Here is a 115,343-nt window from a genome sequence, read left to right on the forward strand (position 1 = left end):
AAAAAAGCTCCTGGACAATCAACTCATTATCAACTGAGTCGGATGAGTTGCTCGACGCTAGTTGACTACTTTGCGCCGCGAACAAGCCGCTCCAGTTTTGCCACTCGGCTTGCACACGAAGTAACGCGTCTAGCTGCTCAGTATGCGACGCCGTATGCGGTTCAAACCAGACGGAGTCTCTCTGCTGATTCTGGCTACCACTGACCATCCAGTCCCAGTTGAAACTTGGCTGAGCAAGGCCACTGCCTGGAACCATTGCCGCCAACGCGAAAATCAAACGACAATTCACGTTACAGCTCCGACAGTGCGTTACGCGTCAAAAATGCCGGAATATAGTACTTATCTTCAAGTTGATGAGCCGTCACTTGCTGATATTCAATCACCGTTTTCTTCGCTGGCTGAATCTTATCAATCAAGGTCATGCTTAGGACTCTTAACTGGCCATCGCGCTCACCCTGTTCAAACAATGCTTGCTTAGCCAGCTTGCCAGATTTTAAGTACAAATCGGCTTTGATCGGGAAATCGCTCTCCGATTCCAACCATAATTCGATGCGCTCGTAGCTCGCGCCTTGGGTTACAGACTGCAGAGAAAGCTGGTTTGCCAGCACTGCCCGCTCATTGATGGTCAAGGTTTCCTGAGCCGTCAGCGTCGCTCGGTAATCCTGACTCCAAGTGAGGGTAGAAACATCGCCAACGGAGGCTTCACCGAGTAACTTTTGCATCGGTGTTATACGGATCGGGCGACGACTTTTAGGCATCACTAGCCAATAGTTGTCTCCCAACATCAACATCTTTTGCCCCGCTTCAACCGGTGACTTAAACACAACCAAAGACTCTCGTTCGGGGCGCGTATAAACATTGTATTGGCGTGTTTTATCCAGCTCTCCGTTTTTATACAAGGTAACGAGAGAAACCACTTTGGCGGACGCCGTATCAAGGCGATAGGCATCTGCATTTTTGACCATGGTGGCCGTGTCATTAGCGAACGCACCAATACTCAACAGACTCAATCCGATGACGATAGAAAGTGATTTAAACATAGGTCAATGCCTCCGTTATCGGCTTATTGACACCCTTTCGGGCGGATAGAAACGCAGCGAGAATGCAAATCGCCATGACACCCAATGCGCTATAACTCAGCAGCTCGGGTGAAAAATAGATATTGAGTGGATAACCGTCGGTTCGACCCGGTGGTGGTGGCATTTGCACATCCACCACCATCAGGACAATACTGGTGACGCCTGTTAAAAGCCCGCCCAAGAGTGTGCCGATACCAGCTAACAGTGCTGCTTCGCGCACAAACCCCGCCACGATTTCCGCAGGATATGTGCCTAATGCGGACAAGGTTCCGATTTCTCGCGTTCTTTCCGTCACCGACATTGTCATGGTGTTAAACAGAGCAACGAACACCACCAGCGACATCACCGCCCCCATAATGCCGAAGATTCGATCATATAAGTCTTTCACTTTGGTGTAGAAAAAGGCTCTTTGCTGCCACGGAGTGACTTCCAGTGCTTGGCTATGTGGTAAAGAAGCGAGTTGTTCTTCCACCCAGTTCTGAAGCTTCAATGTATTTTGTGTTTCGTAGAGGAAAACCGATAAGGTACTCACTTTATCGCTCACCAGCAGTTCCTGTACCGATTCAATATGCAGGTATAGCTGACGCTTATCTAAGTCCGGTACACCCGTTGAATAGATACCATGAACTTTAAAGTCGAGTGCATTCAACGCGCCGTCACTCGTCGTCGCAAGCACAGTGATCCAGTCACCAATTGATACGTTGAGGTTACGGGCCAAATCGACGCCCAGCATCACCTCAGGCTCCGAGGGTTGATACCGCGAAGAGCGAATATCAGACAAAGTTTTACCCTGACGCACGTCGAGAAACGGCCCCTTCATATCGAACTCACGTTCATTCACGCCAGTACCGACAAAAATGGTCGATTTATTGCCATTTGAGACCAGCCCTGTGAACTCAATCCTAGGCTGAATGCCTCGTATATCCGGATTCGATATCAGTTGCTTGTAGATCGCAGCGCTGTCTTCCAGACCATTCGTCAATGGCATGTCTTCATCTTTCTCGAAAAATCCGGGAATGCTGATTGTCAGATGGCCCGTATCCCGCGCTGTTGATTCTTGGAGTGATTCATAGGTGTAAAGCCCAAACCCACCCGCTGACGTCAAAGCAAAAACGGCAATCGTGATGATAAGAGCGGACAACACACTGCGACGACGATTTCGCAGCAAATTCAGATACGCTATGCGCACTGATTGAGGAACTAACTGGCCCATTTCATCGCCTCCACGCTTATTCTGCCATCCACCAACGAGAGTGTACGGTCACATTGATTCGCCATCCGCTGATCATGCGTAGCGACAATGAAGGTTGTCCCGAGCTCATGACCAAGGGTTTTCATCAGTTCAATTACCCGCTGAGCGGTATGGCTATCCAGACTGGCGGTTGGCTCATCGGCAATAACCAGCTTGGGTTGATGCACTAGCGCTCGCGCAATGGCGACGCGCTGTTGTTGACCACCCGAGAGATGATCAGGTCGATGGTGAGCAAACTCTTCCAACCCCACTTTGACAAGCATTTCCATGGCGAGCCGTTGCTGCTGTTTGGCAGAGTATCCGTTCAACATTAATGGGTACGCCACGTTTTCCCACGCACTCATTACGGGAACCAAGTTAAAGCGCTGGAATACAAAGCCCATGCTGGTCCTCCTTAATTGCGCCGATTGTTGTGGCTCTTTCGGGTATGCCGAACCATCGAACGTAACCAGACCTTCATACTCACTATCAAGCAAACCAAGAATATTCAGTAGCGTGCTTTTGCCAGAGCCTGACGGGCCACAAAGCGCGACCATTTCACCATTACTGATTTCGCCAGTAACGTTGCTGAGAGCCTCCACTCGCTGCTGACCGAGTTGGTACTGCTTGGCTAGATTTTGAAACTGCAACATGCTCTCTCCTTAGGCGTTATTGGCCATCGCTATCGCTTGTAACGTCATCGGATGTTGGGCATTGAGCGTTGACATTTCCTGTGCCCATTTTTGGGCCTGTAAGCTGTCTTCTGCGCGAATGGCGGCCTGAATGGCGTAGATGTAAACCCAGGCAATCGCATCAAAGGATTGAGACGTAAAAGCCTGCTCAGAGAGAAGCTCCGAATACAGTTCATAACCACGTTCGAAATGATTAAACATATCGGGCAATGATGTATAAGTCGCCGCCGCAACCGCTCTTGCCAATAGTGACTCTGGTAGCCCCTGACGAATCTCTTGCAGTGGAACAGGCGTTGTCTCATCCGATAGCATATCCAACCCTTTGGCAATCGTACCGAGCCCTTGCTCGACGTATTTCATCTTGTTCCAAGGAAGAAAAGCATCGCGTCCCATCAAGGTTTGTGTGCTACCGAGATAGACCAATGTCAGAGCATCACCGCCTTGTCTTTCGATCTGACCTTGCAGCTGCTCATAAACGGATTCAACCTTATCTTCATCGCCTTGAGCGGCTTGATTATATTGCTCTATTAACTTGTCACTTGGCGCTGCGACCGCTTGAGCGCTAACCAGTAAACACAGACCTAATTGATGCGTCAGTTTCATTTTGTCGTTCCTTCTTCCTAGCTGATGTTCAAAGGTTAATCAGCGATGAGCAAGGCTGCTTGGGTATGCGACAAACGGTGATTGAAAGACGTGAATGGTAAAAATAGAGCGTGAATGGTGAGATTTTGTTCAGCCTCTGCGGCTTATCTGGAAATCAACGGCTATGATCGTTAAAGTAGCGCCATGATTAGTTATCGCATTGAAATTCAATGTGACGAGAGAGAAGAAATTATGTTTAGCGATGATCGCATCATTGATAATCTGGAAGAGCTTGAAGCTTTTCTCCTCGCTGTAGAAAGCGGCAGTTTTGGTTTGGAAGGCATTGCGGGTATCGCACTTGCGACAAACAATGCTGATGGCCGCCACTTTGTGGCAGTACTGGATGATAATCACCAACTGCTGCTAGCTCGTTGGGTGACCGACGAAATCTTCAAGACAGGTCAGGATTTAGTCCGCAACGGACCGAAGAAAAGCCATTAAAATAGCCCGCAATTGCGGGCTATTTTAATTCAGGTGTTTAAGCAGTTAGCTCAGACCACCAAAACACAGGTATTTCACATCCATATACTCATCAATACCTTGCTTGGCCCCTTCTCGGCCAATACCGGATTGTTTAACGCCACCAAAAGGCGCGACTTCTGATGAGATAATCCCATCATTAATCCCAACCATGCCGTATTCCAGTGCTTCAGCCACCGTCCAGATACGACGAATGTTATCACTATAGAAGTAAGCGGCCAGACCATAGATAGTGTCGTTGGCCATCTCAATCAACTCTTCATTGCTCTCAAACGCCAATATCGGCGCCACAGGGCCAAAAATCTCTTTCGAGACAATATCCATTTCTTGAGTCACGTTTTTCAGGATAACCGGCGCGATAAACTGACCAGATTGAGACACTATAGGAGAAACAGGCTGCGCCCCTTGTTCAATCGCCCCTTGAATTAAACTCTCAATACCCTCTTTGGCTGCTTGGCTAATAACAGGCCCAATATTGACGCCTTCTTCCAAGCCGTTACCAAGTTTGAGCTGTTTTACCGCTTCATCAAATTTAGCCACAAATTCATCGTATACATCGCGATGAACGTAGAAGCGATTAGCACACACGCACGTCTGGCCTGCATTACGGAATTTAGATGCCACGGCTCCAGCAACCGCAGCGTCTATGTCCGCATCATCAAATACGATGAACGGAGCGTTACCGCCCAACTCCATTGAAGTGCGTTTAATATCGTGGGCACTCTGCTGCATTAAGAGGCTACCGACACGTGTTGACCCCGTGAAAGAAAGCTTACGAATCAATGGGTGTGACGTGAATAACTCCCCAACGTCAGATGCTCTTTCCCCAAGTACGACTTGCAGCAAGTCTCGGGGAATACCCGATTGATAAGCAAGCTCTGCAACCGCAAATGCACACAGAGGAGTCAGTTCAGCGGGCTTGACGATAAAGCTACACCCAGCGGCAAGAGCTGGCGCAGCTTTGCGAGTAATCATTGCTATAGGGAAGTTCCACGGCGTAATCGCACTTGCGACACCCACTGGCTGCTTAATAGTCACCATACGCTTGTCCGGCGTTGGCGCTGGGATGGTTTCACCATAAGTGCGTTTTGCTTCTTCAGCGAACCACTCAACAAAGCTCGCGCCATAGAGCACTTCACCTTTCGCTTCCGCTAGTGGCTTACCTTGTTCTAGTGTCATTAAACGACTGAGGTCATCTTGGTTTTCAACCAGCAATCGAAACCAACGCTGCAGGATGGCCGCTCGCTGTTTACCAGTCAGCTTGGCCCACTCTTTCTGAGCATTGTGAGCCCGAACAATTCCTTGTTCGATTTCCTCCTGAGTGGATATCGGTGCATAACCCAGCAGCTCTTGCGCCGCGGGGTTGTAAACCGCGACACTTCTGTCCTGATCCGACACCATGAAAGACACTAAACTCTGATTACCTATTTGCTGCATTGTGATTACCTTGTTCTTCGCCTATTGCTGAACCCTGCACGCTATTCCTAAAAAGCCTGATTGGAGAAGCGAGAGTATTGTAACGTATCCGCCACCTCCTGAGCTTTAGATTGAGAGCTCATTAAATGTAACAGCTTTAACGCAGCTTGATAGCTAACCAAACTGCCATTGGATGTAAGTACATTACCATCCACAACATAATTTTTATCGCTCAGTACCTTAACTTCTGGATAGTCACTTTGAAAATCACCCTCACCTCCTGCCCATGTCGTCGCTTGCTTGCCATTTAACACACCAGCTTCAGCTAACAAATACGCCCCTGAGCAATTGCTTGCCATCCACTCTGCGTTTTTGGCGGTAGAGGAAATATAGTTAATCAAAGCCTTATTGTTGATCAATGGATCCATGTCGTAGCTCGACGTGAGTATTAATACATCAAGCTTAGGGGACTCTCCAATCCAAGTGTCCACCCCCAGCTTTAATCCTTCTTCTGTTGTCACTGTAGTCGTATTCGTAACGGAAACCGTCACTACATCATAGTCACTGAACCAGGTTAATCGGTCAGCAACCCCAAATACTTCCAGTGGTCCTGTCACATCTGATGTGAGAACACCATCATAGACCAAGATACCGATCTTCTTGTCTGCTGCCGATGCGGTTGGGCCCAATACAATTAAGGCAAGAATCAGTGTACATAGTGACGCCATGCGGACTTTAAGTTTTCCAATCATTATTGTTTACTCCACTGTTGAAACAAAATAGTTATCACTATCTTATCGGGCATCTTTAATGATTGAAGTGGCATGCTTACATATCTATAGTGAATAATATTCACGAATAAATAATGGAGTTGGCATGGATAAACTACGCTCGTTACGGTTTTTCATTGCAACGTTAGACACAGGAAGCTTCGCGGCAGCAGCGACAAAGTACGGCAGCGACCCATCGACCGTCAGTAAAGCCGTGCATAGGTTGGAGTCCGAACTTGGCGTACAGTTATTTCTCCGCTCAACCCGGCGACTTAAGTTAACACTTGCTGGCCAGCAGTATGAACAAACCGCAAGACGAGTTATTGAAGAACTCAGCACTTGTGAAAAAGATTTAAAACATGCAAACAGTTCACCATCAGGTACATTAAAACTTAACCTGCCTGTTTCTTATGGGCGCCGTTATATCCAGCCTTTGCTCAAAGAGTTTCGTCGTCAATACCCAAGTATTGACTTAGACATCTGCTACGATGACTCTTACGTTGATATGATTGATCAAAGCGTCGATATATCAATTAGGTCAGGTGTTGTGCAAGATCGGCAGCTGATCGCTCGACAACTGAGTCCTATCGATTACTTGATTTGTGCGAGCAAAGAATACCTTGAGCAATACGGTGCACCCAGAGGACCGGAGGAATTTCACCAACACACTTGGATACGCTTTCGCTTTAGACAAACCGGAAAATTACTCGGGCTGAGACTTGCTACCACTGAACATACTCACCGAATCGAAACAGCCAGGAGCATTGTCGTTAATGATGGTGAATCAATGGCAGAGCTTTGTGCTCAAGGGTTAGGGCTCACCCAAATTCCTCATTTTATCGCCCGAGACTGGCTTAAAAGTGAAGAGTTAGTTCCTATTTTCCCCAGCTTTCGCCCACAAAACGAAGGCGTTTACCTTCTCTACCATCAACGTGAATATATGCCTTTACGAGTAAAGATCTTCGTAGACTTTGTCGTTGATGCAATACAGTCTCAAGCAGAAACGCCACGGCACACTTGGGTTAGTAACCTAGAGATTAAACTCCCCACGTAGCGCAATACCTTCGCTTTCGTGGTTTAAAACGCTATCAAGACCTGCAATTGTTAGCGCCAGACTTTATAAAACCAATAAATAAAAAATCATCTGTTCACACTGGATGACTGCTATCTCTGAACATTATTACGGCAAATTGTCCTGATAAGCGTTTATTATTTTTCAGCTCTTTATCTCACGGCTATACAAGTCCGATATATGTGGTGGAACAACGTAAGAGATAGTTTTAATTGCATGGCTTGATACCGTGTTCTTACCTGACGCCTTAGACTGATACATTGCTTTATCGGCTATTTTTATCATATGTCGCAAGATATTTTGTATGCTTTCTTTATCGGATTGACATAAAGCCAACTCTTGGTAGTTGATAGAAGACACGCCAATACTCACGGTTAGTGTATAGGGTTCAACAAACTGTTTTTGTATGGTAGATCGAATTCTTTCCGCACCTTGCTTTGCTTGATCCAGATCGGCATCCAGCATAAGTACCATAAATTCATCCCCACCTAGCCGAGCACATGCATCCGTTGTTCTCTGTGCCCTTTTAATTGAATCCGCAATGATAATAAGAAATTCATCGCCAACAAGATGCCCATATTTGTCATTGATCGCCTTGAAGTTATCGACGTCTATAACAGCAATACTAAGTGGTAATTTTTTGCGCTTGCATAAGGCTAATAATTCTTCAAATTTCTTCTCCAGCCCATTACGATTTAAGAGCTTAGTCATGTGATCTTGTAAATTCATTTTTTCAAGCTGTGCATTAGCTTTTTTGAGCTGCTCATTCACTTCTTTGAGCTGCTCTTCAGCTAACTTGATTTGAGTGACATCGGTGTGAGCTCCAAGCATTCTGATAACTTTACCTGTCTCATCACGTATTCCAACACCACGACATCGAACCCAAATGGTTGAGCCATCTTTATGTTGATACCGTACAACTTGATCGTAAGAGTGCTCAGGGTTTTCACAATGCTTTTGAAAATTGACGACGGCCGTTTCTAGATCTTCAGGATTAATAATATCTTGCCATTCAGAGGCCAGATGCGCCTTTTCTTGGGGGTCATAGCCAAGTAACTCCTAGAAGCCAGGACTCATCCATTCATTATTGCCATCGACCGTATCCCAATACCAAATACCAAATACCATCTAGGGCATATTGATATATGAACTCAAAGATGGAGTCATCTTTAGATACGAGATTGTATAATTCTGACTTCAGGTAGTTTGTCTCTTCCATAAGATATCCTGACGAGTATTAGCCATAATTTTGTTGTTGTTACAAGTATAGATAACCCACAGGCAACAAATAACCTAAGCGTATAATCACCAACAGACTCATTCATACAGGCAAATCAAAGCGTTAAATAACTAGCCTCTTTTATTGCTACTTTCTAACTTTGACAAAAAAGAGTCAGCCTAGCGGTCTGACTCTTTTGAATAGAAACAGGATTTATCTTTAGAAAACTTCAGGATACTGTACTAGGTGACATTCGCTTATTACTTGGGCTGATGAATATAGCACCCTTCTATGGACCACCTTCGACAAGCTGGTGATGCCTCAATGCATCAATATCCAAATTCATTGTCAGTCTTTTTCATTACAATGGAGAGATTTTTGGTCAATTACATTCGCTTTAAGGGCTTTACCACACTGTCTAACCCTTCGATTTTCAACGCCAGACAAAGTTGCAATAGCTGCCCAAGTTCACCACTCGGCCAGCCTTTTTTATCGAACCACAGCAAATACTCTTCAGGGAGGTCGATTAGAGCACGCCCAGCATATTTGCCAAATGGCATCTGGACGCGGGCTAATTTTATAAGGTTTTCTTTTTCTAGCATGATGATAGGGCTGCTCAGAACTCATTCTGAGCTTAGGGTATCATTGAAACCGCTTGTCGTACAAAGCGCGTTCACCATTAACTAACATTATGCTTAATTCACCGTGTGAGCGTATTCGACCACGATTTGATTACCTTCGATGTAAGCATTCTGAATTTCGCCATCAACACTCATGCGACTTTGAAGGTAGACCACCTTAGGTCCGTTTTCATTAGCTTCCTTGAGGGAAGGAAAAATCTGTTTCGCGTCTAGGTGAAGCAATCGACAAAAATGGCTAATAAACGACATAGTCAGAGGCTCTTCTCCGCGCAACAACTGCGAAAAGTTCAATTGGCTGATCCCTAACTTTTTAGCAAACTCCATTTGTGTGAGACGCATTTTAGATTTCTGAGACATCCACGTGTTGTACAGCGCCTCTCTATCCTTCTCAGTAAATTCCATTGGTGAATCCTTGTATTGCTTAATGAGGGGGATTCTGTGCACTTTCTTTCTCAGAGATGTCAGCAAGGCGTTAACGTTAGTTAAAAGTTTGGTTGGCTCGACACGCACCGCTCTTGAAAGCATAGCGACTTTGATGGTCAGTCATTGACTTAGACATAACTAACAAGGCAATGATTAACTCCATTAATAAATCAACAGTAAAACCAGTTGTAGGTTTATTAATGGATATTCTTCCATGATATCTATTCGAGATTACCCTTCCAAAATAATAACAACCAGTTGCCAGTATTAATTTTTTTTCGTTAGATTCTCACTTAATTAGCAATATAAAATAATGGCAGAATCATATATTATTTCTATATTTTATTAGGTGTTAATACTTGATTCTATCTGGTGTGAATATTGAGGGAAGATATGAGCATAATCGGATCTGGCTATGATAGGGCTTCCAAGGCATTTCATTGGCTGATGGCTATCATCATCTTATACACAACAATAGCTGGCTATGGGATGCACTTCACGACTGTAGGCTCACCGACATTTAATTTCTTATCGACATTAAATATGTCTCTCGCCACTATTGCCGTTCCAGTGTTTTTAGCCCGATGGGTTTGGAAATATTTTAGACCAAGCTTTAATGATGAACTAAACACCTCAAGCTTTCAGAAAAATATGGCTAAGCTGATACATTCATTAATGTATTTCACAATGTTTGGAGTATTTACCTCAGGCTTTCTTATGTTAGAGCACCCTTATTATTTTTTCTGGGTTATTGAAATTAATCACTTCATTACCGAACCCGAGGTAAGCTCATTTTTCTTTAAAGTACACCGATTCTCCTGCCTTATTCTTGCCTCATTAGTCACACTTCATATCCTTGCCGTGATTCATCACCATGTCATTAGAAAAAACAAGATTCTCAAATTGATGATCTAAAGCGAGCTAAAAAGCGGATGCTGCACACATCCGCTTCTCAATCAGAACCAGCTTGAGATCAAACGTTTAAACCAATCGAGTACTTTTTTAAACAAGCTTCCCTCGTCCACATCCGTTTGGGCGACAAGGTCCACCGTAGCGACCTCCTCTCCTTCAACACCGTAGATTATCTTACCGACTTTTTCTCCAGAACGAATAGGAGCCACCAACTCACGGTCAAACTCTACTTCCGCCGTAAGTTTGCCTGCACTACCTTTTGGCAAGGTCATATAGATGTCTTGCTCCACACCTACACTCAACTTATCTTGTTCACCCATCCAGACTTTTGCTTCCGTAACGATATCACCCGCTTTCGTCGGTGATACTGTCTCGAAGAATCGAAAGCCATAGCTTAACAATTGCTTGCTTTCTGATTCACGACTTTTAGTACTACTTGCACCCATCACAACAGCAATCAAACGCATATCTCCGTTAGTCGCTGAAGTAGCCAAACTGTAACCAGCCCCACTGGTATAGCCGGTTTTCATACCATCAACATTCATACTGCGATCTCGCAGTAAACCATTTCGATTGTATTGGGTAATACCATTGTATGTGTATGAGGTTTCGCTGTAGAGAGGGTAGATATCCGGTAAATCACGAATAATCGCTTGGCCTAATCTAGCGATATCCAACGGTGTCGAGTATAGGCCGTTACTGTCCAAACCGTGTGGATTGGTGTAAGCAGTATTCTCTAAGCCAAGCTTTTCAGCCCACGAATTCATCAGGTTGACAAAGGCATCTTCACTTCCAGCGACGTACTCTGCAATCGCCACGCTGGCATCATTACCCGATTGCACGATCAGACCTCGATACAAATCTATGAGCGGAACAGTGGTACCTACTTCGATGAACATCTTTGATGAATCAGGGAAGTTTTTCGCCCAAGCATTTTTACTGATCACAACTTGATCATCTAGCGTGATATTACCTGCTTTAACTTCCTGCCCAGCTACATAAGCGGTCATGAGTTTGGTTAAGCTGGCCGGATTTAACTTAATATTCGCATTTTTTTCGACCAATACTTGCCCGGTGTTATAGTCAATAAGAACATACCCTTTTGCCCCTAGTGTAGGGGGATCAGGAATAATGCTTGGTGCAGCAAGTGCACTCAATGACACAGCAATTGAGGAAAGAAGGGCTGCTTTGAGGAGAAACGTTTTTTTCATGGGACGTTACCAACTTAAGTCACAATTAGAGTTTTTATATTGATCCGAATATAAACAAACCGCAATGATATTTATTTGCTTTGTAATCAATCGTTACTCTTATTAGAAAGTTTTATTAAATTATGAGAGTTTGACTCCACATACCGGAAAGTTAATACAAAAAAAGCCAGTGTTCACAACACTGGCTTTATCAATTTGGCCGAGATTAATGATTATGCCTGTGCTCCCTGCACCTTCTTCGGATTAGGTGTAATGCTGTCTCGATAGCTGAACCACAAGTAAGTCACTACTAAAGAAAAGAACAGGTACGACAATGCAAATACTAGTGGTGAGGTTATTAACTCTTCCGACATGCTCCAGCTCACACCGACCACGGTAATAGTTAACTTAGAAAGCATGCCACAAATAAGTAGCAACAGCGCTAGCTGAGGGAAACGCGTCGTTCTGAATGCAAACCAGTAACAACTACCTACCGCTAGAGCAGAGATAGACAGACCTAACATGAAAGAGTGAAGGTGATCAGCGGATAGTACACCTGCTGATATTGACGCCATTATTATAAGAAATAGTTTCATCATTGCCTCGCTTTTTAAACTTGGAAAAAGCTTCCTTTCATTTTTGCAAACTCATTTTGTGCGTATTTTCGCCTATCCAATACGAATTACAACCCCTAAAATGATACATTTTTTGTACAGTTGATGGCTCTGTAACATATGTAAAATAGTGGTTAAAAAAACAATAAGTAAGGTTCCTTGCTACTCAAGCCCAAAGCACACAATTCAAGCCAAAAGAGAAATAAAGATTTACATTTAAGTAACAATACTTACATCTATATTCATTGGTAATTTTGTGATCAGATGCATTTTTAGCCATCGATTGAGTCGTAAAATGGGCTGCTGAAACCTAAGTTTTCACTTTTCAAATTCACTATCTTTTGAAATATCAAAAAGAGTGTGACTCTAGCCACTGTTCGGTAGATTTGGACTCGAATAGACCATAGGGCTTTGTTACCTTTGCGCGCATTCAATATTTCGTACTACATACCATGCCTTCAGAGTACAGAATTAAAAAGATCGTTGAGATCGGCGACACCCTACATCGCAGTGGCTGCGCGCCATATAAATTAGAAAAATATACCCAGTTTTATGCCCGTAAACATGGCGTGGATGTCATGATTCAGGCCACACCGACAACGGTCAATTATCAATTCCCTGACGATAACAATGCGGTGGTCATGAAACGGCACCAGCCAGCGTCCATTAACCTTAGTTTGCTGGCAAATACTATTATTAGGATTAATCAGCCAAGTAAAGAGCCTGTCCCGGAGCCCGTAGGTTACCCTAAATGGGTGACTGCTTTGGCGAATATGGGTATTCCTCCTGCGTACCTTATGCTGGTTGGCAGTACATTAGAGGCCGTGTATATATCCATTTTTCTTGGCTTCCTGGCGTGGTTGGCACAACAAGTTTGTAAAGCAAGGCGCTCTATAGCTGTTGAGTTTGTTGCTGCGTTGGTCACAGGCATCTTGGTGGCGTTTTTTGCCAGTACAAGTTCCGATCTTCCAGTTTGGGCTCTATGTATCGCAGCCATCGTTCTCTTCGTGCCTGGCTTATCGATTGCTAACTCACTTGAATGTCTCGCTTTCAATGATTTAGTCTCCGGCACCAGTTTACTGGGGCAAAGCTCACTCACTCTTATCAAGCTCTTTGTCGGTATTATCATGGGCTTGAATATAGGTGAGTCCATTTGGGGGCAAGCAGATGTCACTGCTTATATTAATGAGATACCCACTTGGCTCCATATTTCAGGTTTGTTTCTGATTTCAGTCTCTCTTGGCATCATTTTTAACGCCAGACCAACAGACATTTTATTGGGTTTACCCGTGGCGGTGTTAGGGATGTGGGGGCCATTCTATCTAGGGTTTGAAAGCGGGTGGGTCGTCGGCACATGGATAACCACCGTTTTGATTACCTTATATGGTACATGGGTAGCAAAGAAAATGGACTTAACCGGATCCATCTACATTGTGCAAGGAATTATTATTCTCGTACCAGGAAGTCGAGTCCTTGTCAGTGCGGGGCAATCCGTGTTTGAACAATCTATTTTGCCTATTCCAAGTATTGGCCTTTCTGCACTATTCATGTTTTCAGCTATTGTCGCGGGGCAGGTCACCGCTTACTCAATTTACTCTCCAAAAATCGAACGTTAACTCTTAAAGAGCCCTATTCAAAAATGACTTTTAAGCCGCTTTTGAATAGGGCTCTTTACCCTTATGTTTCGTCTTACGTGAGAAGCTCCCTTTTCCTTTTTTCGCTTGTTCAACTCGTGTTTTAAAAAGTGGACTAGTAACGACTGCTTTTAGTGCATTGTCTTTTATTTCGCCTCGTCCGACCTCTAAATGCGCCTGAAGCGACTCATTCGGCAAATTATTTTTTCTGGATCTCTTGCCCATAACTTTGTCCTATCGATGTTTTATAAATAACTAGATACTGATGACAACCTACTCACCAAACCTGAATTTAGCAGGATAAATCACCATACAAAAGAATGTTACACTATCTACAGCCTAATCAGTAATATTTTCGAAACTCTACCTAGCGCAAATTTTGGATGAAAAGACCTTGGTAACTGAAAAGTATCATATGAATTTTATTGACTTAGTTCCACTTAGCTTTAGACTGGATGGCAGCTAGAAAACGGTTCTTGTTTTTATTTCGCCGTTTCGTTGGATTTCTTGTATCTCTTCCGTAACGTCGTGCGCAATAGCAATCTCCTTTTCCACGCTATCGTTGCCGTCATGGCTTTTACAAAGATTTATCAAGGATACATATTATGTCTAATACTGTTACTGGTACAGTTAAATGGTTCAACGAAACTAAAGGTTTTGGTTTCATCCAACAAGAAAACGGCCCTGACGTTTTCGCTCACTTCTCTGCAATCACTGGTGACGGCTTCCGTACTCTAGTTGAAGGTCAGAAAGTTGAGTTCACTGTATCTCAAGGCCAAAAAGGTCCTCAAGCTGAGAACATCAAACTAGTTTAATTTTAAACTGGAAAAGATTTACAATAGCCAGCATCGCGCTGGCTATTTTTTTATGTGTAGCAAATAACTATGGCACTCAAACCCACCATTTATAAGTTTCGTATCTCTCTCTCGGACACCAACCGAGATGTGTACGACTCCCCACAACTCACTATTGCGCAACATCCCTCTGAAACGATTCCAAGGATGGTTGCTCGTATATTGGCTTATTGTATTAAATATCAGCCTGAGTTGGCTTTTACTAAAGGTCTGTCATCGATTGAAGAGCCTGATCTCTGGATAAAGGATCTAGATGATTCTATTTTGCACTGGATTGAAATCGGTGAGCCTTCGCTGGATCGTATTAAGAAAGCGACACGCTTAGCCAAACGAGTGGATATATTCACATTCACAAGTAAGTCAGATGTCTGGTGGGAGCAAACAAAGAATAAATCCCATCAGTACGACGCTCATATTTATCGCCTCAGCTCAGAGGGTATTGAGTCTTTCTCAGAAGTGGTTGAACGTGGTATGGATTTATCAATCATGATTACTGGCAATAGCCTCTTCATTGACTGTGATAAAGGCTCATTTGAAGTTCAGATTGAGACACTGCAATCCAATGACTGATCTTCATCAGGCATTTGCGTCGATAGGTGCCGATGCCATTACCGCAGTAGCCGAAAACCCAGCCCTGTGGCAACAGTTTTTGCAACAACACACTGCCTTATTCGAGAAAGTGAAGCAGCATAAACCAGACAGTGCAGACGAATCCCATTTACTCGGTATTATGACCAAAGCACATATTGAATGTCTGTCACGTGTTGAGGTCAATCGCGAAGCCGTCAAGGTCATGTGGCAAGCACTGCACGAAAACCTCGGTACAGACAACGCTAAACGCTTTGAATATCAAGATTACCAGATGCTGACTCTGGTTACTCATGTATGGCTCTATGTCCAAGGTTACCTCAAAATGGACTTCAGCCTTGCTAATGACCATGCTGAAACAACAGCACAATTACAAGGTGACTTATCTGGTTTGGGTGTAGACACGATTCGAACTCAGTTTCTTGCCAGTTATTACCTCGGTTCAGACAATTCTCCGATATCAGAGCCTCACCATCCGATTTGGGATTGGTTTAAAAAGATCTTCGGCTAATCCCTCAAAGGGCTTCCTTTTCAGGAAGCCCTTTTTGGCCTTTATAGATAGGCGTGAGGACCAAAGACCTCATAATGAATACGATCTCGCGACACACCCAAGTCCTCTAATTGTTTAACCATGACTTCCATGAATGCAACAGGACCACACAGGTAAAAGTCGCCGCGGCTGAGTGGTAATTCGGTTTCCACTGCAGACAAGTTCATCTGACCTGAGAAATGCGCTTGGCCATCCAGGTACCAGGTATATTGCTGCCAGCTATTCTCTCTAACCAACTGCTCTGTCTCTTGCTTAAACGTATGCTGGTCAGCACTGTGACATGCATAGAGGTAAGACACGTCTTTTTTACCCATATCTGCCAATGTTTGCAACATCGCCTGAATTGGCGTTGCGCCAACACCCGCCGAGATAAGGGCAACTGGTGCCTCTTTTTCTTGATAATAAAAATCACCTGCTGGGGCATACAAATGAAGCGTATCGCCTTCACTCACTTCTGCGTGCAAGAAATTAGACACTAGACCATGATGCTCTCCCACTTCACGCTTCACAGAAATGCGGTAGTTTTTGCCGTTAGCTTTTTGCGACAAAGAATACTGGCGAATCTCGTTGTGCTCACCAGAGGAAGGCTTCACTTCTACCCCCACATACTGACCTGGGTAGTAATCTAGAACATCACTACCATCCACTGGCTCAAGCACAAAACTGGTCACAAATTCTGATTCTGGCTGCTTCTTCTTTACGACAAACTCTCGTGCGTTTTCCCAACCGCCCACCGCTTGTTTACGCTGAAGGTACAGTTCCCCTTCACGATCAATGAATACTTTTGCTAAAAATAGGTAGGCCGCTGTCCAGGCTTCTTCCACTTCTTTAGTAAACGCCTCTGACGCCAATTCTCGTAATGTTTCAATCAAGTGGTGTCCTACAATTTGATAATGCTTCGCTTGAATATTAAAGCTAGTATGCTTGTGCGCGATACGTTCAACTGCGGAAGTCAGTGCATCAAGGTTTTCGATATTCTTCGCGTAAGCCGCTATGGCTTCAAATAGCGCAACACTTTGGCGACCGGTTTTCTGATGCGTCATATTGAAAATATCTTTAAGCTCAGGGTTATGCGAAAACATGCGTTGGTAAAAATGCTGTGTCAAAGCCGGGCCCGCACCTTCAAGCAAAGGAATAGTACTTTTTACGACTTCGATATGTTGATTGTTGAGCATTTTCATTTTCTCCTCATATGGGTATTATCTTTTTCCCCTTCCAAGAGCACAATTGATGCCAAGTTTGAACATGACCTAATCAATTGGATTATCAAGCATTATCCGTTATTAAAAAGTCATAGTGACACAGTTGAATCATGTCTAAATGACTCTATAATAAAATAATCACATAATGATACTGGTTACTTTTACTTCATTCTATTCTCAGCCAACGTAACCCACGTATTCAGGAGCCTAGCTGTACCATGCAAGATATTTCAGTATCCACTCTGATTGATATGACCATCGGCCTAGCAACAGGTCACAATGAACATGACCGTTTCAATAAATTGCTTGATGCTATTCGAAAAGCTATCCAGTGTGACAGCGTTGCATTGCTCTCCTTACAAGGAGACACCTTGGTGCCCCTCGCGATTCAAGGACTAACAAGGGATACATTGGGACGCCGCTTTAGAGTCGATGAACACCCTAGGTTTGAGGCCATTTGCGCTTCAAAATCCGCTGTACGTTTCGATGCGGATTGTGAACTTCCTGACCCATTCGATAACTTACTTCTTGATTGCGATGGTGATTTACCCATGCACGCCTGTATGGGCTTACCCTTACTGTATGCTGACAAGTTACTTGGCATTCTGACTCTCGATAGTTTGACCCCCAATGTTTTTGACCAGATCCCTACTCGCAGTTTAGACGCTCTCTCTGCAATCGTGGCCTCAACTCTCAAAGTTGCGATGACTGTTAGTCAGTTGGAGCAGCAAGCCAAACAGACTCAACAACGATTTGAAGAACTCAATGAAGATGCATGGGAGCGCGAAGGGGGAGAGATTATTGGCGCAAGCGATAAGATGGCTACGTTAAAGTCCGATATAGAGGTCGTTGCTCCATCCAACTTCAACATTCTGATCAATGGCGAAACAGGGGTAGGCAAAGAGTTGGTCGCGCGCAGCATTCACCATTTGTCTCATCGTCGTAAACAGCCTCTGGTCTACGTCAACTGTGCAGCCATCCCTGAGAACTTAGTTGAAAGTGAATTGTTTGGGCACGTAAAAGGCGCATTCACTGGGGCTGATAAATCACGGCTGGGCAAATTTGCGCTTGCAGATGGTGGTACCCTGTTTCTCGACGAGATAGGTGAACTACCACTTGCCGCACAAAGCAAAATCCTTCGGGCTTTACAGAACAACGAAATCCAGCCAGTTGGTCAGGACAAGGTCGAGACAATCGATGTGCGTGTGCTCGCAGCGACTAACCGTAATTTGAAGGAAGAAGTCAGCCAAGGTCGTTTCCGTTCCGATCTCTACCACCGCCTCAGTGTTTATCCAATCAACGTGCCGCCGCTTCGTCAGCGAGAAGGGGATATTGTCCTGTTGGCCGGTTATTTCCTAGAGCAAGCTCGTCGCAAGCTAGGTATCATCCAAATCAAGCTAGGGAAGGAAGCTCAGCTGTTACTGTCACGCTACAACTGGCCGGGTAACGTAAGAGAGCTAGAACATGTAATCAACCGCGCCGCTCTAAAAGCTCGGGCGAGAGGTAACAACCGTAAGCTGATCACTGTTTCTATTGATGATATAGGCGAACTCCATTCTCTCCCTGTCGAAGACTCCGTGGCAATCCCTAACTCAACTGGGAGCATGCCAACCATCGACTGGACTAGAGGGCTGCGCGAATCAACAGAAGAATATCAGCGACAGCTCATCACTCTTGCCCTGACTGAAGCAGAGTACAACTGGGCAAAAGCCGCACGACAGCTAAAAACCGACCGAGCAAACTTAATTAGACTGACAAAACGACTGGGTATAACAGTCACTAAGCAGCACAAGATAAGTACTAATTAATCGGTAACTTGGGTACAATGCCAGCGCTCATTATTAGCAATACAAAAGTGGGGCAACACCCACACTGAAGTCGTACTATTTATCTGTATTTTAAAGGAATATTATGAAGTTTATCCGTTGGTTCCTTGGCCGTATTATCCTCTTGCTTAACTTTGTATTTTCACCAAAAGGGGTGAAGCGTTTACAAGAAGAGCAAAAAGCGGTCAATGAAAAAGCACAATCGCTTGCCTTGTACCAGTTTGAGGCATGCCCATTTTGCGTGAAAGTTCGCAGAGCCATGAAGCGTCAATCTGTCAATATTGAACTGCGTGATGCGAAAACAAACCCAGCCCACCGTTCGGAGTTGGAAGCTGGTGGTGGCAAAGTGAAAGTACCTTGCTTAAGAATTGAAAAAGAAGGCAAAGTGGAATGGATGTACGAGTCTTCTGATATTGTTGCCTACTTGGAACAGGAATTTGCTTAAACCACACTCAGGAAAGTGCCATGGATGTCATTCCTCTGGACATTGCCAAAATTAAAGCGATTGTCTTTGATCTAGACAACACCTTGGTCAGCTCAAACCTAGACTTTCAGTGGTTAAGAGCTCAAGTCGGCTGCCCAAGGGACGTCGACTTGCTCACTTTTATCGACAAGCTGGATTGCTCTCATTCGGCGCTTAGAGCGAAACAGCTGGTACTGCAGCACGAATTGGATGATGCCGAACACTCAACTCCCATGCCTGGATGCCTCGCACTACTGGACTTTATTGCATTCAATCATCTCCATACTGCGATTATTACTCGCAACTGCCAACAGGCTTCCCAACGTAAAGTTGACCACAATCAGCTCAATATTTCTCGTATCATCAGCCGTGAACACTTCCCACCTAAACCGGCTCCAGATTCATTACTTGCACTCGCCAGAGAGTGGCAATTGCCCCCAAAGCAAATCCTTTATGTGGGTGACTATATGTATGACTTGCAAGCGGCAAGCAATGCGCGTATGCCATCTTGTCTCGTCACTCACGGTAAGCCAACCACATTCAATCAACACGCTTCATTGAGCGTGGATCATCTGCATGATCTCCTCGATTTGTTCTTAGACAAATATCTACAGACAGTTGAAACCATTTCGTCAGCCACCAAAAAGTAACCAATGGTTAAAAGTTGATCGATATGCCACAATAAAACTTTCAGTCTACGATCCGCGAACTGGATAATGTCAAAAAATAAAGTTTTAGTGCTCTATGCGCACCCCTCTCAACTACGTTCCGAAGTTAACCAACCGCTGTTTCAAGCCAGCCAAAAAATTGTAGGGGTAACCGCTGTAGACCTGTATTACGAATACCCCACTTACAACATCAACATTGATCGTGAGCAGCAACGCTTAATCGATCACGATGTTATTGTGTTCCAATTCCCACTGTACTGGTATTCAACACCTTCCATCTTAAAGGAGTGGCAAGACTTAGTACTGGAGTACGGGTTTGCTTACGGCCATGACGGTACAGCCTTACATGGCAAGAAATTCCTATGTGCACTGACGGCTGGTGGTCAGGAAGAGGCATATCAATCCGAAGGCTACAACCACTTTACCATTCGAGAGCTACTTCATCCTCTAGAGCAAATGGCAGCCCTCACAGGAATGGATTACCTAGCGCCATTTGCTTTATTTGGTTCACGTACTGCGAAAGAAGATGGGCGTATTAAGTCCCACGTGGAGGCTTGGCAACATTTACTGGGCGCCTTAGTCGATGACAGAGTCGATTATCACAAGGCCGCGGAAGTAGAGAAACTTTGCCACTGCCTTGATGAAATTATTGTTGGAGGCGTTCAATGACCAGCTATTTCCTACAAGCATTCATCTACCTTATTGCTGCCGTGATCGCCGTTCCTATCGCTAAGCGGCTGGGTCTTGGTTCAGTGCTCGGTTACTTGATTGCAGGGGTAGTCATTGGCCCGATAATAGGTTTGGTTGGCGAAGAGACCACCACTATTCAACACTTCGCTGAGTTTGGCGTGGTTATGATGCTATTTTTGGTTGGCCTAGAGCTGGAGCCTAAAATGCTCTGGTCAATGAGAAACCGCCTATTGGGCTTAGGCGGCTTGCAGGTAGGCGGCACTGCTGCTGTGATTACGGCAATCGCCCTCGTCTTTGAGCAACCATGGACAATTGCCCTCGCGATTGGTTTGATTTTCGCTCTTTCCTCAACCGCTATCGTCCTACAAACCTTTAACGAGAAAGGTCTGAACAAAACCGAAGGCGGGCAAAATGCCTTCTCAGTATTGCTTTTCCAAGATATTGCCGTTATTCCTATGCTGGCTTTTATCCCATTATTGACCCTACCTGAGTTGGTCGAACAAGCACAGAATGCCGTAGGCACTGCGGCAAAGCATCATGACGAATTGAGCTTGGTTGCCGGATTGCCTGGATGGGCATACGCCTTCGTGATTGTCGGTTCAGTGATCGGTTTGGTCGTCGGTGGACACTATTTAAGTCGGCCATTATTTCGTTTTGTCGCAAGCTCAGGGCTTAGAGAGATTTTCACTGCGACGGCTTTGATGTTAGTGGTTGGCATTGCAGCACTGATGAGTTTAGTCGGGCTTTCTCCTGCTCTTGGGACTTTCCTTGCAGGTGTCGTTCTGGCAAACAGTGAGTTTCGACACGAGCTGGAGTCTAATATCGATCCTTTTAAGGGCCTGCTGTTAGGTCTGTTCTTCATTACTGTTGGCGCAGGCATCAATTTTGGCATACTGTTCAACGACTTCTTTTTTATCATCAGCTTAACTTTGGGGGTTATGCTACTAAAAGCGGCCATCCTGTATTTGTTGGCACTTATCTTTAGAATCAAAAACAGCAACCGCTGGCTATTTACACTCAGTCTTGCACAGGCTGGTGAATTCGGTTTCGTGTTACTCAGTTTCACAGTGCAAAATCACGTCATTCCACAGGATGTTGCGCAAACTTTGTCTCTGGTAGTAGCACTTTCTATGTTCCTTACTCCAGGGCTCTTTATCTTATTTGATAAAGTAATTTTACCTCGCTTCGAGCTTGAATCGAATGATCGTGAAGCAGACAATATCGAAGAGAAAGGCACCGTTATCATTGCTGGTATTGGTCGATTTGGACAAATCGTTAACCGTTTATTGGTGGCCAATGGGGTTAAAACGGTTGTCCTTGATCATCAAGCGGCACAAATCGATGTTGTACGTCGGATTGAAACTAAAGCATACTTCGGTGATGCCACTAGGCCAGACATGCTACATACTGCAGGTATCGAAGAGGCCTCTATGCTGGTTATCGCGATTGATAACCCAGAAGCAAGTGTCGAGCTGACTAAATATGTCAAACACACCTATCCTAAGGTAGCTGTGTTAGCCCGGGCGTTTGACCGAGGCCATGGGTACTTGCTACGTCAAGCCGGTGCTGACATTATTGAGCTTGAAACCTACCATTCTGCCCTTGAACTTGGATCCCAGGCCTTGAAAAATCTTGGTTACCACCCATTTCATGTAGAGCAACAAAAAGCCGCCTATCGCCAAATTGAGGACCAAAAATCTGACGCGCTTTATCAAGCTTGGGAAGACGACTCTGAGGGCGAGCGATTTGACAACAATTACCGAAAACTCTTCATGCACCTTGAAGAACAAATAAAGCAGGCGATGAACACTGATCGCTCAGACAAGCACGAAACTGGTGAGCGAGGTTGGACACCGCCCCCCAAAGGTTACGCTGAAGAGTTCAAAGAAGAATGATTTCAGACCGGGGCAATGCCTCGGTCTTTTATTTTACCGAATGATTAAACAATATGACTGCTACATACATTGAAACATCCCCATCTCTGGGGCAACAACTATTCAAGATGACTTGGCCGATGTTATTTGGCGTGTTGTCTCTGATGAGCTTCCAACTGGTTGACAGTGCATTTATTGGCCAACTCGGGGTGTTGCCACTTGCAGCACAAGGATTCACATTGCCGATACAAATGATCATTATCGGTATTCAAGTGGGGCTGGGTATCGCAACAACGGCTGTCATTGCGAAGGCGATAGGAGCCAAAAAAACACGCTTTGCCCACCAGCTTGGCGGTTTAGTGATTGCGATAGGAACCATCGGTGTTGCCATTATTTCAGTTCTGATCTATCTGATTCGTGTTCCTATTCTTCAGTTACTCAGTGCTCCTGAAACAATCTACCCTGTTATCGATAGCTATTGGCTCTACTGGCTAGCCAGTGCATGGACTGGCGCTCTACTCTACTTCCTTTACAGTGTTTGCCGAGCCAATGGTAATACTATGCTGCCAGGCACGATGATGATGGTCACCAGTGTACTTAATCTTATACTGGATCCAATTTTCATTTTTACTCTCGATCTCGGGCTGAACGGCGCTGCCATCGCGACCATTATCGCCTTTGGTATCGGTATCCTGATCGTTGCACCTAAGGTCACACGTAAACATTGGATGAGCTTTGACTGGAGTGATCTCGACATCATAAAGAGTGTGAAATCTATTGGTAATATCATGGGGCCAGCAATGATAAGCCAACTCCTTCCCCCTCTTTCGTCGATGCTAGCTACAAAATTACTCGCAGGATTTGGTACTGCCGCGGTTGCCGCATGGGCACTGGGCTCCCGGTTTGAATTCTTCGCCATTGTCTCGGTGTTAGCCTTGACTATGTCCATGCCACCGATGATCGGACGATTACTCGGGGCCAAAAACATCGCTGATATTCGCCGTCTGGTCATCATTGCTAGCCAGTTTGTGGTCGGATTTCAACTGCTGATTGCGTTGCTGACTTGGCTGTCGGCAGATTGGTTAGCCTCTCTAATGACCAGTGAAGCGCAGGTCTCTGAGATCCTTGTTTGGCACCTACTAATCGTCCCTTTCAGTTTAGGGCCACTCGGAATATGTATGTTGATGGTTTCCATTGCCAATGCACTCGGTAAGTCTTACACCGCCTTAACCATCTCAGCGCTTCGCCTTTTCGCCTTCTTCCTACCTTGCCTATGGTTAGGTGCAAAAATAGGTGGTATTGAAGGGCTTTTCTGGGGAGCTCTCGCTGGGAACATATTCGCTGGAGCGAGTGCATGGCTAATGTATCAAAAAGCCCTGAAGCAAATTGAAGAGAAGCTGGAACAATAGAACAGATTGCGGCTACCCACATTTGGTTTTATCTGGCAACAAAAACGCCCCAAAACGAGTGATACAACACGCTGCCAAGCAATATGCACATCTTGTTTCTTCAGTTTTTTGATGAAGTACAACAGGATAGGCTGATGACGTACTCCTAAGAACATCGTATGATTCAGCCTATTATTTTTTTAACACAACGATTATGGCTTCAAAATCCCACCACCCTATACAGGGCGCGAGCTGGATGCTCACTGCAGGCTTGGCTTTTGCGTTGGTAAACAGCCTCGCACAAATCGCCAGCATCAATTTTGGCTTATCTTCGACAACCGTCGCTTTCATTCAGTATGCGATCGCATTAGTTGTGATTCTACCTTACCTAAAAACGCTAGGTATTAGACGCTCCTTACGCACTGAGCATCTCGGCTGGCATATTTTCCGTGTCTTTCTTTCTGTGATTGGTATTCAACTTTGGCTATGGGCACTCGCCTATCCTGTACCAATTTGGCAAGGCATTGCCCTATTGATGACTTCACCGCTGTTCGCAACCGTTGGCTCTGGCCTGTTCCTAAAAGAAAAGGTGGGGCTTGCTCGCTGGAGCGCGACACTCGCTGGATTCATTGGTGCAATGATCATTCTTGAGCCTTGGTCTACTGATTTTAGCTGGGCAGCATTACTACCTATTGGCGCAGCTTTCTTCTGGGCTTGCTATTCCTTAATGGTTAAGAAACTGTCTTCTAATGACTCCCCCTCTACCATGGTGGTTTATCTGCTCCTTCTTATTACCCCTTTTAACATTCTACTGGCTATCCCTGACTGGCAGACACCCTCTGGCGGGACTATTTGGCTTGTGCTGTTCGCCGCTGGAGCACTGACTGCATTAGCTCAATGGGCTATTGTAAAAGCGTATTCCGTGGCCGATGCATCGTTTGTTCAACCTTTTGATCATGCAAAATTACCACTCAATGTGCTAGCAGGTTGGAGCGTGTTCAGTTGGGTACCACCAGGTAGACTGTGGTTAGGAGCCGCGATCATCATTGCATCTGTCGCTTTTATTACTCAATGGGAATCAAAAAAATCCCGCAAATTGAAATAAATATCAGCGCGCGCCGTTCTATTAGTTAAAGGCATTTAAGGGAGAGAGCTCTATGACAGATCCAATCAAAGTAACACTATATCGCTGGGCCGGTAGTTGGGGACCGTTCAGTGTAAAAATTCCGTGTGGTGAATGCACCCTGACCAAAGACATTCTCAAAGATACATTTGAGAATGAATTGGCCGATGTTCCCGTTGAATTGGAAGTGAAAGATTGGCTCTCTCATTGGTGGGAACCGTTGAAGGTTGGAGCTTGGCATGCTCCTATTCTTATGGTCGAAGGCAAAGTGGTCAGCCAAGGTGAAGCCTTGAATCGCGGTGTGTTGGTACAGTCTATTATCCAAGAGTGGACCAAACGCGATACGTTGAAAGGGAACATTGTCTATGGAAAAGCGACCTGCCCTTACTGTGTGAAAGCCAAGAAGTTACTTGATGATGCTGGGATTGATTACCAGTATCACGATGTCGTTAAAGACAGTGCGGCTCTGTATCGCATGATCCCGGAGGTGAAAGCCATTATCGGAGAAAAAACACCGGTAACCGTTCCTCAGATCTGGCTTGACGGTCATTACACAGGTGGCGCCGACAATCTGCAAGCTTGGCTAGCGGAAAAAGGGTTAAGTAGCGTGCCCGACAATGTGGTCACTATGGATAACAACCAAAGCTCCGTTGGTTAAAAAGAAACAAAGCCCCAAATATGGGGCTTTGTTTTTACAGAAAACGTAAACTCGACTATTTAGCGCGTTTGGGTTGTTGGTACGTTTTACCTGCGGCCTGATAGGTGTCTTTACGCTTTACATCGAACATTACTTCAAAGAACCAAGCAACAAAGCGAATCACGTCATCGCCTTCGTTCATCACATGCTCAACGTATTCTTGTTCTTCACCCTGCTCATTTTCTTGCATCGTCACATGGTAAATACGCTGTTCACCGTCAACTTCTGCCAAAGCAAACTGACCAGTAAGAGACTGCGCCGCCTCAGCAACGTCTTCATTTTCATGTTGTTTCAACACTTCAAGAGCTTGCGGTAGGTTCTCTTTTGAACAAAGTGCCGTGACTAATTCTTCGAACTGTTTATGTTCCATCGTCGACCTCTCAGATCGTCTTTTCAATTATTGGGGCGCATTGTATCAGCCACCCAACGCCTTTCAAGCAAACTCTTGTTGGGTAGTAGCCTTAACTCGGCTTGAGTAAAGCACCATTGCCATGATACTGGCTGATACCATATAGAACATGCCTAATGCAGATTGACTCTGTATCCAATTTTCAACTAAATATCCCCCCAGCACACCGGCAAGACACATCTGAATGGAGCCAGTCAGGGCAGACACAGAACCTGCTTGCCTTTTATGAGGAGCGAGTAACAGGCTGATTGACAAAGGGAATGATAAGCCTTGTGCTATGGTCATCCAAGTGAAAGACCAGATAACATTAAACAGGGTAAAGCCCGTGAAGATTAACCATCCTCCAGAAGCCATCATGATAAAAATGGCCAACGCCATAAGCTGCTGGGTACTTAAATAACGGTTCAAAACATTTAAAGCCAGTGTCCCTACGAGTAATCCTGCAGACGGAATAACCATTACCGAACCGTACTCTGCGGCGGTTAACCCCAACTCATGCTGTAACATAAATGGCATAACTGATAAAGAAACCAGACAAGCGAGGTAAGTCGTCCAGTTATAACTCGCACTACTGAGCACTTGTTTGTTCGTCATCAATTTACCGTAGTTCTTCACCACTTGCCTGATTTTAAATGGGGAACGACCATAACTCATAGTCTCAGGTAAAATGAGGTAACCCAATATAAAAATTGCCGCCAAGTAGAGCAGAACGAATATGAATACCGCTTCCCAACCTAGATAGAATGCCACCCAGCCACCAAACACCGGAGCAATCACCGGCATAATAGAGGCGGTGACCGAAACATAAGAAAGGGCCTTGGTCAGCTCCGCACCGTCATAACAGTCGCGAAGTACACTTCGTCCTAGGACCGAAGCACTTCCCGCCCCGAGTCCTTGTAGCAAACGTCCAAACACCAGCATCCACAAGTTATGAGAGAACAGCACACATATTACCGTCCCGAACAGATAGACTCCTTGCCCAAGGAGAAACACGGGGCGACGCCCTATCGCATCGGATAGCGGGCCATAGAACAGTTGAGAAGCCCCAAAACCGACTAAAAATAACGTCACAAGAAGCTGTACGTCAGCTTGATTGATCTGCAACGTTTCGCTGATCATAGGTAAGGATGGTAGATAGATACTCACGCCGACTTGGCCCGTTGCAATTATCATCATCGCCAGCAAAATTGGCGTTTTCTTCATAGCCTCACCTCGTTGCATCTGTATGCAATAAAGTTTAAATTCGTTGCTGATGAATGATAATATCCTCAATTGGAAACTGATTATTTCCTGATAAGAATCAATTGGAGAATACCATGGACTGGATACAAAGTGTTCAAAGCTACATACGAGTAGTGGATGAAGGCAGCTTCAACGGGGCAGCCAGAAAGATGAACACTACTAGCTCAGCTATCAGTAAACGTGTCCATTGGCTCGAAGAAAGGATTGGCGTGCAGCTACTTAAGCGGACAACTCGAACCGTTACCCAAACGGAAGCTGGCGCTTTATTTTATGAACGAGCGAAGGTCCAAATAGAAGGTTGGCAATCCATCGTAGATGAAACCCGCTCAGTCAATCAGACACCCGCTGGGCTGCTTAAGATCGGGGCAACCATTGCCGTCGGTTCTAAATTTCTAGTTCAGTATCTGAATGATTTTCTGCAAATGTACCCTGACATTCGCATTCAGTTAATCACCACCACTCCCGGCCAGCTACCTGAGCTCAGCCTAGATCTGTTCATCAGCCGTGAGATTGAACAGCTTAATTCACTCAGTTTTAAAGCCTCAGCACTGTTCGAGCACAAAGCGGGCTTCTACGCTTCGCCTGAATATTTGGATAAATACGGTGAACCACAATCGGTTGATGAGTTGACTGAACACAACACGCTAATATGGGGAGAACGGCCACATCGTGAAATAACACTGACGAATGGAAAGAAGATCATTTTGTCAGGAAATCTTGCAACTACTAACCCCGAAGCACTTTTTTACGCCGCTAAAAATGCCATGGGGATTTTAATTTCCAACGATGTGATGATAAAAGATGAACTAAAAGCTGGCACCTTAAAACGTATCCTACCCCGAATAACTGCTGATGAAGCAACAGTTTACGCGTATTATCCTAAGCTGGACTATCAACATACTAGGACAAAACTGTTTCTCGACTACCTTAAAGAGCGTTTAGCTAAAGAACAAATGGAAGAGCATTAAGCCAAGAAATATCTCCTTCCAATTTGAATTGTTATGAGATCTGTACCATATTTTGATTGAACCAATACCAAAAAATAAGTGATTTAAATCACGATAAGGTAGGTTAATTAAATGGCTAGGTTACAAGGAAAACTCGCATCTATTGATTTAGATGTGGTGAATAAAACGCTCCAGCTCGATGGTTCAGCACTGCTGGATCAGGTCACCCTTGTCCTAAACAAACATTTTGAATCCTTTTGCACTTGTATCATTGAAATTGATAAATTCAATTTTAATGCGCATACCTTGTCCTATGCATGTAATCAGACTCTGAATAAACCGACCTCATATTCTCTACAGGGCACCCCTTGTGCCCATGTCAGTAAATCCGAGCTCGATTATGTCCTATATGCCAGTAATGTGGAGCAAGACTTCCCTGAAGATGTGTATATCCGAGACCACCAGTTACAAGCCTATCTCGGTGTGCCTTTAAGGACACGTTCAGGTGATGTACTCGGTGTATTGCTTTCTACATTCAAGGCTCCTATTAAAACCAGCAAAGAGCTCATTTACTACCACACTCTTTTTGCGCACGTCATCGTGCACAGTTTGAGAGCGAAGTGGCTTTCCGCCCGATCTGAGAGCTTGGTTAATCAACTAAGTTATGAAGTCTCGCATGACAACCTTACAGGCTTACTCAATAGAAGCTTCTTGTCAGACAAATTGGAAAGATTGTCAGAAACCAGCAGTGACTCATTCACACTCGCTTACGTCGATATCGACAGCTTTAAATCCATCAATGATTTATATGGTAATTACGTTGGCGATCAGGTCATTAAGTTTGTCGCCCATGTTATTGAGTCATCGATACACGACAAGCAACTTGCCTTTAGAATTGCTGGTGATGAATTCGCATTTATCACTTACAGCGGCGATCCACTTGAAGTATGCAGAAACATTCTCAGTAAGCTAGAGTCGGGGTACAAAGACCCAGCCCACAACATTAAAGTCAGTGTCAATATAGGCATTGCACGCAGAACGGATAAGAGGCTGACTGCTGACCAATTAATTCTCAACGCCAGTTTAGCTTTAAAAGATTGCAAACAATCGAGGAACTCTCAGGTTCAATGCTATGACACCCACTTAAGTGCACAATACTACCGACGAACTATGGTGATTGACGCGTTACGTAACGAACTATCACCAGCGAACCTAAACCCATGTGAAATTTATGTCTTAGCACAACCGATTGTGCGCCGTAATCAAAGTCATTGGGATTATTTTGAAATCCTAGCCAGATGGGAGAGCAGTGAATTAGGGATGATTTCTCCATTAGAATTCATTGAAGCTGCCGAACAGTCAGGGCTCATTATAGAGTTGGGAGAGCGTATTATCGACCTTGCTTGCCAAGCAAAAAAAGAGCTCGAACAAGGGCTAGGCTATAAAGTCAAACTAGGCATTAACTGCTCCGCTCATGAACTCAATGATACTAATCGCTACTTGGAACATCTCACTTCAACAGTAAGTAAACACGGTTTTAAGCCTGAAGAGTTCACGATTGAGCTGACTGAAACTGTACTACTGTCACAAACCAATGAAGTAAAATTCATACTTGAGCAACTACGCTTGCTTGGTTTCACCGTCGCTTTGGATGACTTTGGTACTGGATACTCAAGCCTTAATTATATTCACAACTACCCAATTGACTGCATCAAAATCGACGCTACTTTCATTCGCAACATGCTAAGTAATGAAACCTCTGAACGTGTCGTCTGGCTCATTATTCAGCTGGCAAAACAGCTCAAGGTCGATCTGGTCGCCGAAGGGGTGGAAAACAAAGAAGCGTTAGATAAGTTGCACGATATGGGTTGTAGCCAAATACAAGGTTATTACTACTCACGTCCAGAAAAACCAAAGGCCATCATTAAAGCACAAGCTAAACATTCCGTACCCAGTGAGCAGCCTGCGGTAGTAAATATGTTCAAATCATAAAAAGTGGTAAGTGGAAGGCGTCAGAAGGGAAGCTCAAGCTGCATAATAACATCACGTTCATAGTCATCATGCCAGCGATAGTCCAAGCGTAACCTTGGCTCACCAAGTTTCTTTTCACCGAAGCCAAGGCTTAGTTGTAACCCATGACTCATAATCCAATCTTCAGTTTCGGACACATGGACTTGCTCTTCCAATTCAGACGGCATCCAGACCCCGATTCCGATATAATTAGAAGCAAGGCTTTGGCTTAAAATAGGGCTGGTCTCAGTTTGTAGAACCCAATCAGCCCAATAAGAGGAATAATCAGCCGAAGACTCTTCCGACACCCATTGTTCAAAAGCATCTAACTTATCTGCCGTGTATTGAATACCATCGAGTAACGAGAAGCAGACGCCTTGCTGAGAATGAAACAACACCGAATCCGATTGATAGTAAGTACTATACAGCTCACATCCATCCGCAGCATAAGAAACCAACCCCATCAGAAATATCAGTAAAGGCCCTTTCATTCACCACCAAAATAATTAGTACACCATTCTCTTAATAATACTCTCTTTCGACCAATAATTGGTAAACTTTTGGTGTCACAAGTGAGTGAATGTCTTTCTTATCGCTCAAAGCCCTTCTTATGTCCGTACTACGCACTTTCACCGTTTCAGGACATGCCATGACTGACCATCGACTCAATATTTCATCTGCTTTATAAAATTTAGCAAAATTAAATAGGTTATCCGGCCCGATAACAAAGGTGATGGCACATTCAGGGAACTGACGCTGTAGTTCCGTTAACACAGCAAAGGTTGTCACGCTCTGCTCTGGTTTATAGAGCACTTCCTCTACGCCGCTTCGTTCGACGTTACTCGACTGTAGATCTTCAATAAATACATCAACTAGCTCGCACCGAGCTTTGTAATCAAGCATCTCTTTTCCCCAAGCATGTGAAATGCTAGGAATCAAAAGCACACGATCAAAATGAGTGAGTGATTCAATAACACTCTTGTGTCCAAGGCTGGGCGGGTTAAAAGCACTACCGAATACAGCGATTTTGTTCATTTTCTTTCCTGATAAATGTGAATTCATTGTTCACAGTTTTCTAATTTGTTCATTTAGGTATGATACTACCATCATTTTCTTAAAATCATTGCTTGCAGGAAGGAAACATCATGGAACAGCTCATCCGCGACGAGATGCGCGTATTGCCGTCAATCGACCCTAAATTCGAAATCTCGCGTCGTGTTGAATTTATTAAGCGCAAATTGCAGGAAGCAGGTTGCAAAGCATTAGTTCTTGGTATCAGTGGTGGTGTCGATTCGACAACATGTGGTCGCCTAGCTCAGATCGCCATTAATGAACTGAATGAAGAAACAGAAGGTGGGTATCAATTTATTGCTGTACGCCTCCCTTACGGAGAGCAAAAAGACGAAGATGAAGCACAAATCGCCTTGCAGTTCATTCAACCCTCACAATCGGTCTCTGTAAACATCAAATCAGGAGTTGATGGCTTACACGCAGCCTCTCATGAGGCGCTTGCACACACCAACCTTCTTCCAACACAAGCCTCCAAGATCGATTTCGTCAAAGGCAACGTAAAAGCGCGAGCTCGAATGGTCGCTCAATATGAAATTGCTGGTTATGTGGGTGGCTTGGTACTAGGCACAGACCACTCAGCAGAGAACATTACTGGCTTCTATACCAAATTTGGCGATGGGGCTTGCGATCTGGCACCATTGTTTGGTTTGAGCAAGCGTCAAGTCCGTGAAGTTGCTGCGACGCTAGGAGCACCTGAACTACTGGTGAAGAAAACGCCCACCGCTGATTTGGAAGAGCTTGACCCACAAAAAGCGGATGAAGATGCACTGAACTTAAGCTACGACCAAATTGACGACTTTTTGGAAGGCAAGCCTGTCTCTCAAGATGTCTCAGATAAGCTTGTCGCGATTTATCAAGCAACTCAGCATAAGCGTCAACCGATCCCTACCATATACGACTAACCAAAACGGGAGCTAAAAGCTCCCGTTTTACTCACGCCAAAGAACTCTACACTCTTTCTTCTAGTGCCACATTATTATTGGCCCACAGCAGTGCCTGAAGGCGGTTCTTAGCATTTATTTTCTTAAAAATATTGTGTAAGTGCGTTTTCACCGTATTCTCACTCACGAACAACTCGTCAGCGATTTGGAGATTGGAAGCCCCATGTCCAAGCAAGCGCATGATCTCTTTTTCTCGTTTGGTAAGATTGGCATAAGCTTGTGAGGTGGTAACACTATTTGCACAGCGAAAGTGCTCAATATAATCTTGAGCAACTTTTCGTGATAGCCACATTTCGTCTTTCATAATCTTTTCCATGCCCCTGAGTAGCAAAGAAAGATCATCATCAATATAAAACACACCCACTAAATTTCGCCATTTGAATAGCTGGGTCGAGGGGACATCTTTTGGACAGTTAATTACGATTTCTTTCGGATTCTTAGTGCTTAATGAGCGGATCTGACTGTAACCATCAAACTTCTCATCGTTCAGGTAGTGGTAGTCAAACAGAATGTAATCGCCTAGGATAGATGTCTTGCCTTCACATGCTTCAAGCTCTTCAATTGGAACAATCGATACATTTAATTGAATGCCTTGCTCTAAAGAGTCTTTAAACAATTTGGATTGCATGCTTATATCTGAAAGAAAGGTTATCTCGTGAGTACATTGATTTGCCATCTGCGAACTCTCCGGCTCAACTTATTATGTAATTTAAAATTATCTTTTAGTTATAAATAGTCAACACGACAAATCATTAATAGATGCTCACGCGCACTATTTGAGGCGGAGGTTTCAAATAATTATAGTAATTTCTCATTTATGATACTTATTTAAATCTCAATTATGCCTAATTAAGCTGGCTGAAACGCCTCCCTCTCAATGCGAACACTGCGATTATCAGCCATACAGCAAAGTTAACGGCTCCACCGCTACCACCATCAGAGCGAGCACTCACACTGTTATCGACATTACTATTCAAGACACGGTTACCATTGATTGTGGTGACGTAATACTTGGGTGTAACCTGCCCATTCATAACACTATTGATCCAGCCAGTATAGTCATAGACATCCGTGAATACCGAAGTCACATTGAATGCCGTGTTACCACATATACTCGGGCCAAAACTGGTGATACCAACCTGTATGTACTGGCTCCCATTATACCAATAGACAGGCCCTCCCGAATCACCGCTACAAGTGGAGTTTTGATAACCTCCAGATTCAGGACCACCAAAGCAGATCTGCTTGTCCGTCAGCTTACTACCATACTCAGATTGGCAACTACTCAGAGAGATATACTCCAAAGAGGTTTCCAAAAGTTGAGTCCCACCTGCGACATTACCTTCAATATATCCATGACCAATTGCTTTGTAATCTGCGGGGCTGGGGAAACTGTTATTGATTGAAGTGTTGAGGAGAGAGGTGTAATTAGATACGGAAAGTGGCGTCTCAAGTTTAATAATGGCAATGTCATTAGGCCAAAGCTCAGAACTTGAATCAATATAATCATCCGGATAATAAAATTCTTCTGCTTTCGCCTGCTGAGTGGACAAGAAGTTAGATTCATCCTCCAACTGGGGGACCACCACGGTATACAACATAGTACTTTCATTGTCATAAATACAATGAGCGGCAGTTAAGACAAACTGGCTATTGAGCATAGTGGCCCCACAGTAACTCGACGTACTGTAGGTGTTGCCATTGCGATAAAACAGGCTGGCAAAAGAAGGGTAATTAGTAATGTCCGCGTTACTGCCATTCACGATGTAAGGCGAAATTTCCATCGCCAGCAATCGGGAGCTAACCAGTATCAGGCTAAGGAACCAAATTGGCTTTTTCATCTTCCCGTCTCCCTTTCGCAGCCATCAACTTTAAGTTTAGCTTACGAAAGGGCAACGGGCTGGATTCTAACTTGTTAGTTTTCTTCTAAATAGAGCTGCCCCGATAAATAAGAAAGATAGGAAGCCAAGAGAGCCGCCGCTACCGTTGGAAGAGTCAGCACTCTCATCAGTTGTTACTGTCGATGAAGTAGTTGAGTTCAGATATGTCGTTCTTTCTGAGTCAGTAATGGTTTTTTTCGGTGTTTCAGAACCGCTAAGCACAGAGGCTATCCATGCTTCGTGATCTAATACCTCAGTAAATACTGAATTAGGTTCAATTGCTGTGTTACCACAACCACTTGCAGGGCCAAAGCTAGTAATACCTGCCTGTTTATAGGTACTGCCGTCCAACCAGTAAAGTGGCCCCCCTGAATCCCCCTGACATGTTGCATTATCATAAACAACTGTCGCATACCCAGTCATACAAAGATTTGCACTAGTATCGGATGAATAAACATTACAGTCGGAATTTGAGACATACTTTAGCCGGGTATAAAGAAGGTTGTCGTTGTTATCAACTCCTGTTTCCGTATTGCCATGTCCTACTGCGTGGAACGTTTCAGAGGTGTCTCTATAGGTAGCATCATCACCAGTGCTCACCCTGACTACATAATCTGCTGAACTCGATGTTTGCATAGGACTGGCAAGCTTCAAAATCGCTATATCGTCGGTTAAAGTCGAATTGTTATAGGTACTTTTGTAGTAAATCTCATTTACCATTACACGTTCAATAACGCTATATGGGAAATCAGACTCGTTTTGGAGCTTAGGTACAGCGGAAGTAAACAACTGCGTTTCTTCGTCACCATAAATACAGTGTGCGGCAGTTAAAACATACTGATTGTTTAGTAGCGTCCCCCCACAGTAACTTCCTGCATAATACTTATTGTCATAGTCAATACGATCTTTAAACAAGCTTATTATAGAGGGGTATGTTGTTACACTAGCGTAGCTACCGTTAACTATATAAGGCGAAATTTCTGTGCTATGAGCATCTAGTGCATAGCCGCTAGATAGCATAACAAAAGGCAAAAGTATGGATAGCTTTCTCATACAAATTTTCCATTCAATTATTATCATTAATATCAAATGACGATAATCTATCACATCCAGATGACTTCGAGCTATTTAATGACCTAAGCTACCTCTCGTTTTAGAGTATTCAGTTGATACGAGTACCAATAAAAAGAGTTCACCTAAGTGAACTCTCTGATATGAGGTCATAGAATTAAATTTTCTATTAGCCACGGTAGTAACGTTGTGGAACAAATGGCATTTTTTCAATGGTCATAGGCAGTTTCTTACCACGAACATCTGCAAACAATTCAGTGCCAATTGCTGCAAGATCTGCACGTACATAAGCCATTGAGACAGGCTTACCTGCGTTTGGACCCGCAGTACCACTGGTCACGACACCGACTTTGTTGTCATCAGCATCAAACAGCTCAGCACCTTCACGCACAGGCGCTTTCGTCTGACCTACTAGACCAACACGCTTACGTGATACGTCTTTAGTTTCAATCTGCTTAAGGATAATATCCGCACCTGGGAAACCACCAGCGCGCTCACCATCTGTACGACGAATTTTCTGAATACCCCAAAGAAGGCTTGCTTCTACAGGTGTCGTCGTTGTATCAAGATCGTGTCCGTATAGGCACAAACCACACTCTAGACGAAGTGAATCACGTGCACCAAGACCAATCCACTCCACTTCTTCTTCCGCTGTTAGCTTCTGTGCAAGTTCTTCAGCATGCGTGTTCGGCACAGAGATTTCATAACCGTCTTCACCTGTGTAGCCACTGCGGCTAACGATGCACTCAACACCTAGAATGTCTAACGTCTTAACATCCATAAATAGCATCTCGGCTACTTCTGGGTTGAAGCGCTTAAGCACATCGACTGCTTTAGGGCCTTGAAGAGCCAGCAAAGCGCGATCATCGATGATCTCTAGTTCTACACCTGCAGGTAGGTGAGCTTCAAGGTGATTGATGTCTTGCTCTTTACATGCGGCGTTAACCACAACAAATAGGTGGTCGCCTAGGTTTGCCACCATTAGGTCATCCATGATGCCGCCTTCTTCATTAGTAAAGAAAGCATAGCGCTGGTTGCCCTGTGGTAGGTCAATGATGTCAACTGGAACTAACGACTCAAGAAATGCTGCGGCACCTTCACCGTGCAAACGAAGTTGTCCCATGTGGGACACATCAAAAAGACCCGCAGCGTCGCGAGTGTGTAAGTGCTCTTTCTTTACACCCAGTTTGTATTGGACTGGCATGTCGTAGCCAGCGAAAGGAACCATTTTCGCACCAGCTTCTACGTGAAGCGTATGAAGTGGTGTTTTGAGTAGATCTTGAGTCATTGTTGTCTCCATTTAATCAGGTTCGTTTTCCGTTCAAGGAAACCTTGTTTCCAATAATAAACACGAGCGGAAAATTTTTGCACCACTAACAGCAGGGGAACAGTCTAAAGTGTGACATTTAACATCATATTCACATTCAGTGCACCAAAAAGAAAACGCCATTTCAGGCTATCTCTGCCTGAAATGGCGCTATTGTACTTATATGAACGGCAAAGGCAATCGTTTGCTTTCACTATACGAAATTCTTTATAAATCGCATTATTTCGCAGTCACCCACAAAATATTAGCGTCTTTTTCACTGGTCGAGATCAGCATATGCCCCATATTCGCGTCATAGTAAACACTGTCGCCTTCACTCAATTCTACCGGCTCGTAAAACTCCGAATAGAACATGACTGAACCGGACAAAATCAGCAAAAACTCTTCACCGTCATGACGTACCCAATCCCCGTATTCTTCAAAGTTTCGAGCATGCACTTGGCTTTTAAAAGGCATCATTTTCTTATTGGAAAGCTGAGTCGCTAAGAGCTCATGTTCGTAGGTCGGTGTCGGGTGTGGTTTCCCCTGATTATTTTTGGTGATATCCCTACGGCCTGTTGCGACTTTTTTCCTTGGTGGTTCAAAGAGTTGTGGCATATCTATCTGTAATCCAAGCGCCAATTTTTGCATCGCCTGAAACGTAGGAGAAATCTGCTCATTCTCAATCTTGCTCAAGGTAGAACGCGCCAGCCCAGTACGTTGACTTGCCTCTTCCAAAGTAATCCCCAACTTACCGCGAATATCCTTGATTCTCTCGCCCAATTTTAGGGGTTCGATATTTTGATCGGCAGCTTCTTTCGCCAATGTCAAAGATGGGTACTCATCATAGATATCTTCGGGCATGTTTCCCTCTTATTAAACGTCCACTTCCTGTTCCATTTTCATTGTGCCCGAACATCATCAGAGTGGAAAGATGAGCACAGGAAATAAACCGTGCTCTTGGTAACAATTTTAGAAACCATGTTTCCAATAGGAAATTTTTGGTTGATTGTTCCTGTAACAACCGCTATGTTACCAACTTGTTAGTTGTAGAGATGCGGTTTCCGAGCTGACTGATAGATTGATTTAACAGTGAGATTCGGCTTTTCCCCGAGATTTGACACATCGCTTAGGGGTATAGAATTCACCCTGTCTTCGGTGTTTGAGGGCAGTAAACAGAAAGAGGACTAACGAGAACGATAACCCTATTAATAATCTCGTTAGCACGAATGGAAGGTCATCTACCATGAACAACACTTACCAAAATCACAGCCTAGAGAACTTTTTCTCGACTAATCTTGCTGCTACAGACGACGCGGTTTTCGCAGGAATCCAAGCGGAAAATACTCGTCAGAATGAACAAATCGAGCTCATTGCTTCAGAAAACATTGTTTCTAAAGCAGTGATGCAAGCTCAAGGCACTTGCCTAACCAACAAATATGCAGAAGGCTACCCTGGTCGTCGTTACTACGGCGGTTGTGAACATGTTGATACCGTAGAAGCCATTGCGATTGAACGTGCTAAACAGCTGTTCAAATGCGATTTTGCTAACGTTCAGCCTCACTCAGGTGCACAAGCAAACGGCGCAGTTAAACTTGCTCTGCTTCAACCTGGCGACACTATCCTTGGCATGTCTCTGGATGCTGGCGGCCACCTAACTCACGGTGCGCGCCCTGCTCTTTCTGGTAAATGGTTCAATGCCGTTCAGTACGGTGTGGATCGTGAATCACTAGAAATCAACTACGAAGATGTTCGTGCTCTAGCCCTTGAGCACAAACCAAAAATGATCATCGCTGGTGGTAGTGCTATTCCTCGTACTATCGACTTCGCAAAATTCCGTGAAATCGCTGATGAAGTTGATGCGATTCTAATGGTCGATATGGCGCACATCGCAGGTCTGATTGCGACTGGTGCTCACCCTAGCCCACTGCCACACGCACACGTTGTTACAACGACAACGCATAAAACATTGCGTGGCCCACGCGGCGGTATGATTCTGACCAACCACGAAGACATCATCAAGAAAATCAACTCAGCGGTATTCCCAGGCCTTCAAGGTGGCCCACTGATGCACGTGATCGCAGCTAAAGCCGTCGCTTTCGGTGAAGCTTTAGGCCCTGAATTCAATACTTATATTGATTCAGTGATCAATAACGCAAAAGTTCTGGCGGAAGTATTGCAAACTCGCGGTTGTGACATTGTGACTGGCGGAACAGACACGCACCTAATGCTGGTGGACCTTCGCCCTAAGGGCTTGAAAGGTAACAAGGCTGAGGAAGCGTTGGAACGTGCGGGGATCACATGTAACAAAAATGGCATCCCATTCGATTCAGAGAAGCCTATGATTACATCGGGCATCCGTTTGGGGACGCCTGCGGGAACAAGCCGCGGCTTTGGCGCTGAAGAATTCAAGCTCATCGGTAACTGGATTGGCGATGTACTGGACGGATTGGTGAACAACCCTGAAGGTGACGCAGAAGTAGAACAACGCGTTCGCAAAGAAGTGAAAGCGCTGTGTAATCGCTACCCACTTTACCAATAAACAATTTAATCAAAGTTATATTTTTGGAGATTAAGCAATGGACAACACACTGAAGTTTGCAGATAGCCACGAGTGGGTACGTGACAACGGTGACGGCACAGTAACTATCGGTATTTCAGAGCATGCACAAGAAATGCTAGGTGACGTTGTATTCGTAGACCTACCTGAAGTTGAAGCAGAGATCGAAGCGGGTGATAGCTTCTCTTTGGTTGAATCTGTAAAAGCAGCTTCAGATATCTACGCGCCAATCACTGGTGAGATTCTAGAAATCAACGAAGAGTTAGAAGATAGCCCAGAGCTAATCAACGAAGAACCTTTCGAAGGCGGTTGGATTGTTAAAGTGAAGATGTCAGATGCATCAGAGCTAGATAATCTGAAAAGCGCAGAAGAGTACCTAAACTCGATCGAAGACGAGTAATTAGGACGAGTTTAAAGCTGCCCCCGAACGGGAGGCAGCTTTTTTTCAAAGTTCGGACGTATAATTATTTATATCAGTAATGATATCCGATACCCGAATGATGGAGTAGGTAAAGGACAATGACTGAATTACTTCAAAGCCTCAGCACACAAAATGAGTTCGTTGCTCGCCACAACGGCCCAAATCAATCTGACCAACAAAAAATGTTGGATGCGATCAATGTTGCCAGTCTTGACGCACTGATCGACGAAACCGTACCAGCTCAAATTCGCCTAGAACAGCCAATGACAATGGCTGAAGCATTGAGCGAAGCAGACATGCTGGCTGCGATGCGTGAATTCGCAGATCAAAACCAAATTAAACGTACATTCATCGGTCAGGGTTACTACAACACCTTCACGCCAAACGTGATTCTACGTAACGTATTGGAAAACCCAGGCTGGTACACAGCTTATACCCCTTACCAACCAGAAATTTCTCAAGGCCGTTTAGAAGCACTGCTGAACTATCAGCAAATGGTGATGGACTTGACGGGAATGGATATCGCTAACGCGTCTCTTCTTGATGAAGCAACTGCTGCTGCCGAAGCTATGACACTATGTAAGCGTGCCGGTAAGAGCAAGAGCAACGTTTTCTTCGTCGCAGATGATGTTCATCCGCAAACGCTAGAGGTAGTTAAGACTCGCGCCAAATACATTGGCTTTGACGTACTCATCGGCTCCCTTGAGTCACTTCCGGAACAAGATGTCTTCGGTGCACTGGTACAGTACCCAGGTACTACGGGTGAAGTCCGCGACCTGACGGACATCATCGCCAAAGCACAAGCCAACAAAACACTGGTTGCCGTCGCCACTGACCTACTTGCTTCAGCACTATTGAAGCCATCAGGCGAAATGGGTGCAGACGTTGTCATCGGCTCCGCTCAACGTTTCGGCGTGCCTATGGGTTACGGTGGTCCACACGCAGCCTTTATGGCGACACGTGACAAACACAAACGTACCATGCCTGGTCGTGTTATCGGTGTATCTATCGATACAAAAGGCAACCAAGCACTACGTATGGCCATGCAGACTCGTGAGCAGCACATCCGCCGCGAAAAAGCGACGTCAAACATCTGTACGGCTCAGGCACTGCTGGCAAACATGGCGTCATTCTACGCGGTATACCATGGCGCAGAAGGTCTACGTACTATTGCTCGCCGTACTCACCATATGACAGCTATTCTTGCAGCTGGTCTGACTAAATCAGGCTATGAACTTGCGCACAACAGCTTCTTCGATACCATTACTATCAACACTGCTGGTAAGACAGAAGAGCTGTACGCGAAAGCACAAGCAGCAGACATCAACCTACGCAAGCTAAACGGCAAGCTAGGTGTGAGCTTCGATGAGACAACGACAACAGGCGACATCGAAACACTATTTGCCGTATTCGGCGTAAAAGAAGAAATCAACGCGCTTTCTTCTGAAATCGCAGGCAACGAGTTCGCAGCAATTCCTGAAGCGCTTCGTCGTACTTCAGAATACCTAACTCACCCAGTGTTCAATACGCATCACAGCGAAACGCAGATGATGCGTTACCTGAAACAGCTTGAGAACAAAGACTTCTCGCTGACGCACGGTATGATTCCACTGGGCAGCTGTACAATGAAGCTGAATGCTGCGGCTGAGATGATCCCTGTGACTTGGCCTGAATTTGGCTCCATTCACCCATTCGCACCAATCGAACAAGCAGCGGGCTACTCAGCTCTAGCGAAAGACTTGAAAGAGAAGCTGTGTGAAATCACAGGCTACGACGATTTCTCCCTACAGCCAAACTCAGGTGCGTCTGGTGAGTACGCAGGTCTCATCGCGATTCAACGCTACCATGACAGCCGCGGTGAAGGTCACCGTAACGTTTGTTTGATCCCAAGCTCAGCGCACGGTACTAACCCTGCGACAGCCTCTATGGTGTCAATGAAAGTGGTCGTAGTGAAATGTGATGACGACGGTAACATTGATATGGCAGATCTTGCCGCTAAGATCGAGAAGCACAAAGACAATCTGTCTAGCATTATGATCACTTATCCTTCTACGCACGGTGTGTACGAAGAGCAAGTGAAAGAAGTGTGTGAAATGGTTCATGCGGCTGGCGGTCAGGTTTATCTAGACGGTGCAAACATGAACGCACAGGTTGGCTTGACGTCTCCAGGATTCATCGGCTCTGACGTTTCTCACCTGAACCTGCACAAAACCTTCTGTATCCCACACGGTGGTGGCGGTCCAGGTATGGGCCCTATCGGTGTGAAATCGCACCTAGCGCCATTCCTTCCTGGCCACATCGAAAACGGTGTTGAAGGCGAAGACTTTGCAGTCTCTGCGGCAGACCTAGGCAGCGCTTCTATTCTACCTATCTCTTGGGCTTACATCGCCATGATGGGTGAAGCTGGCCTTACAGATGCAACTAAAGTTGCGATTCTGAACGCGAACTACATGATGGAGCGCTTACGCCCTCACTACCCTGTTCTTTACCGTGGTACGAACGGCCGCGTAGCACACGAATGTATTATTGATATTCGTCCGCTTAAAGAAGAAACAGGCATCAGCGAAGAAGATATCGCGAAGCGTCTGATGGACTACGGCTTCCACGCGTCAACTATGTCGTTCCCTGTTGCAGGTACGCTAATGGTTGAGCCAACAGAATCCGAAGATCTAGAAGAGATCGACCGCTTCTGTGAAGCAATGATCGCAATTCGCGAAGAGATGGCTAAAGTGAAGAATGGTGAATGGCCACTAGAGAATAACCCTCTAGTTAATGCTCCGCATACTCAAGTTGATCTTTCTGCTGCAGAATGGGATCGCCCATACTCGCGTGAGCTTGGCTGTTTCCCTTCACCTGCCACTAAGTCTTGGAAGTACTGGCCTACCGTTAACCGTGTAGATAACGTATACGGTGACCGTAACCTAATCTGTTCTTGTCCTAGCATCGAGAACTACGAAGACTAAGTTATTGTTCCTGTACAGATAAAAGTAAAAGTATCCACCGGCATAGCCGGTGGTTTTTTGTATGCACCTACTGGCTCTCCCCTAGAAGGCACGTGGTGGTACCTATAACTTTTTCCTTCGGCCCGCAGACGGGCTACCTGAATACGGGGTCGATAATTGCTCTCCCAACCGCTACAGAAGTTTCAAACAAAGCGGTGGAGCCCAAATAGTTTCATGTTCCAAAACTATTTTTGAGCAAACATAAAAAACCCCCACTAACAAGTTAGTGAGGACTATCATACAATCCTAGGATGCTTCAAGCCTATAGCCCAAACGGCATTAAACCATTTGGTTCATCTTTTTACATCTGGATCTTTTCTATTTTAAAGGATCGTTATCAGGCAATGCACTGTGGATCCACAATGCGAGTCTATGCTTGATATTGGCACCGTCAAGTTTGCTATCAGGTAACGGCGTTATTTGCTTAGCATCAACCAAAAATAGGTAAATCGCTTTGACTCTCACTGGTTGAGGCGACTTAGGCAGCTCGAATCCCTGCATCTTAGCCATCTTTGCACCTATTTCTAGCGCTTTCTTAACCAGCTTATCTTCATTGTGCAGCTTGGAGTTTTTTGACATTGATAGAGTCCTCTATAAAGAATCCGCTTAGAATACATTAAGCTTCCAATTAGGCATGTTAACCGGCTCTCAGATTGAGATCCCATGTGATTGACTCACGCCTTGTCACCCAGCAGCTTAGCGAAAAAATCTCTCAGAGCATTGTCTTCGAACTCCAATAGATTGTCACCAACATACCATTCTATGATGGATTGATTTGGATGCGCAGTAACTTGTGGGTGACCGAACCAAATACCTTCTTTAGTGGCAAAAGCGTGTTGCAGCTCTTTCACTTCTTGACAACTAAAAGGAACAATTAGATGCAGCATATTTGACTGAGGTTCAGCGGGTCTCACTGCAAGAGCCGGATACTCTCGGATAATCTTGTAAACTTGTTTAGTTCGCTCAAAAAGTGCAGGCAGTTTTGCCAATCTATCGTCAAACTGCATTGCCGCTGACACAATATAAGGTGTGCGATGATAAACGTTTCCTCCCTGACGTTTCATCCAAATCGATGCGCGCTCAACAAATTCCTTTGATCCTAGTAGCATAGAGCCACCCAGACCGTTGATCCCTTTGTAAAGTGATACATAAGCGGTATCAAAGCCTTTAGCGATTTGATGATATTCCTTCTGATAATAGGCAGCGGTTTCCCATAGTCTTGCACCATCCATATGGAGATGGATATCATTCGCTGAGCAGTAAGACTTAATCTCTTCTAAACTTTCCCAACTTGGCAGTTGGCCACCAATTTCACGCATTGGCAATTCATACAATACCGCCGCAATTTCATCCGGCCATGCCTGGAGATCACTTAATGACCATGTCTGATATAGGTTACCAACCGGAAGAATACTGAAACGATTTTGCAGTTGGTAACCTTGCCTTTCATGGACATAGATATGGCTGGAAGGGTGCATCGCCACCACTGGATTGCGTTTCTGTTTGGTGACCAACTCCAACACGGTTGGTTGTGTCATCGTTCCCGTGATGACAAACAAACCAGCTTCATAACCAAGCAAATCCGCCACTTTCTGCTCAAACGCCTGAATGGTTTCTCCTTCGCCATATATATCGTGAGCGACATTATGCTCCTCACACCATGCTGCCATTTTGGCAAAGTGCTCGGCGGGTGATTCTTCTTTATTGCCGGGTAAAATCGTATGACAAAGCTGTTTCAACTGACTGCTCATTATTATTCTTTCCTTGAGTTTGTAGAGATGTTTGTTTTCCGCCATCGCCTATGGGTAAGCGTTATCGGTCCATAGGCTTAAACTGCAATTCAACCAACCGCTGGTACAGCTCACAGCTTTGCAGTAACTGATTATGGTTGCCCACATCCACAAGCTGACCGCTGTCTAACACCGCAATCTGATCAGCATGCTGAATCGTCGACAAGCGATGAGCAATGATGAGGGTCGTGCGGTTGTGCATAAGCGCTTCCAACGCCTGTTGAACATGGTGTTCACTCTCGCTGTCTAGTGCGCTGGTCGCTTCATCCAAAAGCAAAATTTTAGGATCTTTGAGAATAGCCCGTGCGATGGCGATACGCTGACGCTGACCACCTGACAAGCGCACTCCCCGCTCACCAAGGAAGCTATCGTAACCTTGTGGTAATTTCATGATGAAATCATGTGCGTGTGCTTTTTTCGCGGCTTCAATTACTTGTTCATTTGTCGCTTCAGGGTTGCCATAGCGGATATTGTGAAGCACATTATTGCTGAACAAAGCGGGTTGTTGAGGCACGAGAGCCATTTGCTGACGCAGTTGATTCGGATCCATTTGGCGAACATCAACGCCACCCAAAGTCACTTGCCCTGATTGCGGATCATAGAAACGCTGAAGAAGTTCGAACAACGTGGTTTTCCCTGCCCCAGAAGGCCCGACCAATGCCAGCACTTTTCCTTCTTCAGCCTTGAGGGCTAAATGCTCAATCGCGGTATGTTCAGGCCTCGAAGGATAATGGAAAGTGACATCATCAAATATCACTTCGCTGGCGAGTTGTTGGGTCGATACCACCTTATTACTTGGAGCAACAATGTGGCTCTCGACCTGCAGAATCTCAATAAGCCTTTCAGTTGCCCCTGCCGCTCGCTGCAATTCTCCCAGCACCTCAGAAATGGTCGCGAGTGAAGAAGCCACCATAATGGCATAAAAGACAAACGCGCCGAGATCACCTCCAGACATAGTTCCATGGATAACATCTCGACCCCCCACCCAGAGCATACCTGCGATTGCGCTAAACACGATGACAATCACACCCGAAATCAATATTGCGCGTTGCTTAACCCTTTGCCGACCGATCTCAAACGCCCTCTCAACCTCCATAGCAAATGAAGCTCTTTCTTGTGCTTCATGGCTGTAGCTCTGAACAGTTTTGATATGCTCAATGGCTTCACCTGCATAACTCCCTACATCAGCCATTGAGTCTTGACTCTGACGGGACAAAGCTCTTACTCGGCGGCCATAAAACAAAATAGGGACGAGAATAAAAGGAACCGATGCTAGAACGATCAGCGTCAATTTGATATTGGTTGCAAACAGCATGATTAACGCGCCAATGCACATCAAAGCGCTACGCATCGCCATCGAAAATGAAGAGCCAATGATACTTTGCAGCAAAGTCGTGTCCGTTGTGATCCGCGACATGATGTCACCACTACTATGAGTCTCAAAGTAGCTAGGGTGCAGAGTTATCACATGGTTGAAAACCGCTAACCTAATATCGGCACTCACGCGCTCTCCTACCGAAGAAACAAGGTAAAAGCGAAAAAAGGTCCCAATTGAAATCATCACCGTCAGTAAGAGGATGAGTTGAATAGCATTACTGAGCTCTTGCGTCGACTGCTGGGCAAAACCTTCATCTATCAAAAGTCGCACACCTTGGCCAACTGACAGTGTTAATGACGCCGTCAAAACCAATGCCACCAGCGCGGCGATAACTTTCCACTGATACGGTCTAATGAATTTAATCAGTTCTAGAAGAATGCCGAGATTCTTACTTTTTCCTTTGGAAGATGAGCTGGTTTGTTGATCAGGGGTGGACCCCGTCTGATGCTGCTCAGCACTTTGCATAAATACGCCTTGAATGGTGGGCAGTTCAGGTCAAAAGCGAATGCTTGCTTTCGCCGTACTATGCGAGAGAACTGTTACTGAGGTTACCACTGTCAAGACGATTCAATCAATTTAAAACCAGACTCTCTGAAACTTAGCGTTTTCGCAAAACATACCTAGCGATGTTCACCAGCGAAGATGCCAAAAGTCAGGACATTGAGCGTATCGGTCACACTTTCCAGTGAACTTAGAATTTGGCGAGTCGGCTCATTATCGAGCAGAGCTTGTCCATCAATACCTTTGCCATTTGACTCAGGTTTGTCTGCGGTCGTTACTTCTTTGATATCCGTTGTTTCTTCAGCGGTATGTTCTTCTGTCACTTTATCTGAAGAGATATCCTCAGTACTTGTACAGGCTGTCGCGGTACAACAGAAACTAAACAAAAGAAAGAACTTAGTACGAAACATAGCGGCTCAACAGCAATAAAACATCGTTCAATTGTATTGCAACAATTGCTTTCTATCCAGTGGTAATAACCAAATATCTCAAAGCATTTGTTGCAGAAAAGCCAGTTGCTGCTTTTCCTGCTCTGTCATTTGGTACTCTTCATCCGTCAGCGTACCGGAATCAAAACGACCAACAGGGTAGCTCTCGGCATCGCTCTGTCCATAACCTGCTTTTTCTCCAGGGTGACCTGACATACGTTCAATCACCACATCACGTAGCTCTAGATCGATCTCGCCCTCTGGCAAGACTCGTTTAAACGCTTTTAAATCCACTGTTTGCTCACCTTCTGACAATCGTTGCTTCTCAACTAAAGACGCAATGGCTTTACCGCCTTTCTGATAGAGGTTCGCACGGAGTCTGAATATGCCTTCTTTATCGATTTGTAACGTGACCGGAATCTTCATATCAGGCCCCTGCGCATATCCCTCTGACACCGACACCACACTTGCTACTGAATGATACAAACGCACATCGGCACTAACAATATCTTCTCCTCGCTCAAAGTCGACACGTGCGATTAATCTCAGTTCTTCTGGCCAATCTTTACCCGGCGTGATTTGCCACTGCATTTCATCCGCAGGCAATGTCGTTAGGACTTGCTGCGTGGCAACAGAAACGACATCCAATGAAGTGCCAAGAACGGTCTGCTGCGTTTTGAGCTCAACCCGTATCGGTTCAGGGTAGAAGTGCCGGAACTTTTTAACGCCCAACGAAGCCGTTGATTTACCATCCAGTATCGGAGTTTCAACCACTTCAAATGCATTCCAGTTCAAGTAGGGACTGCTCTCATTAACTATCGGTTGAGAGTATGATGGGTATTGAAGAATTTGTTGATGTTTGATGGCTACTTGCTTTAACTTCAGTGCCACAGCCTTCGTCTCGATGGGGGTTCCCCCGTCTATCGAGGCCTGCTTTGAAACAATAAAGCTATTGTCCCCTTCAGGAAGAGGAGCTGCATCATGACCCACTTTTCCCCTAGGCTTGGCGTATTCGGATGTCTCAACGGGGTTTGGCCAGAAAATGAAGCCTGCTGCTGTCAACGCAGTGATGAAGCTGAATGCCCATAACTTAGTCTTCATAAGGTTCTCCAGAAAATCAGGGCTGAGGCATCTTACCCAGCCCTGCATACGATCAGTTTAGGCTAACCGCAATTTCAGACATAGTGTCTTTATTAGACCCTTGTACGTACAGATATTTGGTTCCCCACCAGCCGTTTTCCTTGTAAGTTGTAACACCGACAGATTGGCCATTGGCTAACGTCACATCCGTCACACTGGAGGTAACTTCTCCTTTGTGTTTCGGGCCCACTACATCACTGTGGCTGTAGTCGTCTCCCATGATCAAGGGATAGTGCTCGGGCATAAAGTTAGAGACGCCTTTGCTTTGAGAAGCTATCTTGCCGTTCATCGCTAAACTTGTTGAACAGCTGTCGTAACTTCCTGATTCTGCTGCGCCACAAGCGGAATGCGCAGCCACAACACCGTCATCATTGCCGGGAAGAAAAACCGACGTCGTTTTGAAATAGTCAGTCCCATTACCAATAAATCGAATTCTAGGAATGCGGTGCTCTGACAGACGCGCTATCTGGCGTGCATTGGAGACTTTTAGATCATTGAGTACACCTGAGTTTTCCCGATTAGGCATTTCCCCCAGCCACAGTGAAATAGCGTAGCGCATCGCACTGTTTGCCCAGCCTCCCCCTTCGATGATGTTGACCACAATATCCCCAAGCTCAGAGCCGCCACCAGCACCAGCGAAATCGTAGGTAGCGACAATATTGAGAGGCTCTAACCCAGCATTAGTCAGCCAGTTTTCCTGATTGTCTAGCAGGTATCGTGCAACAAGGTCACCAGCGGAGTGCGTCACAAAAATACACCCTAACTGGCAGGTTCCATTGCGGGACAGCTCTTGGAGTTTAGGCCAAGCGTATTCGCTGGAGATTTTGCCTTCAACACGTTCATAAGCAGGCCAGTCAATCCGAGCGTCAGCGTATTGGAGCCAGTACTCTTTCCAGTAGTCCTCACCTTCCAGCTCAACCTGACCAGCATCAGGTTTGGACTGTAATTGATCCGATTGAAAGCCGTGAATCAGCACGACCTTGTAGTTTCCTATGGCAGCATGTGTGAAACTAGAAAACGCAATTGCCACTGCAATGGAGGCAATCTTTGTCATTATTTTCATGATGTTATTAACCTTTTCGTCCTGAAATTAGCGTTATTTGCTTTGTCATCAGCGAGCAAAATTCCAAACATCGAAACCACTTTTGCTCGTTAAATAGGATTAGTCTTCGGCTCTCTTTTATTCAACTCATCCGATGAGAGCCTTTGCGCTAGGTTAAAAAAACAACACGTAAATGTTAACAATTTGAGATCTAAGACAGATTTACAATAACTATTGATATGAATTTTATTGCTTATTGTTTAAGTGTCACTAAAACGACATGTTTTACTGATATGAGGATCAACCCACGAAATGCTTAACTATCCGGAATGATTGACTTTTTATACCACACTGAGAAGTAAGAGCACTTTGCTAGGTTGCCGTGTTATCACGTAGACTGTTTAGTAAACCCCTGAATTAAATATGCCATGATTACTTGGAAACAACCGCTGCAAGATTTCGAATGGTTAATACATCAAGTCTGGTATCTGGAGCTAGAGGCAGACGATGTCATCACGCAACAACCAAGGCTCATTCCCAATCCAAGGGCTCATTTACTCTTTACGCCGGATGAACAAAAGTACAGTTACGACAGCGGCATAACTAAATTTGAAGGTAAAGGGAGTCACCTGCTTTTGGTGAGCGATCAGTTACTGTCATTAGACGACTCTGCTCCACTAAAACGTATCGGTGTCACTTTCAGGCCCGAGGGGCTGTACCTACTCAATTCTTCTGTCGGTCATCATCTTAACCAATGCGGCTGGCCTACTTGGTTGGATACGTTTTTCGGGCCCGCACTCCACAACCAGCTATGGCAATCGAATGACAAATCACATCTGCTTGACGTATTTCATCAACATTTCCACCAGCTCAACCTAAACAACAAAAAAGACCGCGCTTTCTCTATTACACAGCAAGCGACCAAAATGATAGAAAATCGCCTATCCGACTGGAGTATCGAGCAGATTGCCGACCAATGTGCATGTTCTAGAAGAACCTTAGAAAGGCACTTCAAACAAGTTACAGGGCTCAGCGTTAAGCAATATCTCATGATAATGAAACTGGAAGAAATTGTGTTGTCTATCTATGAGCAAGATGCCGATCCCGACTGGGCTGAATTTGCACAAGCATTTGGTTTTAGTGATCAATCACATTTAATCCGCCAACTCAAACATCAGCTCAATCGGACACCAGCTAAGTACCTCAAAGACCGAGACCTAACCATCGACATCTACGGGGACTTCGAATAACACTTGTCGCAAATATCCAATTTTCGGCGCAGATGTTGATCTACCATGCTGAGCAAATTGAGAGGCATATAATGACATACAAAAAACTAAAACGTGGTGAATCAATCTCCTTTGGCGACTCACTAAACATCAAATTGATTCAACGCGAAGATCTAAATGACATCATTCCAATGCTTAACGACCAAGAGGTCAACGCCTACTTGTTCTTTGCTCCCGCAGAGGAAAGTATGTTTCACGCGTTTTTTACCCCAATCATTGAAAACACTGAACACGCAATAAACAAAGGTAATTGGCCAGACAGCCCAACATTTGTCATTCGGGACAAACAAGGCCACTACATGGGTATGTGCGGATTATCTAAGGTGATGTTTCTCGAAGGTAACTACGAAGTCGGGTATCAACTTCCCGTCCACGCATGGGGCAAAGGGATCGCTACTCGTGCCTGTCGCTTGCTCACCGATATTGCATTTAACGAGTTAGGTAGCCACAAAGTCAGTGCCGACTGCTATGGCGCTAACACAGGTTCATACAAAACTATGGAGAAATGCGGTTTTACATTTGAAGGTCGCCAAGTTGACTACTATAGGGTTGAATCAGGATTCGACGATAAAGTGTATTACGGTATAACGGCTAAGCAGTATTGGGCACTAAACAAGTCCTAAAAACAACCTAGGTAAAGGTGCGCGCTCACCTCAATCTATAGCCGCCGACTCCGGCGGCTTTCTCATTCAGTTCAAACACTTCTATTTGACGTAAACCCGTGCTCATCGCTAGTATCATCCTCACAAATACTAGAATGATAAGAATTAATATGACAGAACAAAAAGTACGTTGGGGCATTGCCGGGCTGGGTAAAATTGCACATCGATTTGCCGCCGATCTCACTCAGCATGTCGACAAGGCTTGTCTATATGCCGTCGCAGCCAGAGATAAACAACGCGCAGATGCTTTTGCCCAGCAATATCAGGCTGAAAACGTTTATTCTTCTTATCAAGCCATGGCGGAAGACCCAAATGTTGATGCCGTATACATTGCGACTATCCATCCGTTTCACAAAAGCATGGTTGAGCTGTTCTTAGACCATGGCAAGCATGTTCTGGTTGAAAAGCCGGCGTTCACTAACACCCAAGACTGGGACGACATGAAGGCACTGGCAGTTAAACAAGACCTCTTGCTCATGGAAGCAATGAAGTCAGTGACTTTCCCAGCTTACCGAGCGCTACGAGATTTCATTCAAAAGAATAGTATTGAGATTGAATCAATAGAAGCGGCGTTCGGCAACTGGCATGAATTTGATGTTCAACAGCAGATTTTCAACCCTGATTTATGCGGCGGTGCGACTTTAGATGTCGGCGTTTATGCTCTCTGGCTATACGCGGATCTTTGCCAGCTCAAGCAAAGTGAGATCCAACCACCATCGGTGACCTATCAGAAGTACAACAATGAATCCAAGGTCGATGAAACCGTAGAGTTTACGTTTACTCACGGTATCCAGGGTAAGATTGGCGCTTCAATCAGCCAAGACCTAAAACGTGTCGCGACAATACGTGGGCCAGAGGTCGAAATTGTTATCCAAGATAAGTGGTGGAATCCAACCGTCATTGATGTCACCTACAAAGGTGAACATACCCAGATCTCACACTTACCTACAGGCGGTGGATTTGAGTTTGAAGCTTCTCACTTATCCCAGCTGATCATTGATGGTAAATCGAGCTCGGACTTCGTTCCTCATGAAACCAGTCGCCAGGTTATTGCTCTCATGGAGCGAAGCCTGAAAGACAATGGATTCTCGCACTTGCTTCACGCCTCTCATCAATAGTCATCATAGCGCCGAGCTTTTCGCTTGGCGCTTTTCATTCAGAATTGCCCAATGATCTCTCCAACCACAGGTAAGACAGAGATGACGAGTAGCAACGCCATCAGCTTATTGAAAGCTTTCAAATAGGCTGGTTTGTCTAAGTATCGGCGTAACGAAGAGCCAAACACTAACCACACGCCAACACAAGGAAACGAGGCAATAAAAAACATCGAGGCGATGGTCAGGTTTTGAGTCATATACCCTTCACCTATTGTCGTAAATGCGGATATCGCACCAATTGCCACCACCCAAGCTTTGGCATTGACCCACTGAAACAAAGCTCCGTTTAGAAAACCAAGCGGTCGATTTCGACCTTTCTCAGCACTCACACTGTCAGCCATGGCGATCTGCAATGCGAGATATAAAAGATAAAGCGTTCCCATGACTTTGACCGCCAAAGAAAGCTGAGGGATCAAAGAAAAAAGTTCGCCAAAGCCCAGCCCTACCAATAGCAACATCAAAGTAAATCCAACACAAATACCGGTTAACAGCGGCAAGCTGCGTTTTACTCCAAAATTCAGTCCAGATGTCATCACCATGATGTTATTTGGCCCCGGGGTCACTGAAGATGAAACGGCAAACAAAGCGACAGAGAGTAGGTATTCCATAATAAAAACCTCGACGTTTATTGGTTACTACCACCGAATGCAACCGAGAATAAACATTATAATGAACGAATGAATTTTATAATGAACACCAGAAAAACGTTTGTCAAATCATGCTATCGTTTTTTATAATGAACGGAAACACACTGACCAGAGAGAGCGTTGTGGATCAAAGTAAACCGCCAATCGAACAAATCGCTGCCACTCTTAATGCTGAAAGGTTGAATGCTGGCTTAAGTATCGCTGAGGTCGCAAGACGCGCTAACATCGCGAAATCGACGCTCTCACAACTCGAAAATGGCGTTGGAAACCCAAGTATTGAGACGCTCTGGTCCATCTGCGTTGTCCTTGATATTCCTTTTTCTCGTCTAATCGAAACACCAACTCCAACGACCAAAGTCATTCGCTACGGTAAGGGAGTGAGCGTGTTTTCGGAGCAAAAGGATTACCAAGCCGTGTTACTCGCAGCCAGCCCAGCGAATGTGTGCCGCGACATCTATTGGATTGAAGTCAAACCCGGTCAACCATTTATCTCGGAGCCTCATCACCCGGGTGTGGTAGAGCATGTGGTTATTGTCAAAGGCCGAGCGAAACTCGGGTTGCAATCGGACCCTCATGAACTAGAGGAAGGGGATTACATTTCGTACCCTGGAGACTTACCGCATATGTTTGAAGCGCTGGAAGAAGATACACGAGCAATGTTGATTTCAGAATACCGGTAGAAATGAAAAGGCGAGCAACATTGCTCGCCTTTTGCATTAGCCGTCAGCTCGATATCAAATTTCATAGAACCAAGAATCTTGCTGCAAATCTAGGAGCTCTGGCTCACCACCCTCAAGTTGGTACAAATGGAACTGTTGTAACGGCGGAGAGTAAACATGCAGCGTAACCAGAGGCTCATCATCAGCCTGCAAATTGGATATTTGGTGAATATCGTTGTCTTTGCTGACAGTCACACTACCTTGCTGGTAATGGGATGACTGAGATGCGTAAATATGACCGTTCGCTGCCGTTTCAAATAAGGTCTCTGTCGCTTCACCATGCAGTACACGCACACCACAAGCGGTGTTTAAGTGATCATGGATTTTGCTTCTCTGACCATTTAGCCAACTCAAGATAAGCACTTCACAATGGTCATTTTTAAACAGTCTCTTTCGACAGTAACTGTCTTCATCAAAGCTGGCTAATGCCTTTATTTCGGTGTCATTCAAAGCCACGTTTTCAAGTATGAATCTGATCGTTGCAAGCGACAGTGGTTTGTTAGATAACTTAATTTGCTCCATAAGCTCCTGAAAATTAAGTCGGTAGTCGCTATCAAGTAAAGCAGCCAGTGCTGGAGCTTGCTCCTGAGTGATCGCTGAGTGTCGCAAATTGTCCTCCTCACACATCCTGTTATGTTTTGGCAAGCACGCCTAATGTCTATAGGTGATGAACGAGTAGACAACAAGATGTATAAAAAGTATCACATAGAAGTGCCGTTCGTAGAATGTCGTCACGAATTAACAAGTAATTAACAAAACACCCAATTGCTTTATTGAACCTGTCTCAGTCATACTTTAACCAGAAACGAAAAGGACCTTGCGGTTAAGCAAGGCCCTTGTTAGGTTCTTTTCAATGCTAGGACAGCTTGAATCGACTGACGATACTCGATAAATGAGCATTGATATCAGCAATACTGTGCGCATCTTCAAGTGCCCGTTGACCATTACTATCGAGTTCACCCACGATGTCATTAATCGCACTCATGTTACGGCTCAGCTCCTGCGTGACACTACTTTGCTCTTCAGCTGCGGTCGCAATTTGCGTGCTCAGATCATTAATCTCTGTCACGAAGTCAGTCATCACATCAAGACTTTCAGCTACTTCTCCTGCGCCTTCGGCTGTCTGACCGCATTTTGCTTTGGTGGAATCCATAGAATCAACAACTGATTGGCTACCTCGAAGCAAACTGGCCAATGCGGATTCAATTTCTTCGGTACTGTCTTTAGTTCGGCTCGCAAGTTTGCGAACTTCATCAGCAACGACCGCAAAGCCACGCCCCTGTTCACCAGCACGAGCAGCCTCAATGGCGGCGTTCAGAGCCAGTAAGTTGGTCTGCTCGGCAATATCGCCTATGACACCCAAAATAGTATTGATACCATCCGTTTCCGCCGCCATCTTGTTCACATTATCTGAAGCGACACTGACATCATCGACCAAGTCCTGAACATTGCTCTGTGCCTGAGTGACTGTCACCTTCGATGCTGAACCCGCTTCGTTAGCTTTATGCGTCAGCTGAGCCGTATTCGCTGCATCTGTTGCCATCGCTTCAGCGGTAGAGTTCATTTCTTCTATCGCCGTCACCACTTGCTCTGTTTCCTGTACATGGCTTTGGAGAATGGAGGAGTTACGCTGACTCTGATCACGCATACGATCTACACTGCCGTTCAACTGGTTAGTCGCTTCGCTGATTTCCAACATCATGGTTTGCAAACTAGCAATAAACTTATTCACACCTTCCGAAATTTGGCCTAAATCGTCATTCGTAGTCACAGTGATACGTTGTGTTAAGTCGCCATTACCTTCACTCAGCCCTGCGATGGTTTCTTTTAACACCAAAATAGGACGATACAGTACCTGCATGACAAGTAACGCAACAATAATACTGATCACCGTCGCAATCACTGCAGTAAAGATGGCCGCTTGCTTAGCGGACGCAAGATCAGCAAAGGCGATGTCTTTGTCCAGACCGACCACAAAGTACCACTTCTTGCCCGCAATATTGATTTCATGGGAAAAGAACAGTTTTTCGCTCTCTCCTTCATGGCCATCGTAAACAACATCCGTCTTCCCTATTGTTTTATTGGCGACAGTATTAAGCCAAGGGTATTTGTCTGTCTTGTTACCGGCCTCCACATCATCCATTGATGAAGCCAGAATGGTAGTATCACTATTTAGTATGACAGCAACCGCTCCAGGAATGTTGTTTGCACTCTTAGCAATCTCATTAAGGAAACCCAGCTGCATATCCACAGAAATCATGCCACTTAATGTCTTACGGACAATCGACACCCAATACTCACTGCCCTCACTGCCTTTATAAGGTTCAGTAATCGATGTCGTGGTACTTTGCCGCCCTGCCTGATACCAGCCCCGAGTGGTCACATCCCCATCAAACTTGTGGTTAGGCCATGAGCTGGCTTCTTGGTTCCAATACGCGTCACCATTAGTAAAGGCAACGACAGAGCTATTCAAATTAGTGGCATTAGCAATGACATGAGTGAGCTCAATAAAATCGTCAGGCGTACCCGTTATCTCTTTACTTTCAAAGTGCTTACCCAACTTCTCTAAACCACCAACCTTCTCTCCTAGTTGATCCGCTATCTTTTGTGCTTGCCCTTTCACGTAGCTTTGGTTTGAGGCGGTAATTAACTCCACCAGCGTCTCTTCCTGCTTCACATAAGCGACATAACTTGAAACAGATACAGATATGACCACCAGCGCAATAATGGAAATGAGCAATAGCTTTTTAAAACCTAGATTTCTCATCTCTTTTCATCCTATACACATTAATTTCATTATTCATAAGCTTTTCATACACCACTTCACTAGAGGCAACCGCAATCTAATAAATAGGTTTATTAATAGATTGTGGTAGGAATATGACCAAACACCAAATTCAATAACTCATTGAAACGACATTAATGCATTCACAGCAACGATATAATCGCAATATGTGAACCTATGCATCAAACAAAATGATTCTCCGTTGCTTTACCTTGATCCAGCTCACCACTCATTAAGCAACCAAATGAATATTATTTATTCATGACAAGAATCAATTTTCATCTCCAAAACATTGAATAGCCTTTCTGTTCACCTTCAAAATGAAAACACAAACTATAAAAATGGCTTAACAATGAAACTCAGCGACCTCACCATCAAATATAAACTGGCGACCATAGTGGCTCTGGCAATAATTTTTATCGCTATGGCCTGTATCTATAATTTGATCCAGCAAAGGGAATCTTCCATGAACGAGCGAGAAGACAAGCTCAGTGCTCAAGTGGAAGCGACTATCAGCCTAGTTCAGTACTATTACGATCAGAGACAAGAGATCGGAGAAGAAATCGCTAAACAGCAAGCGTTAAATGCCATCAAGGCATTGCGTTACGACGAATCAAACTATTTTTGGATTCTAAACCAACAAATGCAAATTGTTATGCATCCAATTAAACCTGCATTAAATGGGCAAAATGCCAAGAGCTTCACAGACGGAGCGGGAAAGTTCCACTGGCGAGAAATGGTCTCCATTTCTCAAACCAGTGCACAAAAAGGGTTTCTTGACTATCAATGGAAAAGCCCCCAAGGCAAGCTTAAGGATAAGATCTCCTATGTTCAACTGTTCCCAGAATGGGGTTGGATTGTCGGTTCGGGTTTACTAGTTTCTGATATTCAGGAGGCTTTTTATGCCCTTGCTCTGAAAGAAGCGTTTGTCGCTGCTATCCTTTCAGCCATCTTACTCGGCATGGGCTATACCATTTCAAACAATATTATTACGCCTTTATATCAGTTGATCGATAACACTCATAAAATTGCCGATGGCGATTTACGAGTTCGTATGAGTATGTCGAGAAAAGATGAATTGGGAGAGATGAGCCAACAAATCGACAAGATGCTCAGCAAACTGCAAGAGACATTGCGCACCGCACACCAGTCAGCAGAACAATCCAGTGCCATGGCCTGCAATATTGCTCAAGCCAGTGAAGAAGCAGCGACCAGCGTTAATTCTCAGCATGCCCAGTTAGAACTACTTTCTACCGCGATGACTGAGATGAGCGCGACTATTTCAGATGTGGCAACCAATGCAGAAAACACCTCGGTAAGCACCAATAAAGTGGTCGAACATGCTCACCGTAATGATCAAACCATGCAAACCACTTCACACACTATCGCAGAAGTCTCTCGCAATATTTCCACCGCTCACGATTTGGTAACGGACCTGCAAACTGGCGTTAATGAGATCAGTAATGTAGTTGGGGTTATTCGCGATGTCTCAGAGCAAACCAACTTATTGGCATTAAACGCCGCCATTGAAGCAGCACGAGCGGGTGAACAAGGCCGAGGATTTGCGGTTGTCGCCGATGAAGTACGTAATCTTGCCAGCCGAACACAAAACTCGACCAATGAAGTTCAAATGACCATTGAAAAACTCATCGAGCAAGCAGGCAGAACCTTTACGGCAATGCAAAGCAGTAATGAAAAAGTCGACGAAAGTGTTGCGGCATCAACGAAAACACGTGAACAGCTTGATGTCATCGTCAATGAGATGCAAAACGCAAATGATATGGTCGCTCAAATTGCCGCGGCGTCTGAGCAGCAAAGTACCGTTGCTACAGAAATGAACGAAAATGTGTCCGGTATTCATCTGGCAGCGAATGAAGTGCTTCAAGCGTCCCAGTCACTCGCAGAAGATAGCCAACTGATGGCGAATACAGCAGAACATCTCACAGCTCAGCTCAGGTACTTTAAAGTCTAACCTCTGCTCGAAAAAGCCACAGCCAGACGCCTCTAGCTGCGGCTTTTTAAACCATTATTTTTTTACTTCTTCGCGTTTACCGCTTTGACGAAAATTTCTTGTGCACCTTCAACATTTAGTGCTTTTGCTTCTTCTAGCAAACTAATGGCTTTGTTTAAATCATTCGACTCTACCGCAGCGGTAATCGCCTGATGGTAGTATTGTTGAGTTTCTGGAACAGGCACCAATATTTGTGCTGAAGGCGATTTCTTCGTGTCTGAACTTATCTTTTGCTCGACGAGTTTCTTTTGGTTATATCCACTCAAAGTTAACGTTTTAACATTCACGCTAAAAGAGCCAAGATTCGCAGCGTAGTACGTGGGATCCGTAACAATTGGCATAGGATCTCCTGTTTCTTGTGCTCTCAACTTCGCCGGATGAGGAACCATTATTCTTTCACCCAGATCAGAGTTGTCTGAATATATCACCATATAAGGGGTTTGAATCGTGTCTACACTTATCTGTAATTCAAATCTATTTCTCGCAAAAGCATCTGAAAATTGTATTTGGAAATCATCACGTTTAAGCGTTTTTACGGTATTAAAATCTTGATCGAGCAACTCTATGACTGGGATAGCAACACGGTTATCTTTCATATTGCTTCGTATCACTAGCTCAACAGCACCAGACTGAGAGTCAAACGCAAACGGAGCGAAATAACTTTTCCCCGTATTAAAATCAAACACTGGGGAAGCGGTATCTATGGTAAATTCCAGCTCTTCATTCTGTTTTAAGAAAATCCATGGGAATTCTTGACTTGTTCCACAACAAACTTGAGCTTGCACTGGAGAAAGGCTTTGCTCCATTAGTTGAACATTTTCACTAGAAGCAGAACATCCAAATAATCCGATACCAGATAGCAGCAATATGAGGCTATTTCTCATTTGATTTTCCTTATTCTCGAAAGCACAAAAGGCAGTCTAACGACCGCCTTCCAAATTACATATTATCAAGTAATGGCCGATGGTTAGAACCAAATTTCTGCTTCAATACCAACGCGTGTTTCTGAATCATCTCCCCCATTACTCCATTTATAACCGCTATCGCTAGATGACATATAGGATACATAAGGCTTGATTTGTGGACGTCCCCAATAATCAGCATTGACAGTCATAACTGGTGCAAGGGTTGCGGTATAGAAGCTCGTATCTGCTTTTTCACGTCCCCAAGTACCATCAGAGCCCAAACTTTCAAGAGCGTAGGTAAATGTCGCTTCCATACGGAAGTTTTCGTTCACTTTATAAGAAGGAGTCGCACCAACAATTAAGCGAGATAAACCATCCTGAGAGCCCCATACTTGATTCGTCTCATCATTTGAAAGATCCCAGTATGTCACTTCTGTGCCTAACTGCAGTTTATCCGTAATGTTTGCAACACCGTAAGAAGTTAGGAAGATTGATTCATCATCTTTTTGCCAGTTACCACTCCACTGACCAAAGTTCACCCCGCGGTTTGCTGCAACACCTTGACCATAAGTCAAAGCTGTTAGAGACCAGCCATCAAAGCCATAGTAATCTCGAGAGTAAGTCACCGAAAGGCCAAATCCATCTTCTGCAGTGTTAACAGATTCAACATTGGTACGAGTCATCAGTTTAGCGTCGAAGTCAAAACGACCACCTAATGCTTCAAACCCGTAGTAGTAAAAATCTACTGACGTCATCGTCGTACTACTTTGCTGATCGTCTAGACCATCATTTTTACAGCTGTAGTCATCACCAGTACTCGCATCTAGGCAGCTACCCTCACCAGAGTCAGCAGACACAACAGCAAGACCCATGTCATTGTACTGGATACCACCACCTACACCTGATGATTGTTTCCAAAACTCTTTAGTAATAATACCAGCTTGACGGTTAAGGTAACGCTTACCAGCCCAAACACTAGTACCTTCTTTAAAGTAAGATAAATCGCCTAATTCAACGTAGGCTTCTTTAAATTCTAGCTGCCCGGTTTCAAAGTGACCTTCATTACCTGATGAAGAGCCATAGAACCCACGACCATTTCCACCTTCGTTATTTCCATACTCTGTTTTAAGAACATATTTAGACCAAGAACCGCTCTCATAATTATCACCACGAGTGACAGTGAACTCCACTTGGTTTGGGTTACCTGAGAAAGGAGCGCCGGCCGCACGGTAGTCACGTCGGTGTTCGTACGATTCGTTTAGCGCCAGAGACTGACCAACGTTATACAAAAGATGACCATAACCGTTAACTTGCCATCCTTGCTGAACTTTGTCTTCTGCGAAAGCAGAACCCGCTGCTAATGTCGCAGCCACTGCGGCAGCAATTACACTTACTTTTTTCATTTTTAACTCCATTTAGGGTTTATTATTCTTTTAGCTCACTCGTTGAATCGCTCTGAAAAGGCAGGAACAGAACCCATCAAAAAGAGAGGTAAGATGGGCCAAGCTATATCGCCTAAACCCCATTTGCTTCAACTGCTGACAAGATTACCGATAAGGCTCAAGGCTGACTTCCTCCACCTAACACTTATTTTGGGGGGATGAGAAGGGATGAGAAAAATAACCGAACGACGTACATTAGGCTTATGTCACAAATATAAGGGGGAGGAGGTATAAGATTCTTTTATAGCTTCCTCACAAAACGTCACATAGCTCACCTTTTACACAAAAAGGCACCTTCAATTTGAAATAAAATTACATTTTTATTTTATACATAAGGTTCTTGACGTCTTAACAACAAAGCTATTTACTTAGTTCCAGTTACTAAATTACAAGCGTATAAAGCGATTAACCATGCCGTTCTCTCGCCCCTATCCTCTTGGCGCTACATTAAATCACGAAGGTTGTAACTTCGCGGTTTATGCTCCTAAGAATAAAGATCTCTTGCTGGCTCTGTTTGATGAAAGCAATCATTACCAAACCTATCCGTTGGAAAATGAATATGCAGGAATAAAACACACCTTTGTTCCCGGTATAAAAGCCGGTCAGAAATACGGATTCATTATTGTTGAAAAAGGAAAAGCGCACTTAATTTCAGATCCTTATGCAAAATCGCTGGATAAACCTCTTTTTTATTCCATTCCCTTTAATTCAGCGAAAAGTTTTGAATTATCAAAATGTGTGGTGACCGATGACCAGTTCGACTGGCAAGGTGTCAATAGACCACATCGTCCACGTGAAGAAATGGTGCTGTTTGAAACCCACGTGAAAGGGGTGACTAAACTCCACCCAGACGTACGACCAGAGCATCAAGGGCGATACCTTGGACTAGTCAGTGAAGCGATGCTTGCGTTTTATAAGCAGCAAAACATCAATACTTTGCAATTACTTCCTATTGCAGCTTGTATGCATGAAGCTCACTTACTCAAGACGGATAAAGTGAATTATTGGGGCTATAACCCTTACGTGTTTATGGCACCCGATCCACGCTACGCCGCCCAAGATGCAGTAACTGAGCTAAAAACAACGATTAGAGAACTGCACCGACATGGTATCGAGGTCATTCTCGATGTGGTGTACAACCATACTGCTGAAGGGGATGCGCAAGGCCCAGTCTTTAATCTAAAAGCGCTAGATGAGCATTATTACGTTAAACATGCAGGGCATTACGCCAACTATACTGGCTGTGGGAATACCCTCGATTTATCATATCAACCGACTCTCAACTTGGTCATGGATACACTCAGATACTGGGTTGAAGAGTATCAAATTGATGGTTTTCGTTTCGATCTTGCCGCGACGTTAGGTCGGGAAGGAGAACACTTCAATGCCAATTCAGGGTTCTTCAAGGCAGTAGCTCAAGACCCAGTTCTTAAAGAGGTGAAACTGATCGCTGAGCCCTGGGATATCGGCCCAAATGGTTATCAGGTAGGCAATTTCCCATTGGGTTGGAATGAGTGTAACGATAGATTACGTGATATTACCCGCAGTTTTTGGCGTGGTGATCAAGGCTACCTCAAAGAATTTGCCACCCGTCTAATGGGCTCTCGTGATCTTTACAGTGCGGCTAACTGGCCATACAAACTCACCGTGAACTACATTACTTATCATGACGGTTTCTCTATGCAAGATCTGGTGTCTTACCGCCAAAAACACAATGAAGCTAATGGAGAACAGAACCGTGACGGCCATGGCGATAATCGCTCTGACAACTATGGTGTAGAAGGTGAAACCGAGAACCCTATCATCACAGAAAAAAGAGAAAAGCAAAAACGCAATTTTATGGCCAGCTTGCTGTTTGCTTTCGGCATTCCGCATATCCTGACAGCTGACGTGCTCTCGCATAGCCAAAAAGGCAACAATAATGCCTATTGTCAGGATAACGAATTAAGTTGGTTGAATTGGCAAACTTCGCCCGAAAAAGACGAATTCAAAGCTTGGTTAGCCAACATGGTTCAAGCCCGCCAAACTTATATGGTGCCATTTATCCGCGCATTCAGTGGTGAGAACAGAAATGATAACCGAATCCACTGGCGTCGTATTGACGGTACTTTCATGGAACATGATGATTGGAATCAGCTCAGCTCCGTTGCCTTGCAGCTCGGTATTGGACAACATGGCGACGAGTTGTTCTATTGCATCAACCAAACCAACGCTCCGGCACGATTTACACTACCAAGCGACAATGGACAGCAATGGATCATGGTCTGCAATACTGACAACCATAATCTCCACCAGACGATTGATCACAAGCAGGTACTTATTGCACCGGCTTCCATGGCTATCTTCCACGCAAAAGCTTAATTGGACGCAGTTCTGATGATCATTTATCAGAACTGTAACTATCTGCTTGAATAGATTTCCTTTTTCTCAAAGAATAACCTTACGCTAGTCAAACTGGCTGAGGAGGAAATAGAGTGAACAAAATCTCAACCACAGCTCTTGCAAAATTACGAGAGATCGAGCCAAAACAGTTGTTTCAAGATCTCAAGCTGGCGGGCTATATCAATCGTTCTGATGAAGCATGGGTATTGACGGAGCTCGGTCGAACATTTGGTGGTGAATATGCTCAGCATCAAAAGTTTGGCCAATTCATTATATGGCCAGAAAACCTCCTGATTAATACAGTATCCACCAGTGGTAAACCTCTCAGCGCGACTCAAATCGGGGAGCGATTCTCGCTCAGCGCTAAGAAAATCAACCAGCTTCTTCAGGAATTAGGCTGGCTGCAAAAAATGGATACGGGTTGGGAGGTAACGGCAAATGGCCTCAAAGTCGGTGGATATCAACGCCATGACAAAGAAAGTGGGAATCATTTTGCTGTTTGGCATGACTCAATTGTCCGCAACAAGCGTCTCAAACAATCAGTCATCGAGTTTTCAGGTCTGGATGCTGAAGCGCATGCTACCGATAAATCAATATCCAGCTTCCGGCAGAAATTCGAAGCCAAACACCGAACGCTAGATGGACATTATGTGCGATCTAAGGGAGAGCTCAAGATTGACAACTGGCTTTATATGAATGGCATCGTGCATGCGTATGATCGCCAATTACCGATTGATGAAGATGTGCTAAGCGATTTTTACTTACCGACTGGCAAAGTCTATTTACAATTTTGGGGACGCGATAATGGCGATTTCCCTGAGAATAAGAAAGCCGATATCAAGCGTATATATCACGAGCACCAATTTGACTTAATTGAAGTGATGCCTGAAGACATCGACCACCTTGATGATGTGCTTCCCGCGAAATTAAGAGAGTTTGGCATTACTGCCTATTAAAAAAACGCCTCACATGTGTGAGGCGTTTTCATCAAACTATCAATTCAATTCAAACTGAATAGCGTCAATCAGCCAACCTGCAGTCCAAGCATTGATGGCTTTAATTTGCTTCCCTTGAGGGACCTCGAATGTTTCAACCTTGATTGGCGATGCATAACCTTTCGAGCCCATCATGACTGAAGAGCCATCTTTGAACTTAAATTTAAGTGCAACGATATGGTTACCTCCCCAATAGTAATGACCTGAAGACACTTCAATACTCTTAACTTTGCTCAGATCAACAGGGTGACGTAGTGCTCCACCATTTCCACCAATAAGCGCATTAAGTTCTGTACCAACAGCATCAATCGCAAGACCAGAACGTACGTAAAGTACATCACTTGTCGTCACTTCCGCTTTTTGAACATCACCATTAGGATAACCAAAGATCGGAGAGAATTCCGTTTTACCCGCACGTAGCGTGCTTGAGCGGTAAGTGTTGTGGTTTAACCAACTTGGCTGATACGTCTCAGGAATTTGTCCAGCCTGAGTGATATTAGTCAGGTTGAACGAGTGCTGGTTCCAAATACGTGTCGCGTTTGTCCATGGCTTATCAGCTTGAGCAGACTGATACACATATACGCCCTTGTTAATGTTGTATTTGCTGTCGTAGTTGTTGGCTACCACAATCAGTTCAGCATTATCGTCACCCTCTAGGTCTGCAACGATTGGGTATTCCCACAAGGTTCCAGTCGAGTTATCGATCACAGCAAGCTCTTTACCTGTCTGACCATCAAGGATACGCACTTTGAAATGGTCCTGAACAAGCACTTCATCGATGCCATCAGCATCAAAGTCGTAAGCAGATACCCCGATCTTGCCACTACCGATATCATCGTTTTCAACCGACCAAACCAGCTCACCTTTTGCGTTGTACATGTCTACGGCTTTATAGCCTGCGTACACGATACCGATGCTGTCAGTACCTACTGACGTAGCCGTCTCAAATTGAACGCCTTCTACCAGCCAACCTTGTGACCACACATTCACACCCGTAACACTCTCACCTTCAGGAAGAACAAAGCGTTTCGTTTGCAGATGGTAGCCATAGTTTTTCGATCCCAGCATGACTGAGGAGCCATTCTTCAGAGAAAACTCCATGGCCAGAAGGTGGCGACCACCCCAGAAGTACTTACCGTAAGTGACGTCAATAGCTGTCACTTGCGAAAGGTCGATAGGATCGCGAAGCGCTCCACCGTTACCGCCGATCGTGTTATGGGCTTCAGTACCAATCGCATCGATAGCCGCGCCAGAACGAACATAGAGCAAGTTTTCATCGCTAACTTGTGCCGACTCCACATTGCCTTTCTCATAACCAAAGACTTCTGATTGCTGAGTCACTGACTCACTGTAAGCCGCTAGGAAACTTGAAACCGCTTGAACACCACCGCCAGGATTGTTCTCATTGGTTATTTCCCACTTGGTTGAACCATCATGTTCCAATACCGCCAGAGAGCTCTTTTGTGCAGACGAGTAGCTTGCTGGAACAGAAACCACCAATTCTGGATGCTTGTCTGAATCTAGATTCACCAATGAAGAGAACCAAACTTTGTCAGCAGCACTGTACTGCCAGTCAACAGCGCCTGAGCTTTGGAATAAAGTGCCGTCGGCAAAGACTTCCTGACGATTATCACCATCAAAGTCACCACTGATTGACGCTGGAGACCAGTTATGACTAAACACTGGCTGACCAGATTGATAATCGTAAACGCCATCAGCAGACAGAATTTCGATATCACCATCACCATCCAAATCGGCTAAAGCGATGTCACCCACCGTTTTCCAGCCAGATTCAACCGTCGCAATCTGCTTCTTCACATTACCATGATTATCAAGCACCTGGATGAAATCGCTGCCAGTACTGGTTGTGACAATTTCCACGATACCATCGTGATCTAAGTCTGCAACTGCAGGACTGTAACGAGCATCAGCAACAACACCGCCGTTATCGTAGCTCCATAGCTCTGAGCCATCCACACCGCTCAGCGCACGAACTAAACCACCACGTGAGTAATTGCGACCTTCAAACGATACAATAATCACATCAGCGACATCTTGGTTATCGATTCGGCCGTCACCATTGTCGTCGTTAAGCTGACCGGTTACTGGCGTGACCATTACCTGATCTGACTCAGGCTTAAAGCTGCTGCCTTGCCAAGACCATTTCAGTTCAGTTTCAATTTTTTTATCTGGCTCTGAATAAGCAAGAACTCGCATCGAACGAGGGTTAGAAAAATCTAGGATCTCACCGTTGTAAGCCTTCACTGACTCAAGCTGAGTATTTGACTTGTAACCGCCAAACACCGCTAAACGATTGTAAGAAAGGTTATCCCAGTCACTTAGCATCACACCAAGTCCCTCTGGAGCACGCACCTCTACTTCATGACCTTTGATGTACTCTGGTAATGAGTAACCAGAACGTTGACCTTCTTTTAGACAGTAACGTTCATTATTCTCTAGGCTGACAATACACGCCTCTGGGTATTGCTCAGACGCCAATACTCGCATCGAACGAGGCTTAGAAAAGTCTAAGTATCGACCATTATACGCTTTCACATTTTTAAGTTGTTCGTTTGACGTATAAGTGTCAAAAACGGCAAGTCTGTTGTATGACAGGTTATCCCAGTCACTCAACATAACGGAAACACCACTCGGTGCGAGTACATCGACCGGGTGCGCATAAATCCAATTTGGAAGTGAATAACCTGAGCGCTCTCCCGCTTTAAGGCAATACTTCTCCCCCGACTGCTGACTGATAATGCATCCCATAGGTTCGGAAGCATAGGCAGGCAAGCTTATGTTGGCTAAGGCAAATGAGCCAAATACCACTGCTAATAATTTACGTTCCATTTAGAACACCCTTCGCTGATTTGTTGCCAAATTAATGTATTGCTCAAGACTGGCGTAATTCTCCCGTTACGTTGCTTCACCCAGAAATAAGCAGTTAGATTGTTTCGCGCAGATTATCTGTATGTAATTTGTTCTGTTCAACAATTCAGCGAGAAGAACATGCCTCAATAATGAGACATCTTAGAAACGAGACATTTAAAGTGGGATATCGCTTCATTTAACAGACAAAAGATAAAAACTTTTATCTCAGTATCCAACGACGTATAGAATGGCAACCATAATTCGAGAAAACGTACCGACGCCCAAGCTAGGTCAGTTTATTATGCAAATACCGTTATTTATCATTGCCGCCCTTTGCGCACTACCCGCCCTATCTCAGGATAAGGTGTATCGGCTGGATCACTTTGGTGCGATTAGCAATGACTCCCAAGACGATAGCCAAGCGATTCAAACTGCTCTATCTTCTCTCAATCCTGGGGATATTTTGGTTATACCTGAAGGTATCTATGATGTGTGTCAAACCCTGTATTTAACGAATACCAAACAAATCTCTTTAATTGGTAGCCAAGGGGCAATCTTACGTAAATGTCCTGACTTTAGTGGCGAATATTTACTGTACATCAAAGAGACTCAAAAGGTGTTTATTGGGGGGATTCATTTCATCGGCCTCAATAACGGCGATACAACACAAGTCTGGGGAGAGCAAGGGGTTTACCTTGCCAGTACCTCCGACTCTCACCTATCCAATAATACTTTTGAAAATTTTGGCGACGCTGCATTAAGGGTGACAACCGGGCCTAACCCAACGGACTCACTATCACAAAACGCCACCTTATTCGCCAATACATTTCGCAACTGCAGTCAGGTAACCACGACTCAAGCGACTCAAGGTTCTAGCGCTCCAGGTACGCAAAACATCACTTTCGAATATAACTTGTTTCAGGCTTGTACCCTCAAGTTATCAAGCCGGAAAGAGGTTCAAGGCGCCCTTGTTTATCACAATACTTTTAAGGAGATAAACAGTACCGCATTAGAGTTAAGTTATTACTCGAATGTATCAGTAAAAGATAATAATTTTGACGATATTACAGGGTTTATTATGAATGTTTACCCTAATACACGAGCAGAACAACCAGTATATTGGGAGAATATTGAGTTTCACAATAATGACATATCAAATAGTACAATGGGGATCAGGCTACAAAGCTTTACATCTAATGAGTCTCCAACCAAATCAGTAGAAAACATTTCTATTTCTTACAATCGATTCAGCAATGTAACTTGTGAAAATATAAGCGAAGAAAAGTATAAAAAAATAATTAGAACTTATAGCCAGAATAGCAGTTACTCATTTGATAACATCAATATTATTGGTAACGAATATGATGAAGAGTCCGGTTGTGATTTTTTATCTATTGATGTGTCATCTGAAAATATCAATATTGAAGAGAACAAGAAAAAAATAATAGTCGGTGAGAATTAAGCCCTGACAATCAGGGCTTAATAAGATAAAGATTAGTCAATAATAGCAGAATCACCTTTGTATACTTTAATAGCGCCTTCGACACGTTTGCCACTGTCTACATCATACAGTTGAGGCACGATAGTATATTCACCATCTGGGTAACTAGCATCTAAAGTAAATCCACGGATAATGCTCAGCTCATCAAAAGCTGGCACTGACTTAAGTACGCGAGCATGGACAGGGATAGCCAAACCATCAGGACCGATTGCGGTTACCCAAAACTCAATATTCGCGGCTTCTTCTCTGGTATTTTGAGCTTGTAGATCAAGAATCAAATAACCGCCTTCGCTTGGGTACACGGTGTCGTTCACAGCAAATGCTTCAAGTATTAAGCCATCAATAGCCGCTGGCTGTTCAAGGCTCACACCCTTGGCAAAGGTCTCTGATTTAGAGAAACTTTTTCCTGTTTCGACATTTACACCTTCAACAGAAACTTGATACAAACCATCGTCCATATATTCTCGAACCCAAATACCGCGTTCAATATGAAGAGCTGAGCCTTCTTCAATATTTTCACTATCGAATTCAGAACTACTTAAACCAACAACTGACTTAGCAGGAAATACAATACCTTTAGGTCCTTTAACCGAAACCCAGTATTTAAGGTCAGCGTCACCTCCACCAATATTGGTTAAGTCAATACTTGCAGATAAATAACCACCTTCTGTTGGTACTTGGCTTTTAGAAAGTTGAATTTGTGCATCAAGAAGAAATTCTTCATTCTCTGATTGATTATCTGCAGCAAATACAGACAAAGAAGTGCTCAACGCTATACTACCCGAAAGTAGAGCGGCAATTAGTTTTTTCATTTTCACACCAGAATGTTAGTAAAAAGGATTATTAGTTCAACAGAACAAAGCGTAACAACTGAGTGTTTTACATTCAATTTAAAAACTAAGTATATTTATAGTATTCATTATACTTATTAATCAAAGACAAAGTTTTCAGTTGTTACATTAAAAGGGTGATTTAAGTCACAAAATAAAGAGGAAGGGGGAGATTGATTATTTACCCCAACGCTCTTTCAATAATAAAAAAGCAAATTTTGAGTTTGTGACCAAATAACGTTTCCACATCCTTCTCGGTTCCTGAATAACACGGTACAACCACTCAAGCCCTGCATTTTGCATCCATGCTGGAGCTCGATTGACCTTGCCCGCCACGACATCAAATGTGCCGCCAACACCCATAACGAAATCAACACCCAGCTCATCTCGCCACTTATTAATAAAGTTTTCCTTCTTAGGTGATGTAATGGCGACAAACAGCAACTTTGCTCCTGAGTCTTTAACCTTCTTCACAAGAGCTGCTTCGTCATCCCAAAAATACCCATGGTGATGTCCCGCAATATTAAGATTTGGATGATTGCTTTTCATAATCTGAGCGGTTTTTTCGACCACCTCTTGCTTGGCACCAAGGAAAAAAACTGGAAACGCCTCTTTCTCCGCCATAGCATTCAACTCATAAAATAAATCAACGCCAGCCACTCGCTCTGGGATCTGATGTCCAACAAACCTAGCTCCCCAGACAACCCCCATCCCATCGATATTGATGATGTCACACTCGGTCACCGATTGAGCCAGTTCTTGATCCTTCTTCATGTTCACCAATTTAGCGACATTAACGACTACATGCTGAGTAAACTCACCGGTTTCAATACGACCTTTAATCGCTTCAACCGTTTCAGACATAGTCATGGTGTCCATTGGGCTACCTAGAAAAGTTACTCGGCTCACGATTTATCTCCTTTGTGATTCTTTAAATAAACACTCATCGACAGGTACATCCAAGCCTGAGTCCAACGTACATAATTAATTGCGTTGGTTGCACGTGCACTCTTTTGATAAACGAATTGTTTCTTGTCTGAAAGGTAAAGCTCTGCAATTGACCAATTGAGCACTTTGCCTGCCATGTCTACATCTTCCTGCTCTCCTCCAACCTTGATCAAAGTGATCACCGCCTGCGCGACTGAGTGTGGATCAAGAGGGTAACGATTATTGTGGTAATACTTTGCCGTCCCATCAGCTTCAAAAAGATGCGTTTTGTAGTAAGCCATGCCATGATCAATTGACTCGTCAAATTCATCGGTTTGCAACGCGCACTTAAGCTCGTACAAAGCTTCCAAATTATAACCAGTATGAAAGCCATCAATAAATTGGTGATGGCTACGTGCGCCATACACCCAACTGCCATCAGGTGACTGTTCTTTCACACTTTGCCAAGCAACCGATCGAGCTAACTCACGATATTCATTGTTCTCGGTCTCGGATGCGACAAAGCCAACCCAAGCAGCGGCCCACAAGCTCGCGTTGTGAACAAATGCTTTTTCTCCAGGAATATAAGCAAAAAACTGTCTTTGCTGATCTTTTGTGTAAAGGTGTTCAACAATAAATTTGGCGCTGGAACAGGCGGTATCCACGTATTTTTGCTTATTGGTCAATTTACCGAGATCAAATAATGCTCGGCTGACGTAAATTGTCGATATAACGTTGGGTTTGCCTTTAGGTACGAAAAATGCCCTCGCTTTCCAATCAAAGTGATATCCCCAACATGATGCTCCCCATGTCTCGCGACAACATTGATTCTCTAGCAACCAATCAGCCAGTTTCTCAGCCTCTTTAAGCAAATGCTTCTCCTGAGTCACTTGGTACTGCTCCAACATCCCAGAAATAAACAATGCAACCCCTTTAGGGTTACGCTTCTTAGGTACCCCAAGAAGATGGCGCATATTGATGTTCGAGCGTTTGAACATCTGAATCCATGCAAGGCCAAATAGCGAATTGCGCAAACGTGGAAACACATCAAAGAGACGAGCGTTTAGACCATCAAATGGATCATAACCCGCAAAATCATTGCTTGAAGCATCAGCTAACAAGCAACGCTGAATATCAGTGATCATGCGCGACTCCTTTGGATAAGCACGGCATCATAAATACGTTGCACTTGAGGAATAATGGCTTGAACAGAAAAATGCTCATCGAATTTCTGTTTTGCGTTCTGGGTATAGTATTGGTTCATTTCTTGGTTGTTCAGTAGTTCAATAAGTGCATCGGCTAAGGCATCTGCATCACCCGCATCGACAAGAAGACCTTCCTTGCCGTTGGCAATTGCATCCGGAATACCACCTGCATACGTCGATACTACGGCAATTCCAGCCGACATGGCCTCCAATACGCCCATTGGAAAGCCTTCGTTGTAGCTAGGCAAACAGTAGATTTGGGTCCGCTGCAGCACATCGAGTTTGTGTTGACCCGAGACCCAACCTAAGAATTCCACTTGTGCTTCCAATCCCAAATCCCGTGCCATTGCGCGGTACTTCTCAACCTCACCATCTCCCCCAATCAATAGCTTAACGTCAGGACATTGCTGTTTGACTCGCACCATCGCGGTTAGCAGATCTTGGATCCCTTTTCGCTCACCCACTCTGCCAAGGAAGCTAATCATCGGTGGAGGGTTGGCTTTAGTGGGAAGTTCAAGTGATGGAACAGCGTTGTATACCAATTGGAAATGCTCTGAGCGGGTAAAAGTCGCTCGCGCCCAATCTATCCATTGAGAAGAAAGGACAATCACCACATCCGCCATTTCAAATGTGTCACGTATGTGCTTCTGCCTTTTCTCATCGCATTCATTGGCGTAAAAATCACGAAACTCTGCACCGTGCAAATGCAAAATCACTTTACCGCCGAGGACTTTAATCAGCCTAACTAGTAATGCTTTTCGTAAGTAGCTACCTCGTGAAGCAACATGAATATGTGCCAACCCCACTCGGTAAAAAACAAAGTAATAAATGACTTTAACTAGCGCACTGAGATAACGCATCAGTGCCCCCAAAGAACCAAAACGATTGTTAGTAGAATGCGTTGCGATCAAACGAACGGCATTATCAGACAGAAAGCCTGCTTGTTGATAAACATTCAGCACAGTAGCAATGCCACCTTGTCCTTTAATGTCAGTCGCAATAGTTAGATTGATGTTCTTTTTCAACTCTGGCTCTCCACACTGCATATCGCCTGACGCACCTTGCCATTTTTCGTTCTCGGTAATGCACTCACTTGATGCACCTCGACTTGTAGGCTTTGTCCAATTCGTTCCTGAGTATTAAGGATCAATTGCTGCTCCTGCTGAACTGTAAATTTAGCTTGATCAACCACAGCGAGTACTTTGATTAAATGCGCTTTGTCTTGAACAAATTGGCAACTGATTAACCCTTCTACACCTTTAGGAATATGGTTGAGAATATGAATTTTCTGACCATCTTCACCAAGCAGATAGTCACCGACCCGCCCTTCAATTTTTTTAATTACAGGGTAAGTTCTGCCACATGAGCAACGTTGATTTTCGGCCAAAACAACGTGGTCACCTGTACGGTAGCGAACCAGAGGATAGAGGGCATTATTGTAGTTAGTGCCCACGATCTCATGTTTACCCTCTTCCGTTTGTAGGAATTCAACATGAGAGTAATCTGAAATGAGGTGGTAATGACCGTACTCACAGCTGCCTATCGCAGCAACACGCTCAAATAGCCCATACCAATCAAAGACCTTGCATCGAAAACGTTTTTCTATCACTTGGCGATCTTCATCAGACAAAGATTCAGAGGAAGTGACAATCGACTTTAACTGACCTTTGTAATACTCATCTTTGCTATCCAGAAACTTGGCTAACGTAGCAATAGAAGATGGGTATGCTTGGATTATGTCTACGCCATAATCCTCCATCGCTTTGAGATAACTCGGAATCGCATCTGACGTGAGGTGGAACGACGACATGACAATCATGCTTTCAAAGATAGAATAACGCCAATAAGGCCCCTCTTTCTGCGATAACGGCACAACCATATCGCCTCGGATCCAAGCTCGCTTATCGCCTTTCTGGTATCCTGCCCACTCTAGGTGACGAGAGACAAAAGCTTGTTCTCTGAGAACTGAGTCGAGATCTTGAGGGATAGAAAGAGGTGTCCCAGTCGTACCACTGGTGCTGCCTTTCACCGTCACTTTAGGGTTCAAACTTGTGTTAAGGAAGGCATTCGGTGAGGCTTTGACATCTTGTTTATCAATAAAATCAAACTGGTCTAATTGCTGCTTGTCTCCATAAGCACTCACATCTTTCGCACGCTCTAGAACGGCTTCCAGTTGCTTGTCACAAAATACCTTTAGTGCATCATGAGAATACTCATTTTCTCTCAGTTGCTGCTTTAAGCCAGCAATACGACTTTCACTACGAATGGCTCCACGAACTAAGTCACGCAGAGACACCATAATGTTTTGAACAAAGACAGGAGACTTCTTGTAAATGGACGAAGTATACACATCAACGCCCTCTAACCACGGGTATCTTGCAAGAAGGGGGCTGTCCCTTCAACATCAGCACGGTTATCGTGAATGTCATAATCATTATCTTTAACCCAACCAATGATCTTGGCCGGAATCCCCCCAACAATGGCCCCCTCAGGAACACTTTTCGTCACCACACTATTTGCACCGATGATAGCATTATCACCCACAATAATCGGGCCAATTAAAACGGCGCCAGGGCCAATAAATACACGGTCACCCACTCTAGGGACTTCTTTAAATGGTCCTTTACCGACCGTTTTGCATCCAATGCCGATGCTGCACTGCTCACCAATAACCGTTTTGTCATGAAGTGATACGCCGATACCTTTAACGACAAAAAAGCTGCCTTTACCGATATGACATTTGACAGGTACTCGACAGTTGTAAAACATGAAAATAAATAACTGAAAAAGCTTGGGAATCAGCGGGACTTTTTTCAGATAAAACCAGCGCGCAATTCGATAAATAGCAATAGCATTAGGCATGTGAGTAACCCGAGTTTAATTGAGAATTCTGTGAATCTGCCCACTTTTCACGCAATGACTTGCTTAAATACAGACAGGTGAAAAGTAGTAATAAAGTTGGTGTTTTAGTCGTCAGGGAGTTGTTGGTAATACTGATTACCGCAAACGAAAAAACACTCATTCTTTCAATGAGGCTTCCTGTGACTGCGAAATAGGTTAGTGGCACATACACCACTAAAAACAAAGGAATAGTCCCCACCAAGCCAAAAGTGAATATCCAGCCAATGAGGTAGTTTTCGATCACATTGATACCAATATAAAGCTCGATCGATTCCATCAAGCGATGACTTGCACCTAATAACCACTCTCGGAAACTAAGCTGATCAATCAGATAGAACACATTCAATCGTGCGGACGCACTACCATCGATATAGAGTTTTGAGGCAATGCGCTCCGTGATACCCGAAGACACCAGCAAATATGCACCAGCCCAAAATGCGAAATACCCGATCAGCATAAACAAGGCAATTTTTTGTTTATTGTCTGGAACCCCTTGGGTAATGGCTCTCCACAACATTGGTGCCATGGAAACCGATACCGCACAAATAAAGATAGCCAGCGCCGCTCTCCCCCCAAATGCGAATAATGCGAGCGACACAATCAACATATAAACAAAACTAGGTAGCTTAGTTCTACTTGCCACCAATAGAGCAATGCTGACCGTTACCAAGGCGTTGTTGAGCGGGTGGGTCAAAAAGGCCGTCGAGCGAAAGAATGAAAACTCTTGGAACTCAACATTAACCAGACGGAAATGAAGCATGTACTCCATCACAGCTACAAGCGAATTGAGCAATATCAGATAGGCAATCAATTTAAGCAATAAGGATTTTTGATTGTCAGTAAGATAAGCAAGCAATGGGACAATCAAAACTGGCGCCAAAAAAGTATTGATCAGATATGCCATCCCAGATGTGCCGTGTATAGCAAAACCGTAGAGGATCACAAACACATTACACGCCAGCGCCATCAGCCAAAAACGGTAGTAGTTACCCAGCCTCAGTGCAATTCCTTTAATGCCATCAAGCAGAAAAACCAACCCAAAGCCCAAAAGAATTAAGTAAGAGTACAAATGAATCTTAAAGAGAGGTGATCCCCCCTGAGAAACGTAAGGTACCCCAAGGTCCTCTAGCAAGTAACCACCAAGAAGAATTGATGAAGCGATAGCAACAAAGGGCAACAGGTAAATCCTAGATAGCACGCTGACGCCCCCTTAACTTAAGTAGCGAGGTTCTGATCTGGAAACTGTTCAAAAGCAGATGCGTTAAACCATACGCGACTAAAGCAATCATTACTAAAAGAGCCAAAGTCAACACACTGCTATCCAGCTCAATATATTGCTTAGCTTGAAGTATTGCCAGTGCCATAACCGCTGTCGCAATCATTGTTCGCAACAAGGCTTTAGGTACCGGATAATGATAACCAGCTTTCCAACCTATCCATGCTGTCAGCAACAGTCCAACAAACATAGCTATCACAATACCTATCGCTGCACCTAATGCACCAAATTGTGGAATCAAAGCAAATGCGGCCAAAACTTGGACCAACAAAACAACCGCCATGATCAAAGGCACATACTTGGTCTTCAATGTAAACTGCAAACCATGATCGAAGAAATGTGCACGTAAGTTAAAAAGTAAGGCAGCAGCGGCCACCAAGTAAAACGTCGTCAGATCAACATTCCCATAGGCGTCACCGAGAAAAATACCAACAAGCATCGGCGCTAATAAACACAGACCCGTATACGCCGGTAGACTCAAAGCAATCAGGAACCCACTGTATACTTTGTGTTTAGCGATTAAACGTTTTCGATCTTGAGTAAGCTTGGTGAGTTCTGGATAAAGAGGCAATGCAATAGCCATAAAAACCAGAGCCATAATGCCAAACAAAAGATTCGCAATTGCGGCATACTGCCCCGCTTGCTCAAGCCCGGTGAGGTTAGCAATAAAAATACGATCACTTCTTGCTGCCAATATACCCAGTAAACCAGACAACATAAGCGGTGCGCCGTAAGAAAATAGCGCTTTCTTAGTTTCAGTGTTGGTCGCTACTCTGAGGTGCCACTCTCCAGCTCGAAGGCTGATAACGGCCGCTACCGAATAGCTCATCACTAAAGCAAGTAAAGCCATTTCTAATGCAGGTATAAAAGAGAGTAATACTACTGTCATAACGATTGAGAGGACAGCTTGAGTCATAACAGAACGACGGTAATACCCTGACTCTTGGTTCACGCGTGCATATTCGATCACAAACAAATAGATGACTTTTGCGACGAAAAAAGCATACACAGCAAAAAAGACACGCCACTCAAACACACTCAGCAACGCCACTAAGGCAGCAATGACAAAACATGACAAGAGCGTGTTACCGATTAACCAACGCACAAGCGTCGCGCTGATTTGTATCTGTTGGTCCTGTTCAGCGCTTGGGTAAAAACGAATGAGACAGTTGTTTATCCATTGAACTAACACTGAACGGGACGCTTCCACAATGACCATCAACACGGCGAGAAAGCCGTATTCTTCGGGTAAAAGAAAACGCGTCTGTATCGCAATAAGTGCGAACAGACTTAAAGCTGAAAGGATCTGAACAGGTGCATAAGTGAGCAGCTTTTTAATCACAACAGCTCTCCATACAGCCTTTGATAGTCATCGACCACTGCCTGTTGTGAAAACTTAGCACTCAGAGACTTTGTATCAACAGCGGGCAAGTTATCTAAAAACTGTAAAACGTTTTGAGCTTCTGATTCCGAGCCATCCGCTAAGGTATAGTAGACACCAGCGTTACGGAAAAACGCCTGCTCCTCCTGTAAAACACCGACTGCAGTAGCGATAACGGGTAAGCCTGACGCTAGCATCTCTAAGGGTACAAGACCGAAAGTCTCTTCACGTGAAAGAAATACCCCGACATCAGACTCAGCGTAGATTTGCTTAATTTGCCCAACATTCATTGGACCCAGCCATGAGATTTTATCCGCTACATTAAGCTCTTCAGCCAACTTGTTTAGCTCTGACGCATAGCTCTCATCAACGGGGCCAATGATCTTCAGGTCAGCATCAAGACTGGTATTTAGCTGAGCAACTAACTTGATGATCTGATCCACCTGTTTACGTGGAGTAATTAACGAACAAGTCACCAAACGCAGTGAATCTGACTGGAGTCGGTTGGTTTGCTTAAAGTAAACATCATTGACTGGATTCCCTACCTTACGTGCTTTATGGCGCATAACGTTTGGTAGAGAGTCAAACAAGATATCACCGACATAGGTTAATCGATCAGCAGATCGTAAACTGATAGCAGGTAGCAGGGTTTCAAAAATCAAATCATTTAACCAGCCGCGACTTTTTCTGGCTACCTTTCCTAATGAGTGGAGAGTAATCACTGAACGATTATTTCGGCTTGGTAGCAGTGGAAGACTCGGTAAATGACTATGGACCACATCGGGCTGGAAACGACGAACCAACTTTCTTAACATCATGTTTTGGAAAACAAATCCAGGTACAGGTACTCCTAATACTTTCCCTTTCTTAGCAATAAAAGTGACATGCGTTTGTTCATTAAGTTGGATTCTTTTATTCAACTCTTGTTTAGATGCACCCACTTTGATTGCCAGTATTTCATACTGATAACCTTCAGGAGCATCTAATTCAAGTGACTGAACAACTTGCTGGCAGACAGAATCAACGCCGCCTGCGTTATCGCTTCCCCAATCAAGAGTACTTAATGGCATCACCAGCAGGACTTTTTTCATCATCGAACCTTAGACGAGTTAATTCAGAGAGCGAATGACTTATTTCTTCCGCTCTCTGAAATAGGTCACGCCAAAACACCTCTTGTATCGATTACCACTTTCTTGCTGAATGCGATTTTATCTGCCGCTTTAAACTGCTTGTGATCCACTAACACGACAACTACATTTGCAATTTCAAGCGCGCGCTCTAAGTCCATAAACTCAACACCCGCATCAATCAGATGTTCAGGCAAAGAGGAAATATTTGGTTCAACGGCAATCACTTGTCCAACATCTTCATGCGCCAACTGAGTAGTGATGTCTAGTGCAGGGCTTTCACGCAAATCATCAATGTCGGCTTTAAAGGCTAAACCTAAACAAGCAATCACAGGCTTCTTAAATTCGTCTGCCGCTTGTTTGACTTGATCAACAACCCAGTGAGGCTTGCCGTCATTGACTTGACGAGCTGTCGCAATCACCTTCGCTTCATCAGGACAGCTGTTGACAATAAACCATGGGTCAACCGCAATACAGTGACCACCAACACCTGGGCCTGGATTAAGGATGTTGACACGAGGGTGGCGGTTAGATAGCTTGATCAATTCCCAAACATTGATCTTAAGCTTTTCACAAATGAGAGAGAGTTCGTTGGCGAAAGCAATGTTTACGTCACGGAATGAGTTTTCAGTCAGTTTTGCCATTTCCGCCGTGCGAGAATTCGTGAGAATGCATTCACCGCGCACAAAAGTCTGATAAAGTTCAACTGCACGTTTGTTACAAGCGTCGCTCATACCGCCAATCACACGATCGTTACTGACCAGTTCCTGAAGAACATAACCCGGTAATACTCGCTCAGGACAATGCGCCACTTTAATATCTGCCGCATCACCACTTTGCTGTGGAAACGTCAGATCAGGTCGCGCTTCTGCAAGCCATCCAGCCATTTTTTCTGTTGCACCGACTGGAGACGTACTTTCTAAAACCACTAAGTTGCCTTTCTCTAATACTGGTGCAATTGCCTTTGCTGCACTCTCAATATAGCTAAGATCAGGCTCGTGGTTGTCACCTTTAAACGGTGTAGGTACCGCTACCATAAATGCATCCGCCGCTTCTGGGACGGTTGTCGCCTTAAGCTTGCCTGTCATTACCGCACTACGAACCACGATATCAAGATCTGGCTCTACAATGTGGATTTCACCTTTATTGATGGTATCTACAGCATGCTGGTTAACATCAATACCGATCACTTCAATTCCGCGAGAAGCAATCACCGCAGCCGTTGGCAAACCGATATAGCCTAAACCTACAACTGAAACCTTGTTAAACATCTTGTGTTCCTTAATCTTTAAAGCGCTAAAATATCTGCAATTCTTTGGCAAGCTAGGCCATCACCATACGGATTATGAGCTTGACTCATAGATTCGTATGCGGTCTTATCCGTCAAAAGCTGAGTTAATTCACGGCAAATTAGGTCACTGTCTGTACCGACCAGTTTGACGGTTCCCGCCTCGACAGCTTCTGGCCTTTCTGTGGTATCTCGCATCACTAAAACAGGTTTACCAAGAGATGGTGCTTCTTCTTGTATGCCGCCTGAATCTGTCAAAATGATGTGAGCTTTATTCATCAGATAGACAAACGGGAGATACTGTTGAGGCTCAACTAAATGAATGTTTGGAATGTTCTTAAGCAGGCGATTGACAGGCTCTTGAACGTTAGGATTAAGATGCACCGGATACAAAATTTGGCAGTCTGGGTGACGTTTAGCCGTGTCGGACAGTGCCTGACAAATGCGTTCGAACCCGCCACCAAAGCTTTCTCGCCTGTGACCTGTTACCAAAATCAGCTTCTTGTCTGCTTCCAGCATTGGAAATACGCTGTCTAGTGTGGCTCTGAGATCCGAATCGTTTTCAATCTTATCGCGGATCATAAACAAAGCATCAATAACCGTATTCCCTGTCACGTGAATATCCGTGTCAGCCACATTCTCGTCTACAAGGTTTTGTCGCGAAGTTTTGGTTGGAGCAAAATGGAAATTCGTCAAACAGCCTGTGAGTTTTCGATTGCCTTCTTCAGGCCAAGGAGAGTATATATTTCCTGTACGAAGGCCCGCTTCAACATGGCCAACCTGAATTTGCTGATAATACGAGGCTAGCGTTGCGCCTAAGGTTGTTGCCGTGTCACCGTGAACCAAAACAACATCAGGTTTAAACTCACTAAGTACTCGTTCCATACCAGTTAAGATCTTGGTGGTTACCGTCGTCAGTGTCTGACCCGGCTCCATAATATCGAGATCATAATCAGGCTCGACATGAAAGAGCTCTAACACCTGATGCAGCATTTCTCTGTGCTGCCCCGTCACACATACTTTGGTTTCGAATCGAGCGTCACCTTTCATTTGGTGAACCAAAGGCGCCATTTTGATCGCTTCTGGTCGAGTACCAAACGTAATTAAAACCTTTTTCACAACACTTGTTCCCTGAATTAAGCCAAGCATCATTTATCGTCGTCGATAAATTTCAATCAATAGCTATCCGACCGAATCTAAGCTCGGCAAGAAAATAAACAAAAATAAATAAAAAATAAGAAGTCAGTCTTTTTGGTAAGAAGGACTCTGTTTCAACGAATAAACACTGCCTCGCAGCGCCTCACTTCTAATACACTTTCAACAAAGCTTACGCTTCTATTGACGTTATAAAATTAAGCACCCCATCACTGCCTTTCTCAATTAGTTCAAACGCTTTTTGATGACGTGCACGACTACCTTGATAAGGATCAGGGATTTCCTTTTCTTCAATGTCTGAGTAAGAGAGGAACAAAGCCAGCTTACTCCTGTGCTCTCTAGGACATAGGTCATGTAGAGAGGCCAAATTGGCTCTATCTGCCGCTAAGACCATGTCATAATTGGAAAAATCTTCTTCCTTAACCTGAGTTGCCGTCAAACCACTTAGGTTATAACCATGCTGACGTGCCAGCGTTTGAACGTGCCTATCTGGTGAATTCCCGACCTGATCCCGGAGGGTTCCAGCACTAGCAATATCCAGTGCTAGGCCTCGCTGGTCTGCTTTTGTTTTCAGAACAACCTCAGCGAGTGGCGAACGGCAAATATTACCCATACAAACAATAAGGATAGAAGGCATACTTTCCATAATTACTTCCCAAATTTATATAGGTTTCGTGCAAACCATAAATCGGCTATAGGGTATCTCATTGGTGTTGGCGAAGTTGTCTCAATTTTGAGTATATAAAATAATTTGCCGAATAAAGTTTGAGTAATTATTCAAACAACCATTGAAAGTCATTGCACATTGAATGACTGCAAGCTGGTAAACCTACGCCTTCCGTTTAAAAGATAAACATCCCAAGCCTACCGCCCATTTAGGTTCCAATAGTGTGAAACTATTGTTAAGAGTCAGTAAGTTGTATTGATATCTCTGTGAGCAGTATCTTAGAAAGCACTTTCCATTTTTACTCATCCGTATTGTGTGACCACCAACGGAGAAATTTATTCGTTAGCTTCTGACAATGTCTTTATCCACAATATATTTAAGGAATTGCTCTATGTTGTATTTTGAGTTTCTTTTCCTGTTACTTATGCTCTATATCGGCTCTCGCTACGGCGGTATCGGTTTAGGTGTCGTTTCAGGAATTGGTTTGGTGATTGAAGTCTTCATATTTAAGATGCCACCGACATCACCGCCAGTCACCGTCATGCTGATCATTCTCGCCGTTGTCACTTGTGCATCTATCTTAGAAGCGGCTGGAGGACTGAAATATATGCTGCAAGTGGCTGAGCGGCTTCTGCGCAAGAACCCTAAACGCGTCACACTCATTGCTCCATTCGTCACTTACTCCATGACGTTTCTTTTGGGGACAGGTCATGCTGTGTATTCCATCATGCCTATTATCGGCGATGTAGCACTGAAGAATGGTATTCGTCCTGAGCGGCCAATGGCAGCCTCTTCAGTCGCTTCACAGATAGCGATCACTGCGTCACCAATATCTGCTGCAGTAGTCTATTACCTCGCTCAGCTTGCCGATATTCAACACGATATCACTTTAGTTTCTATCTTGATGGTTACGGTACCCGCAACGCTATTTGGCACGCTTTTGATGTCTCTATACAGCCTTAAACGTGGTAAAGAGTTAAGCGAAGATCCTGAGTATCAAGCGAGGCTTAAAGATCCTGAGTGGAAAAAACGTATCGAAAGTACCACTGCAACTTCTCTCGACGAAGTCTTACCGGCATCCGCGCGTAATGCAGTACTCATTTTCCTTGCCTCGATTATCACTATTGTGATCATCGCGATGGTGCCGGAAATTCGCACCGTCGTTGAAGGGGATAAGCCGATTAAGATGTCGGTCATCATTCAAATGATGATGTTGTGTTTCGGTGGTGTGATCTTATTGGCGACCAAAACTGACCCCCGCGATGTTCCCAACGGCGTGGTATTTAAGTCAGGTATGGTCGCAGCGATTGCCATCTTTGGTATTGCATGGATGTCCGACACTTATTTTCAATATGCCATGCCACAGTTTCGCTCTGGTATCGTTGAAATGGTGACAAACTACCCTTGGACTTTCGCCTTGGCTTTATTCATCGTCTCTGTTGTGGTCAATTCGCAAGCAGCAACAGCTCGTATGATGCTCCCTGTTGGTCTGGGGCTCGGCTTAGATCCTGCCCTATTGATTGGTTTGATGCCTGCCGTTTACGGCTATTTCTTCATCCCGAATTACCCTTCAGATATTGCCACGGTGAACTTTGATACTTCCGGTACAACTAAAATCGGTAAGTGGTATTTCAACCACTCATTTATGTCTGTCGGCTTGATAGGTGTGATTGGGGCATGTTGCCTAGGATACGTGCTAGGCCAGGTTGTTATCGGTTAAAAGCATGAGATAAAACAAAGCGCCCTTAACCTAGCCTGAACGAGGTTGAGGGCGCTTTTCTATTCAGAATTACTGATCGTGGACGATAATGTGCTGATCAAGCAAGGTCGATATAATTTGCGAGGAATCCATGCTGTTGAAGTCAATTTGTTGACCTAAATCCTCCACCAGAATAGTTTGCTCACCATTTCCATTACCATCAGGGTGCACTTTAAGTTCAATATCATCTCCATCAACTAACTTGGCATCCAAATGGGACAGTAAAGTATCCATATCTACATTCGCTTGCTTCAGTTCAGGTAACACTTCACGCAGGTCAATCTGATCTCCTTCAGCAATACTGAAATCGGTAATAGTGTCCGTCGCACCATCATCAATCTCATGCCAAATAAAGGTATCTTCACCAGTTCCACCTGTCAGAATGTCTGAACCTAAACCACCATCAAGAATATCGTCACCAGCGCCACCTAGTAAGGCGTCATCGCCAGCACCACCGATGAGTGTATCATTGCCAGTTCCTCCTTCGATTCGGTCGTCACCGGAACCCGCCTGCAACTCGATACCTTCGTCACTTCCCAATAGCTGGTTATCTTGGCTAGAGGAAGAAACATCAATATCGGAGATATCATTGGTCACGTTAAGGTTGAGATCAATAGGTGCTGATTCAGCCGTAGAGCTATCCGTTTCAGTCGACACCGCAGTCAATTGAATGGTATGTGCCCCTTCCTGTACACCGACGATAGAGACGCTATCAATATCATCTGCAGGCACGACAACTTTACCGTCCACTGGAACCAGTGTTCCTGACGATGTTTCCACCGTTGATCCAGCAGGAAGTCCCGACAACTCCAGAGATAGAGCTTCATGCACATCCGTGAGTGCCGCAACGATCCCGAGTAGAGCGATACCATTATTGCTTGCTGTTAGGCTGGCATTAATATTCTTCACATAATTGTTATCTGGCGCAATCGATAGAGTTGGCGCGTTGGCAACAGGCGTAATCGTGATCGGTTTTTGCGTTGTCTCCGACATCACCATGCCTGAAGGGTTACCTGAATCCGTCGCAGTAATGGTGAGCATCACGCTGTCAGATGGGGCGTGAGTCGCATCAAAGGTTACACCAGTGCCAGCAGATGGAGAGTCCAGCAGTGCATTCAGCTCTCCAATGGTACCCGTCAGTGTAATTGAACTGCCTGACGACGGAGTCGCTGTGATAGAAGAGCCCGCAGGTATGGTTACATTCAGCTGTCCAAAATCGACACTGAGCGTGACAGTCATGGCGTCATTAGAAAATGCGTCGACATAGTCAGCATCGCTGACGGAGATTCCACTGATCAACTGGCCCGAAGACTCATTGATGATGGTTGTAATGTCATCCACATCAATCTCAGGCTTATCATTCACCCCAATCACTGACAGTGAAACCGTACCTGTATCGTGAAGGAAGTCATTTACCCCATTTGTTGTGCCATTGTCCTCAATGGTATAGCTGATGGACACATCACCATTAAAGTCATCTGCTGCCGTAAACGTCCAAGAAACACCGTCTGGGTTAAGAGTCAGCGTACCTTGCTCTGCGGGGACAGAGATGGACTTAACCACCAAATCATCACCATCAATGTCATTGCTGGCGGCAATCAACTGCGCGGCGGTGATCTGAATACTGCCTTCTTCAAGAATATCCCCTAGGTCAAGATCGCCAGCTTGAGGCTCGTCATTCACTTCAGAGACATGAATAACGAATGACGTTTCGTTGGTGTTTGAGGTATCTGGGTTTACAGCATCCACCGAACCCACATTGCCTTGATCGTCGATGTGGGCCGTCACTTTAACGCCATCAGTGTCGATCAAATCATTGCTGTTTTCATCCGGCTTGAATGTGACAAGGTCTTGAGCAAGAGCCGAGTTGATGTCAGCGACTTTACCCGTAATTGTCACAGTCTGGCCTGATGCATCCACCGAGACGGTGAGCCCATTGTTAGCTGCTATCGTGGTGTTTTGGAATAGCTCGCCGCTATCTACATTTAAAGTCAACGTGTATTCAGCATCGGGATCATCAAGGCTAGAATCCACATCGGACACCGTGAAGCCTTTAATCGCCACGACAGTATCTTCTGCGGTCTGAATGTCAGCGATATTGTTGAACTCTGGGCGGTCATTCACCGCTTCAACATCAACGGCGACATCAAAGACCTGATTCGTTGTCGGGCCGAGATATTCATTGCCATCCGCATCTTTATCCACCGATTGGACGGTAATTTTCAGGCTATCTTCATTCCAAGTTCCTTTGTTGTGATCCCCGGAATTAAACACAATCTTGTCGACTTCCTGAGCATCGACACGCAGCTCCCATTTACCATTGCCTAGATTGGTCGCAGGTGTCACACCATCTGGGTAGTAAATCGTCGCACCGTCTGGTACTTGCTCAACAGTAATTAACAATGTTTCTGGCTGATCCTGAGCAGAATCACCCGGTAACAGATCGGTTTTATCAACGATACTCGCGTTGATAGCAATGTCGATATTCTCACCTTCATTACCAGTCACACTGCTTGTTGGGTCAATGTCTACCACATCGCCAACAGGGGTAACATCAATGCTGAATTGCCCTTGATGTGCAGTCGGCGCTTGTAACAGCTGCTCTTGCGTAAACACAGTAATGCCAATATCGGCAGTGCCACTGAAATGCTCTGCTGGGCGAATCGAAATCGCTGACAAATCGATTTCTGTTACGCTCGGGTCAGTCAATTGAATGACCCATTCACCACCACCACTGTTCTTAACCACAAAGTCAGACGAAGTACTAGTTACCGTAAAGTCATCAGGCACACCCGTTAGTTTGGCTGAAAGGAATTGCTCTGAGCCATCCGTGTCATTCAATGCAATCGACAATCCAGAACCACCTGAAGTGAGCGAAATGTCGGTATCTTCATCGCCAACCACAACGATATTGTCCGCTGCGGTTGGCAAAGTGACAGGGTCTAGGACCGGCGTGATATCAATGTCCACGTTCTGCGTGAAGGTGCGCTCACTACTCGTATTGGAAACTTGCGTCGTACCTGTGGTATCAAAAGTGGTTTGGTCGACCACCGTACCTTTCACAGTAAAGGAGATTGAATTACCACTGCTGTCCGTCGGATAATTTTCTTTAGGCACAAAGTACAAACCATCCAATGCCGCCTGAATGACCGCAGGATCGTTAGAATCAACGACAAACACACTGCTGTCTGGCTGAATCGGGTCACCATTTACATCAGCAAAATAACCCAAGCTAGAATCAGGTAACGTGATTTCAACTCTCGTCAGTGTTTCTTGGCCTTTGTGACTATCGTTGCGAACATCTGCCAAATCAATATCAAGATCTAACTTGATAAGATTATCTTCCAGTGCATTAGCGTCCAACTGAGTACCCGTGCCTTTTTCCACTGAAGTCGCACTCAGGCTTATTTCAGGAGTGACATCGCTGTCGAGAGGCTGACCCTGCTCGCCCGCTCCCGCCGCTATATCAGCTACCGGTGTCACAGCGACAGGGATATTTAGTTCGACGCGATTCTCATCACCTGATGCTTTATCCGTGGTGACAAAGGTAATCGGCAGATTGAAGTCACCTGCATAATCTTCAGGCAGTTCTAATTTTAGGCCATCAGGAATAGAAATACTGCCGTCAGGGTTGATGGTTGCTTCAAACAGATAAAGGTTATTAGCAAAATCGTACTCAGCCCCGATGACCTTAAGACCACTTACTTCTGCCGGAATGTCGCTTGGGTCAATCACAATGGTGAACTGGTCAGCCACACTATCAGCAGTGCTCACATTGCTACCATCGACACCAATTTGGACAACATTGCTTATTTGACTACTAAGGTCAATGTAGTTGTCTTCGACTCCCGTGATAATGGCGTCTGGAGTTGTTATTTGCTCAATCACAGCTGCTTCACTGTTTTGGCCAACAACACTACTTGGGAAAGTCAAATCTATCGTGGTTGATTTTTCACTAACCGAACCACTTTCGTTTTCATCACCCTTATCGTAAACCTGAGCGACAAACTCAACGGTCAAGGTACTGCTCGGTAATCCATTACTATCGGTGTAATTAAGGCCATCAGGCGCAACGATACTGAAGTTTTCTTCGTCAGTGACTGTCCAAGAGCCGTCACCATTATTAACCGCGCCTGTAACAAACAGCTGATCCAAATCATCGCCTGAAATGCCGACAAAACGCACCACCACTTCTTTGACTAGTTCGTCCGAGCTCGGATCAAAGTCTTCAAAGGCAATAACATTCGCATCACCATTCTGATCGTTGATAGTGAAGTCTATGCGGCCATCATCATCTGTATCGTCAATCGTGGTCACAACAGCATTATTCGATTTGACCTGAAGATCACCATCACTCTCAACAATTGGCCTAACAACAACGGTGAGTGAACCAGTCACTTCTTTCGTGGCAACACTGTCGCCATTATTATCAGCATCATGCTCTTCGACAATCAATTTGGTCTGTAAGTCCATATCAACGCTAGAGTCTTCTGGCGGCTTAACCCGAACGACAGGTTGGCTAGAGTTTTCATCCAGTCCTGTGATCGTCAACGTATTGCTGACGTCATCATACATCGCGGTGCCGCCTGTGTAGTTAGCTACTGGAACGCCATCAATCGTAATCTCAACATCTTCAGGGAAACCTGAAATAGTAATGGATGAGACGAACTCATAATCACGATCATTGGCATCTGGTGCTCTGTCAGGATTCTCTGCATTTTGCAGATTCCAAGGGACGACAATAAAGCTGTCTTCGTTACCTGTAGAAGTCCTGCTGTAAGCATCATCACTCCCACCAGCATCAATCACAGGCACAACTTTAACCAGAATGCTGCCATCCACTTCTCTGATGTGGCCATCGTTCTCCGTAACGATAACTTTCGTCGTGATATTGATGTCTTCGGTCGAATGTTTTGGCGGTTCAACCGTAATACCTGAACTGTATTGCTCTTGAGTAATATTGGCCTGATAAATAGGACCGTTAGCGTCACTACCTGCGTATACCAAATCAATAACACCGCCATTGCTGTCGTACAATTGCACGCCATCGGGGATATCTGAAAGCAGCACAGTGATCGATTCAGAGTTATCATTGACACCATCTTTTTCTTCACCCGATAGGACAGCAAAACTCAACTCAATACTTGAGTTTTCGTTAATAACAACCTGAGCACCTGCATTACCATTGCCGTCTGTATAGCTGTACCAAGTATCAAGTTCAGCACCTGTGATAGGCACATCAGGAACATCGGGAAGATAAGGAATATCAGCAACACCTTTGACAGATACATGGACTGTTTTACCAGCACTCATTTCAGTCACATCGGTGACCTGAGAGCCATCACCAAGTGTTGCGGTATCTTTCACCACACCCGTTGCCTCAAAGGTGAAGTCCTCGTTGGAATGCAGCGGTGGCTGAATCTCGACCTTGTCTAAGTCAGATTGTGCAATCTCATAGTAGCTACCACTACCATCAGTAATCAATGGTAGCGGATCACCGGAACTCACCCAACGCACTTCAAAGCCAGCCAGCGGCTGACCATTTTCGTCAGTGAAATCGGATAAACGGACATACAGCACTTCAGAAGTATCTCCCGGAGTATCGATGTCAGCCGTTGAATTGAGCGTGATGACTTTATCGAGTGTAAACGGTTCATGATCGGGATCGACTGTGTTCTGGCTCGCAGCATTATCCTCAAAGATTGAGATACGGTTGACTGAGAAGCTACTATCATCTGCCTTCGGCGTAACATTGAATACCAGCTCTTGCACCACGGACTCGGCAGTTTCTTTGCCAGAAACAGCATTGGCGTCTTCTTCAGTTAATGCTTTCGCGTCAAACTTAATCGCTCCAGAGAAGTTATCCCTCGGATTTAGCTGAACGCTGTTGATATCATCAGAGCTGATCAGATAAACGCCTGGAGATGACTCTGCAATGACGTTTCCTGATGCATCCAGTAACTCAAACTCGCCTTGACCTTGAGTCACTTCAAGACGGTAAGTAATCGTCTCTGGATTACTGGTATCTTGTGTCACTGCACTCAAGTTGAGCGTCTGATGAGCGCCATCTTCTGTTAACGTGTACTCGTAAGTGCTATTAGCATCATCCCAAGTGGCAATATCGGCAACACTTTCCACTTCAATTCTGAAGCTCGAATTCAGCTTATGATCCAACGTACCATCGTTGTCAATTTCAAGCTGGTACTTGATCTGGATACCTGATTCATCGGTCGAGTAGTTTCTGTCCGGTACAAAATACAGGTTAGTGATCGTGGTGATTTGATCGCCATCACTATTCACACTCGATGTCTGATCAATCAAAGAGCCATCAATGTAGATTTTGCCTCCATTGTTTGGCTCAAGTTCGACGTATTGGCTGCCGTCAAAGTAGTAGAAGGTACCGTGGTGATCTCCCGCCTTGATCGTCATGCCACCAATAGATTCGTTGTTATCCGCATCATACAAATTCGCTTGAAGCAAAATCTGTGTTGGGGAGTCAAGACCCGTAATACCGCTCTGGTTATCCTGAACGTTAGCGGTATCAAGGGTATTTGGATTATTTGGATCGTAGTCAATCGACGGATCACGACCAGATTCTTCGAAAGTCGTCACTTTGAGAGCGATTGCTGACGCTTTCCTATCGACGATGGTCAGATCCAATTGCGCCGTTGAGGTATCTTTGTCTCCATCCGTCGCAGTCACGTCAATACTAAAATCAAACGTATCACCATCATGTTCTAGGTTATCGTACGCTTTGAAACGGATGTCACCATTAGAGTTGACTCTCAACTCACCCAGTTCGCGGATATCTCTTGTTCCGTTACCAGTATCGTATTCTTCGTAAACTTTGATCGTTTGATTGCCAGACTGAATATCGACACTATCGACATAGGTACCATTTTCACCGCCAAATTTAATCACCGAAGTACCATCTGTAGTCCCTTCAATCATCGTAATAGCAGCGTCATCAGCCCCTTTATCAGTGGAGGCTTCAAACATATTCACTCTCTTGAAACCACTGCCTTCAACTCTAGAAATCGAGTGGTCAGTCAACAATGGAACATCATCGACGACGGTAATAGGTAGAGTAATCTCAGCGGACTCATCTCCATCAAAATCTGTCGCTTTGATTGTAAAGTCTATTTGGACGCTGTTTTCACCCGCGCCTTCTGGATGATCAAGAGGTTTAAGTAATTCAAATTGATAGCTGTTGTCTGATGTATCCAAAACAATTCTAAATACAGGCTCATGACCATTTTCAGTCATTGCTGTATAAGTGAACGTCGTGCCACTGGTTTGGACAGCAGCCCACTCAAGCACTTCGCCGTCAGCAGACAAGCCATCTAACGTATCACCTGCATTAGTTAACTCATATTCCACAACACTGTCAGCGCCTTCAGCGATAATGAAGTTACCATTAATCGTGGTGTCTTCAGAGCGATCCGAGCCAATACCCGCTAGGTCATCTTCGTCGACAGATGTTTCCCCTGTCGACCCCGTTAGTACAGGTTGATCATCAATAACTTCAATTGGCAAGCGGACAGTTGGTGAAGTGTCGTTGTCTTTGTCGATCGCAACTACATCAAACGGAATGGTCAACGTATCGCTGTTTTGTGCATGGTCCAAAGCTTTGAATTGGGTGTAAGTATAATCACCGTTGTCAGACAGCACTAAAGTGAAGATCACTTGACCGCCAGCCACACCTTGATAAGTGGTCGCGCCAGCAACACCATTTACCTCAGAAATCGTTACCGCTTGCCCGTTAGACGTTAGGCCATTTTGCGTATCGGATACATTCACCAACTCATAAGCAACAACACCATCCGCGCCTTCTGTGGTGACAAAGCTGCCTGTCGCAACAGCGGCTGCACCGGAAGTATCAGAGCCTGCTGCGGTGTCATCTTCATCAACCACAAACGTGCTTGATGGATCAATAGAGCGAACTGTCGGGCTGTCATCGCCAATCGTCACCGGCAGGGTAATACGGTCGGTGTCGCCATCGGTGTCGGTCGCCACCACMGTGAAATCAAGGCGTTCACTGTCGCTGTTRGCGTCATGGTCAATCGGACCTTTCAGCTCAAAGGTGTARCTGCCATCAGGRCGCARCGTCAGTACAAACACATCGCCATCYACGCTGGAAGCCGTGTAGGTCGCCACCCCATCGGCATCGATGGATTCAGAGAGCGTCACCGCTTTGCCCTGAGAAGTCAGGCCATCAATCGGGTTGGTGGTCAGGTCAAGCTCGTAGCTCACGACCTTATCCGCCCCTTCAAGCGTGGTGAAGTCTCCGTCTTTGCTCACACGTGTCGCGTCTGGGCTRGTGCCACTGGCTAAGTCATTCTCATTGAGGATTAACGCCTCMGCCGAGGCGATGTTCGGGCTATCATCGCCAATSGTCACCGGCAGSGTAATGCGGTCGGTGTCGCCATCGGTGTCGGTCGCCACCACCGTGAAATCAAGGCGTTCACTNGTGCCACTGGCTAAGTCATTCTCATTGAGGATTAACGCCTCMGCCGAGGCGATGTTCGGGCTATCATCGCCAATSGTCACCGGCAGSGTAATGCGGTCGGTGTCGCCATCGGTGTCGGTCGCCACCACMGTGAAATCAAGGCGTTCACTGTCGCTGTTAGCGTCATGGTCAATCGGACCTTTCAGCTCAAAGGTGTARCTGCCATCAGGGCGCAGCGTCAGYACAAACACATCGCCATCCACGCTGGAAGCCGTGTASGTCGCCACCCCATCGGCATCGATGGACTCAGAGAGCGTCACCGCTTTGCCCTGAGACGTCAGGCCATCAATCGGGTTGCTGGTCAGGTCAAGCTGGTAGCTCACGACCTTATCCGCCCCTTCAAGCGTAGTGAAGTCTCCGTCTTGGCTCACACGTGTCGCGTCTGGGCTAGTGCCACTCGCTAARTCATTCTCATTGAGGATTAACGCCTCAGCATGGCTTATCGAAGGAGCATCATCGACAATATTGACAGAAATATTTTGGGCAGCAGTATCACCATCATTATCTTTGGCAATAACCGCGAAATTCAATGTTTGATCATCAGCATTCGCAGCATGATCAATCGGTCCTTTCAACTCAAATGAGTAGGTGCCATCTCCTTTTATCGTCAGGACAAATACATCCTGATCAGACGTTGAAGCGGTATAGGTATAGGTATTAGTTGCGCTGTCATAGGTTTCACTCAGTGATACCTCCAAGCCATCGGACTTCAAACCCGCGACTGGATTAGAGTTCGTATCGAGTCGGTATTCAACTACCGTATCTGCACCTTCAGTTACAGTAAACTGACCGTTTGCCGTCAAAGAAGCCGCGTCTGGTGAGGAACCTGAAGAGAGATCATCTTCGTCAAGAGACAAAGCGTCAGCACCGCTAATCGTCGGTGCATCGTCTTTCACTTGGATGAGAATCTTGCCTGCTTCCTCGGAGCCCGTACCGCCCGCTAATTCAGAACGATCACCATCCGCATCAACCGCGTAAACTGGGAGTTCAATCGTCAATGACTCATCGTTCACACCTAAATGATCAAGCTGTTCAAACAGCGTGAACTCATAATCACCTTGCGCAGGTGAATCCACCTTAATTTCGAACACTGTGACACGGCTTCCGTTGAGCTCAATCACGCCTTCATACGTTCGAACACCGTTCTCATTATCCGTTAGCTCAAGAGTGACCTGCTGACCTTGTGAAGTCAGTGAGCCGTCAGTATTAAATTCGCTTGGTTCCAGCTCAAAGTGATCGATGATATCACTGCCTGCGGTGGCTGTAATAGAACCACTACCCGAAACTGCCACAGTGCCGACTTGCGAGCCACCAGCAACACCTGATTCATCAAGACTCAACCCATCAACATTAGTAATAACAGGGTTGTCGCCGTCAGTAATCTCAATATTAATGTCATTGGTGACCGTATCCTGGTCGTAATCTACAATAGTGGTAGGCAGTGAAAGAGAAATCGTATCAGAGCCATTGTGTTCCAAAGGCTTAAACTGCTGGTACTCATACTGCCCTTGCGTATCAACGCTAACCGTCAGTACGGTATCTCCTGAACCATCAGCCGTTAACGTGATTGTTGTCCCGTCATCTGACAGCGTTGCCGTCGTGGATTGATTGTCACTGAGTAAGCCATCAAATTGCTGAAGTGCAGAACTGTCAAACGTTACTGAGGCCAGTGCATCACTGCCAATTGCAGCGAGTTCACCTTGGATTAACGTTGAATCAGATTCGACGTTCTGAACATTCGTCGCTTGAGGTGTTGGATTAACTCCATCGCCAATTGAAACCTGAGCATCGATAGGAGCTCGAATAGCGTTACCACCTGAATCAGCACCTGTGATATCAAAGCTGACTGAAATCTGATCATCGCTGATTGCGACTTGTCCACCACCAACAGAATCTACGTGATCAATAGGCTGGCTTACTGTTGTGGTCAGCTCTAGGCTGACATCTTTGCCGACCAAAGTCGTATCAATATCAATGCGCAACACTTCACCTTGAGCGTTGACACCGATAATAGCGTTTTCGGCCGAATCATAAGTAAACGTAACGGCTTCACCTGAAGATGTGATATCAGAATTGAGTTCAGCCAATAAACTAGCGAGTGAAGCAGGTTCAGGGACAAAACTATCAGCATCTAAGGGAAGGTCACCGGCAAAAATAGTCACTGTTGCTGTTTCTGACTGGGGGTAAGTACCTGCTGATAGAGAGCCCTCAACAAGCGCTTCTGAGATGCTTTCACCACCAGCAGCAAATACTAAGGTTCTTAACTCATCGTCGGTCTCTTCTACATCGTCTTGTGCTTGCGCTGATGTTTCGAAGAAAGTGCTTGCTAATACTTCGGTGCCATTGTATTCGATGGTCACAAAGCCACCGTTCGCAGAGCCTGCACCGCCTGCGCCTGCTGCTGTAGCCTCTAGGATTTGAGTCGGGTCAGCACCATCTAAAATCGCACCTTGAATTGCCGCAATCTCATCTTCACTTAATGCACCTTCACCAAGCTGGGCAAGATCAAACTCAACATCTCCGTTCACTTGCGTAGAATGCCAAGCATTACCATCAACATTCTCTAATCCTAAGGAAATGCTATTTTCATCAACAATTGAAGGAATACCACCAGCACTCAACACCACTGAGGCATTACGAGCAGTGATCATGATTTCATTCGACTGGATAGTCTCGCCTTGAATGACTTTTCTCGCGGTGCCATCAGGCTTAACAGCGATAACGTCCCCGCTCACTTCTTCTACGATACGAGCCTGGCGTACAATTTCGACTTCCATACTTATCCCCTCAATCTGACCAAATCAGTCAACAGCAATTAAGAAATTTAATAATATTCAACAAGCGTATTGGCGACAAAAATATCAAAATTTGTACGTGATTCCAGTGCTTATTTCCATAATATGACCGTTGCTCGTTATTAGAGTAATTATAGACAGGTTAATTGACTTCGTTGCATTAACTAAGATCATGATATTAAACAGTTAACTCATTAGTTAAAACACCAATCTCACATGTGAGAATAACCACTAAAAACTTAGGTTATTAGTGAGTCAAGGCCATGAAAAATGTTTCGTAAGTGAAAAGTAGTGACGAATAGACTGATAAGAAATATAAAAATCCGATATTAGTTTCCTAATATCGGATTTGGCAGACCTTTAAAAAGCGGACACTCAGCTCTCGATGTTCTTAATTGATTACATGACAGCTAAGTCGACACTTTCTCATGTAAAATCGCAGTCTATGGCACACCATGACCTTTAGAGGCTACCCAGACGCGATACCATTGCTCACGAGTAAGTTCAATGTCCATCGCTTCAACAGCGCTTTTCACGCGTTCAATTTTTCCTGAACCAATAATAGGCAGAGGTCGTGATGGCAGTCTATTTACCCATGCGTAGATGACTTGATCAATACTCTGCGCACCTACTTCACATCGGATTGCTTCTAGCTCATCACAAACACGTTGTGCCTGCTCGGTTGCACCAGTAAAGATGCTTCCACCGCCGAGACAAGACCACGCCATTGGTCGTACGCGCTTCATTTGAAGCTGATCTAACGTACCATCATGGGCAACCTCAAAATTCAATGGATTGATTTCAACCTGGTTAGTAACCAGCGGTTTGGCCACACGAGATTGTAGAAGATCAAACTGACTTGGCGTGAAGTTAGACACGCCAAAGTGCTTCACTTTGCCAACTTTGTGTAATTCATTAAACGCATCAGCCACTTCATCCGCATCCATCAGTACATCTGGTCTATGGATAAGCAAGACATCAATTTGCTCGATGTTCAGACGTGCAAGCGAGTTGTTAACAGATTCATAAATATGCCCCGCACTGGTGTCATAATGGTTCACCTTGCGTTGAGGAAATTTGTCGGTACAGAGCTGAATATCACACTTAGTGACGATCTCGATCGCATCACGGACGGCAGGATCTAACTTTAACGCTTCACCAAATAGAGCTTCACATTCGTAATTGCCGTAGATATCTGCGTGGTCGACTGTTGTAACACCTAACTCAATATGTTGCTTGAGAAACGACAATCTTTGCTGAGGCGTCATACCCCATTCTGCAAGGCGCCAGTAACCCTGAACCAGTTGAGAAAACTCCGGGCCTTGCGGCGCAATTGTGACTTTAGACACCATCACTTACCTCCTAATAAAAACTGCCTTTACAGTATTCTTGTTTAATTCAATGCTCAACGTATACTGACAACAAATTCGAACCAGAGTACGAAAAATTGAGTTTCTCCGAACGGCTAAAACAATTGATTGGTGAGGAGTCGGTTTCTGGTTTTGCTCGCCGAGTAGAACTTTCAGAAGCCCTGATTCGCAAATACCTCAACGGGAGTGAACCGAGTTTGTCCAAAGCTAATCAGATAGCCATGAAAGCCAACTGTTCACTGGAATGGCTGGCTACGGGCTGCGGTTATCTATACAGACAAGCTGAAGTGGTCGATATGGACGCCTATATAATGGCCTATCGACACGTCCATGGCTTTGAGCCAAAAGACCACGAACAACACCGCCATGTCATTGCAGGCTATCAATATCTACGAGGTCACAAGAAAGCCGATGGCTACCTAGATGAATCTGCCATGGTGCAATTTTTAAATCTCCAGATAAAGACACAACGCTGAAACTGTCATCCGTATAACATAAAGGATGACTGCTGTGATTTTGAGCAAATTTTGGGGCGTAGGTTAGGGGAATGATGTCAGCTTGAGGTAATCGGTTTAACCTTGTTTAAAAAACAATCAAGGAATGAACGTGAAGCAAACACATATCTCTCTTGCTGTGCTGACTGCCCTAATCAGTTCGGCAACTATAGCCGCGCCGACTCTCACCATTTCAACCACCACCACAAGTCGGGATTTCCCTTTAAGCACATCGGATCCATTGGTTCTGCCACTTAAAAAAGAAACCTATCAAGTTAATATATCGGGGATCGATGGTACGTGCCCATCAGTAGCAGAACAGAAAGTTAAGTTCCGTAAACCACTGAGCCTCAATTGCAGTAGCGATACCGAATTATCGATTAAGATCCGCTTCAGTGGAGATTACTCCTTTGCCTACGATGATACTCAACACACAATAACAATCGCTCGGGAAGCCAAGAAAGTCGCAGCCAAGAAGTTTACCCGCCCTATCCCCGATGTCGTTTGCGAGCAATACAAAGGTGGAGAAGTGGCACTTTCTTTAGGTGGCACCTTCAGTGAAGGTACTCAGCTCAGAGAGGCATTTTCAAATCAACTCGTTACCGTGCAAAACGATCAAGTCAGATTAACCCCCTCCCCGAACAGTGGTGGACTTGTTCTACTTGAACAGGCCGATGCCAGCGCCTCCTCTGCGCAATTCGACTATCGAAACGCCAATATCTATTTCGCCATGGTGGATCGATTCAACAACGGAGATAGATCCAATGACCACAGCTATGGCCGAAAGAAAGATGGCAAACAAGAGATAGGCACCTTTCATGGAGGGGATCTTAAAGGACTTACCGAAAAGCTCGACTATATTCAAAGCCTTGGCACTGACGTGATCTGGCTTTCTCCTATCGTAGAGCAAGTCCACGGCTTTGTCGGTGGTGGAGAGAAAGGCAGTTTTCCATTCTATAGCTACCATGGTTACTGGACTCGTGATTTCACCAAAATCGATCAGAACTTTGGTAATGAAGAGGATCTAAAGCAGCTGGTCACAGAGGCTCACAAACGCGGTATGCGTATCTTCCTAGACGCCGTGGTCAATCATTCGGGTTACTCGACACTGGCAGACTTACAGTTCGACAACATAAACGTTGTTAACACCGATAATATGCCCGATAAGTGGCAAGACTGGGCACCCAAATCAGGGCAGAACTGGCATAGCTTTAATGATTCTGTTGATTACGCAAGTTCAAACTGGCAGCAGTGGTGGGGTAAAGACTGGGTTCGAGCTGGTTTACCAGGCTACAGCAAACCCGGATCAAGTGATATCACAATGACGCTGGCTGGCCTACCCGACTTTTTGACCGAGTCTGAGCAGCGCGTAACACCACCAGAATGGTTACTCAACAATCCAGGAACCCGCGTTCAAGCGCGTGAGAGCTACACCGTATCTGACTACCTCATCGAGTGGCAAACCGACTGGGTCAAGCAATTTGGTATTGATGGCTTTCGAGTTGATACCGTTAAACACGTTGAAGGAGATGTGTGGAAACGGTTGAAAAGCGAGGCAACAAAGAGCCTTGAGCAATGGCGTGTCAATAATAATCAGACTGGGCAACCTTTCTGGATGATAGGTGAAGTCTGGGGACATTCGGCTTACCGTTCACCTTATGCTGACCAAGGTTTCGATGCGCTAATCAACTTTGATATGCAGAAGAAGCTCGACAAAGGTGCCGCTTGCCTGAGCCAAATGCAGGAGACCTATCAAAACTACGCCGATTCAATGCAAGAAACGCCAGATTTTACCCCTGTCAGCTACATGTCTTCACACGACACAGAACTGTTTTTCAGTCGCTTCAACTCGTTTGAGATGCAGCGTAACGCCGCCAACGCTTTATTACTTAGCCCCGGCGCTGTTCAGGTTTACTACGGTGATGAAGTGGGAAGAGATTTAGGCCCCTATGCTGATGACTTCCATCAAGGCACTCGCTCTGACATGCTGTGGGAGCTAAGTAAAGAGCGCCAACAACTTCTTAAACACTGGCAAACGTTAGGCCAGTTCCGTCAATCCCATCCTGCAATAGGAGCTGGTGTACACGAAGAAATTGGCAACAATTCAGCCTATGTTTTCTCTCGGAGTTTGGAAGGCGACACGGTTGTTGTAGGTTTCGTTGGTAAATAAATATACAAGGGCTCTCTGCCGAGAGCCCTTGTTCAAATTAGTCAGATTAAGGTTCGTAGTTTGGATTCATTAATGAGTATCGATATTGCTGATCTTTCTGTCCTTCCGCTGCAATATAAAGTAAGAACAGTCCTGTATGACCGATGCCACACTTGAGATCGCAAGGGACCTCATAATCTAGCTTCAAAGCTGGTGGAGGCGATGTACTATCGACCTTTACATCAATCGGGTCTTGGTTCATCTCATTGCGCGAGTCATCGTACTTGGGCAGAGTGTAAATAAACAAATCACTCTCGCTTTGGGCCGCGTGAGTCCATGAGGATAAAGCCAAGCATAGTATGACAGTCCAGATAATCTTTGACGTTCGCTTCATGAATCATTGGGGTCGATAAGTTCGATTTCCATAATATATTAAACAGTGTTCAATTAAACCCCTAAAACGAAAAAAGCTCCCGACTTGGGAGCTTTTCTTACAAATAAGAAATAGGTTATTTGTTACGACGAGCTTCTACAGCATCGGCTAACTGACGAAGAACCTTTTCAGTGTCTTCCCAACCAATACACGCATCAGTGATAGACTGACCATAAGTTGGAGCTTGACCATCAACAAGATCTTGACGACCTTCAACAAGATGCGACTCAATCATTACACCAAAAATAGCATCTTCACCTGCAGAAATTTGACCTGCTACATCTTCCGAAACCAACATCTGACGCTGGTACTGCTTCGAGCTGTTAGCATGGCTAAAGTCGATCATCACCTTCTGAGGCAGACCTGACGCCTCAAGTTCAGATTTAATAGCACCAACATGTTCAGCGCTGTAGTTAGGCTCTTTACCACCACGTAGGATGATGTGACAATCTGGGTTACCAGCAGTTTCAACGATTGCAGAGTGACCGTACTTAGTGACTGACAAGAAGTGGTGAGAAGCACTCGCACTGCGGATTGCATCTGATGCAATTTTGATGTTGCCATCAGTGCCGTTTTTGAAGCCGACTGGGCAAGAGATACCTGAAGCCAGTTCACGGTGTACCTGAGATTCAGTGGTACGTGCACCGATAGCACCCCAGCTGATTAAGTCTGCAACATACTGCGGAGTGATCATATCAAGAAACTCACTCGCCGTAGGTAGGCCAAGATCAGTTAGATCCAGCAACAACTTACGCCCCATGCGCAGACCGTCGTTGATCTTAAACGTGTCGTTCAGGTACGGGTCATTAATCAGGCCTTTCCAACCGACAGTTGTACGTGGCTTCTCAAAGTAAACTCGCATCACGACTTCTAGGCGGTCACCCAGCTCATCACGCAATACTTTCAAACGCTTACCGTATTCGATTGCTGCTTCAGGATCGTGAATAGAGCAAGGACCAACGATAACCAGCAGGCGGTCATCATCGCCGTTTAAAATCTTAGAGATTGCTTCACGAGAGCGAAAAGTCGTTGAAGACGCAGTTTCAGTCGCCGGAAACTTCTCTAAAACAGCTACTGGCGGTAATAATTCTTTTACTTTGCTAATTCGTACATCATCAGTCTGGAACATTGCTTACGTCTTCCTATTTCTCTTGGCTTGAACACCGCACCAAAAATTAGTGGTGCATAAATGCTCTATTTTGTTTTTCATCTTCCCTGTAACTTATCTATCAAAAACGATGCTTGCAACCACTTTTTAAACCAAAAGGCAATCTTTCTTCTATTTTTACATTTTACACCGTATGTAAAATTTAAATTACACACGATAAAGAGTGAGCAATATCAGGCTTTAAAGCTCTATTTTAATTACATGAGATGCAATATCTTCTTGATATTGTTAAGGTAGAAATACAAATAAATGCATATAAAGAATCGGCATGAGCGCCATCGATTTTACGCACGTCAGCAAGTGGTACGGCCAATTTCAGGCACTGAAGAATATTAGCCTCTCAGTACAAAAAGGAGAGAGGTTAGTCGTTTGTGGCCCCTCTGGTTCTGGAAAATCGACCTTAATTCGTACCGTCAACGGGTTGGAAACCATCTCAAAAGGCAATATTCAGGTACTCGGCCAGCCTTTGTCTTCTGTATCACCGGGAAAAGTCGGTATGGTTTTTCAGCATTTTAATCTTTTTCCTCACTTAACCGTATTAGAGAACCTGACACTGGCACCGATGCGCACATTGAAGCAGTCGAAACAACAAGCTATCGATACAGCCATGCACTTTCTAGATCGCGTCAACATCGCGGAGCAGGCAAACAAATATCCCGTTCAATTGTCTGGTGGGCAGCAGCAGCGTGTCGCGATTGCACGTTCTTTGTGTATGAAGCCCGAGATTTTGTTGTTTGACGAGCCAACCTCCGCTTTAGATCCAGAGACCATCAAAGAAGTTTTGGAAGTCATGACAGATTTAGCCACAGACGGCATGACAATGATATGCGTAACACATGAAATGGGCTTTGCCCGAAAGGTGGCCGATAGAGTGATATTTATGGATCAGGGAGAAATACTCGAAATGGCTACTCCTGAGCAATTGTTCAGTACACCTCAACATCCGAGAACACAACAATTTCTGGAGCAGATCCTGAGCCACCAATGATTAGCCGAATTTTAAAGCCCGTTTTATCCGCCTTAACTCAGGTCCTAATACTAGGTTTAGGGCTATGGTGGCTGCTGGATTCTGGAGCGAAAGCAATAGATTACCAGTGGCAATGGCACCGAGTACCTGACTATATCGCCTTCTATGAAGATGGTGAGTGGTGGCCTGCTGAACTGCTCGAAGGCTTGTGGGTCACTATCAAGATATCGGTATGGAGCCTAATGTTTACTCTGCTGATTGGAATGCTGACGGCTTTGCTTAAGCTTTCTCAGTCTGTTGTAGGTCGAACCATCGCAAATACTTATATTGAGCTGATTCGCAATACGCCGCTTCTGGTTCAGATATACCTTTTATATTTCGTCTTTGGGCCTGTGATCGGCCTTGATAGATTCGCGACTGCGATTTTGGCGCTCTCACTTTTCCAGGGTGCCTACACCGCTGAGATTTTTCGTGGAGGTCTGAACAGCATCCCTAAAGGTCAGTTTGAGGCTGCTCGCTCCCTTGGACTCAGCCCTTTCTCTACCTACTACGACGTTATTTTCCCGCAGTTACTACAAAGAACGTTACCGCCTTTAACCAATGAAGTGGTTTCTCTGGTTAAGAACTCCTCAATTGTGAGCGTAATGGCCATATTCGACCTGACGACAGAAGGAAGAAACATTGTTTCGGAAACCGCGATGCCATTTGAGATATGGTTTAGCGTGGCAGCGATATATCTTTTGCTCACACTGTCACTCTCGGGAATCTCCGCTTGGCTAGAACACAAACTTGGCGCCCAATGGCGTGCTCAATAATAAGGAAATCAAATGAAACACTTAGGACAAAAGATTCGTTCGTTGAGAGCTTTCAAGCAAGCGATTACCGCTTTGCTTGGGCTAGCAGTAGCGCTACCAACGCTTGCCAGTGAAACCCCAAATTTGGATAAGATTAACGAGCGCGGTACCTTACGCGTCGGAATGTCGACCTTTGTCCCATGGGCAATGCGCGACAAGCAAGGGGATTTAATCGGCTTTGAGATCGATGTAGCTGAACGTCTTGCCGCGGACTCTGGCTGGAAAGTTGAATTTGTACCCACAGCTTGGGACGGCATTATTCCAGCACTGCTGGCGAAAAAATTTGATGTAATTATTGGCGGCATGAGCGTGACTCCCGAACGCTCTAAGAGTGTCTTATTTACCACTCCTTATTCACACTCTGGTGTTCAGGTGGCTGCGAATAAAGAACTGGCTTCAGGCTTTTCTGAAATGAGCGATTTCAACTCTCGACGCGTTAAAATCGCAGCACGCCGTGGCGCCTTCACGGTACAAGTCGCTCGAGAGGCTTTTCCGAAAGCTAAGATTCTTCAGTTCGACGATGATGCTCAAGCATTTCAGGAAGTCCTCAATGGTAACGCTCACGCTGTGATTGCTTCTAGCCCTAAACCTGAACACGAAGCTGTCAAAAATGCTGACAAGTTGTTTATCCCGTTTAACGAGCGCCTGTCTAAGGGCAACGAAGCGTTCGCCGTTCGTCTTGGTGAAAACGACAAACAAGCCTTCTTCGACCAGTGGATACAAGCCCGTACCGAGGATGGCTGGCTTGAGCAAAGATACGAGTACTGGTTCGCGACGCTCGACTGGCAGCAGCAAGTTGCAACCGGTCAATAACCACGTTTCTTAAACCTAGGATGATTGATAAGACATAAAGATTAGCAGGACGTCAGGTGAATAAATCGAATTTACTGACCGCCAGTCAGGACAGAAAACCCAGCTTAAGCTTCAATAAGCTAGATTTAGTTTTATTGCTTGCTTTAGCTGTGTTTGGATTCTGGCTTTACCAACGCGCTTCTATTGGAGTGAATTACACTTGGCGATGGAGCGAAGCATTCACGCTAATCTTTACTTCACGCTCTGATGGGTCGTTGCCCTACTTCATTCAGGGTGTGATCTCGACATTACGACTCAGTATTTGGGGAATGCTATTGGCACTAACCTTGGGAACATTCATTGGTGTGGCTAGGCATTCTTCCATTTACATATTTCGCTCACTGGCTAATGTGTATATCCAGTTAATCCGAAATATTCCCCCGCTGGTCTTCGTGTTTATCTTCTACTTTTTTATCTCAAATCAGCTCATTCCCGCTATCGGATTGGAAGGGATTCTGAGGGAGTACTCCGGAGAGTCGAATGCGTTGCAGTCGATGTTGTTCGGGCCTAAGTCCCTATGGGAAAATCTACTGTCTGGCGTACTTTGTGTCGGGATCCTTTCCTCTGCCTATGTGGCTGAAATAGTACGTTCAGGTTTGGCTGGCATAGCAAAAGGACAATGGGAAGCGGCAGACGCATTAGGGATGTCCACTTGGGCTAAGTACCGCTTGATCATCGCCCCTCAGGTATTAGCCGCAATTACTCCTGCACTTGCCGGACAAGCCATTTCATTGGTCAAAGATACTTCGATTGTGTCACTGATTTCGATTCAAGAAATGACTTTCGTTGGCACAGAGATGGCAAACTCCTCCGGCCTTATTTTTGAGATTTGGTTGATAGTAGGCGCCACTTACCTGATATTTTGTCTGACGCTTTCTACCTTATTTCAAAGGCTTGAGCGTCACTCATTAAAACATCAAACAAATGGCTAGACAGGTACTTCTCTCAAATCAAAACTTCCCTCAAATCAAATAGTGCTCGGCTAATAGCGCTGAGAACAGCAACATCAGGTGCCAAATAGAGAACTTAAATGTTTTGATGGCTTGCTTCTCGTCAGTACCAAATTTCAGCTTCCAAGCGTGATAGACAAACAACGCAGACAGTATTGTTACAGAGGCTAGGTAGAAGACTCCTGCCATCCCAACCAATACAGGGAAGAGGCAAACGATAAGTAACAATACGGTATAAAGCAGTATTGATGTTTTTGTATATTCCTCACCGTGCGTGACAGGCAGCATTGGTATATCGGCTTTGGCATAATCCTCTTTGCGATGAATCGCTAACGCCCAAAAATGCGGAGGGGTCCATATAAAGATAATCATCACAAGCAGCCAAGCATTAGCATGCATTTCACCCGTGACTGCAGTCCAACCTAGTAACGGTGGCATCGCACCAGCAATCCCCGCAATAACGATGTTTTGTGGCGTAGCTCGCTTTAAGTACATGGTGTAGATAACGGCATAACCCAGCAAACTGGCAAAAGTCAGCCAAGCCGTCAACGCATTCACCCACACATACAGGACCACAAATCCAGCGAGCCCGATTCCAGTGGCAAACGCAAACACATTGCGCACATTGAGTTCACCAGATGGCAGAGGTCGCTTGTACGTTCGAGCCATAACTGCATCAATTCGTCGGTCAATCAGGTGGTTAAATGCTGCAGCAGAACCTGCCATCAAGGCAATCCCCAACATACCAAGAATCGATTGCTGAACAGGCAGAGATCCTGGCACCGCCAAACACATACCGACCAGAGCTGTAAGCAGCATTAAAGCAACCACCTTCGGCTTAGTCAGAGTGAGGTAGGTTCGCCATAACGATCGGTCTTGTTCAGAGATGTGACTGATAAAATTACTCATCGCGAACTCTCCTTGCGAAAAAATCGAGTGGAATGGGCATTAGCAGTGACTTTCTGTCGCAGAAGATAATTGACATGGAGGACTGAAAGCAGCAACAAAGCGGCGACTAGGTTATGCGCAACCGCCACCACAAGCGGTAAGCTAAGTAGGACATTAGCAATACCTAAACTAATTTGTAGAATCAGCAACACACCCACTTTGAAAGCGGCACTTGTTAGCTTAGGATTTCTGGCACATAGCAACGCACAAAGTAAACTGATGGACAACAGGGCCACCAGCACAGCACCAAATCGGTGCGTCACATGAATGGTCATCCGAGCGCCATAATCTAGCGTGCCAAACTCGTAGGCTTCTTGCTTGGGTTGTATCAACTGAAAAGCGCGGTCAAAATCCAGATGCTCTGTCCAGTTCCCTTCACATACCGGTAAGCTTGTACACATTAAGGCGGCGTAGTTAGATGACGTCCAGCCGCCCAAAGCTATTTGAATAACAACAAAACACAAAGTGACAGAGGCGAGAAACTTTAACCAACTAGATACATGAGGGACTGCTTCAATGGGTGACTTGCGATCAAGTAGTCTCCAATACAGAAGCGCAAGTAGACAAAACAGTGTAAACCCGCCAAGAAGGTGCCCCATCACTACCAGTGGCATCAGCTTCATGGTTACCGTCCACATACCCAAAAGCGCCTGAAAAACCACCACTAAAGAGATCACAATCGGTAGACCATAAGGCAACGACTTCTCTTTAATCACTCGAAATGAAATAGCAAACACCAATAAACCCAACGTGCCCGCAAAATAGCGGTGGATCATTTCCAGCCAAGCTTTATTCGCTTCAACAGTGAGCTCTGGATACAAGGATTTTGCTAGTGCTATTTCTTGTTGATCGTTAGGTACGGTCAACTGGCCATAACATCCCGGCCAATCAGGACATCCTAGTCCAGCGTCAGCCAGTCGAGTATAGGCACCAAGCATGATGACAATAAAAGTCAATACGAGACTTAGGCGAACTAAATTGGTCAATCCCATAACCAAACTCCTTCCCTGCTGTTAGCCTACTCTTGATAACTTAAGTAGCTTCCTTAAGTCCGCCAGTACATCTTTGCTTTGACGGACCAAATCGTCTTGTGATTCCACTTTGGGATAATGCATCACCAATTGGCCCAATGGGTCAACAATGACGTACTCAAAGTCAGACACAACCTGATGGAAGGCTTGATTTACTTTGATAGCTTCAAGCCCCCCCTTTTCTAATACCGAAGTATCGCTGAGCTCTGAGACAAGCAGCACTGGCGCAACGCGGCTCTGATATTTACCCAGCGCTAAATGACTTTGACCCAGCAAGTACACCTGCTTCTCGCAAAATTCATCACATTGCTGTGGAATCAAATACCCCAACTGCCATTGCTCGCTTGCATAAGGGTTGCTAATTCCAAGCCCATCAAAACTTTGCTTTGGTTCAATCAATTGGCCTTTGTTTGTCACACCAGACTCATACCAATGATTGGCGAGAAATGTCTTGGCAATGACTACGGGCAAAGCAAACATTAGTACCAAGGCAACCAGAATGATTCTGCCTCTTGTTACCGGATTAGCCATCCTGACCTCCTTGCATTAATGCTCTAATAAAAACCCAACCACTCAACAGCACTAGGGCCACAGCCATGCTAAACCACTGAACGGCATATCCTGTGTGTTTAGCGGAACCTAGCGGGACAGGTTTCCAAGGCTGCCCATAGGGCCAATCTGACGTGTGAGGCTGTAAAATGTAAGGCTCTATTGGGTGCTGCCAATATTGTTCAAGTTCAGCAATATTGAGATTTTGAATTCGATGCGGCACACCCGGTTCAATATACAGCCCATCACTTAGCGGATTTAAAGAGCGCTGGTAAACTCTCGCTTCTGATATTAGTGGGCTGTTCAGCCAGTCAACGTTGGGCAAGTTATCTCGCTGGCCCTTTGAAGGAATAAAGCCACGCTCTACCAAAACCGCCCTATCAACCCCAAACTCCATAAGCTGATAAGCCAAATAGCCAACTTCACCTTGATAGGTTTGATTATCGAGCAATAGGTACTTTCCCTCGATGGGTCTTAATTCAGCGGTAACCCGCATACCTGTAAGATAGCGAGTCTCGGTAACGTTTAGCTGAGTAATATCGCGTGCAGGAGCCTGCTCTCTTACATCCAGAAACCGCTCCATTTGTTGCTTTTCTTGGGCTCTCGATAGTTGCCACAAGCCTAAGTTGACCAAAATAGAAAAGGCAACCACAGTTAATAACAGACCAACCCAAAACGAGTACGACTTCATCTGAACTGATAAGGAAGACTTTATGGTATTCATCTTCAAATCTCTGTTGGTAGTGTTACTACTGTTTATCATCGTAAACCTCGCAAGAGCGATGCTCGAAATGGTGAAAGGGCCTCAGCCTGAAAGTGATGAGGAGCCTCGCCAAGATAAACCTATGAGTTATTACCTTGGCCGACGAGTGTTCCTCTCTGCAATCGCCGTTGTGTTATTGATCGCCGCCCTTCTTACAGGTTTTATTGAACCTAATGTTCGTCCTTACTAAGGGCGAACACACCTACAGCACATAAACAAAAACAAACAGACATAGCCAAACCACATCGACAAAGTGCCAGTACCAGCTGCCTGCCTGAAACGCGAAGTGATCCTTAGGAGTAAAATGATCTTTTGCCACACGGGCGAGCAGTATGATTAAGAATGTCGTCCCTAACAAAACGTGCATGCCGTGGAAGCCAGTCAATAAGAAGAAAGTGTTGCCATATATCCCGGATTGCAGAGTAAGATTCAGATCCTGATAAGCATGGGCATACTCAACACCTTGGTAGTAAAGGAAAAAGCCCGCCAGAACAATCGTAATTTCTAGCCATACAATGAGCGCCATGCGTTTGTTCTGCTCAAGACTCGTATGGGCCATATGCAAAGTAATAGAAGAAGTCAGAAGAATCAGGGTGTTGATGAGCGGAATCCCCTGCCACCCCATCGCTTGAGTTGTGACACCATCGGGTGTGGTCGTCAGTGGCCAAAGTGCTTCAAACGCAGGCCACAGAACTTCATGAGTCATAGCGTTGTTACTCGCGCCACCCAACCAAGGCACTGAGATCATGCGCGTATAAAACAGTGCTCCGAAAAAGGCGCCAAAGAACATCACTTCAGAGAAGATAAACCAACTCATCCCTTGCCTGAAAGAGCGCGAGATTTGCTCAGAATACTTACCTGTCATCGACTCGGTAATCACATTACTAAACCAACCCGCAAACATGTAGAGCAGGAACAGGAATCCAGCCAGTAGAATCAGCTTGCCGAAAACACTGCCTTCTCCACCTTCGGCCATGTTCTGCACCGTGATCCCCGCACCAACTGCGATAAGAAACAGCGCAACCGCTCCGACAATTGGCCAGCTGCTTTGAGCCGGAACATAATATGATTGATGTTTTGAACTCATGGCTTAGCTCCTTGCTGTGTGAGGTCGCCACTCGGTTCCATTCGTGCTACTTCAACGGGTTGAGGAACCTTATCCGTAATGTCGTAGAGGGTATACGACAGCGTTAATGTATGAATCGACTCCGGAATGTCTGGCTCAATGTAGAAAATCAAAGGCATCTCGGCTTTCGCCAGACTTTCCAGTGGTTGGCGATTAAAGCAGAAACATTCAATTTTGTTGAAATATGACGCCCCCATACCCGGTGATACCGAAGGGACGGCTTGACCGATAGTTGCTATGGATGACTGGTTTGTTGCTATGTAGGCCGTCTGAATCACTTCTCCGGGATGCACATCCATTGACTGTTGCTTAGGTTCGAACAACCAAGGCATACCCTGATTTCTGTGTGCCATAAACTCAACTCGAATAAGACGTGATGTGTCAGGAACCATCCCCTGTGGCTGTAGCGCAGACTCAGTGTTTGTTTTTCCATTGATTCCTAATGCCTCGCACATCACGTCATATAACGGGACAAGCGCAAAACCAAAGCCAAACATTGCCACCACTGCTGCCAGCAGTTTTAAGGTTAACTTGTTATTGGATTGCTGTTTTCCATCCATAACGCTTCCCTCAATCCACTTTCGGTGGGGTAGAGAATGTATGGTGCGGTGCTGGGCTTGGTACTGTCCACTCCAACCCTTCAGCACGATCCCACGGTTTTGCCTCAGCTTTTTCTCCTCCACGGATACATTTAATCACTAACCAGAGGAAAATGAGCTGAGACAAACCAAAGGCAAAACCACCAATCGACACTATCTGATTGATGTCGGCAAACTGAATTGCATAGTCAGGAATGCGTCGTGGCATCCCAGCTAAGCCAAGGAAATGCATCGGGAAGAATAAGACGTTGACCGAAATTACTGAGCACCAGAAATGCCACAAGCTCAACTTGTGGTCATACATATGCCCCGTCCATTTAGGTAACCAATAATAAGCGGCTGCCATAATCGAGAATACCGCTCCTGAAACCAGCACATAGTGGAAATGCGCAACCACAAAATACGTATCGTGATACTGGAAGTCAGCAGGAACAATCGCCAGCATAAGACCGGAGAACCCACCGATGGTAAACAGAATAATGAAAGCAATGGCAAACAACATCGGTGTCTCGAATGTCATCGCGCCCCGCCACATCGTAGCCACCCAGTTGAACACTTTGACCCCAGTGGGCACTGCAATCAGCATGGTGCAATACATAAAGAATAGTTCGGCGAATACGGGCATCCCTGTTGTAAACATATGATGTGCCCAAACCAAGAATGACAGCAGCGCGATACTACAAGTGGCATACACCATCGAGTGATAACCAAACAATTTTTTACCACTGAACGCAGGAATGATGGCCGACACAATACCGAACGATGGCAAGATCATGATGTACACTTCCGGGTGACCGAAGAACCAGAAGATATGCTGGAACATCACAGGATCACCACCACCCGCAGCATCAAAGAATGATGTGCCGAAGTACTTATCAGTAAGAACCATCGTCACCGCCCCCGCCAGTACAGGCATGACGGCAATCAACAAGAAAGCAGTAATCAACCAAGTCCAAACAAACATTGGCATCTTGAACCAAGTCATCCCCGGCGCTCTCATATTGACGATGGTGACAATCACATTGATCGCGCCCATGATCGAGCTAATCCCCATAATGTGAACTGAGAACACAAACAGCGCAGTACTGTCAGGCCCATAAGTCGTAGAAAGCGGCGCATAGAATGTCCAGCCGAAATCAGGGCCTCCACCTTCAGTAAATAACGAAGCAATCAGGATTAAGAACGCAAAAGGTAAGATCCAAAAACTGAGGTTGTTCATCCTTGGCAACGCCATATCTGGTGCGCCAATCATCATCGGAATCATCCAGTTGGCTAAGCCAGTAAAGGCTGGCATGACCGCACCAAACACCATGATTAAACCATGAACTGTGGTCATCTGGTTAAAAAACTGAGGCTCGACCAATTGCAGACCGGGTTGAAATAGCTCAGCGCGGATGATCATCGCCATCGCTCCGCCGGTCAGGAACATAATGAAACTGAACCAAAGGTAAAGCGTCCCGATGTCTTTGTGGTTGGTCGAATAAATCCAGCGGGCTATGCCAGAAGGCGCTTCGTGATGCTCATGATCATCGTGTTCATCAATGGCAATCGCACTGTTTGCTCTTCCTAACTCGGCATCAGCCGCTGGTGCTGATTTTACTGATTCAGAATTCATTGACTCAGGTTTGGACGTTTTCATTGTCCCTCCTTGGATGCCTTAAATGCATTCACATCGGATGCTTGCACCACATCACCCGTACTGTTTCCTAAACCGTTACGTTGGTAAGTCACGACAGCGGCAATTTCTTTGTCAGACAACTGATTAGCAAATGCCTGCATCGCTGTTCCTGATCGGCCATTGACCACGATATCAATGTGATTCGAAACATCACCATTCACGACTTTACTACCAGTGATTGCAGGGAATGCCCCCGGAATACCCGCACCACTGACCTGATGACAGACGGCACATCGGTCGACATACACTTTCTCGCCTATCGTCATCAATTCTTCTTGCGACAGCGATGCGGTCAAAGAGGCGGCAGCTTCTTGTTTCGCTTTCTCTATCTCTGCTTTTTTCGCCAACAACCAAGCGTCGTATTTATCCTCTTCCATGGCATGAACGACAATTGGCATAAATCCGTGGGCTCGGCCACATAACTCTGCACACTGACCTCGATACACACCAGGCTCATCAATACGTGTCCATGCTTCATTAATAAACCCAGGAATAGTGTCTTTTTTCACTGCAAAATCAGGGACCCACCAAGAGTGAATCACATCATCGGAAGTCAGGAGGAATCGTACTTTTCGATTGATTGGCAACACGAGAGGGTTATCAACTTCAAGAAGGTAATGTGCGCCTTTGTCCTCTATACCATCAATAGCTTTTTGGCTGGTTGCTAACAAGCTGAAAAATTCGACATCTTCACCAAAGTAGCTGTAATGCCACTTCCATTGAGAACCTGTAATTTTGACCGTCAGATCGGATTGGGAAGTATCTTCCATCGCCACCAGTGTGCGCGTTGCCGGAATCGCCATTAAAACCAAAATGATAATAGGAATGACCGTCCAGATAACTTCCACTTTGGTACTTTCATGGAAGTTAGCTGCCACTGCCCCTTTTGATTTTCTATGATGGTACATGGAATAGAACATGGCCCCGAAGACTACGACAGCAATAGCGCAACAGATATAGAAAATCAGCATGTGTAAGTCATAGACTTCATTACTGATACCTGTCACACCTTTAGTCATGTTCAAGGTGTTTTCTTCAGCATTAACTGAAGTAGCAAAACCAACAAACAAAAAATTGATCAGTTGCCACAGTGAAACCTGTAATCTTTTCAAAAGACCTCTCCTCTGCCTGAGGCATCATCTCTGATGATTTAATCAAGGCGCCCTAAGCCTAAATGACACAAAAAAGTCCTATTGGGCAAATGGGTGCGGAAAATTCCTTGTAAACAGCAAATTTGACGTATTTTGTTATAGTTATGTTAATAAAAGCTAGTTGGCCTTTAAGAATTGTGCAAGAAAGTGCTAATGGAAATGTTGCTTATTTGAGCAGGTTAAATTGAAGATTGATCACAATACTTGATTTAACGATTGCGCTCTCGCAAGTGATAATCAATATCATTTAATATCCATCCATTATTTCTCAAATGTCATACACTTGGGATAACAATAGTCAAAGGTAGAAATAAGTTATGATGGAACAAGTTACTCGTTGGTTGGAAAAAGATCCGGATCCACTTACACGTGAAGAACTTCAGCGTTTAATTGATGAAGAGCAATACCAAGAATTAACAGACAGATTCAGTCAGAGGCTAGAGTTTGGTACTGCAGGTTTACGCGGAAAAGTGGGCTGTGGTCCAAACCGCATGAACCGACTGGTTATTCAGGAAACCGCTGCTGGACTTGGCCACTACCTCATCCAACAGGTGCAAGACGCGGAAAAACGCGGTGTTGTTATTGGTTATGATGGTCGTCCGGATTCAAAACAGTTCGCTCATGATACCGCCTCAGTCCTGACATCACTGGGTATCAAAGTGTATTTGACTCACGATGTGGCAGCAACACCGATTGCCGCCTTTGGTGTACGCCATTTTAATGCTGCCGCCGCTGTTGTTGTCACAGCCAGCCACAACCCACCAGAGTACAATGGCTTCAAAGTATATTGGGAAAACGGTGCACAAATCATTCCACCGCATGATTCGGGTATCGCTGGAGAAATCGACGAAGCCGCGACTAAACCCATTCCTCTGATGAACCTTGATGATGCAGAAAAGCATGATCTTCTCGTGTGGCTAAAACAAGACTACTACGAAACTTACCGCCAAACGATGAATGGCAATCCACTACTGGCCAATCATCAACAGCCAGAGGCGGTTGGCATTGCCTATACCGCAATGCATGGTGTCGGTGCTGATATGGCAGAAACATTGTTAAAAGATGCTGGCTTCAGCAAAGTTTACAGTGTCGCTGAGCAGCGTGAACCGGATGGTGCTTTCCCAACCGTCAACTTCCCTAACCCAGAAGAAGCTGGTGCCATGGATATGGTGGTCGCGTTGGCAAAAGCTAATAACGCCGACATCGCTTGCGCCAATGACCCTGACGCAGACCGCTTTGCAGTGGCTGCTCGTCGACCTGATGGCGAATACCAGATGCTGACCGGCGATCAGGTGGGCTCTCTCTTTGGTCACTACCTACTGAACCGTACTGATGCAACCAAACAACTGATTGGTAACACCATAGTGTCCTCCACTCTACTCAAGAGGATTGCGCTTTCTCATGGGGCTGAATACTACCAAACTCTAACTGGTTTCAAATGGCTGACCAATATCGCCATGCAAAAACAAACCGCAGAGAAGCAATTCTTGTTCGCTTATGAAGAAGCACTAGGCTACACCGTGGGTAATAAAGTGTGGGATAAAGATGGCTTGTCTGCTCTGGTCGCTTTCTCTCAGCTAACCGCCGAGTTAAAGAGTCAGGGGAAAACGGTGTGGGATCAGCTGGAAAGCATTTATCGCGAGCACGGTATGTACATCAATGCTCAACATAGCACAGCACTGGATCCAAAAGCACCGCCTGTAGGTGACAAGCTACGGGCCGCGCAGCCAAGTCAAATCGCGGGCCGTAAAGTCGAAGTGATTGAAGATTTGAAGTCTTCAACACGTACCTTTGCAGACGGAAAAACTGAATCTATTGACCTACCAACGAGTGATGTACTGATTTATCAACTATCTGGCGGAGCACGCGTCATCGTTCGCCCATCAGGCACAGAGCCTAAGCTGAAATGCTACTACGAAGTCGTCGAAGCATTTGATGCAGCTGATAGCTTTTCCGTCGCGGAAGAAAAAGCAGAACTAGCGCTGGACATGTTGATTAGTGAACACCAGACAAGCCTCGACCACTAAAATACAAGAGTAGAAACAGTAATGGTTTTAAAGCGGCTTGAACGGCCGCTTTTTTATATCCCAACCCTTCTTTCATCTGCCTAACGCTTTCAAACTGGCAAATATGTTAAAGTTCGACTTCTACTTTCTGCTAGCGACCTATTTTCTATGAATACCACTTTCTCTATCATTCCTGTCGGGGTGCGCTTTATGTTGCTTTCTGCACTTGGCTTTGCCTTGATGTCAGCCTGCGTGAAGTACGTAAGCAACTATGGTATTCCCGTGTTTGAGATAGTTGCTGCTCGGGCACTAGTTTCTTTGGTGATCAGTTACTTGGATGTCAAGCGCAAGCGCATTTCAGTTTGGGGGCACAATAAGCCCTTGTTAATGCTTCGCGGTGCAGTCGGTACGGTCGCTCTCATGTGTGTTTACTATTCGGTGACAACCCTCCCGCTCGCGGAAGCAACCATACTTCAATATGTTCATCCTGTATTTACTGCATTATTGGGCGTTTTCTTCCTAAAAGAGCGCATTCAATTCTCTACCCTGCTTTGCATCGCACTTTGCCTTTTAGGGTTAGGCGTCATAGTACAACCCAGCATGCAAGCCGGTTCCAGCTCAGACTTACCGCTATTCAGCGTGATGATGGCACTGCTTGGAGCCATGGGTAGTTCTATTGCTTATGTCATCGTTCGAAAGTTAAGTCAAACAGAAGACAGCTCAGTGATTATTTTCTATTTTCCACTGATGGCCCTACCAACCTCTATGGTGTTGATAGGCGATGATTTTGTGTGGCCAAGTCTATTTTTGACCATGATGCTGATCCTAGTTGGCGTCTTTACCCAGATAGGTCAGTATGGGCTAACCAAAGCGATGCAGACTCAAGCCGCAGGGAAAGCCTCAGCCTATTCCTATGTACAAATTGTTTTCTCAGCTCTGCTTGGCGCTTGGGTGTTTAACGAAATCCCATCCTATTGGACATATTTAGGCGGCTCACTAATCGTTATTGGCGCACTGATTAACGTTTTCGGCCAACACCTAAGACCGTTTCAGCGCGCAAGGTAGCTTAAACCCTCTCGGGGTGCCTATACTTGTCTTTAACAATGACAATGAAAACACCCCGATGAATTCACGAGTTTGTTTTTGCCTTCTGATTCTTCTGATGAGCTCTAACACCCTAGCAAAGGCGATAGAGTTACGTGACGTGCACCTGAGTATCTGCGGCGACTCTATTGACTGGCCTCCCTATACATACCTAGATGGAGAAGATGTCAAAGGCCTTGATCTCGAAGTACTTAATGAGCTTTTGCTGCCACAAAACATCACATTCAATTTTACTATGACATCGTGGACCCGTTGCCTGAAAGGCACCAAGAACGGGGAGTTTCAAATAGCAGTCAGCGCTTCCCACTCTGAAGAGCGTGCAAAGCACTACCTATATACAACTTGGTACTATCACATCACCCCCTACTACCTATACAAAAAATCGCAGTTTCCACAAGGCATATCCATTAATCGCGCAGCAGAATTAGAACAGTACAAAGTGTGCGGGCTCCATGGCTATAACTATGGTGATTTTAGGTTAACGAACGTAGAGCAGTACACGCACAGTATGCATGAGCTCGTCACAGAGCTTCATCAGCTGCGATGCGAGGTTATTCTGTCTTGGCAAGAGATACTGGAAGGCATTAGAAACGTTTGGGGAATTACTTACGTAAGTGAAGACATTGAATCTAAGCCGATTCCAAATATGCCTAAGCATAAGTTTTATATGCTGATTTCTAAGCAGTATGAGCATGGGCCAGCGCTGAAAAAAATTCTCGATAAAGGTTTGAGAGAACGTCAGACCAAGTGAAGACTGTCTGATCCAACGATAAGCCCACTCATTTTACAGTAAACGTCTTCTTAACCCTGCTTTCTCAAGAATACGAGTTGAAATCTCTTCAACTGATAACGATGAAGTATTGATATACGGAATCGCTTCTCTACGGA

101 protein-coding genes and 1 pseudogene (2 of these 102 running past the window's edge) are annotated in these 115,343 nt (G+C 45.1%); 40 read left to right on the plus strand and 62 right to left on the minus strand.

Translation table 11 applies throughout. The features are described 5' to 3' along the window. The 5 genes in view from L1D31_RS02085 to L1D31_RS02105 are tightly spaced (at most 34 nt apart) and all read right to left on the minus strand, a layout consistent with a single transcriptional unit that may run on beyond the window. A protein-coding gene (locus tag L1D31_RS02085; protein ID WP_239836359.1) for a hypothetical protein crosses the window boundary here: on the minus strand, window positions 1-256 show its beginning. Its footprint begins 977 nt before the window's first position; the window shows 256 of its 1,233 coding nt (coding positions 1-256); it begins with the start codon at window positions 254-256; the stop codon falls past the left edge of the window. A gap of 34 nt (window positions 257-290) precedes the next feature. Then, entirely contained in the window at window positions 291-1,040 is a 750-nt protein-coding gene (locus L1D31_RS02090; RefSeq protein WP_239835436.1) for an outer membrane lipoprotein-sorting protein, read from the minus strand. Further along, on the minus strand, window positions 1,033-2,292 hold the full coding sequence (locus tag L1D31_RS02095) for an FtsX-like permease family protein (RefSeq protein WP_239835437.1): 1,260 nt from the start codon (window positions 2,290-2,292) through the stop codon (window positions 1,033-1,035). Before L1D31_RS02095 ends, L1D31_RS02090 begins: the two co-directional genes overlap by 8 nt. Further along, on the minus strand, window positions 2,280-2,963 hold the full coding sequence (locus tag L1D31_RS02100; RefSeq protein WP_239835438.1) for an ABC transporter ATP-binding protein: 684 nt from the start codon (window positions 2,961-2,963) through the stop codon (window positions 2,280-2,282). The genes L1D31_RS02095 and L1D31_RS02100 overlap by 13 nt, the downstream gene beginning before the upstream one ends. Before the next feature lie 9 nt (window positions 2,964-2,972). Next, a complete protein-coding gene (locus L1D31_RS02105) occupies window positions 2,973-3,605 on the minus strand; it encodes a hypothetical protein (RefSeq protein ID WP_239835439.1) in 633 nt (210 codons plus the stop codon). A 231-nt stretch (window positions 3,606-3,836) separates the two neighbouring features. Between L1D31_RS02105 and L1D31_RS02110 the strand changes: the two genes are divergently transcribed. Further along, window positions 3,837-4,085, plus strand: coding sequence for a hypothetical protein (locus L1D31_RS02110; RefSeq protein ID WP_239836360.1), 249 nt, complete (start codon window positions 3,837-3,839; stop codon window positions 4,083-4,085). Window positions 4,086-4,130: 45 nt separating this feature from the next. On the opposite strand, the gene L1D31_RS02115 is transcribed toward L1D31_RS02110, so the two are convergent. Both L1D31_RS02115 and L1D31_RS02120 read right to left on the minus strand, forming a co-directional pair. Beyond that, complete coding sequence (locus L1D31_RS02115) at window positions 4,131-5,561, minus strand: NAD-dependent succinate-semialdehyde dehydrogenase (RefSeq protein ID WP_239835440.1); 1,431 nt, start codon at window positions 5,559-5,561, stop codon at window positions 4,131-4,133. A 47-nt stretch (window positions 5,562-5,608) separates the two neighbouring features. Next, window positions 5,609-6,268, minus strand: coding sequence for a DJ-1/PfpI family protein (locus L1D31_RS02120; protein WP_345772828.1), 660 nt, complete (start codon window positions 6,266-6,268; stop codon window positions 5,609-5,611). A gap of 148 nt (window positions 6,269-6,416) precedes the next feature. Here L1D31_RS02120 and L1D31_RS02125 point away from each other — a divergent pair, with 148 nt between their 5' ends. Further along, window positions 6,417-7,364, plus strand: a complete 948-nt coding sequence (locus L1D31_RS02125; RefSeq protein ID WP_239835442.1) for a LysR family transcriptional regulator — start codon at window positions 6,417-6,419, stop codon at window positions 7,362-7,364. A gap of 162 nt (window positions 7,365-7,526) precedes the next feature. On the opposite strand, the gene L1D31_RS02130 is transcribed toward L1D31_RS02125, so the two are convergent. From L1D31_RS02130 to L1D31_RS02140, 5 genes and pseudogenes are all read right to left on the minus strand, one after another. Continuing rightward, entirely contained in the window at window positions 7,527-8,111 is a 585-nt protein-coding gene (locus L1D31_RS02130) for a GGDEF domain-containing protein (protein ID WP_275666059.1), read from the minus strand. 60 nt (window positions 8,112-8,171) lie between these two features. Beyond that, window positions 8,172-8,429: pseudogene (locus L1D31_RS22545) on the minus strand (PAS domain-containing protein); the annotation flags it as partial. A gap of 37 nt (window positions 8,430-8,466) precedes the next feature. Further along, complete coding sequence (locus L1D31_RS22550; RefSeq protein ID WP_275666038.1) at window positions 8,467-8,601, minus strand: hypothetical protein; 135 nt, start codon at window positions 8,599-8,601, stop codon at window positions 8,467-8,469. A gap of 386 nt (window positions 8,602-8,987) precedes the next feature. Next, window positions 8,988-9,203, minus strand: a complete 216-nt coding sequence (locus L1D31_RS02135) for a DUF3820 family protein (RefSeq protein ID WP_239835444.1) — start codon at window positions 9,201-9,203, stop codon at window positions 8,988-8,990. Between the two features lie 93 nt (window positions 9,204-9,296). Then, on the minus strand, window positions 9,297-9,644 hold the full coding sequence (locus L1D31_RS02140; protein WP_239835445.1) for a helix-turn-helix transcriptional regulator: 348 nt from the start codon (window positions 9,642-9,644) through the stop codon (window positions 9,297-9,299). A gap of 414 nt (window positions 9,645-10,058) precedes the next feature. On the opposite strand from L1D31_RS02140, the gene L1D31_RS02145 reads away from it, so the two are divergent. Then, window positions 10,059-10,580, plus strand: a complete 522-nt coding sequence (locus L1D31_RS02145) for a cytochrome b/b6 domain-containing protein (RefSeq protein WP_239835446.1) — start codon at window positions 10,059-10,061, stop codon at window positions 10,578-10,580. 41 nt (window positions 10,581-10,621) lie between these two features. On the opposite strand, the gene L1D31_RS02150 is transcribed toward L1D31_RS02145, so the two are convergent. Together L1D31_RS02150 and L1D31_RS02155 are read right to left on the minus strand one after the other, a co-directional pair. Beyond that, window positions 10,622-11,788, minus strand: coding sequence for a D-alanyl-D-alanine carboxypeptidase family protein (locus L1D31_RS02150; protein ID WP_239835447.1), 1,167 nt, complete (start codon window positions 11,786-11,788; stop codon window positions 10,622-10,624). A 212-nt stretch (window positions 11,789-12,000) separates the two neighbouring features. Beyond that, complete coding sequence (locus L1D31_RS02155) at window positions 12,001-12,363, minus strand: NADH:ubiquinone oxidoreductase (protein ID WP_239836361.1); 363 nt, start codon at window positions 12,361-12,363, stop codon at window positions 12,001-12,003. 470 nt (window positions 12,364-12,833) lie between these two features. Here L1D31_RS02155 and L1D31_RS02160 point away from each other — a divergent pair, with 470 nt between their 5' ends. Further along, window positions 12,834-13,997: a threonine/serine exporter family protein gene (locus L1D31_RS02160; RefSeq protein WP_239835448.1), complete on the plus strand. Its 1,164-nt coding sequence runs from the start codon at window positions 12,834-12,836 to the stop codon at window positions 13,995-13,997. A gap of 30 nt (window positions 13,998-14,027) precedes the next feature. Here the strand turns inward: L1D31_RS02160 and L1D31_RS02165 are convergent, their stop codons facing one another. Continuing rightward, window positions 14,028-14,240, minus strand: coding sequence for a ribosome alternative rescue factor ArfA (locus L1D31_RS02165; protein ID WP_239835449.1), 213 nt, complete (start codon window positions 14,238-14,240; stop codon window positions 14,028-14,030). 380 nt (window positions 14,241-14,620) lie between these two features. On the opposite strand from L1D31_RS02165, the gene L1D31_RS02170 reads away from it, so the two are divergent. From L1D31_RS02170 to L1D31_RS02180, 3 genes are all read left to right on the plus strand, one after another. Beyond that, window positions 14,621-14,830, plus strand: coding sequence for a cold-shock protein (locus L1D31_RS02170; protein WP_006960450.1), 210 nt, complete (start codon window positions 14,621-14,623; stop codon window positions 14,828-14,830). A gap of 69 nt (window positions 14,831-14,899) precedes the next feature. After that, the gene (locus tag L1D31_RS02175; protein WP_239835450.1) at window positions 14,900-15,439 is read left to right on the plus strand and encodes a YaeQ family protein; all 540 of its coding nucleotides are present in this window, start codon (window positions 14,900-14,902) and stop codon (window positions 15,437-15,439) included. Then, window positions 15,432-15,968: a hypothetical protein gene (locus L1D31_RS02180; RefSeq protein ID WP_239835451.1), complete on the plus strand. Its 537-nt coding sequence runs from the start codon at window positions 15,432-15,434 to the stop codon at window positions 15,966-15,968. Before L1D31_RS02175 ends, L1D31_RS02180 begins: the two co-directional genes overlap by 8 nt. Window positions 15,969-16,009: 41 nt before the next feature. Here L1D31_RS02180 and hmpA read toward each other — a convergent pair whose 3' ends face one another. Beyond that, window positions 16,010-17,182: an NO-inducible flavohemoprotein gene (gene hmpA / locus L1D31_RS02185; RefSeq protein WP_239835452.1), complete on the minus strand. Its 1,173-nt coding sequence runs from the start codon at window positions 17,180-17,182 to the stop codon at window positions 16,010-16,012. A gap of 245 nt (window positions 17,183-17,427) precedes the next feature. On the opposite strand from hmpA, the gene norR reads away from it, so the two are divergent. The 8 genes from norR to L1D31_RS02225 all read left to right on the plus strand — a co-directional run bounded on the left by norR (window position 17,428) and on the right by L1D31_RS02225 (window position 25,899). Next, on the plus strand, window positions 17,428-19,017 hold the full coding sequence (gene norR, locus L1D31_RS02190; protein ID WP_239835453.1) for a nitric oxide reductase transcriptional regulator NorR: 1,590 nt from the start codon (window positions 17,428-17,430) through the stop codon (window positions 19,015-19,017). A gap of 103 nt (window positions 19,018-19,120) precedes the next feature. Further along, entirely contained in the window at window positions 19,121-19,480 is a 360-nt protein-coding gene (locus L1D31_RS02195; RefSeq protein WP_239835454.1) for a glutaredoxin, read from the plus strand. A gap of 20 nt (window positions 19,481-19,500) precedes the next feature. Continuing rightward, entirely contained in the window at window positions 19,501-20,148 is a 648-nt protein-coding gene (locus tag L1D31_RS02200; RefSeq protein ID WP_239835455.1) for an HAD-IA family hydrolase, read from the plus strand. Window positions 20,149-20,214: 66 nt separating this feature from the next. Next, window positions 20,215-20,835: an NAD(P)H-dependent oxidoreductase gene (locus tag L1D31_RS02205; RefSeq protein WP_239835456.1), complete on the plus strand. Its 621-nt coding sequence runs from the start codon at window positions 20,215-20,217 to the stop codon at window positions 20,833-20,835. Further along, on the plus strand, window positions 20,832-22,751 hold the full coding sequence (locus L1D31_RS02210) for a monovalent cation:proton antiporter-2 (CPA2) family protein (protein WP_239835457.1): 1,920 nt from the start codon (window positions 20,832-20,834) through the stop codon (window positions 22,749-22,751). Before L1D31_RS02205 ends, L1D31_RS02210 begins: the two co-directional genes overlap by 4 nt. 53 nt (window positions 22,752-22,804) lie before the next feature. Further along, window positions 22,805-24,139, plus strand: a complete 1,335-nt coding sequence (locus L1D31_RS02215; protein ID WP_239835460.1) for an MATE family efflux transporter — start codon at window positions 22,805-22,807, stop codon at window positions 24,137-24,139. 193 nt (window positions 24,140-24,332) lie between these two features. Continuing rightward, window positions 24,333-25,223, plus strand: coding sequence for a DMT family transporter (locus L1D31_RS02220; protein WP_239835461.1), 891 nt, complete (start codon window positions 24,333-24,335; stop codon window positions 25,221-25,223). A gap of 52 nt (window positions 25,224-25,275) precedes the next feature. Continuing rightward, window positions 25,276-25,899, plus strand: a complete 624-nt coding sequence (locus L1D31_RS02225) for a glutaredoxin (protein WP_239835462.1) — start codon at window positions 25,276-25,278, stop codon at window positions 25,897-25,899. Between the two features lie 55 nt (window positions 25,900-25,954). Here L1D31_RS02225 and L1D31_RS02230 read toward each other — a convergent pair whose 3' ends face one another. Both L1D31_RS02230 and L1D31_RS02235 read right to left on the minus strand, forming a co-directional pair. Continuing rightward, on the minus strand, window positions 25,955-26,308 hold the full coding sequence (locus L1D31_RS02230; protein ID WP_239835463.1) for a hypothetical protein: 354 nt from the start codon (window positions 26,306-26,308) through the stop codon (window positions 25,955-25,957). A gap of 63 nt (window positions 26,309-26,371) precedes the next feature. Beyond that, a complete protein-coding gene (locus L1D31_RS02235; protein WP_239835464.1) occupies window positions 26,372-27,550 on the minus strand; it encodes a multidrug effflux MFS transporter in 1,179 nt (392 codons plus the stop codon). Window positions 27,551-27,663: 113 nt separating this feature from the next. Between L1D31_RS02235 and L1D31_RS02240 the strand changes: the two genes are divergently transcribed. Both L1D31_RS02240 and L1D31_RS02245 read left to right on the plus strand, forming a co-directional pair. Further along, entirely contained in the window at window positions 27,664-28,557 is an 894-nt protein-coding gene (locus L1D31_RS02240; protein ID WP_239835466.1) for a LysR family transcriptional regulator, read from the plus strand. 111 nt (window positions 28,558-28,668) lie between these two features. Then, a complete protein-coding gene (locus L1D31_RS02245) occupies window positions 28,669-30,528 on the plus strand; it encodes a GGDEF domain-containing phosphodiesterase (RefSeq protein ID WP_239835467.1) in 1,860 nt (619 codons plus the stop codon). 20 nt (window positions 30,529-30,548) lie between these two features. Here L1D31_RS02245 and L1D31_RS02250 read toward each other — a convergent pair whose 3' ends face one another. Beyond that, window positions 30,549-31,037 carry a hypothetical protein gene (locus L1D31_RS02250; RefSeq protein WP_239835468.1) on the minus strand — a complete coding sequence of 163 codons (489 nt, stop codon included), beginning with the start codon at window positions 31,035-31,037 and terminating at the stop codon, window positions 30,549-30,551. 31 nt (window positions 31,038-31,068) lie between these two features. Beyond that, window positions 31,069-31,581, minus strand: coding sequence for a nicotinate-nicotinamide nucleotide adenylyltransferase (locus tag L1D31_RS02255; protein ID WP_239835469.1), 513 nt, complete (start codon window positions 31,579-31,581; stop codon window positions 31,069-31,071). Window positions 31,582-31,691: 110 nt separating this feature from the next. On the opposite strand from L1D31_RS02255, the gene nadE reads away from it, so the two are divergent. Beyond that, complete coding sequence (gene nadE, locus L1D31_RS02260) at window positions 31,692-32,519, plus strand: ammonia-dependent NAD(+) synthetase (RefSeq protein WP_239835470.1); 828 nt, start codon at window positions 31,692-31,694, stop codon at window positions 32,517-32,519. Between the two features lie 46 nt (window positions 32,520-32,565). Here nadE and L1D31_RS02265 read toward each other — a convergent pair whose 3' ends face one another. The 5 genes from L1D31_RS02265 to L1D31_RS02285 form a co-directional block, all read right to left on the minus strand. After that, window positions 32,566-33,234 (minus strand): LuxR C-terminal-related transcriptional regulator, encoded by a 669-nt coding sequence (locus L1D31_RS02265; RefSeq protein WP_239835471.1) that lies wholly within the window; start codon window positions 33,232-33,234, stop codon window positions 32,566-32,568. 169 nt (window positions 33,235-33,403) lie between these two features. Next, the gene (locus L1D31_RS02270; protein WP_239835472.1) at window positions 33,404-34,399 is read right to left on the minus strand and encodes a trypsin-like serine protease; all 996 of its coding nucleotides are present in this window, start codon (window positions 34,397-34,399) and stop codon (window positions 33,404-33,406) included. Window positions 34,400-34,465: 66 nt separating this feature from the next. Then, on the minus strand, window positions 34,466-35,491 hold the full coding sequence (locus tag L1D31_RS02275) for a trypsin-like serine protease (protein WP_239835473.1): 1,026 nt from the start codon (window positions 35,489-35,491) through the stop codon (window positions 34,466-34,468). 187 nt (window positions 35,492-35,678) lie between these two features. Continuing rightward, window positions 35,679-36,797, minus strand: coding sequence for a glycine cleavage system aminomethyltransferase GcvT (gene gcvT / locus L1D31_RS02280; RefSeq protein WP_239835474.1), 1,119 nt, complete (start codon window positions 36,795-36,797; stop codon window positions 35,679-35,681). Between the two features lie 258 nt (window positions 36,798-37,055). Next, window positions 37,056-37,679, minus strand: coding sequence for an XRE family transcriptional regulator (locus L1D31_RS02285; RefSeq protein ID WP_239835475.1), 624 nt, complete (start codon window positions 37,677-37,679; stop codon window positions 37,056-37,058). Between the two features lie 382 nt (window positions 37,680-38,061). Here L1D31_RS02285 and L1D31_RS02290 point away from each other — a divergent pair, with 382 nt between their 5' ends. From L1D31_RS02290 to gcvP, 3 genes are all read left to right on the plus strand, one after another. After that, window positions 38,062-39,357 carry a serine hydroxymethyltransferase gene (locus tag L1D31_RS02290; RefSeq protein ID WP_006961444.1) on the plus strand — a complete coding sequence of 432 codons (1,296 nt, stop codon included), beginning with the start codon at window positions 38,062-38,064 and terminating at the stop codon, window positions 39,355-39,357. Between the two features lie 37 nt (window positions 39,358-39,394). After that, window positions 39,395-39,775: a glycine cleavage system protein GcvH gene (gcvH, locus tag L1D31_RS02295; RefSeq protein WP_006961445.1), complete on the plus strand. Its 381-nt coding sequence runs from the start codon at window positions 39,395-39,397 to the stop codon at window positions 39,773-39,775. A gap of 119 nt (window positions 39,776-39,894) precedes the next feature. Next, window positions 39,895-42,759, plus strand: a complete 2,865-nt coding sequence (gene gcvP, locus L1D31_RS02300) for an aminomethyl-transferring glycine dehydrogenase (protein ID WP_239835476.1) — start codon at window positions 39,895-39,897, stop codon at window positions 42,757-42,759. Window positions 42,760-43,116: 357 nt separating this feature from the next. On the opposite strand, the gene L1D31_RS02305 is transcribed toward gcvP, so the two are convergent. From L1D31_RS02305 to L1D31_RS02330, 6 genes are all read right to left on the minus strand, one after another. Continuing rightward, entirely contained in the window at window positions 43,117-43,377 is a 261-nt protein-coding gene (locus tag L1D31_RS02305) for a DUF5062 family protein (RefSeq protein ID WP_239835477.1), read from the minus strand. 95 nt (window positions 43,378-43,472) lie between these two features. Then, window positions 43,473-44,549: a beta-eliminating lyase-related protein gene (locus L1D31_RS02310; RefSeq protein WP_239835478.1), complete on the minus strand. Its 1,077-nt coding sequence runs from the start codon at window positions 44,547-44,549 to the stop codon at window positions 43,473-43,475. A 61-nt stretch (window positions 44,550-44,610) separates the two neighbouring features. Then, window positions 44,611-46,431, minus strand: a complete 1,821-nt coding sequence (locus L1D31_RS02315; RefSeq protein ID WP_239835479.1) for an ABC transporter ATP-binding protein/permease — start codon at window positions 46,429-46,431, stop codon at window positions 44,611-44,613. Window positions 46,432-46,586: 155 nt separating this feature from the next. Beyond that, a complete protein-coding gene (locus L1D31_RS02320; RefSeq protein ID WP_239835480.1) occupies window positions 46,587-46,877 on the minus strand; it encodes a hypothetical protein in 291 nt (96 codons plus the stop codon). 78 nt (window positions 46,878-46,955) lie between these two features. After that, window positions 46,956-47,996 (minus strand): hypothetical protein, encoded by a 1,041-nt coding sequence (locus tag L1D31_RS02325; protein ID WP_239835481.1) that lies wholly within the window; start codon window positions 47,994-47,996, stop codon window positions 46,956-46,958. Window positions 47,997-48,048: 52 nt separating this feature from the next. After that, window positions 48,049-49,098 (minus strand): hypothetical protein, encoded by a 1,050-nt coding sequence (locus tag L1D31_RS02330; RefSeq protein WP_239835482.1) that lies wholly within the window; start codon window positions 49,096-49,098, stop codon window positions 48,049-48,051. A gap of 407 nt (window positions 49,099-49,505) precedes the next feature. Here L1D31_RS02330 and L1D31_RS02335 point away from each other — a divergent pair, with 407 nt between their 5' ends. The 3 genes from L1D31_RS02335 to L1D31_RS02345 all read left to right on the plus strand — a co-directional run bounded on the left by L1D31_RS02335 (window position 49,506) and on the right by L1D31_RS02345 (window position 52,146). Next, entirely contained in the window at window positions 49,506-50,327 is an 822-nt protein-coding gene (locus tag L1D31_RS02335; RefSeq protein ID WP_239835483.1) for an AraC family transcriptional regulator, read from the plus strand. A gap of 71 nt (window positions 50,328-50,398) precedes the next feature. Beyond that, the gene (locus L1D31_RS02340) at window positions 50,399-50,989 is read left to right on the plus strand and encodes a GNAT family protein (RefSeq protein ID WP_239835484.1); all 591 of its coding nucleotides are present in this window, start codon (window positions 50,399-50,401) and stop codon (window positions 50,987-50,989) included. Window positions 50,990-51,138: 149 nt separating this feature from the next. Further along, window positions 51,139-52,146 carry a Gfo/Idh/MocA family oxidoreductase gene (locus L1D31_RS02345; RefSeq protein ID WP_239835485.1) on the plus strand — a complete coding sequence of 336 codons (1,008 nt, stop codon included), beginning with the start codon at window positions 51,139-51,141 and terminating at the stop codon, window positions 52,144-52,146. A gap of 38 nt (window positions 52,147-52,184) precedes the next feature. Here the strand turns inward: L1D31_RS02345 and L1D31_RS02350 are convergent, their stop codons facing one another. After that, a complete protein-coding gene (locus L1D31_RS02350; protein ID WP_239835486.1) occupies window positions 52,185-52,793 on the minus strand; it encodes a LysE family translocator in 609 nt (202 codons plus the stop codon). A gap of 161 nt (window positions 52,794-52,954) precedes the next feature. Here L1D31_RS02350 and L1D31_RS02355 point away from each other — a divergent pair, with 161 nt between their 5' ends. Further along, complete coding sequence (locus tag L1D31_RS02355; RefSeq protein ID WP_239835487.1) at window positions 52,955-53,512, plus strand: XRE family transcriptional regulator; 558 nt, start codon at window positions 52,955-52,957, stop codon at window positions 53,510-53,512. 54 nt (window positions 53,513-53,566) lie between these two features. Here L1D31_RS02355 and L1D31_RS02360 read toward each other — a convergent pair whose 3' ends face one another. Next, a complete protein-coding gene (locus L1D31_RS02360; protein WP_081261434.1) occupies window positions 53,567-54,160 on the minus strand; it encodes a cysteine dioxygenase family protein in 594 nt (197 codons plus the stop codon). A gap of 247 nt (window positions 54,161-54,407) precedes the next feature. Further along, window positions 54,408-56,318 (minus strand): methyl-accepting chemotaxis protein, encoded by a 1,911-nt coding sequence (locus L1D31_RS02365; protein ID WP_239835488.1) that lies wholly within the window; start codon window positions 56,316-56,318, stop codon window positions 54,408-54,410. 370 nt (window positions 56,319-56,688) lie between these two features. On the opposite strand from L1D31_RS02365, the gene L1D31_RS02370 reads away from it, so the two are divergent. Beyond that, the gene (locus tag L1D31_RS02370) at window positions 56,689-58,308 is read left to right on the plus strand and encodes a methyl-accepting chemotaxis protein (RefSeq protein ID WP_239835489.1); all 1,620 of its coding nucleotides are present in this window, start codon (window positions 56,689-56,691) and stop codon (window positions 58,306-58,308) included. Window positions 58,309-58,370: 62 nt separating this feature from the next. On the opposite strand, the gene L1D31_RS02375 is transcribed toward L1D31_RS02370, so the two are convergent. Both L1D31_RS02375 and L1D31_RS02380 read right to left on the minus strand, forming a co-directional pair. Next, window positions 58,371-59,231: a MalM family protein gene (locus tag L1D31_RS02375; RefSeq protein ID WP_239835490.1), complete on the minus strand. Its 861-nt coding sequence runs from the start codon at window positions 59,229-59,231 to the stop codon at window positions 58,371-58,373. 83 nt (window positions 59,232-59,314) lie between these two features. Then, complete coding sequence (locus L1D31_RS02380) at window positions 59,315-60,655, minus strand: carbohydrate porin (RefSeq protein ID WP_239835491.1); 1,341 nt, start codon at window positions 60,653-60,655, stop codon at window positions 59,315-59,317. Window positions 60,656-61,105: 450 nt separating this feature from the next. Here L1D31_RS02380 and glgX point away from each other — a divergent pair, with 450 nt between their 5' ends. Then, complete coding sequence (gene glgX / locus L1D31_RS02385; protein WP_239835492.1) at window positions 61,106-63,055, plus strand: glycogen debranching protein GlgX; 1,950 nt, start codon at window positions 61,106-61,108, stop codon at window positions 63,053-63,055. Between the two features lie 113 nt (window positions 63,056-63,168). Then, window positions 63,169-64,032, plus strand: coding sequence for a glycerol kinase (locus L1D31_RS02390; protein WP_239835493.1), 864 nt, complete (start codon window positions 63,169-63,171; stop codon window positions 64,030-64,032). 39 nt (window positions 64,033-64,071) lie between these two features. Here the strand turns inward: L1D31_RS02390 and L1D31_RS02395 are convergent, their stop codons facing one another. Next, window positions 64,072-66,921 (minus strand): beta-prism lectin domain-containing protein, encoded by a 2,850-nt coding sequence (locus L1D31_RS02395; RefSeq protein WP_239835494.1) that lies wholly within the window; start codon window positions 66,919-66,921, stop codon window positions 64,072-64,074. Between the two features lie 268 nt (window positions 66,922-67,189). Between L1D31_RS02395 and L1D31_RS02400 the strand changes: the two genes are divergently transcribed. Continuing rightward, window positions 67,190-68,404 carry a right-handed parallel beta-helix repeat-containing protein gene (locus L1D31_RS02400; RefSeq protein WP_239835495.1) on the plus strand — a complete coding sequence of 405 codons (1,215 nt, stop codon included), beginning with the start codon at window positions 67,190-67,192 and terminating at the stop codon, window positions 68,402-68,404. Window positions 68,405-68,436: 32 nt separating this feature from the next. Here L1D31_RS02400 and L1D31_RS02405 read toward each other — a convergent pair whose 3' ends face one another. From L1D31_RS02405 to L1D31_RS02460, 12 genes are all read right to left on the minus strand, one after another. After that, window positions 68,437-69,255: an RbmA protein gene (locus L1D31_RS02405; protein WP_239835496.1), complete on the minus strand. Its 819-nt coding sequence runs from the start codon at window positions 69,253-69,255 to the stop codon at window positions 68,437-68,439. A 195-nt stretch (window positions 69,256-69,450) separates the two neighbouring features. After that, window positions 69,451-70,182: a WecB/TagA/CpsF family glycosyltransferase gene (locus tag L1D31_RS02410; protein WP_345772823.1), complete on the minus strand. Its 732-nt coding sequence runs from the start codon at window positions 70,180-70,182 to the stop codon at window positions 69,451-69,453. Then, window positions 70,179-71,345, minus strand: coding sequence for an aspartate-semialdehyde dehydrogenase (locus L1D31_RS02415; RefSeq protein WP_239835497.1), 1,167 nt, complete (start codon window positions 71,343-71,345; stop codon window positions 70,179-70,181). Before L1D31_RS02415 ends, L1D31_RS02410 begins: the two co-directional genes overlap by 4 nt. Continuing rightward, window positions 71,342-72,451, minus strand: a complete 1,110-nt coding sequence (locus L1D31_RS02420; RefSeq protein WP_275666040.1) for a glycosyltransferase family 4 protein — start codon at window positions 72,449-72,451, stop codon at window positions 71,342-71,344. The genes L1D31_RS02415 and L1D31_RS02420 overlap by 4 nt, the downstream gene beginning before the upstream one ends. Beyond that, on the minus strand, window positions 72,427-73,755 hold the full coding sequence (locus L1D31_RS02425; RefSeq protein WP_239835499.1) for a phenylacetate--CoA ligase family protein: 1,329 nt from the start codon (window positions 73,753-73,755) through the stop codon (window positions 72,427-72,429). The genes L1D31_RS02420 and L1D31_RS02425 overlap by 25 nt, the downstream gene beginning before the upstream one ends. An 11-nt stretch (window positions 73,756-73,766) precedes the next feature. Then, window positions 73,767-74,267 carry a DapH/DapD/GlmU-related protein gene (locus tag L1D31_RS02430; protein WP_239835500.1) on the minus strand — a complete coding sequence of 167 codons (501 nt, stop codon included), beginning with the start codon at window positions 74,265-74,267 and terminating at the stop codon, window positions 73,767-73,769. Beyond that, on the minus strand, window positions 74,260-75,504 hold the full coding sequence (locus L1D31_RS02435) for a VpsF family polysaccharide biosynthesis protein (RefSeq protein WP_239835501.1): 1,245 nt from the start codon (window positions 75,502-75,504) through the stop codon (window positions 74,260-74,262). The genes L1D31_RS02430 and L1D31_RS02435 overlap by 8 nt, the downstream gene beginning before the upstream one ends. Beyond that, the gene (locus L1D31_RS02440) at window positions 75,494-76,924 is read right to left on the minus strand and encodes an oligosaccharide flippase family protein (RefSeq protein WP_239835502.1); all 1,431 of its coding nucleotides are present in this window, start codon (window positions 76,922-76,924) and stop codon (window positions 75,494-75,496) included. Before L1D31_RS02440 ends, L1D31_RS02435 begins: the two co-directional genes overlap by 11 nt. Then, window positions 76,921-78,057, minus strand: coding sequence for a VpsD family glycosyltransferase (locus tag L1D31_RS02445; RefSeq protein WP_239835503.1), 1,137 nt, complete (start codon window positions 78,055-78,057; stop codon window positions 76,921-76,923). Before L1D31_RS02445 ends, L1D31_RS02440 begins: the two co-directional genes overlap by 4 nt. Before the next feature lie 62 nt (window positions 78,058-78,119). Next, window positions 78,120-79,361, minus strand: coding sequence for a UDP-N-acetyl-D-mannosamine dehydrogenase VpsB (gene vpsB / locus L1D31_RS02450; RefSeq protein ID WP_239835504.1), 1,242 nt, complete (start codon window positions 79,359-79,361; stop codon window positions 78,120-78,122). Window positions 79,362-79,378: 17 nt separating this feature from the next. Further along, window positions 79,379-80,497, minus strand: a complete 1,119-nt coding sequence (gene wecB / locus L1D31_RS02455; protein ID WP_239835505.1) for a UDP-N-acetylglucosamine 2-epimerase (non-hydrolyzing) — start codon at window positions 80,495-80,497, stop codon at window positions 79,379-79,381. Window positions 80,498-80,705: 208 nt separating this feature from the next. Beyond that, window positions 80,706-81,179, minus strand: coding sequence for a low molecular weight protein-tyrosine-phosphatase (locus L1D31_RS02460; protein WP_239835506.1), 474 nt, complete (start codon window positions 81,177-81,179; stop codon window positions 80,706-80,708). A gap of 412 nt (window positions 81,180-81,591) precedes the next feature. On the opposite strand from L1D31_RS02460, the gene L1D31_RS02465 reads away from it, so the two are divergent. After that, on the plus strand, window positions 81,592-82,920 hold the full coding sequence (locus L1D31_RS02465; protein WP_239835507.1) for an anaerobic C4-dicarboxylate transporter: 1,329 nt from the start codon (window positions 81,592-81,594) through the stop codon (window positions 82,918-82,920). A 69-nt stretch (window positions 82,921-82,989) separates the two neighbouring features. Here L1D31_RS02465 and L1D31_RS02475 read toward each other — a convergent pair whose 3' ends face one another. Both L1D31_RS02475 and L1D31_RS02480 read right to left on the minus strand, forming a co-directional pair. Then, window positions 82,990-94,245: a retention module-containing protein gene (locus tag L1D31_RS02475; RefSeq protein ID WP_275666041.1), complete on the minus strand. Its 11,256-nt coding sequence runs from the start codon at window positions 94,243-94,245 to the stop codon at window positions 82,990-82,992. Window positions 94,246-94,706: 461 nt separating this feature from the next. Next, window positions 94,707-95,615: an aldo/keto reductase family oxidoreductase gene (locus L1D31_RS02480; RefSeq protein ID WP_239835508.1), complete on the minus strand. Its 909-nt coding sequence runs from the start codon at window positions 95,613-95,615 to the stop codon at window positions 94,707-94,709. 95 nt (window positions 95,616-95,710) lie between these two features. Here L1D31_RS02480 and L1D31_RS02485 point away from each other — a divergent pair, with 95 nt between their 5' ends. Together L1D31_RS02485 and L1D31_RS02490 are read left to right on the plus strand one after the other, a co-directional pair. Next, window positions 95,711-96,109 (plus strand): helix-turn-helix transcriptional regulator, encoded by a 399-nt coding sequence (locus L1D31_RS02485; RefSeq protein ID WP_031343192.1) that lies wholly within the window; start codon window positions 95,711-95,713, stop codon window positions 96,107-96,109. Window positions 96,110-96,239: 130 nt separating this feature from the next. Next, the gene (locus L1D31_RS02490; protein ID WP_239835509.1) at window positions 96,240-98,297 is read left to right on the plus strand and encodes an alpha-amylase; all 2,058 of its coding nucleotides are present in this window, start codon (window positions 96,240-96,242) and stop codon (window positions 98,295-98,297) included. A 46-nt stretch (window positions 98,298-98,343) separates the two neighbouring features. On the opposite strand, the gene L1D31_RS02495 is transcribed toward L1D31_RS02490, so the two are convergent. After that, a complete protein-coding gene (locus L1D31_RS02495; RefSeq protein ID WP_235202584.1) occupies window positions 98,344-98,583 on the minus strand; it encodes a hypothetical protein in 240 nt (79 codons plus the stop codon). Between the two features lie 202 nt (window positions 98,584-98,785). Next, on the minus strand, window positions 98,786-99,838 hold the full coding sequence (gene aroG / locus L1D31_RS02500; protein WP_006960398.1) for a 3-deoxy-7-phosphoheptulonate synthase AroG: 1,053 nt from the start codon (window positions 99,836-99,838) through the stop codon (window positions 98,786-98,788). Window positions 99,839-100,145: 307 nt separating this feature from the next. Here aroG and L1D31_RS02505 point away from each other — a divergent pair, with 307 nt between their 5' ends. The 4 genes from L1D31_RS02505 to L1D31_RS02520 are packed head-to-tail and all read left to right on the plus strand — an operon-like array spanning window position 100,146 to window position 103,482. After that, window positions 100,146-100,865, plus strand: a complete 720-nt coding sequence (locus L1D31_RS02505; RefSeq protein WP_239835510.1) for an amino acid ABC transporter ATP-binding protein — start codon at window positions 100,146-100,148, stop codon at window positions 100,863-100,865. Next, complete coding sequence (locus L1D31_RS02510; protein WP_239835511.1) at window positions 100,862-101,659, plus strand: amino acid ABC transporter permease; 798 nt, start codon at window positions 100,862-100,864, stop codon at window positions 101,657-101,659. The genes L1D31_RS02505 and L1D31_RS02510 overlap by 4 nt, the downstream gene beginning before the upstream one ends. A gap of 42 nt (window positions 101,660-101,701) precedes the next feature. After that, window positions 101,702-102,511 carry a transporter substrate-binding domain-containing protein gene (locus L1D31_RS02515; protein WP_171348859.1) on the plus strand — a complete coding sequence of 270 codons (810 nt, stop codon included), beginning with the start codon at window positions 101,702-101,704 and terminating at the stop codon, window positions 102,509-102,511. 56 nt (window positions 102,512-102,567) lie between these two features. Then, window positions 102,568-103,482, plus strand: a complete 915-nt coding sequence (locus tag L1D31_RS02520) for an amino acid ABC transporter permease (RefSeq protein WP_239835512.1) — start codon at window positions 102,568-102,570, stop codon at window positions 103,480-103,482. A gap of 30 nt (window positions 103,483-103,512) precedes the next feature. On the opposite strand, the gene cyoE is transcribed toward L1D31_RS02520, so the two are convergent. The 4 genes from cyoE to L1D31_RS02540 are packed head-to-tail and all read right to left on the minus strand — an operon-like array spanning window position 103,513 to window position 106,752. Continuing rightward, window positions 103,513-104,409 carry a heme o synthase gene (gene cyoE / locus L1D31_RS02525; protein WP_239835513.1) on the minus strand — a complete coding sequence of 299 codons (897 nt, stop codon included), beginning with the start codon at window positions 104,407-104,409 and terminating at the stop codon, window positions 103,513-103,515. Continuing rightward, complete coding sequence (locus L1D31_RS02530; RefSeq protein WP_239835514.1) at window positions 104,406-105,440, minus strand: COX15/CtaA family protein; 1,035 nt, start codon at window positions 105,438-105,440, stop codon at window positions 104,406-104,408. Before L1D31_RS02530 ends, cyoE begins: the two co-directional genes overlap by 4 nt. Before the next feature lie 21 nt (window positions 105,441-105,461). After that, on the minus strand, window positions 105,462-106,010 hold the full coding sequence (locus L1D31_RS02535; RefSeq protein ID WP_239835515.1) for a hypothetical protein: 549 nt from the start codon (window positions 106,008-106,010) through the stop codon (window positions 105,462-105,464). Then, on the minus strand, window positions 106,003-106,752 hold the full coding sequence (locus tag L1D31_RS02540) for an SURF1 family protein (protein WP_239835516.1): 750 nt from the start codon (window positions 106,750-106,752) through the stop codon (window positions 106,003-106,005). Before L1D31_RS02540 ends, L1D31_RS02535 begins: the two co-directional genes overlap by 8 nt. On the opposite strand from L1D31_RS02540, the gene L1D31_RS02545 reads away from it, so the two are divergent. After that, the gene (locus L1D31_RS02545) at window positions 106,742-106,981 is read left to right on the plus strand and encodes a DUF2909 domain-containing protein (protein WP_239835517.1); all 240 of its coding nucleotides are present in this window, start codon (window positions 106,742-106,744) and stop codon (window positions 106,979-106,981) included. The genes L1D31_RS02540 and L1D31_RS02545 overlap by 11 nt on opposite strands. A 12-nt stretch (window positions 106,982-106,993) precedes the next feature. Here L1D31_RS02545 and L1D31_RS02550 read toward each other — a convergent pair whose 3' ends face one another. From L1D31_RS02550 to coxB, 4 genes are read right to left on the minus strand one after another with little or no spacing between them, the layout of a single operon-like run. After that, window positions 106,994-107,878, minus strand: coding sequence for a cytochrome c oxidase subunit 3 (locus L1D31_RS02550; protein WP_239835518.1), 885 nt, complete (start codon window positions 107,876-107,878; stop codon window positions 106,994-106,996). Next, entirely contained in the window at window positions 107,875-108,477 is a 603-nt protein-coding gene (locus L1D31_RS02555; protein WP_239835519.1) for a cytochrome c oxidase assembly protein, read from the minus strand. The genes L1D31_RS02550 and L1D31_RS02555 overlap by 4 nt, the downstream gene beginning before the upstream one ends. A 10-nt stretch (window positions 108,478-108,487) precedes the next feature. Beyond that, window positions 108,488-110,155, minus strand: a complete 1,668-nt coding sequence (gene ctaD / locus L1D31_RS02560) for a cytochrome c oxidase subunit I (RefSeq protein ID WP_021457923.1) — start codon at window positions 110,153-110,155, stop codon at window positions 108,488-108,490. Beyond that, the gene (coxB, locus tag L1D31_RS02565; RefSeq protein ID WP_239835520.1) at window positions 110,152-111,306 is read right to left on the minus strand and encodes a cytochrome c oxidase subunit II; all 1,155 of its coding nucleotides are present in this window, start codon (window positions 111,304-111,306) and stop codon (window positions 110,152-110,154) included. Before coxB ends, ctaD begins: the two co-directional genes overlap by 4 nt. A 356-nt stretch (window positions 111,307-111,662) precedes the next feature. Here coxB and L1D31_RS02570 point away from each other — a divergent pair, with 356 nt between their 5' ends. The 3 genes from L1D31_RS02570 to L1D31_RS02580 all read left to right on the plus strand — a co-directional run bounded on the left by L1D31_RS02570 (window position 111,663) and on the right by L1D31_RS02580 (window position 115,206). Beyond that, on the plus strand, window positions 111,663-113,372 hold the full coding sequence (locus L1D31_RS02570; RefSeq protein WP_239835521.1) for a phospho-sugar mutase: 1,710 nt from the start codon (window positions 111,663-111,665) through the stop codon (window positions 113,370-113,372). A 147-nt stretch (window positions 113,373-113,519) separates the two neighbouring features. Then, window positions 113,520-114,416, plus strand: a complete 897-nt coding sequence (locus L1D31_RS02575) for a DMT family transporter (protein WP_239835522.1) — start codon at window positions 113,520-113,522, stop codon at window positions 114,414-114,416. A gap of 97 nt (window positions 114,417-114,513) precedes the next feature. Beyond that, window positions 114,514-115,206 carry a transporter substrate-binding domain-containing protein gene (locus tag L1D31_RS02580; RefSeq protein ID WP_239835523.1) on the plus strand — a complete coding sequence of 231 codons (693 nt, stop codon included), beginning with the start codon at window positions 114,514-114,516 and terminating at the stop codon, window positions 115,204-115,206. A gap of 33 nt (window positions 115,207-115,239) precedes the next feature. On the opposite strand, the gene L1D31_RS02585 is transcribed toward L1D31_RS02580, so the two are convergent. Then, on the minus strand, window positions 115,240-115,343 hold the end of the coding sequence (locus tag L1D31_RS02585) for a pyruvate, water dikinase regulatory protein (protein ID WP_239835524.1). 730 nt of this gene lie beyond the right edge of the window; only the last 104 of its 834 coding nucleotides appear in the window; its start codon lies beyond the right edge, outside the window — the gene reads right to left on this strand; it ends in the stop codon at window positions 115,240-115,242.

The organism is Vibrio sp. Isolate23 (assembly GCF_022398095.1).
Classification (GTDB): Bacteria; Pseudomonadota; Gammaproteobacteria; order Enterobacterales; family Vibrionaceae; genus Vibrio; species Vibrio coralliilyticus_A.

Coding starts and splice junctions, on each gene's coding strand:
- L1D31_RS02090 (WP_239835436.1), bottom strand. CDS start 1,040: ATGTTTAAATCACTTTCTATCGTCATCGGATTGAGTCTGTTGAGTATT.
- L1D31_RS02095 (WP_239835437.1), bottom strand. CDS start 2,292: ATGGGCCAGTTAGTTCCTCAATCAGTGCGCATAGCGTATCTGAATTTG.
- L1D31_RS02100 (WP_239835438.1), bottom strand. CDS start 2,963: ATGTTGCAGTTTCAAAATCTAGCCAAGCAGTACCAACTCGGTCAGCAG.
- L1D31_RS02105 (WP_239835439.1), bottom strand. CDS start 3,605: ATGAAACTGACGCATCAATTAGGTCTGTGTTTACTGGTTAGCGCTCAA.
- L1D31_RS02110 (WP_239836360.1), top strand. CDS start 3,837: ATGTTTAGCGATGATCGCATCATTGATAATCTGGAAGAGCTTGAAGCT.
- L1D31_RS02115 (WP_239835440.1), bottom strand. CDS start 5,561: ATGCAGCAAATAGGTAATCAGAGTTTAGTGTCTTTCATGGTGTCGGAT.
- L1D31_RS02120 (WP_345772828.1), bottom strand. CDS start 6,268: ATGGCGTCACTATGTACACTGATTCTTGCCTTAATTGTATTGGGCCCA.
- L1D31_RS02125 (WP_239835442.1), top strand. CDS start 6,417: ATGGATAAACTACGCTCGTTACGGTTTTTCATTGCAACGTTAGACACA.
- L1D31_RS02130 (WP_275666059.1), bottom strand. CDS start 8,111: ATGAATTTACAAGATCACATGACTAAGCTCTTAAATCGTAATGGGCTG.
- L1D31_RS22550 (WP_275666038.1), bottom strand. CDS start 8,601: ATGGAAGAGACAAACTACCTGAAGTCAGAATTATACAATCTCGTATCT.
- L1D31_RS02135 (WP_239835444.1), bottom strand. CDS start 9,203: ATGCTAGAAAAAGAAAACCTTATAAAATTAGCCCGCGTCCAGATGCCA.
- L1D31_RS02140 (WP_239835445.1), bottom strand. CDS start 9,644: ATGGAATTTACTGAGAAGGATAGAGAGGCGCTGTACAACACGTGGATG.
- L1D31_RS02145 (WP_239835446.1), top strand. CDS start 10,059: ATGAGCATAATCGGATCTGGCTATGATAGGGCTTCCAAGGCATTTCAT.
- L1D31_RS02150 (WP_239835447.1), bottom strand. CDS start 11,788: ATGAAAAAAACGTTTCTCCTCAAAGCAGCCCTTCTTTCCTCAATTGCT.
- L1D31_RS02155 (WP_239836361.1), bottom strand. CDS start 12,363: ATGAAACTATTTCTTATAATAATGGCGTCAATATCAGCAGGTGTACTA.
- L1D31_RS02160 (WP_239835448.1), top strand. CDS start 12,834: ATGCCTTCAGAGTACAGAATTAAAAAGATCGTTGAGATCGGCGACACC.
- L1D31_RS02165 (WP_239835449.1), bottom strand. CDS start 14,240: ATGGGCAAGAGATCCAGAAAAAATAATTTGCCGAATGAGTCGCTTCAG.
- L1D31_RS02170 (WP_006960450.1), top strand. CDS start 14,621: ATGTCTAATACTGTTACTGGTACAGTTAAATGGTTCAACGAAACTAAA.
- L1D31_RS02175 (WP_239835450.1), top strand. CDS start 14,900: ATGGCACTCAAACCCACCATTTATAAGTTTCGTATCTCTCTCTCGGAC.
- L1D31_RS02180 (WP_239835451.1), top strand. CDS start 15,432: ATGACTGATCTTCATCAGGCATTTGCGTCGATAGGTGCCGATGCCATT.
- hmpA (WP_239835452.1), bottom strand. CDS start 17,182: ATGCTCAACAATCAACATATCGAAGTCGTAAAAAGTACTATTCCTTTG.
- norR (WP_239835453.1), top strand. CDS start 17,428: ATGCAAGATATTTCAGTATCCACTCTGATTGATATGACCATCGGCCTA.
- L1D31_RS02195 (WP_239835454.1), top strand. CDS start 19,121: ATGAAGTTTATCCGTTGGTTCCTTGGCCGTATTATCCTCTTGCTTAAC.
- L1D31_RS02200 (WP_239835455.1), top strand. CDS start 19,501: ATGGATGTCATTCCTCTGGACATTGCCAAAATTAAAGCGATTGTCTTT.
- L1D31_RS02205 (WP_239835456.1), top strand. CDS start 20,215: ATGTCAAAAAATAAAGTTTTAGTGCTCTATGCGCACCCCTCTCAACTA.
- L1D31_RS02210 (WP_239835457.1), top strand. CDS start 20,832: ATGACCAGCTATTTCCTACAAGCATTCATCTACCTTATTGCTGCCGTG.
- L1D31_RS02215 (WP_239835460.1), top strand. CDS start 22,805: ATGACTGCTACATACATTGAAACATCCCCATCTCTGGGGCAACAACTA.
- L1D31_RS02220 (WP_239835461.1), top strand. CDS start 24,333: ATGGCTTCAAAATCCCACCACCCTATACAGGGCGCGAGCTGGATGCTC.
- L1D31_RS02225 (WP_239835462.1), top strand. CDS start 25,276: ATGACAGATCCAATCAAAGTAACACTATATCGCTGGGCCGGTAGTTGG.
- L1D31_RS02230 (WP_239835463.1), bottom strand. CDS start 26,308: ATGGAACATAAACAGTTCGAAGAATTAGTCACGGCACTTTGTTCAAAA.
- L1D31_RS02235 (WP_239835464.1), bottom strand. CDS start 27,550: ATGAAGAAAACGCCAATTTTGCTGGCGATGATGATAATTGCAACGGGC.
- L1D31_RS02240 (WP_239835466.1), top strand. CDS start 27,664: ATGGACTGGATACAAAGTGTTCAAAGCTACATACGAGTAGTGGATGAA.
- L1D31_RS02245 (WP_239835467.1), top strand. CDS start 28,669: ATGGCTAGGTTACAAGGAAAACTCGCATCTATTGATTTAGATGTGGTG.
- L1D31_RS02250 (WP_239835468.1), bottom strand. CDS start 31,037: ATGAAAGGGCCTTTACTGATATTTCTGATGGGGTTGGTTTCTTATGCT.
- L1D31_RS02255 (WP_239835469.1), bottom strand. CDS start 31,581: ATGAACAAAATCGCTGTATTCGGTAGTGCTTTTAACCCGCCCAGCCTT.
- nadE (WP_239835470.1), top strand. CDS start 31,692: ATGGAACAGCTCATCCGCGACGAGATGCGCGTATTGCCGTCAATCGAC.
- L1D31_RS02265 (WP_239835471.1), bottom strand. CDS start 33,234: ATGGCAAATCAATGTACTCACGAGATAACCTTTCTTTCAGATATAAGC.
- L1D31_RS02270 (WP_239835472.1), bottom strand. CDS start 34,399: ATGAAAAAGCCAATTTGGTTCCTTAGCCTGATACTGGTTAGCTCCCGA.
- L1D31_RS02275 (WP_239835473.1), bottom strand. CDS start 35,491: ATGAGAAAGCTATCCATACTTTTGCCTTTTGTTATGCTATCTAGCGGC.
- gcvT (WP_239835474.1), bottom strand. CDS start 36,797: ATGACTCAAGATCTACTCAAAACACCACTTCATACGCTTCACGTAGAA.
- L1D31_RS02285 (WP_239835475.1), bottom strand. CDS start 37,679: ATGCCCGAAGATATCTATGATGAGTACCCATCTTTGACATTGGCGAAA.
- L1D31_RS02290 (WP_006961444.1), top strand. CDS start 38,062: ATGAACAACACTTACCAAAATCACAGCCTAGAGAACTTTTTCTCGACT.
- gcvH (WP_006961445.1), top strand. CDS start 39,395: ATGGACAACACACTGAAGTTTGCAGATAGCCACGAGTGGGTACGTGAC.
- gcvP (WP_239835476.1), top strand. CDS start 39,895: ATGACTGAATTACTTCAAAGCCTCAGCACACAAAATGAGTTCGTTGCT.
- L1D31_RS02305 (WP_239835477.1), bottom strand. CDS start 43,377: ATGTCAAAAAACTCCAAGCTGCACAATGAAGATAAGCTGGTTAAGAAA.
- L1D31_RS02310 (WP_239835478.1), bottom strand. CDS start 44,549: ATGAGCAGTCAGTTGAAACAGCTTTGTCATACGATTTTACCCGGCAAT.
- L1D31_RS02315 (WP_239835479.1), bottom strand. CDS start 46,431: ATGCAAAGTGCTGAGCAGCATCAGACGGGGTCCACCCCTGATCAACAA.
- L1D31_RS02320 (WP_239835480.1), bottom strand. CDS start 46,877: ATGTTTCGTACTAAGTTCTTTCTTTTGTTTAGTTTCTGTTGTACCGCG.
- L1D31_RS02325 (WP_239835481.1), bottom strand. CDS start 47,996: ATGAAGACTAAGTTATGGGCATTCAGCTTCATCACTGCGTTGACAGCA.
- L1D31_RS02330 (WP_239835482.1), bottom strand. CDS start 49,098: ATGAAAATAATGACAAAGATTGCCTCCATTGCAGTGGCAATTGCGTTT.
- L1D31_RS02335 (WP_239835483.1), top strand. CDS start 49,506: ATGATTACTTGGAAACAACCGCTGCAAGATTTCGAATGGTTAATACAT.
- L1D31_RS02340 (WP_239835484.1), top strand. CDS start 50,399: ATGACATACAAAAAACTAAAACGTGGTGAATCAATCTCCTTTGGCGAC.
- L1D31_RS02345 (WP_239835485.1), top strand. CDS start 51,139: ATGACAGAACAAAAAGTACGTTGGGGCATTGCCGGGCTGGGTAAAATT.
- L1D31_RS02350 (WP_239835486.1), bottom strand. CDS start 52,793: ATGGAATACCTACTCTCTGTCGCTTTGTTTGCCGTTTCATCTTCAGTG.
- L1D31_RS02365 (WP_239835488.1), bottom strand. CDS start 56,318: ATGAGAAATCTAGGTTTTAAAAAGCTATTGCTCATTTCCATTATTGCG.
- L1D31_RS02370 (WP_239835489.1), top strand. CDS start 56,689: ATGAAACTCAGCGACCTCACCATCAAATATAAACTGGCGACCATAGTG.
- L1D31_RS02375 (WP_239835490.1), bottom strand. CDS start 59,231: ATGAGAAATAGCCTCATATTGCTGCTATCTGGTATCGGATTATTTGGA.
- L1D31_RS02380 (WP_239835491.1), bottom strand. CDS start 60,655: ATGAAAAAAGTAAGTGTAATTGCTGCCGCAGTGGCTGCGACATTAGCA.
- glgX (WP_239835492.1), top strand. CDS start 61,106: ATGCCGTTCTCTCGCCCCTATCCTCTTGGCGCTACATTAAATCACGAA.
- L1D31_RS02395 (WP_239835494.1), bottom strand. CDS start 66,921: ATGGAACGTAAATTATTAGCAGTGGTATTTGGCTCATTTGCCTTAGCC.
- L1D31_RS02400 (WP_239835495.1), top strand. CDS start 67,190: ATGGCAACCATAATTCGAGAAAACGTACCGACGCCCAAGCTAGGTCAG.
- L1D31_RS02405 (WP_239835496.1), bottom strand. CDS start 69,255: ATGAAAAAACTAATTGCCGCTCTACTTTCGGGTAGTATAGCGTTGAGC.
- L1D31_RS02415 (WP_239835497.1), bottom strand. CDS start 71,345: ATGATCACTGATATTCAGCGTTGCTTGTTAGCTGATGCTTCAAGCAAT.
- L1D31_RS02420 (WP_275666040.1), bottom strand. CDS start 72,451: ATGCAGTGTGGAGAGCCAGAGTTGAAAAAGAACATCAATCTAACTATT.
- L1D31_RS02430 (WP_239835500.1), bottom strand. CDS start 74,267: ATGCCTAATGCTATTGCTATTTATCGAATTGCGCGCTGGTTTTATCTG.
- L1D31_RS02445 (WP_239835503.1), bottom strand. CDS start 78,057: ATGATGAAAAAAGTCCTGCTGGTGATGCCATTAAGTACTCTTGATTGG.
- vpsB (WP_239835504.1), bottom strand. CDS start 79,361: ATGTTTAACAAGGTTTCAGTTGTAGGTTTAGGCTATATCGGTTTGCCA.
- L1D31_RS02460 (WP_239835506.1), bottom strand. CDS start 81,179: ATGGAAAGTATGCCTTCTATCCTTATTGTTTGTATGGGTAATATTTGC.
- L1D31_RS02465 (WP_239835507.1), top strand. CDS start 81,592: ATGTTGTATTTTGAGTTTCTTTTCCTGTTACTTATGCTCTATATCGGC.
- L1D31_RS02480 (WP_239835508.1), bottom strand. CDS start 95,615: ATGGTGTCTAAAGTCACAATTGCGCCGCAAGGCCCGGAGTTTTCTCAA.
- aroG (WP_006960398.1), bottom strand. CDS start 99,838: ATGTTCCAGACTGATGATGTACGAATTAGCAAAGTAAAAGAATTATTA.
- L1D31_RS02505 (WP_239835510.1), top strand. CDS start 100,146: ATGAGCGCCATCGATTTTACGCACGTCAGCAAGTGGTACGGCCAATTT.
- L1D31_RS02510 (WP_239835511.1), top strand. CDS start 100,862: ATGATTAGCCGAATTTTAAAGCCCGTTTTATCCGCCTTAACTCAGGTC.
- cyoE (WP_239835513.1), bottom strand. CDS start 104,409: ATGAGTAATTTTATCAGTCACATCTCTGAACAAGACCGATCGTTATGG.
- L1D31_RS02530 (WP_239835514.1), bottom strand. CDS start 105,440: ATGGGATTGACCAATTTAGTTCGCCTAAGTCTCGTATTGACTTTTATT.
- L1D31_RS02535 (WP_239835515.1), bottom strand. CDS start 106,010: ATGGCTAATCCGGTAACAAGAGGCAGAATCATTCTGGTTGCCTTGGTA.
- L1D31_RS02545 (WP_239835517.1), top strand. CDS start 106,742: ATGGTATTCATCTTCAAATCTCTGTTGGTAGTGTTACTACTGTTTATC.
- L1D31_RS02540 (WP_239835516.1), bottom strand. CDS start 106,752: ATGAATACCATAAAGTCTTCCTTATCAGTTCAGATGAAGTCGTACTCG.
- L1D31_RS02550 (WP_239835518.1), bottom strand. CDS start 107,878: ATGAGTTCAAAACATCAATCATATTATGTTCCGGCTCAAAGCAGCTGG.
- L1D31_RS02555 (WP_239835519.1), bottom strand. CDS start 108,477: ATGGATGGAAAACAGCAATCCAATAACAAGTTAACCTTAAAACTGCTG.
- ctaD (WP_021457923.1), bottom strand. CDS start 110,155: ATGAAAACGTCCAAACCTGAGTCAATGAATTCTGAATCAGTAAAATCA.
- L1D31_RS02570 (WP_239835521.1), top strand. CDS start 111,663: ATGATGGAACAAGTTACTCGTTGGTTGGAAAAAGATCCGGATCCACTT.
- L1D31_RS02575 (WP_239835522.1), top strand. CDS start 113,520: ATGAATACCACTTTCTCTATCATTCCTGTCGGGGTGCGCTTTATGTTG.
- L1D31_RS02580 (WP_239835523.1), top strand. CDS start 114,514: ATGAGCTCTAACACCCTAGCAAAGGCGATAGAGTTACGTGACGTGCAC.